Genomic DNA, 113960 nt, shown 5'->3' with positions numbered 1-113960 from the left:
AGGTCCACCCCGAGGTCGCGGGCGAGCTTGCGGACCGGCGGGGTGGAACGCGGGCGCTCGAACGTGAGTGGTGCCGTCGCGCCGGCCGGCACGGGACTGGGCACCGGCTCGCGCACCGACGATGGCGAGCCGGACGGCTGGGCTGCCGGCGCCGGATCCGGCGCCGCGGGCCGCCCCGCCCGGGCGCGACGGGCGGGGCGCCCGGCCCCCTCCACGGCCGCGCCGTAGCCGACCAGCGTCGGCACCCGGCCGTCGGGCAGGGACGAGGAGCCGGCGTCGGGCCCCGGGGTGCTGTCGGTCTTGTCAGGTTCCGCGCCGGGCAGGTCGAAGGAGATGATGGGGGCACCGACCTGGATGACGGCCCCGGGATCCCCGTGCAGTGCGGCGATGGTGCCGTCGAAGGGGCTGGAGAGCTCGACGACCGCCTTGGCGGTCTCCACCTCCGCGAGCACGTCGTTCACCGCCACCGTGTCACCGACGGCGATCTTCCAGGTGAGCAGCTCGGACTCGGTCAGGCCCTCGCCGAGATCGGGCAGGTTGAAGACCTTGAGCATGTCAGGCTCCTGTCGTGGGGTCGGACGTGGAACCCAGGGGCACGGGCGCCGCGAAGGGGTCCAGGGAGTCGAGCGAGTGCGGGCGGCCCAGGGCCCGGTCCACGCCGTCGAGGATGCGGTCCAGGTCCGGCACGTGGTGATGCTCGAGTTTGGCTGGCGGGTACGGGATGTCGAATCCGGTGACCCGCACCGGCGCGTGCTCCAGCCAGTGGAAGCAGCGCTCGGTCACCGTGGCCGCGATCTCGGCGCCCAGCCCCCCGGTGCGGGAGGCCTCATGGGCGATCACGAGCCGTCCGGTCTTGCGCACGGAGGATTCGATGAGCCCGAAGTCGATCGGGGACAGCGACCTCAAGTCGATCACCTCGAGGGAGGCCCCGTCCGCGGCCTCCGCCGCCTGCAGACACGTCTTCACCAGCGGACCGTAGGTCACCAGGGTGACGTCGGATCCCTCGGTGGCCAGGGCGGCCGGACCCATCGGACGCAACGGCGCCGCCAGATCCACGGGGGCCTTGTCATGGTAGCGGCGCTTCGGCTCCAGGTAGACCACCGGGTCGTTGCTGGCCACGGCCGCGCGGATCAGATCGAACCCCTCCTGCGGCGTGGATGGCGAGACGACCCGCAGCCCGGCCGTGTGCACGAAGTAGGCCTCCGGCGACTCCGAGTGGTGCTCCGGCGAGCCGATGCCGCCGCCGAACGGGATGCGGATGGTGATGGGCATGGTCACGGCCCCGTGGGTGCGGTGGAAGAGCTTGGCGACCTGGGAGACGATCTGGTCGAAGGACGGGTAGACGAACCCGTCGAACTGGATCTCCACGACGGGACGGTAACCCCGGTAGGCCAGGCCGACGGCGGTGCCCATGATGCCGGACTCGGCCAGGGGCGTGTCCACCACGCGGTCCTCGCCGAACTCGTCCTGCAGGCCGTCGGTGATGCGGAAGACACCGCCGAGCCGGCCGATGTCCTCGCCCATGAGCAGGACGCGCGGATCCTCGGCCAGGGCCGCACGCAGGCCGGCGTTGATGGCCTTGCCGAAGGTGAGGGTCTCAGCAGCGGTGCCGGTCATCGCGCACCCGCTTCCAGCTGCGGCCCGTCGAACTGCTCCAGGTAGAGGCGGTAGTGCTCTCGTTGACGCTCCAGCTCGTGGTGTGGCTCCGCGTACACGTGGTCGAACAGCTCGGCCGGCTCCGGATCGGTCAGGGCGGCGACGCCGGCCCGCAGCTCGGCGGCCATGGCATCCGCCGCGGCGGTGGAGTCGGCCCTGACGGCCTCGAGGTCCTCCCCCAGCTCGGCCAGGTGCTTCTCGAGCCGGTCGATGGGGTCCTTGGCACGCCACGCCTCCACCTCCGCGGCGTCCCGGTAACGGGTCGGATCGTCCGCGGTGGTGTGTGGACCCATGCGGTAGGTCACCGCCTCGATGAAGGTCGGACCGCCTCCGTTGCGGGCCCGCTCGAGGGCGCGGCGGGTGGCGGCCATGACGGCGAGGACATCGTTGCCGTCCACGCGCATGGCGGGGATGCCGAAGCCCCAGGGGCGGTCGGCGATGTGGCGTTTGGCCTGCAGGCCGACCGGCTCGGAGATCGCCCAGTGGTTGTTCTGGCAGAAGAACACCACGGGGGCGTGGAAGCTGGCGGCGAAGACCATGGCCTCATTGACGTCGCCCTGACTGGTGGCACCGTCGCCGAAGTAGCCGATGGCCGCCGCGTCCGTGCCGTCCCGGGTGATGCCCATGGCGTAGCCGACGGCATGCAGTGCCTGCGCGCCGATGATGATCTGCTGGGCGGCGAAGTTGTGGTCCTGGGGCTTCCAGCCGGCGAACGTGGCACCACGCCACAGGCGGACCAGGCCCAGCGGATCGATGCCCCGCAGGTAGGCCACGCCGTTCTCGCGGTAGGAGGGGAAGACGTAGTCGTCGTGCTGCAGGGCCACGGCCGAACCGGCCTGAGCGGCCTCCTGCCCCAGCAGCGGGGGCCAGAGGGCGAGTTCTCCCTGGCGCTGGAGGTGTGTGCACTCCGTGTCGATCCGGCGGATGAGGGTCATGTCCCGGTGCAGGGAGGTCAGCATAGCCGGGGTGACGTCCTCGAGCCAGGGGTCAAGGTCGTGGTCCGGACGGCGATGGCCCTCCGGGCTGAGGACCTGGAGCAGGTCGGGTTCGGGGACGTGGGGCATGCCGGTGGATGGGGGAATCAGGCTGGTGGATCCCATGGTGACCTCCTCGTTCAGGCCCGCACCGGGTGGGTGCCGTGCCATTGCCGTGGACGCGGTCAGGGTGTCGACCGCTCTCCTGTGATGCTAGTCACAGCGACAGCGCTGCACAAGGTACGCTGTTCGCACTGGGCATCATGCCCAACGACCGCGCGAGACCCCCTCGGGAAAGCGAGCATCATGCGCACCTTGGACACCACCGACCTGAGACTCCTGGTGGAGCTCTCGAAGACACCGGATGCCACCACGGTGGCCCTCGCCCAGGCCCTCTCCCTGTCCCGCAACACGGTCCAGGCACGGCTGGTCCGGCTCACGGAGGAGGGGGTGTTCCTGCCTTTCGAACGCCGGATCAGCATGGACGCCCTCGGGCACCCGCTGACGGCGTTCGTGCAGATCCACGTCCATCAGCAGCAACTCACCGAGATCACCGCGGCCCTCCACGGGATTCCCGAGGTGGTCCAGGCCCACGGCCTGACCGGCTCGGCGGATGTCCTGGCCCGCGTCGCGGCCCGGAACGCGGAGGACCTGTTCAGGATCCACTCGCGGATCCTGCAGATCGACGGGGTGGACCGCGCGGACACGTCCCTGGCCATGACCGAGCTGATCGCCTGGCGCACGGTGCCGCTCGTCGAGTCACTCCTGGGTGGCGGCGAGTCAGACCGCTGACGTCCCGCGCGCTGGTCGCAGTGGTGGCGGTGGCTGGCCGGACCGGCCTGAGCGGTAGGGGTGACCGGGCTGGCCGGTGGGGTCAGTCGAGGATGGACAGCACGTCGATGACGGCGTCGAGGAATGCGTCCACCTGCGCCTCGTCATAGCCTTCGACGCCGGGAGCGGCCGCGAACACCGCCCTGCGCACGTGGTCGGCACCCAGGTCGGCACCTTTTCCGCGATCGTCGAAGCGAGCGGAGAGGCGGTGGCACAGGGCATCCACGTCGGCGCGGTCGTAGCCGCCGTCCCGATCCTGGGCCGGGCGGCGGAATTTCTCGCCGTCGGGGCGGTCGAGACGCCCCCGGAGGACGTCGATGGAGGCGTGGACCCGGCTCGTCCAGGCGTCCTCCCCCTCGACCTCGATACGCCGTTCGCGTTCGGACCGGGCGAGAGCGTCCTCGAGCCGGTCCAGGACATCGTCGACCTGGTCGGCCTGGTAGCCGCCCTTGACCGCATCGAACGTGATGTGGCGGATGTCAGCGGAGCGCAGGTCTCCACCGCCCTCATAGGCGACTCGGGCCCGGGCCAGGAACCGGTCCACCTGCTTGCGGTGGTAACCGAAGGTGTGGCGGTCCGCGAGGTCAAACGGTGGGCGGTCAGCCGACCGCATCACCTGCTGCTGGAGTCCTTCGGAGTCCTGCCGCGTGCCGTGGTCCATCGAGAAGGCTCCTTCGGAAGAGTGTGGGGTCCGCCAACGTGTCCATCGTAGCCAGCGGAACCGGCAGATCCCGTGAGGCCGCCGGGGTGTCAGGCCACCCCGCACTCCCCAGCACGCCGCTCTCAGACGAAGGGCAGCGCGAAGACCATGTAGGCGACCGGGGCGGAGAACACGAGCGAGTCCAGCCGGTCCATGGCGCCGCCGTGGCCGGGCAGCATCGAACCCATGTCCTTGATGTTCAGCTCGCGCTTGATCATGGACTCGGCGAAGTCGCCCGCCGTCGCCGACGCGACGGTCAGGAGGCCGAGCAGACTGCCGACCCACCACGGGTGGTCCAGGAGCAGGTGGACCGCGGCCGTGCCCACGACCACGGAGCCGGCCACCGATCCGGCGAACCCCTCCCAGGATTTCTTGGGACTGATCTTGGGTGCCATGGGGTGCTTGCCGAAGCTGGCGCCGACGATGTAGCCGAAGGTGTCATTGGAGACCACCATGAGCAGCATGCAGGCCACCATGAGGTTGCCCTGGTCCTGGCCCAGCAGGGCGACGGCGAAGGACAGCAGGAACGGCACCCAGAGAACGATGAAGGCGGAGGCCATCACGGACTCCCCCTGCGCGGGCAGGTCCTCGACCACCGCCCAGACCAGGACCAGCAGCAGCGTGCCCAGCAGCGCCAGCACCAGGGCTTCGACCCCGCCGGCAAAGGCGCCCAACGGCATCGCCACGGCGCCGGCCCAGAGCGGCACCCGGGGCACGTCCAGGCCGCGCCGTGAGATGGCCCGCGCGGTTTCCGTGACCCCCAGCAACAGCAGCGCGATGACAAGGATCGCCAGCACCACCGGAAGCCAGATCAGCCCGACGAGGGCACCACCGAGCAGCAGCAGGCCGACGGTGATGGCTGCCGGGAGGTTGCGGCCGGCCTTGGCCTGGCGAGCCCGGGCAGCCTCCTGCTCCCGCCGCTGCCGCCGGGTCACCGGTGGTTCCGGCTGTTCCGGCTGTTCCAGTGGAGGAACCGGCGGCAGGACCGGCTGCGCGGCAGCGGGTACGGAGGGATCAGTCATGGCGTGGTGGGGTGCTCAGACCTCGAGGAGTTCCGCTTCCTTGCGCTTGGCCATCTCGTCGATCTCGTCCGTGAACCGGCGGGTCATGGCGTCGAGTTCCTTCTCGGCACGGGTCCCCTCGTCCTCGCCGACGTCCCCGTCCTTGACCATCTTGTCCAGGGTCTCCTTGGCTTTGCGGCGGGTGTTGCGCAGGGAGACCTTGTGGTCCTCGGCCTTGGTCTTGATGAGTTTGACGTACTCCTTGCGGCGCTCCTCGGTCAGATCGGGCACGACCACGCGGATGACCTTGCCGTCGTTGGACGGGTTCGCGCCGATCTCGGAGTCCGAGAGGGCCTTCTCGATATTGCGCAGCGCGGACACGTCGAACGGCGTGATCAGCAGGGTGCGGGCATCGGTGGTGGTGAAGGAGGCGAGCTGCTGCAGCGGCGTGTAGGAGCCGTAGTAGTCCACCATGACCTTGGAGTAGAGCCCGGGGTTCGCCCGGCCGGTGCGGACCGAGCCGAAGTCCTCGCGGGTGGCCTCGATTGTCTTCTCCATCTGCTCGGTGGCAGCCTGAAGGGTTTCCTGCGTCACGTTGTCTCCTGGGTTCTGGTGCGGTTGTGATCAATCCTAGGACACCCGCTCGTGCGGTAGTCCCAGACGGGCGGTCCGGACGGACCGGCGGTGCAGGTCAGCGGGTGACCGTGGTGCCGATCCTCTCACCCAACAGGGCCTGGGTGACGTTGCCCTGGCCCTCCATGCCGAACACCATCATGGACAGGCCGTTGTCCTTGCACATGGTCATCGCGGTCTGGTCCATCACCCGGATGTCGTTCAACAGCGCCTCGTCATAGGTGAGGTGCTCGTACTTCTGTGCCGAGGGGTCCTTCTTCGGGTCTGCGGTGTAGACGCCGTCCACGCCGGACTTGGCCATCAGCACCTCGTCGGCGCCGATCTCCAGGGCACGCTGGGCGGCCACGGTGTCCGTGGAGAAGTACGGCAGACCGGTGCCGGCCCCGAAGATCACCACGCGGCCCTTCTGCATGTGACGGATCGCGCGGAGCGGGATGTACGGTTCGGCGACCTGTTCCATGTGGATGGCGGACTGCACCCGGGTGGACACCCCGGCCTGCTCCAGGAAGTCCTGCAGGGCCAGGCAGTTCATGACGGTGCCGAGCATGCCCATGTAGTCGGCACGCCGGCGGTCCATGCCGTTCTCGGAGAGCTCCGCCCCGCGGAAGAAGTTGCCGCCGCCGACGACGATGGCGATCTCGACCTCCCCGCGGGCATCGGCGATCTGCTCGGCCATGCCGCGCACCGTGTCCGGATCCACGCCGACCTTGCCGCCGCCGAAGACCTCACCGGAGAGCTTGAGCAGCACCCGGCGCTTCCCGGTCCGGCCGGGATTGCCGCGGGTGTCGCCGGCCTGGGCCTGCTGCAGGTCGCGGGATTCATTGAAGGACGTGGCGTCGCGGATGTCCGGGGTGGTTCGCTGGTCAGTGCTCTCCATGGGCTGGCCTCCTGGGCTCATCGGGGCTGGCGGTGGTGGCGGTGCACCACGTGAGGGTTGTTCGTCGGGCAGAGCAAAGGGGGTGGCCATCCATGTTGGATGACCACCCCCTTTTCAGACTCGTCCGCTGCGCGGTCGATCCGATCCTACCGCGTGGGCGGGGGCCCGCCGTGCGGGTCGGTCAGTTGCCGACGCGGAAGCGGGCGAAACCGGCGACGGCGGTGCCGGCGTCGGTCAGGACCTTGCCGACGGTCTGCTTCGGGTCCTTGGCGAACGGCTGGTCCACGAGCACGATCTCCTTGAAGAAGCCGGTCAGGCGGCCCTCGACGATCTTGGCCATGGCCTGCTCCGGCTTGCCCTCGGCGCGGGCCGTCTCATCCGCGATGCGACGCTCGTTCTCGACGGTCTCGGCCGGCACGTCCTCGCGGGACAGGTAGGTCGGCGCGAAGGCGGCGGTGTGCACGGCGACGTCGTGAGCGGCGGTCTGCGCGGCCTCGGAGTCAGCATCCACGGCCATCAGCACGCCCACCTGGGCGGGAAGGTCCTTGGAGGTCTTGTGCAGGTAGGCGTCCACGAAGGCACCTTCCACGCGGGCGATGCGTCGGACGACGACCTTCTCGCCGAGGACAGCGCCCTCGTCGACGACGTGCTCACCCAGGGTGCGACCGTTGAACTCGGAGGCCAGCAGGGTCTCGAGATCGGCTGCACCGGTGGAGACGGCCTGCTCGAGGACGACGTTGCCCAGCTCGATGAACTTCTCGTTCTTGGCAACAAAGTCGGTCTCGCAGTTGACCTCGATCATGACGCCAGTGCCGTCCTTGACGACGGCGGCGACCAGGCCCTCGACGGCCGCACGGCCCTCGCGCTTGGTGGCGCCCTTGAGGCCCTTCACGCGGATGATCTCGATCGCCTTCTCGCTGTCGCCGTTGGCCTCGTCGAGCGCCTTCTTGACGTCCATCATTCCGGCGCCGGTGCGCTCGCGCAGGGCCTTGATGTCAGCTGCGGTGTAGTTCGCCATGCGTGGTACCCATCCTTACCTGTAGCGGGATTGTCCCGAAGTGGTGTTGTGGTGCTTGGTTCTGGTGCCCGGACGTGGTCCGGGCAGACACCGGCCGGCCCCGTGTGGGGCCGGCCGGTGGTGGATCACTTGGCCTCGGGGGCCTCTGCTGCCGGTGCCTCGGTTCCCTCGGCGGCCTCGGCCACCTCGGAGGCGTCCGCCGAAGCCGGAACGTCCTGTGCGGCCTCGACGTCGGCCTGGGCCGCCTGCTCGCCCTGCGGGGAGGACATGCCGCCCGTGGCGGGTCCGGCCTCCGGAGTAGCAGCCTGCTCGGCCTGGTGCTGCTCGAGGAGCTCGCGCTCCCACTCGGCCATCGGCTCCTCGGCGGCCTGGCCGCCGGACTTGCCCTGGTTGCGGGCGATGAGGCCCTCGGCCACGGCGTCGGCAACCACGCGGGTCAGCAGGTTGACGGAGCGGATCGCGTCATCGTTGCCCGGGATCGGGTAGGTGACCTCGTCGGGATCGCAGTTGGTGTCCAGGATGGCGACCACCGGGATGCCCAGCTTCTGGGCCTCGTCCACGGCGAGGTGCTCCTTCTTGGTGTCCACGATCCAGACCGCGGAGGGGGTCCGGGTCATGTTGCGGATACCACCGAGGTTGGACTCGAGCTTGGTCAGCTCGCGCTGCAGCAGGAGCAGTTCCTTCTTGGTGTGGCCGGAACCGGCGACGTCCTCGAAGTCGATCTCCTCGAGCTCCTTCATGCGCTGCACGCGCTTGGAGACCGTGGCGAAGTTGGTGAGCATGCCGCCGAGCCAACGGTGGTTGACGTAGGGCATGCCGACGCGGGTGGCCTGCTCGGCGATGGCTTCCTGACCCTGCTTCTTGGTGCCGACGAAGAGGATGGTGCCACCGTGGGCGACCGTCTCCTTGACGAACTCGAAGGCCCGGTCGATGTAGGACAGGGACTGCTGCAGGTCGATGATGTAGATGCCGTTGCGCTCGGTGAAGATGAAGCGCTTCATCTTGGGGTTCCAACGGCGGGTCTGGTGTCCGAAGTGGACGCCGGAGTCCAGCAGCTGGCGCATGGTGACGACAGGCATGTCGCTCCTTGTATGTTGTCGGTTGACGACCGTTCCGTGGTGGTCCGGTCCCTGGCATGGCCTGCGGGCGAACCCGGCATTCCCGACGCTGACCCATGGCACCCGCTCAGCGGGTGTTCGGGACCGAAGGTGGGAACCTGCCGCACCCGTGAGGGCCGGCATCAGTCATACGCGTAGTCAGCGGCGCACTCCGCACGTCATCGCTGACGGCAAGGGCACACAACTGCTGGGTCAATCTTACCCCAGCCGGATCCATGCTCCGAACCGGTCGGCGTGCGGCTTGCCCCCGGTGCTTCCGGACCTCCTGCTCGCGAAACCGCCCCCGCCCCCGGTGGTCCTGCTCCACTCCTCCACAGGGAACCGGTCCGGCGTCCTCATCCACCGGCAGGTCTTCCCGCCCCCCACGCACGACGCCGGCACCCCAGTCTGGAGTCATGTCACCTTGGTCCTGGCCCACCCTCCCCGCCGACGCCGGCGCCCGGCTCCCGCTGGCGCTGCGCCTGCTCGGCCTGGCGTCCCTGGGGCTGGCCGCCCCGGTCTTTGTCCCGCCGATCACGACGGCGGCACTCGTGACACCCTCGCCGCAGGTCGCCCCCGCGGCCGAGGTGGTGAGCGGCTGGGTGCCGCCCACCTCGGGCGCGGTCCTGCGGGTCTTCGACCCTCCTCCGGAACCGTGGGCGGCCGGCCACCGCGGTGTGGACTGGGAGGCGGCGGGCGACGAGGTGGTGGCGCCCGGGGCCGGGACGGTACGCTTCGCCGGACCGGTGGCAGGGCGACCCGTCATCACGCTCGCCCATGCCAACGGCATGCTCTCCAGTCTGGAACCGGTCACGGCCGCGGAGCACTGGTCGGTCGGGGACCGCGTGGAGGCCGGCGAGCTGTTGGGCACCGTGGGGCCGGGCCGGAGTGACGGGGAGGGCGACGGTGACGGCGGTCAGGCCAGCAGCACAGCGGCCTCGGCGGCGGGACACTGCCCGCAGCGCTGCGTCCACTGGGGTGTCCGCATCCCGGAGGGCTGGGTGGTCGACGGCACGGCCTGGGACCGCTACCTCGATCCACTGGTGCTGCTGGGATGGTCCGGACCGTCAGTCCTGTGGCCCCTCGACGGTGGGCCACCCCGGTAGGGGCTGCTAGGCGGGGCGTGAGGCCCGGGACCGTCGCTCGGCGATGTCCCGGCCCAGGTCCACGAGCGCGCGTGCGGAGGCATCCCAGCTGAAGAGGGCAGCCCGCTCGGCCGCCGCCCGGGAGGCCGCGGCGAAGACCTCAGGATCCTCCAACTCGCGGACCCGGGTGGCCATCTCGACCGGTGAGGTGTCGGCCGGGTGGGCGGCCGCTCCCGCACCGGGCGCAGCGGGACCGAGCTGCACGAATCGTGCGGCGCCGCCGTCGGGACCGCCAATTTCCCGGAAGATCTCCGCATCCGAGACCACCACCGGGGTTCCCTGCGCCATGGCCTCGGCGAGGGGAAGGCCGTAGCCCTCCGCCCGGGAGAGCGTCACAAGGGCGGTGGCTGAGCGCAGCAGCCGTACATAGTCCTCGTCCGAGGTGCCGTGATGGAAGACGACTGCCTCCGGCTCGACGCCGGCCGCACGGGCCACGTCCACCAGCTGGCTCTCCCGGTCGGCGGAGATCCGGGAGAGTAGGTGCAGTCGATAGCCGGGGAGGTGCGCCATGGCCCGGATGAGGGTCTGGACGTTCTTGTAGTCCATGAACGAGCCCATGTACACCAGCGACTTCTCCGGAGCCCTCTCGGGATCACGGGGCCGGGCCACCGCTTGTGGCGCGTTCCCGATGATCCGGATCTCCCGCCGGGTGAGCCGGTGACGTCGCATCAGGGTGCGGGTGGTCTCGGAGACGGTGGCCACGGCGTCGGCCCGGTCCAGGACCCACCGTTGGGGCCAGTAGGCCAGGTGGAAGGCCCGCCAGAGCACCTTGACCGGCCCCGGCATGTCCGCCGGTGGGGTGCGGTGCTGGTAGTAGATCAGGTCATGCAGGGTCAGGATCAGGCCGTACTCCCGGCCGGCGGACCCCATGGTCTGCATGGGTGAGAAGACGATGTCCGGCCGGTGCGGATTGAGCTGCCGAGCCAGGAACGGCTCCGCCGGGGACGTGGGTTCCGTGACCTTCACCCACGGCAGGCCCGCCGGCAGCATGTCCAGTTGGGCCTCGTCCGAGATGATCATGGTGATCTCGACCGCCGGCGCGAGGCGTGCGGCCGCGGCGATGAGGCTGGCACCGTAGCGGGAGATGCCGTCGTGGAATCCGATTCGCGTGTAGCGGGCGTCCATGAACAGCCGAAGGGGACGTGGTGGCGGCGCGCCCGTGGGCCGGGCTGTTGAGGGGGCCTCGGGGGTTTCGGGAGTCTCGGGGGCTGGCACGGTTCCACGGTACCGGGCAGCAGGACCCAGGTCGGCAAGGCGCCTGAGGCATAGGCCTCCAGGGAAGCGTGGGATTTCGAGGTGTCAGTTCCATAACAGTGCGATATCCTGATTCCTGGCCCGATGTCATCCGGGCGGGTAGCTCCTGACCCGCCGGTGGGCCGTCGCCTCAGCGCGTCTTTCCCGGACATGGTCTTTCCCCGGACTCGACCTGTCCGGAGTGGGACCTGTCATGCTCGTGATCGCACCTTGAAGGGGACCACTGTGTCTTCATCCGCTCGCCCCACCGCCCGGCCATCCCGGACGCCACGACCGTTCCAGCACCGTGTTGCAGCCTTCATCGGGGCGACGGCCCTGGTGGTCACCGCGGCCACGGCCGGCGTGGCGGCGGACGCGGTCACGGCGTCCCCCGCGGCGGCCGCCCAATGCTCCTCATCCAACTTCTCCGACGTCAAGAAGACCAACAAGACGTACTACTCCGCCGTGACCTGGGTGTACTGCAACGGGATCACCACGGGCTACACCAATGGCCGTTACGGCCTGTACCAGAACATCACCCGCTCGGAGGTGGCCACCTTCCTCTTCCGCCAGGTCACCCCGAAGTACATCCAGAACGGGAAAAAGTACTTCACCGATGTGCCCGCCACGGGTCAGTACTATTCCGGTCCGATCACCTGGATGGCCCAGGCCGGCGTGACGTCAGGCAATGCCGATCGTTCGTTCGGTGTGACACGGGACATCACCCGCGGCGAGATGGCCGCATTCATCTACCGACTGGCGGGGGCCACCAAGAAGGGCCCGAACTTCTCCCCCTTCAAGGACATGGGCTGGTCCACGTCCTTCTACCATGAGGCCAGCTGGCTCCAGGCGAACGGCATCGCCCGCGGCTACGCTGACGGCACCTTCCAACCGAGCAAGAGCATCACGCGTGGCGAGACCGCCATCATGCTCCAGAACGCCCACCGCTTCATCGCCCACCGGGGCGACGTCAGCACCCCCGTTGCCAGCCCCTTGCCGAACCAGACGGGCCAGCCCTCCACCACAGCCCCGTCGTGGGCCTCGACGGTCGTCACCTGGGCCACCGCCAAGGCGAAGGACCCCCGGGCCCAGTATCAGTGGGGTGGCAACGGACCCTGGGAGTACGACTGCTCGGGGTTCACCGTGGATGCCTTCAAAGCCGCCGGACGCTCACTGCCCCGCACCGCGAGGGCCCAGCACGGCGCCGCCACGACCCAGGTGCCCGTCTCCCAGGCGAAGCCCGGCGATCTGGTCTATTGGTCCAACGATGGCTCCGGCACCGGTGTTTATCACATCGCCGTGGTGATCGGGGGCGGCAAGATCGCCCACGCCCGCAACGAGAAGGAGGGCGTGTCCATCACCAGCATCAACTACAGCCCGTACAACATGCTCCCGCAGGCCGGCCGGTACTACTGACCGCTCCGGCCGCGCGGGCCGAGGGTGCCGGGCCGGGTCACGACTTCACATCGACCTTGGGCCCGCCGGTCAGGGTCCCCCGCACGAGGGCAAACGCCTCCGCCAGTGCCCGGATGGACTTGGGGCTGTCGCTCTCCGCGACCTGCTCGGTGATCTTCTTCAGGAGGGCCGTGGCGGCTTCCTCGCGTGCTTCTGTGTAAGCAGACATGTGCTGCTCCCTTCTGTTGGATGCCGGTCTGTCCGACGCACTCCACCGTATCCCCCAGAGAGGACGACGTGATGTTGTTTCATCCGGCTCCGACATGGTGCAGCGGCTCGGGGAGGACGAGGGGAATCCGTCGACGATCTCCGTAGAGGTGGGGCGTGCGGGACTTGAACCCGCGACCATAGGATTATGAGTCCTGTGCTCTGACCAACTGAGCTAACGCCCCTCGGCGCACGGCGGTGCCGGGCGCGCAAGGCTCCATCCTAGCGGGCGGAGACGGGCCCGATGACGGTCCGGCCGTCGTCGCGCATCCAGTAGTGGCCGGTCTCCCGGCGCTCCGCGCGCGTGGCGAAGCGGTACCGGAAGGTCCTCACGCGGATGAACCGCGGCGGGCGGCCGTCGCAGGGATCCTGGCGCAACAGCCGCAACACGGCCGGGTCCGCCACCAGGAGCCGTGCCAACAGGGTGTGGAACCAGCGCTGGTGGACACCGCTGAGCGGAAGGAACCACATCATCCAGTCCAGCCGCAGATGGTAGGGCGCCCATTGCCGCGGCCGGCGCCGCACGTCACCGGGCTTTCCCTTGAACTCGTAGGCCCGCCAATCGGCCTCGTCTTCCGGCGGATGATCTCCGGAGCCTGCCTCGGTGGCCTCGATGATGATCTCGACCCGTTGCCGGGTCACCGAGCCGAAGGCACCGTAGGCGTTGCCCAGCTGCCACCGGTTGAAGGAGGCGTTCATCAGCTGGCGGCGGGAGAACAGGTTCCGTAGGGCGGGCACGGATGCCACGATCAGGGCCACCGATCCGGCGAGGACGATCACGGTCCAGTACAGGGGGACACCAACGGCCGGCCCTCCGCCCGCCGTCCCGGACTCCAGTGCGGCGTCGGCGCCCAGATCCGCCGGCAGCGCCGGGATGACGCGGTGCAGCACCGCGTCTCCGAGGGCAGCGGTCGCGAGGACGATCGTGGCCCAGTTCAGCCAGGCGAAGTTGCCGGTCGCCACGAGCCAGAGCTGGGTCAGGATGATCGCCCCGGCGCCGATCGAGGCCACCGGCTGGGGCAGGAAGAGCAGGAAGGGGACACCGAGCTGAGCCACGTGGTTGCCGACCACCTCGCAGCGGTGCCACCACGGGGGCTTGAGGTGCGCCTGCCGGCTGAGCGGATTAGGCATCGGCTGCGTCTGGTGGTGATAGTCCAGCGCCGTGAGGTCCCGCCATTCGGGGCCGCCGCGCATCTTGATCATCCCGGCTCCGAATTCGAGACGGAACACCAGCCAGACCACGAGGATCAGCACCGGTGCCGGCGGCGGAACCTGCTGGGAGCCGAGGAGGCCCACCGTGAACCCGGCCTCGAGCAGCAGCATCTCCCAGCCGAAACCGTAGAACACCTGCCCGATGTTCACCACGGACAGGTACAGCCCGTACAGGCCCAGGAACAGCGCGAGCGGCAGCCACGGCGGCCCGGCCTGCGGGATCCCCGCCACCAGGAGTGCGGAGACCGCCATCCCGACGACGGCCAGCACCACCAGCCGGCGGTCGCCGTAGCCCCAGCGGCGGAAGAGGGTGGGCCCGCGCTGACGGCCAGCGGCCAGCAACTCCGGCGCCGGCAACAGGCCTCGCTCCCCCAGCAGGGCCCGGAACTGGTTCAGCGTGGACAGGAACGCGACGAGATACAGGGCCGCGACCCCGCGTTGCAGGATCTCCCGCGCCCATTCTCCGTCGGGGGCCGCGAGCCAGCCCGGCAGGATCTCGGTGAACCACTCCACGCGGCCGATCCTAGAGCAGTGGGCGGACCTCTTCAGCGGTTGCTCCGCGGTAGAGCATCTCGAACAGGTCGATCGTCTTCTCCTGGGAGTGCTGGACCGCACGGTCGTGGGAGGAGGCCCCCATGCGTGCCCGCTCCTGCTCGCTCGCCGTCAGCACGGCGGCCAGCTTGTCCGCCAGGTCCTGCGGGTCGCCCGGGGCGAACAGGAAGCCGTTGTCCCCATCGGAGACCAGATGCGGCAGCGCCAGGGCATCGGCCAGGACCACGGGGCGGGAGGCGCTCATGGCCTCGAGGGAGACCAGCGACTGCAGCTCGGCCGTGCCGGGCTGGCAGAAGACATCTGCCCGCAGGTAGACCCGGTGCAGTTCGGCGTCGCTGACATGGCCGAGGAAATGCACCCGGTCCTGAAGCCCCAGCTCGTCGACGAGGGCACGCAGGGCGGTGCGCTGTTCGCCGTCGCCCACGATCTCCAGGTGCGCCCCCACTGTGGTGGCCAGTGCGCCGATGGCGCGGATGAGCACGTCCACGTTCTTCTCCACCGCGAGGCGGCCCACGAACAGGACCGTGGGATGCGCGCGGCGCTCGATCGTCTCCCCCGGGGCCAGCTCATATGCGGAGGAGTCGATGCCGTTGGAGATCGGCAGCACGTAGTCCAGGTCGGCGTGCTCGGCCATGGTCTGGGCCGCCAGCGCCGTGGGCGTGGTGACGGCGGCGGTCTTGCGCATCAGGCGGCCCATGTCCCGCCAGGAGTTCTTGGACACGATATCCAGGAACCACTGCGGGAATGGCAGGAAGGGTTCCAGGTTCTCCGGCATGAAGTGGTTGGTGGCGATGGTGCGGATGCGCCGCTTCTCCGCCTCCTTGATGGCAGCCTCGCCGATCATGTAATGGCACTGCACGTGCACCACGTCCGGGCGGATCTCCTCCAACAAGGCCCCGATGGACTGGCTGGCATGCCGTCGGAACACGAGCCGGTAGTACTCGTGGGTGGGCGCGGCCACGGACTGCAGCCGGTGGACAGTGGCCTCGTCGTTGTACTGGACGGAGTCGGGTCCGGACTCGTTGCGGGCGGCGACCACGTGGACCTCGTGGCCGCGGGCATGCAGGGCCCGTGCCAGCCGGTAGCAGAAGACGGAGGCTCCGTTGACGTCCGGCGGGTAGGTGTCCGCCGCGATGAGAACCTTCAGTTTGCGGTCGGTTGCTGCCGTCACGGGCAAGGGGCTCCTGTCTGGTGGGGGGCCGGTGCCGCTCGGGACCGGACCGTACTAGTCCTCGACCGGCGCACTGGCCGCACGGCGACGTTGTTCGCGGCGCTTGATCACATCCGGATGGTGACGTGACAAGGCAACGACTCCGAGCGTAGCAATGGCGGCCGCCACGACCATGCATAAACCCACCCACCAGGGCAGATTCGGTTGGAGCTCACCCAACACGATGATGCCGGTGAGGACACCGACCATCGGATCAACCACCGTCAGGCCCGCGACCACGAGGTCCGGCGGACCGTGCCGATGCGCCATCTGGACGAAATAGACGCCCAGGAGCCCGGCCAGGGCCATGATGCCCAGTTGATACCAGGGAATGCCGAGCAGTCCGCCGGCGTCACCGCGGAGCAGGTGGATCGAGGCCAGGCGCACGAAGACCGCCACGAAGCCGAAGAGCACGCCGGCGCCGAGGATGAAGAGGAAGGCGCTGGGCCGGCGTCGGGATATCACCGCCACGAGGGCGAAGACGGCCGTGGCGGTGAGCGCGACGACCGCGGTGAGGTGCTCCTGCCCCAGCGTGGGCGCCGGGTTCTCCTCCGTGGCGACGATGGCGATCAGCACGAACCCCGCCGAGCCCGCCACGCACGCGGCGATGGCCCAGATCGTGACGCGGTTGAGCTTCAGGTGCTGGATCCGGGCATTGAGCACCGTGGTGATGACCACGGCGATCGCGCCGATCGGCTGCACCACCGTCAGGGGGGCCGTGGCCAGGGCGTAGACGTTGAGGATGATCCCGAGGACCATCAGGGCACCGCCGGCCAGCCACACGGGAGAGCCGAAGAGGGTTAGGAAACCGGACCGGGGATGGATGCGGAGGTGGGCCTCATGACGACGGACGCCCACTGACTGGCGTTCACTGCCCAGGGCCAGACAGCAGGCAGCCACCAGGGCCGCCAGAATGGACAGCCATTTCATGCGAGGGACCAGCTGGCCCGGTCTCGAGGGTCGATGCCCCGTTCCCGGAGTTCGCGGTGCTTGCGCACGCAGCCGGCGAGGTAGTCCCCGGCAGCCCAGACGTGGCCGGCGCAACCGAGTCCGAGCAGGATGGTGGCCACCAGCGTGAGGGCGTCCTCGGCCAGCCCGGGCACCTGGCCCAGCAGCAGCAACGGCGTGCCCACCAACAACAGTGCCGTGCGGATCTTGCCGAGGACGGTCACCTCGAGTTCAGGGCTGCCCCGGAACAGGACCAGGGCGGTGATGCCCAGGATCAGGTCCGGGGCGAGGACACTGACCACGAGCCACAGGGGGGCGATGCCGCCGAGCACCATCGTGACCACGATGACCATGAGGGACAACCGGTCCGCCATCGGGTCGAGCCACTGGCCCACTGTGGAGATCTGGTTGAAGCGGCGGGCGATGTAGCCGTCCACCCAGTCCGTGCAGGAGAGCACCGCGAGCACGATGAAGGCGGCCAGATATTGCTGCGTGAAGACCAGCCAGACGAAGAACGGGACCAGGCAGAACCGCACGAGCGTGATGACATTCGGGACGGTCCAGAACCGGTCCGTGACCACGTAGTCGATATCGGCCCGGGTACCCGCACCGATCAAACGCATGGAGTGACTCGCGCCCGCCGTGGGCGCGGCTACTTCTTGAGCTGGCGGGCGAACACGGCGACGGCGGTGGTTGCGGCACCGAGCATCGCCAGCGGCTGCCACCGGTCCTTCACGAAATCGCCGGCATCGTTGGCCTTCTGGCCGGCGCGGGCGCCGGTGTGGTGCGGTGCGGTCGGCGAGGTCGGATCCTGCTCGGCGGAACCGGCGCCGGACGCATCGCCCTTGAACTGGGAGGTGAAGGCGGAGAACTGGGACTTGAGGTCCGTCTTCTCCTCCAGGCCCGAGCGGATGTCGCCCAGGTGCTGACGCCGCAACTGGGTGCGGCGGCGCAACTCGGCGTAGGACGGGCTCTGGACGGTGGCGTGCTGCGGGGCCTCGCCACGCTTCCGCGCGGCCTTGTCCTCCGCGGCCGCGGCCTTGCGGCGTTCGGCCTCGCGGGCAGCGGCGACCTTCTTCTCCTCGGCCTTCTGGGCCTCGAGACGGTCGAACTCCGCCGGGTCGAAGGCGTTGCCCTCCTTGAGGTACCCCAGGTCGTACTTCACACCCTGAATGGTCTCCGCGGGGACCAGCGGCATGGCCGCCTTCACCCGGAACACCCCGATCAGCAGGAAGATCAGGGCAACGAGTAGCGAGCCGGCCGCAACCATGAGTGCGGAGAACCAGATGGGGCGGTCCTGGGCGAAACCGCCGATCATAGCGACGATCAGTGCCACCACCATGATGAACAGGAATACCAGGCCGACGACGGCGAGGCCGACACCGATCCCGGCGGTGATCGCCTTCTTGCCCATCTGGCTCTTGACCATGGCCAGCTCGTCCTTGAGCTGCAGGGGAAGCAGGCGGCCCGCGGTGGTCACCAGATCGGGCAACGAGCTGGAGCGGGTCTGGTCCGTCACGCGGGGAGAACTCTGGTTGGCCATGTGAGTGTGCCTTCCCTGTGGTCTACGACTGGAATTCGGTGCTGTCCCGGACCGGTCCGGGCAGGTCAAACCTACCACCGACCGTCCTTTCCCCGAGATCACCCAGGACTGTCGCTTGACACTTCAAGCTATGCGACTAGGGTCGAACGGAAGCCGGTGCCCTCTCTCCCCCTGATGAGCGGCACCGGCTTCCTCCATCTCCGACCGGGTCTCCCCGGAGGCGGCCGTCAGGCCTCGGTGGTGCCCACGGAACGCGAGCCCAGCTCGGCGTCCAGGCGAAGCAGGCCGGCGCCGTCATTGCCGATGAGCTTGATGCGGCCGATGATCTCGCTGACCGTGGCCTCTTCCTCGATCTGCTCGTCGACGAACCAGTTCAGCAACGGGCGGGAGTCGAGGTCACCGGCGGCCTCAGTCTCGCGGTACAGGTCGCGGATGGCGTTGGAGACCTTGACCTCGTTGGCGAGGGACTCCTCGAAGATCTCCAGCGGGCTCAGGCCGGCCCGTACCACGGGGGCGTTGATCGCGCCGATCTCGGCATGGTTGCCACGGTCCACCACGTGGTCGATGAACTTGTTGGCGTGGACAATCTCCTCGTCGGCCTGGTGACGCAACCAGGAGCCGAAACCGGTCAGGTCCTGCTCGTCCGCCTCGATGGCCAGCTGGCGGTAGGCCAGGGAGGACTCGAACTCCAGGGTGATCTGTTCGTTGAACTTCTTCACAAGGTCTTCTGAGATCTTCATGGGACCACAGTAGAACCGCACGAGCGCCTTGTCATCGAAGGAAAGGCTCTGCTAAAGAAGGCAAGCCTGGGCTCATCCCCACCTCCATTGCGCCGATGCGCCGATGCGCGGAGGCGGCTCAGAACCGGGCCGCCGGGGAACTGACGCGATGGCTCAGGACCAGTTGCAGGGCGGAGACGGCCATCACCACCACGATGGCGGCGGTCCAGTCCCCCAGCAGCCCGTTCATCAATCCCAGGCCGAAGGGGCCGAGGGCGGCGCCCAGATATCCCAGTGACTGGGCGAGCGTGGACAGTGCCGTGGTCTCGGCCGCGGTGTCCCCGCTACGGCTGATCAGGAGCATCAGCAGCGGGAACACGCAGAATCCCAGACCCATGAGGATCGAGGTCCCGATCACCCAGTCCACCGGGACCAGCAGCAGAACCACATAGCCGGTGAAAGACGCGCCGCAGGTGATCATGAACGCGGTGCGCAGCAACCAGGGGCGGCCGGCGAGGGTCAGCAGCACCATCATCGTGGGGATGCCGACCAACTGCATCAGGCCCAGCATCAGCCCGGCCGTGGTGGCGTCCAGCCCCCGGGAGATGAGGATGTGCGGGTACCAGCCCAGGACCCCGTACGCCAGGAACGCCTGGGCGGCGAAGAGCGCCGTGAACAGCTGACCCTTGCGCGTCCTCAACAGGGCCCACGGCGAGACGTACGGCACGTCCCGACGAGCGGCCCAGTCCCCGGAAAGCCGGCTGCGTACCGCCAGCGGGACGAACACCGCCAGCGCGACGGCGGCCGGGACCGCCCATGCCGCCAGACCTGCCGTGGGCGAGCCCAGTCCACGGGCCACGGGGACCGCCAGGGCTGCCGCCGCGGTGGCGCCGATGGTCATGGAGACGGTGTACATCCCCGTCATCGTGGCGGCCCTGGCTCCATGGTGCTGGCGGATGTAGGTCGGCATCGCCACGTTGCAGACGGCCAGCCCGCACATGCCGACCACGGTGCCGGCCAACAGCAGGACGGTGGATTCGAACACTCGCAGGGCCAGTCCGCCGGTGAGCAGCGCCAGGGCCAGCGCGATGGCCGGCTCCAGCCCGCTTCGGCGCACCAGCCAGGCGGTGCCCGCCCCGGCCACCGCGAAGCACAGCACGGGGATGGTCGGCAACAGAGAGGCGGTGAGAGGCCCGTAGCCGAGCAGGTCCTGCAGGTCCTGGAACAACGGCCCGGCCGAGGCGATCCCGGCCCGCAGGTTCAGGCCGATCAGCACGACGGCGAGCACGGACACGAGTGCGGTGCGGGTCCGCCGGGCGGCCGGTCCGGAGGATCCGGATGGCCCTGCAGGCGTGCTCGTCATGGCTTGAGACTAGTCCAGCCCCAGGGACGATAGTGGACACCGAACAACGGAGGGGGCCGGACCGGATGACAGAAGTGACGGGCCGGGCCGGGCCGGACAGGCTAGTGATTGCTCTCGTAGGCGCTGGCCAGGGTTCCGGGGCCATAGTGGCGCAGGAGCCACCCGGTGGCTACGGCGCACACCGCGACGACGGCGGCGATGATGGCGAGCACGGTCACGAACGCCGTGTCATACGCGGCACCCGCGGCGGCCAGCACGGCCGGGTCACCGGTGGCCACCGTCACGGCCTGGGACATGCTCTCCCCCGCCCCGGCAGGAGCGCCGGACGGCAGCTGGACGGTCACCGTGTAGACGAGGGTGGCCAGGCTGCCGAGGATCGCGACGGCCAGCAGGTTTCCGAACTCGTAGGACACCTCCTCCACGGAGGAGGCCATGCCGGCCTGCCGTGCCGGGACGTTGCCGATGATGGCCGTGGACGCCACGGACATGGCCGCGCCCATGCCGGCACCGGTCAGCACCAGGCCGGTGACCAGCAGACCCACGTGCGTGGTAGCGCCGAGCGCCGCCAGGGTCATGCCGAGCGTGCCGAGGATGAAGCCGCCGGTGATGAGGGTGCGCAGCCCGAGCAGGTGCAGCGTGGCTCCCCCGGCCAGGGAGGTGAGCAGAGACCCTGCGGCGAGTGCGGCGACCAGGAGCCCGGATTGGAGCGGCGTGTAGCCCTCGACCAGCTGGAAGCGCTGGGTGGTGACCAGCTGCACACCGCCGATCACGAACATCGAGCAGGCCGCCGCCAGGAACCCGGCGGAGAAGGCCCGGTTGCGGAAGACCGCGAAGTCGAGGACCGGATCCTCCAACTCGCGTTGACGCCGGACGAACAGCCCGACCCCGGCCACGGCGCCGGCGGCGGTGACCGCCAGCAGTGGCCCTGAGGGATCCGGACCCGTGGCCTCCTTGATGGCGAAGACGGCTCCCGTGAGGGCGACCATGGCATGCAGGGAGGACAGCGCGTCCCAGGATGTGGACCGGTCCGGGCGGGCCCGCGGCGCCACCCAGGGAGTCAGGATCAGGGCGCCCAGTACGACCGGGACGTTGATGAGGAAGACGGAGCCCCACCAGAAGTGCTCCAGCAGCAGGCCCCCGACGATGGGCCCTAGAGCCGCCCCGACCACGGAGATGCTCCCCCAGACGCCGATGGCGACATTGCGCTGGCGGACGTCGTCGAAGCCGATGCGGATCAGAGCCAGGGTGGCCGGCATCATGCAGGCGGCCCCCACGGCCAACAGGGCCCGCGAGGCGATCAGCACCGTGACACCGGGCGCGAAGGCCGCCACGAGGGAGGCGGCCCCGAACAGCACCAGGCCGATGAGGAAGAGCCGCCGATGGCCGTACCGGTCCCCCAACGTCCCGGCACCCAGCAGCAGGCCACACATCACGAGCGGATAGGCGTTGAGGATCCACAGTGACTCCGAGGCCGACGCCCCCAGCTCGGCCGTCAGTGTCGGCAGCGCGGTGTAGAGGATCGTGTTGTCCAGGGTGATCAGCAGCACCCCGGCGCTGACCGCGACCAGCAACAGCCAGCGGCGCAGCGGTGTCATCTCGGCGGGCGTGGAGGACGTGGTCACCGAAAAACTCTAACCGTGCCGGGCCTCGGGCAGAGTCCGGCCGCCGATTTCACAGTTCCGCCGAACTTCGGTACAGTGGAACCCGCTGTCATGCAGTTCTACGAACAGCACCAGCGGTCCCCCGTAGCTCAATTGGCAGAGCATTCGACTGTTAATCGAAGGGTTACTGGTTCGAGTCCAGTCGGGGGAGCCACACTCGCGAAGTCCCCATCCTGATCCCAGGATGGGGACTTCGTGTTTCCACCGCCGCGCGTTCGGCAGGGCCTTCTCATCAGCGCTTCATCTGACTCTCATGACCGGCTCATGCCGATTTGGCACACTGGAGCCATGATGCAGAAAAAGGTAGCCCAGACCACGTTCACCCAGACTCTCGCGTGGACCGGGACCGGCGTCCTGGCCCTGGCCTTGCTGACCGGCTGCTCGGTGGCCGAGCCGGACAACTCGGATGACACCGCCACGACGGCCACCTCCGGCGCAGCGGCGGAGACTTCGGACGCCACCAGTGACAGCACGGACGGCGCGACCGACGACCAGTCAGCCTCGGCCACCGATACGAGCACCCCCACGTCCGGTGAGACCACCGCCGCGGTGGCCGGGGACGACCCGGTGTTCGCGGCCATCGATGCGTTCCTCGCCGAGCAGGAGGGCGCACTGATCGTGGAGATCGACCTGGATGACAACGACACGCGCTATGACATCGAGGCCGTCGTCGGCGACCAGATCCTCGATTTCGATGTCACCCTGGACGGCGAGGTCCGCGAGGACACCGATGATGACGACGACGATGATCAGGACGACATCCGCCGCGCCCAGGAGGCGGACCTCACCGCTGAGGAGGCCGCCCGAGCCGCCTTGGAGGGCCGCGACGGCGCCAGCATCGACAGCCTGAGCCTGGATGATGATGACAACACCCTGCGGTGGGAGGTTGAACTCGACAACGCCCAGGGTGACGACAACGACCTGCACGTCGACGCCATGACCGGCGTGGTCACCACCGACAACTGATCCGGCCAGCCCCTGCCCGCAGACCGGCGGGTGACCGGCCTCGTGCCGGTACCGGGGGTCAGTCCCGGGCGCGCAGGGACCGGCGCTTCATCTCCAGGTCCACCAGCTGGCGGTTCAGCGTGGCGAACTCCGCCGGATCGCCCTGGGGTCCCAGGCGCTGAAGCCGGCCCATGAGGTCGCCCTTCTGGTGGGTGATCTGCAATTCGAACAGCCGGTTCATGATGTCCCGGCAGTACCGCACGAGGTCCTCCGAGGTCCGGGCAGGCAACGGCGTCACGGCCAGTTCGCTGACGAGTGATCCCAGTTCGACCGGCACCTCCTGGCGGACCTGCTCCACCCACTGTGACGGGGTGGCGCCGGCCATGCCGGCGGCACGGATCCCGGAGTGGATGACCGCGTAGGCGGGCACCTTGAAGTCGGCGGCGTAGAACGCCTGCCACTGCTCCGCCGAGAGCAGGGTGGGCTGCTGGAGCACCACCTCGAGGGCCTCCTTCTCCATCCGGGCCGCCGGATCGCGCACGTCCGGGCGTTGGAAGCCCGGCCCCGCTCCCCCGGTCCGGCCGACGCCGCCCTCGTTGCCGTGGCCCGCCGACCGGCCGTCACCGGTCTGTCCCCGGCGCTGTCCCGACGCCGGCGAGGCCGCCGCCCGCTGCGCGCTCTGCACGGCGCGGTGCACGGTGGCCGGCTCCATGCCGAGCCAGCCGGCCAGCTCACGCTCATAGCCGGGGCGGACGACGGAGTCGCGGATGCCGGCGACGATGGGGGCCGCATGCCGCAGGGCACCGGTCCGGCCCTCCACGGTGTCCAGGTTGAAGTTCTTCATTCCCGCCTTGATGGCGAACTCGAACAGCGGGCGGCGTGAGTCGATCAGTGCCACGACCGCCTCCGGGCCTTTGTCCTGACGCAGGTCACAGGGATCCATCCCGGACGGCTCCACGGCCACGAAGGTCTTGGCGAGGAACTTGTTGTCCTCCTCGAAGGCGCGCAGGGCGGCCTTCTGCCCCGCGGCGTCCCCATCGAAGGTGAAGATGATCTCCCCGCCGGTGCCGTCGTCCGAGATCAGCCGGCGGGCGATCTTGACGTGGTCCGAGCCGAAAGCGGTGCCACAGGTGGCGACGGCGGTGTCCACCCCGGACAGGTGGGCGGCCATGACATCCGTGTAGCCCTCGACCACCACGAGTTGGCGTTTCTTGGCGACGTTCCGCTTGGCCAAGTCGATCCCGTAGAGCACCTGTGACTTCTTGTAGAGACCGGTCTCCGGGGTGTTGAGGTACTTGGGGCCGGGATCGTCTTCGAAGAGCTTGCGGGCACCGAAGCCGATGGTCGCACCGGTCATGTCCCGGATGGGCCAGACCAGCCGGCCCCGGAAGCGGTCATAGATCCCCCGCTGACCTTCGGAGAACAACCCGGTGAGCTTCAGCTCATCTTCACGGAAGCCCTTGCGCTGCAGGTGCTTGAGCAGGTGGTCCCAGCCCTGGGGGGCGTAGCCGACTCCGAAGTGCTGGGCGTGCTCCGCGGTGAAGCCGCGGCCGGCGAGGAACTGTTGGGCGGTGGCCGCTCCGGGGGTGCCGAGCTGGTCCCGGAAGTACTCGTCCGCGATCTTGTTCGCCTCGAGCATCCGTTGACGCCGGCCGACCTGTTCCTTGTCCGGGCCGGAGCCGCCGTCCTCGTAGTGCAGCTCGATGTTGGCCCGCGCGGCCAGCCGCTCAACGGTCTCGGCGAACGTGGTGTGCTCCATCTTCATCAGGAACGCGATGGCGTCGCCGGATTCCCCACAGCCGAAGCAGTGATAAGTGCCGACCGAGGGACGGACGTGGAAGGAGGGGCTGCGCTCATCATGGAAGGGGCACAGTCCCTTGTAGGATCCGACGCCGGCGCTACGCAGTGTCACGAAGGCGTCCACGATCTCCTTGAGGTCCGATCGCTCGCGGACAAGATCGATGTCCTCGCGTTTGATCAGGCCTGCCATGCAGACAGTCTAGTGCTGGCCCGTGGTCCCCCAGACAGCAGCGGACCAGCCCGTGGATGAAACCGAGGGGCTGGTCCGCTGTGCAGGAATGCCGCACCAGTGGTGCAGGAGGGGTGCGGTGTCGAGTGGGTGACGGGCCTCGGGGGGCCGATCCTGACTAGACCCCGGCCGGGGTGCGGTCAGGCTGGTCGGTGACCGGGCCGGCGTCGTGCGTGGTTCCGGGGGTGGTGCCGTGGGTGCCCGCAGCGTCCCGACCCGCCGTACCGTCCGCCGCGCCGTCCCCCGTGCCCGCACCCTGGCCGCGGCGCATGGTGCGCATGCCGGACACGGCCACACCACCCAGTGCCCCGGCCACGGCGAAACCGAAGAACCCCCAGGGGTAGGCGATGCCGGCGGCCACCAGGGTGCCACCCATGATCGGGCCGGAGATGGCACCGAGGCGTCCCACCCCAGCGGCCATGCCCAGGGCGGTGCCGCGGACCTTCGGCGGATAGTTGGTCGCGGCGAAGGAGTAGACGAGGTTTTGGGCGGAGAACACGAAGCAGCCGGTGATGAAGATCATCACGTAGATGCCCAGGAGCGGCAGCTTGATGGCCAGGGCGGCCAGGAGGATGGCCGAGCCGATGAACCAGAGAATGGCGGCGTTGCGCGGGGTGATGGCATCGCCGACCTTGCCGGCGACGATCAGGCCGATCACGGCGCCGGCATTGAGGACCACGAGGAAGCCGAGGGAATTGCCGAGGTCGTAGTCAGCCTCGCGCATGATCTGGGGCAGCCAGGTGTTCAGGCCGTAGACCAGCAGCAGGCCCATGAAGGAGGCGAGCCACATGAAGATGGTGTTGCGGCGGTACGTGGCGGACAGCAGCAGCGCGGCGCCCTGCTTCTCGTGGTCGGCCCGCTCATCGGAGGCGTCCGCGAAGGCACGCTCGGGCTGCTCCTCGATCTCCACCCCATAGTGCTCGGCCACCCGGCGGGCCTCCTCCAGGCGGCCCTGGGAGATCAGGAAGTCCGGGGACTCCGGCAGGTAGCGCCACATCAGCGGCACCAGGACCAGGGCCGGCAGGCCGCCGATGAAGAACATCTCACGCCAGCCGGAGACGGTCTCGCTGGCGGCCCAGATGGCCAGCAGTGCCGTGACCACGGCACCCACGTGGTAACCGGTCATCATCAGGGTGGTGGCGTTGGAGCCCTTCTTGTGGCCGGCGAACTCGGTGACCATGGAGATGCCGGTCGGCAGGCAGCCGCCCAGTCCGAGCCCGGCCAGGAAACGCAGGAGGCCGATGGTGGTCGCGTCCTGGGCGAAGCCGGTGACGAAGGTCAGGATGGAGAAGGCGATCACGGCCCCGATCAGCAGCTTGCGGCGGCCGAACCTGTCTGTCAGCCAGCCCATGCCGAGGGCACCGACCATCATGCCGACCAGGCCGAGGGTGGCGATCACGGTGCCGGTCCCGTTGTCGATGCCCATCGTGGGATCCGAGGTGAGCATGGGCATGATGGCGCCGAGGACGACGGCATCGAAGCCGTCGAGCAGCACGGCGAACCAGCACAGGGGCGCGACCCAATTGCGTCCGCGCAACCCGAGTGAGCCGGACCCGGTACGGGCAGGGGTGGACGTGGTCATGGGACCTCCGAGATGAGACGGGCAGGAGTTCGCGGGCGGCCGGACTGAGTCCTGCGCCATGGCGGTCCATGACGGCGCTCACACGATCGTTGACCACTCTACCGTACGTATACGTATGTTTGTATCGGCGGTCACAGCCCGCGGGGACACGGGACACCGTCCGCGCCCGGTCGTAGGCTAGGACCGTCCCTTGTTCCGCTCTCGATACCCGTCCCGTCAGGAATGTCATGGCCACCACCGCTACCCCCGTCATCGATCCCACCGTCGCAGCGGTGCAGGCGGAGCTCAGCGCTCTCGAGGACCCCGCCATGCGGGCGGCGAACGAGAAGCGTGGCGACGACCACGGGGTGAACCTGACGAAGCTGCGCGGGGTCGCGAAAGCCGTCAAGACCGCTCCGGCAGCCAAGCAGCAGCTGGCCAGGGATCTCTGGGCCACCGGCGACTCCGCCTCCCGGCTGGTCGCTCTGCTGATCTGCTCACCGAAGAAATTCACCCGGGATGAGCTGGACGAGATGATCCGCCAGGCCCGAGCGCCCAAGGTCCACGACTGGCTGGTGAGCTATGTGGTCAAGAAGAGCGCCCACCTGGAGGACCTGCGCCTAGCGTGGGCCGAGGATGCGGACCAGCTCGTGGCGAGCGCCGGCTGGGACCTGAACAGCCACCAGGTGTACAAGAAGCCGGAGGTGCTGGACCTGCCCGGCCTGCTGGACACCATCGAGGCGCAGATGAAAGACGCCCCGAAGGACCTGCAATGGGCCATGAACAACACGCTGGCCGCGATCGGGATCGAGAACCCAGACCTGCGCCCCCGGGCCCTGGCCATCGGCGAGCGCCTCGAGGTGCTCAAGGACTATCCCACTCCCCCGAACTGCACCTCACCGTTCGCTCCGATCTGGATCACCGAGATCGTGAAGCGCAACGAGGAGGCGGCAACCACGGCATAGTGGTCTTCGCTGCCGAACACGGCGCGTAGCCGGAGGCCACGGCCAGGGCATGACATGCCTCCCGCATGGAGTCGTCACTGAGACGGCCCAGCCGGCGAGTGAGCACCTGCACTGGCAGGTCCGTCACGGAGTCGAGTTGGGCCACGCAGGGCTGGTGAACCGGCTCGTCCCCCGGCTCCAGCAGCAGCTCGCTCGGCAGGTTCCGAATAGTCGTACTGCAGGGAGCCACGATGGCACGCCGGCGCCCCTGGATGGCGGCATCCCGGCTGATCACCACCACCGGTCTCGCCCCGGCATCGGCGAGATCCGCCCACCAGAGTTCGCCCCTCGCCGGCAGTTCCCTGCTCACTGGCGGGCCGCGGCATTCAGGAAGTCAGACAGGCTGCCCCACTCATCCACCAGGTCCGCCGGACTTTCTCGATATGCGCTCTGATACGCCTGGTCGACTTCAGCCGATCGATGCTCGCGGAGAAGTGACGTCAGCGCAGCTTCCAGCAGTGATGCGTCCGTACCTTGGCCGTGGAAGCGGCGTGCCCGTTCCAGAAGAGCCTCGTCAACGGTGGTGCTGATCCTCACCTTGGCCATGCCACGATCATGCCACGGTCATGCCATTCGCATCAGGGGCGGTCCCCGTGGACTGTCAGACCCAGCTGCGGCGGAACTGCTCGCCACGGACCAGGGTGGCGTGCCATTCGATGGCGGTGGAGTCCGTCAACGAGGCGACCTGGTCGATCACCGCGCGGCGTCGGCCCCGGTCGTCGCCGGCCTCACGCCAGTCCCCGGCGAACATCGGGTCGAGGTATCTCTCCCCGGTCTCCCAGAACAGCTCCACCAGCTCGGTGAGGATCTCGCGCTGGCGCGCGTAGAGCGGCTGGCGGGCGTCAGAGCTCATGACGTAGGCGGCGGCGATGCCCTTCATGGTCGCGATCTCGATGTCCGTGTCCGCGGGGATCACCACGTCCGCGCCGTGGCGGGTGAGGGGCTCGTTACCGTAGACCTCACGGGTCGCATCGAACGCCGCGTTGGAGAACCGGCCGATGAGCTGGCTCGTCATGTCCTTCAGCGCGGCACGGGACCGGCGGGTGCCGTCCGCCTCGGTGACCCAGACGTGCGTGGCCTCGAGTCGGGCCAGAGCGGCCTCCACCTCGGCGGGATCGGTGTCCGGCAGGTACCACTGACGGGTGCGCTCGATGACGAGGGCCCGGTGCTCCGGGTCGATGAGCCACTTCAGTTGGAACTGGCCGTTGACGATCCCGTCCTCCACGTCATGCACCGAGTAGGAGATGTCGTCCGCCAGGTCCATGACCTGGGCCTCCATGGATTTCACGGTCTTCCGGGTCCCGCTCACGCCACGGCGGAACCATTCGAACACGGGCAGGTCGTCCGTGTAGACCCCGAACTTGCGGGTGGGCTCCCCGTCGGACTTCAACGGCGCCTCGTCCCGGGTCCACGGGTACTTGCAGGAGGCATCCAGTGAGGCGCGGGTGAGGTTCAGCCCAGCGGAGCGGCCGTCCTCGAAGAATTTCTTGGTTTCCAGCCGGGCGAGCAGCCGCAGCGTCTGCGCATTGCCCTCGAAGCCGCCGATGTCCTGGCTCAGCGCGTCCAGGGCCTTCTCGCCGTTGTGCCCGAACGGCGGGTGCCCCAGGTCGTGGGAGAGGCACGCGGCGTCCACCACGTCCGGGTCACAGCCCAGCGACCGACCGAGTTCGCGGCCCACCTGGGCCACCTCGAGGGAGTGTGTCAGCCGGGTGCGGGCGAAATCGTCCTCATCCGGGGCGACCACCTGGGTCTTGGCCCCCAGCCGGCGCAGGGCGGAGGAGTGCAGGATCCGGGCCCGGTCCCGCTCGAAGTCCGAGCGGTAGGAGCTCTTGGGCGGCTCCGGGAGCCACCGCTCCCGGTCCTGCGGCGCATAACCGGGCAGCTCCATCGGCCGGCCCGCGTACGGCGGCCGGCCTTCGGCGCCGAAGAGCACCGCCTGATGGTGCCGGACTCGCCGGGCAGGCACCGGGAACGACGCCGGCTCAGCCACCGGAGACGTCCAACTCGGCTGCCTGGATCAGCGCCTTCTGCTCGGCGTTCAGCTCCCGGGAGTCCAGCCAACCTTCCGGCAGGTGGGGGCGCTTGGGCGAACCGGCGCGCCCCCGCGGCCCCTCGGCATCGGGCCCGGGGTACGGGGCGTGCGGGTCGAGCTCGTCCAGCAGAACTCGCAGGGTGGCCAGGTCCGGGACCTGGGCTAGTTGTGCACGCAGCTCACCGCCCACCTGGTAACCCTTGAAGTACCAGGCCACGTGCTTGCGGACGTCCCGCAAGGCCTTGCCCTCGTCCCCGCCGAAGGTGTCCACCAACAGTTCGGCATGGCGGTAGAAGGTGTCGGCGACCTTCGCCAGCCCCGGGCGGAAGCGCTCGTCCGAGCCCTCGAAGGCGTTCTGCAGGTCGCCGAAGAGCCACGGGCGGCCCTGGCAACCGCGGCCGACCACGACCCCGTCCACGCCGGTCTGCCGCACCATCGCGATGGCGTCCTCGGCACTCCAGATGTCCCCGTTGCCCAGGACCGGGATGTCCGGCAGGGCCTCACGCAACCGGGCGATGGAGTCCCAGTCGGCGTGGCCGGAGTAGTGCTGTTCCATGGTGCGCCCATGCAGGGCCACGGCGGCGACGCCCAGGGCCCGAGCCCGGCGGCCGGCGTCGAGGTACGTCAGGTGGTCCTCGTCGATGCCGCGGCGCATCTTGACGGTGACGGGGATGTCCTTCTTGGAGGCCTCCCGCACGGCCGCGCCGATGATGGAGGCGAAAAGATCCGACTTCCAGGGCAGGGCCGAACCCCCGCCACGCTTGGTGACCTTGGGCACGGGGCAACCGAAATTCAGGTCGATGTGGTCCGCACGGTCCTCCTCCACGAGCATCCGCACCGCCTGGCCGGTGGTGACGGGGTCCACGGAGTACAGCTGCACCGAGCGCGGCGTCTCATCCGGATCATGGTGGATGATCCGGAAGGACTCGGCCCGGCGCTCCACCAGCGCCCGGGCGGTCACCATCTCGGAGACGTACAACCCACCGCCGTATTCACGGCAGAGCCGCCGGAAGGCGTTGTTAGTGATACCGGCCATGGGGGCCAGCACCACGGGGGTCTCGATGGTCAGCGGGCCCAGCTGCAGGGCGGGCAGGTTCAAGCGCTCTGGAGTCTGGGCCGTGGTTTCGGTGCGCTGGGAAGCGTCAGTCACGGCAGTCATTCCACCTATTATCCCAGAAGGGGCCCGCTTCCGCTGGCTCCCTCCACCAGCCATCCATCAGCCATCCACAGGTGGAGGCCAACGCCACAGGTCAACGCTGGAAGAACCCCGGTCACCATGATGTTCTTGCAGTCATGAAGAAGATCGGATTCCTGAATTTCGGGCACTGGAGCTCCGTGCCCGGCTCGCGCACCCCGGACGCCGGGGCCACCCTGGGCCAGACCATCGAGATGGCGGTGGCCGCGGAGGAATCCGGTCTGGACGGGGCCTGGATCCGGTCCCACCACTTTCAGAACATGCTCTCCGCCCCGTTCCCGCTGCTGGCGGCCATGGGCGCGGCCACGAAGACCATCGACCTGGGCACCGGCGTGATCGACCTGCGGTACGAGAACCCCCTGTACATGGCGGAGGAGGCCGCGACGGCGGACCTCATCTCCGGCGGCCGGCTCCAGTTGGGCGTCTCCCGCGGCTCCCCCGAGGCTGCCCGCGACGGTCAGCACCAGTTCGGCTATGACCTTCAGCCAGGTCAGTCCTGGTCCGAGCTGGCCCAGGCCCGGGGGGACCGCTTCCGGGACGCCGTCTCGGGCGGGCTCGTGGCGCACGCCGATCCGGATTCCGGCTGGGCCCAGCCCGGTCAGGAGAAGCTGTCCATCCAGCCGCAGTCCCCCGGACTGGTGAACCGCATCTGGTGGGGCTCCGGGAATACCGTCTCCGGTGTCCGGGCGGGAGAGCAGGGCTACAACCTGCTCTCCTCCACGCTCCTGCTGCAGGACGACGGTAGGCCGTTCCACGTCCAGCAGGCCGACCAGATCGCCCAGTACCGGCAGGCCTATGCCGCCTCCGGCCACACGACCGGCGGAATGACGGCGGTGACCCGTTCAGTCTTCCCGATCGTCTCCGCCCAGGACGACATGTACTTCGGCGGACGCCGCGAGCGTTCAGACTCCTCCGGCCACCTCGAGGGCGGCAAGGCCCGTGGAGGCCCCACGTACTCCGGGACCTTCGACGAGGTGGTGGACCTGTTGCGCGCCGACGAGGCCGCCCAGGCGGCCGACTACGTGCTGATGGCCAACCCCAACCAGCTAGGCGTGGAGTACAACGCTCATCTGTTCACCCAGTGGGCCGCGGTGGCGAGGGCCCTGGGCTGGAAGTGAAGTAACTTTTAAGCATGGATCTCTGGGTCATCATGCTCCTCGTGCTGGCCGTCATGGTCGGGCTCGGCGGGTGGGCTGGGGTGGCCGCGCTTCAACGCCGCCTCCTGACCGGTCGGCAGGACCGGTGGCGTGCCCTGGAAGGCCGCTTCAACCAAGTCACCCTGGACGCCGACCGCTACGAGCGCAGCCCTGACGATGCGCTGGCCGCCCCGGGCTGGCTGGACCGCTCCAGCCCCGTGGTCCGGGGCTTCTCCGGCACGCTCAAGCGGGCCCAGAAGGACCGGGCCGAGCTGGAGCGATCGGTCGGCCGGGCGCCGGGCCGTGCCGGACGGGAGATCGGCAGCGGAAACCAGGATCCGGCGTCGGGCCTGAATCCCACCGAACAGGACCTGCAGGAGTTCGAGCTGCTCGTCGAACGCCTGGAGGACGCCTACCGGGACACCGACCGCGCCGTACGGTCCGTGGGCTGGACCCGCCCGGGCACGCTGCACGTCCCCCATCCCCAGTTCCTCCTGGACCCCCGCTGGGGACGGTCCGCCGTGCTCCCCCGCCTGGGCTCGCTGGAGCAGACCAACGCCGCGCGGTCCGTGAAGGAATTCCTCGACGCCGCCTACCCGCTGCGCCGGGAGACCGCCCTGAAAGCCCTGCGGGAACGCAGCGGTGGAGCCGGCCACGCCCACCGCGCCCAGAAGGCGCTCGAGCAGCTGATCCAGACCCGCCGGTACTCCGCCGACCGCCACGGCTTCCTGTGGCCCGGCTCCACGGTGGTGGAGCACTGGGGCGTCTACCGCACCTTCGGCCGTGACGCGGACGTCAGCATCCAGGACATCCCCCCGGTGGAGGTCGCCAACGCCCTGTGGGCCCTGCTGCCCGCGGACCGGGGCATGCCGGACGAGGAATTGCTCGAGCTGGCCCAGCAGCACCTGGCCCTGACCGCCGGTTTCACCTCCGGCCTCACCCAGAGCCTCAACGACGGCATCGCCCGCGGGCTGAAGAGCCTGCCCGAGGGCGTGCAGCGCACCATCAACGGCGCGGTGCCCCACGGTGTCTTCCTGCCGACCTCCGCGCCGAAGATCCGGCAATTGCTCAGCGAAGGCCTGCACGAGGGCCTCGTGACCGGCCGTCTGCAGCGGCAGCCCGACGGGCTCGTCCGACGACTGCGGAGCGGCTGGCCCAGCACCTACCGGCGGTAGCCCCCGCGCCGGACTCAGCCCTCCGTCGTGAGCAGCCGCTCCAGGTCGGGACGGTTCAGGATCTGCTGGCGCAAGGTGTCACAGAGCCCCTCCAGCAGGGGCCATCCGGTCTCCGCTTCCGCCGAGGCGATGGCCTGGCGGGCGTAGACCACGCGGAAGTCGTGGGCGAAGGCGTCACGTCCGGTCGCCGCGATGCACGATTCGGCCAGCCCCCCGGCCAGGATGACGGTCCGGGCGCCGACGGTCCGCAGCCGCTGGGCCAGGGAGGTCCCGTGGAAGGCGCTGTCCCGGATCTTCTCCAGGTGCGTGGCCGGTTCCAGGTCCAGCCCGTCCAGGAGTTGGACCTGCGGCGTGCCGGGGAAGTTGAAGCCCTGTTCGTCCTCGAGCATCTTCAGCGTCCAGGTCGACGTGTCCCTGGCATGCACGGTGCCGACCACGAAGACGGGGATGCCGGCCTGGCGGGCGAGTCCTGCCAGCCGGTTGGACTCCGTCACCATCAGTTCCCGGTTGTCCCGTGAGGCGGGGTCCTCGAAGAAGCCCTCCTGGAGATCGATGAAGACCACGGCGGTCGATAGTTCAGTCATTCCTCCAGCCTAGACACGGACGGATGCCGGAGCAGTCGGCGCCGCGACGGATTTCGCCACCGCCACCGCGATGCCGGTGGTGATCGGGATCGCCAGGACCAGCCCGATCGAGCCCACCAGGATCCGCACGATCTCCTCGACGAGTTCTCCGGACATCAGGGTGTCCCAGAGGCTGCGGTCGTAGAGGGAGACCACCATCAGCACCGGCAGGGCCGCTCCGGCGTAGGCGAAGGCGATCGTGTAGACGGTGGAGGCAATGTGGTCCCGGCCGATGCGCATCCCCGAGGCCAACAGCTCGCGCTGGGACACCGCCGGGTTCGCGGCCTGCAGCTCCCAGACGGCGGAGGCCTGCGTGATGGTGACGTCGTTGAGCACCCCGAGCCCGGCCACGAGCAGGCCACACAGGACGATCCCGGACAGCCGCACTTCCGGGGCCACGGTGGCCAGCACATAGGAGTACTCGTCCCCCAGACCCGTGAGATAGGCCGCGTCCGTTCCCCACAACGCCAGCACCGCGGTGAGGGCCAGGCCGATCAGGGTCCCCAACAACGCGGTGGTGGTCCGCAGTGAGAACTCGTGGGCGAAGTACAGCACCACGAGCATGATCAGGCAGCAGCCGACCAGCCCGATCCACAGCGGTGGGCCGCCCTCCAGCAATGCCGGGAACATGAATCCGAACAGCACCGTGAACGCCAGGCCGAGGCCCACGATGGCCCGCAATCCGCGCCAGCGGGCCACGGCCACCACCACCAGGGCGTACAGCAGGGCGAGGACCACCACGGGCACGGTCCGCTCGAAATCGACAAACACGTAGTCCGACTCACCGCTCGCGCCGGGGTCCCCGGCCATCCCGCCGGTCGGCGTCTCCAGGGTGCCGGCCTCCTGGCCACAGTCCCGGGGTTGGAGACCGGTGACGGTGCCCGTGACCATGGTGATGCCCTGTGAGGTGCCGTAGGGGTCCGCCAGGGAGAGTTCCTGGTGGGAACCGGACGGCCAGAGGGCGATCATGGCCGTGCTCAGGGCCGTGCTCAGGGGGCATCGGGCACGTCGGTGGCCCAGATCCGCGTATCCAGCAGCACACGGGCGTGCCCGGTGGTGACCAGCTGGTCGAGGATCGGGGTGAGGATGTCCATGGAGTCGTCCACCTCGAGCTGGACCGGATACTGCGTGGTCAGCAGGGCCAGCAGCGAGGCGGCCGCGGTCTGGGCGTCCAGGGGAGCCAGTTCCGGGTTCCAGCCCAGCAGCACGTCGGTGGGGTCCTCGGTGCGTTCCGGCGTGTAGGAGAGGGCGAACGCATCGATCCCGCCCCCCTGGGCCTTCGGCTTGGACCGCAGCACCACAGCGCCCGAGGCGCCCGTCGCGGGGCCGAGCAGCAGCTGCTGGGCCCGGCCGACGCTCAGGTCGGACGGATCCCAGGCGTGCGTGGCCGCGTAGAACGCCGCCACCGCCTGCGTCAGCTCCACCGAACCCGTGGCCAGGTCCTCCACGGCCAGCCCGGTGCCGTCCAGCTCCGGCGCTGTGATGACCCCGGGCCCGACGGCGATGCGCCGGGAGCGCTGCAGCGGCGAGAACCCCTGCCCCGCCAGGAAGGGCGCGGCCGGGTGCTTCACGGGGCCACTGGCCAGGTCCAGCTGCGCGCCCGCAGCGGCGGACCCCGCCTCTGCTCTGGCATCGCCCGAGGCGGCACCGTCGGCACCGTCCGGCGCGGTGTCCGGCAACGCAGCCGACGCCACCGCGAAGCGCGTCTTGAGCTCGGTGGTCGCCAGGGTGCCCTCGGCCCGGGCACCCTCGGCCTCGGCGCGCAGTGCGGTCAGCAGCGCGGTGGCGAGGCCACGGCCGCGCAGCTCGCGCGCCGTCTCGGCGTAGAACCAGAGGCGCTGCGGATGCACGGACGAGGCATACACAACCGCGGCTGCGACCGGGATGCCCTCGTCCTCCGCCACCAGGCACCGGGCCCAGGGCTCGTCCGGCCGGGTACTCGAGGGACGGAGCATGGCGCGGTCCTGGTGATGCTGGGCATCGGTGGGGTCACCCCACAACTCTAGGAGCCGCAGGTCGTCTCCCTCGGCCCACGGCCGCAGGGACACGCCCGCTGGGAGCTGGGGGCCGGCGTCGGGAACCGTCATCTGTACCCCTCCCCTTACTTGGACAGCCGCTCGAACAGCCAGCCGCGCACCTGGTCCAGGGACACGCGCTCCTGAGACATGGAGTCGCGTTCGCGGATGGTGACGGCCTGGTCCTCGAGGGAGTCGAAGTCCACGGTGATGCAGAACGGGGTGCCGATCTCGTCCTGACGGCGGTAGCGGCGGCCGATGGCGCCGGCGTCGTCATAGTCGATGTTCCACACGCCCCGGAGCTCGTCCGCCAGCCGCTTGGCGGTGGGCACGAGCTCCTCCTTGCGGGAGAGCGGCAGGACGGCCGCCTTGACCGGGGCCAGCCGCGGATCGAGGCCGAGCACCGTGCGCACATCGGTCCCGCCCTTGGTGTTGGGCGCCTCCTCCTCACGGTAGGAGTCCACCAGGAAGGCCATCATGGACCGCGTGAGGCCGAAGGACGGCTCGATCACGTACGGGGTGTAGCGCTCCCCCGAGGTCTGGTCGAAGTACTGCATCTTCGTGCCGGAGGCCTCGGTGTGGGAGTTCAGGTCGAAGTCCGTGCGGTTGGCGATGCCCATGAGCTCGCCCCACTCGGAGCCGGCGAAGCCGAACTTGTACTCCAGGTCGATCGTGGCATCGGAGTAGTGGGCCCGCTCGCCGTCCGGGACCTCGAAGCGGCGCATATTGTCCGTGTTGATGCCCAGATCGATGAACCAGTTCCAGCAGGCCTCCACCCAGGTGTCGAAGTGCTCCGTGGCGGCCTCCGGGTGGGTGAAGTACTCGATCTCCATCTGCTCGAACTCCCGGGTGCGGAAGATGAAGTTGCCCGGGGTGATCTCGTTGCGGAACGCCTTGCCGATCTGACCGATGCCGAACGGGGGCTTGCGGCGGGAGGCATTGACCACGTTGAGGAAGTTCACGAAGATCCCCTGGGCGGTCTCGGGGCGCAGGTAGTGCAGGCCCTCCTCGTTGTCCACGGGGCCCAGGAACGTCTTCATCAGCCCGGAGAACATCTGCGGCTCGGTCCAGGATCCGCGGGTGCCGCAATCGGGGCAGGCGATCTCGTCCATGCCGCCGAGCCCGCCCGTGGGGGCGCGGCCCTTCTTGGCCACGAAGCCCTCGATGAGGTGGTCCTGGCGGTGGCGCTTGTGACAGGACGTGCACTCGACCAGCGGGTCGGTGAAGGTGGCCACGTGACCGGAGGCGTTCCACACGGCTGAGGGCAGGATGATGGCGGAGTCGAGGCCGACCATGTCCTCACGGCCGCGCACGAACGTGTTCCACCACTGCGTCTTGATGTTGTCCTTGAGCTCCACGCCTAAGGGCCCGTAGTCCCACGCCGAGCGGGAGCCGCCGTAGATCTCTCCGGCCTGGAACACGAAGCCGCGTCGCTTCGCGAGGGAGATGACCTGGTCGAGGGTGGTCTTGGGGGCCATGGGGGCATCACATCCGTGTCTGTTACTTCGGCCGCTGGCTGCGGTCAGCGCACTGGAGCCGGCGCGCGGGGCACGCCGGCGTTCGGGTTACCGAGCCAGTCTAGGTCCCCTGCGGGCCGCGGCTGGTGCACCGGCACGGATCTCAGGCCACAATGGAGGTATGTCCGAACACCCGAGCCCCGAGACCCCTCACCGATACCGCCACGCCCCCGAGGCCCCGTCCGCGCATCCGGCACCGCTGGAGATCCGCGACGGGATGATCCGTCTGGGACAGGCCCTCAAGCTGGCCAACCTGGTGGAGGACGGGGCGGACGCCCGCGCGGTGATCGAAGCCGGCCTGGTCCAGGTCAACGGGGATCCGGAGACCCGCCGCGGCCGCCAGTTGCACCCCGGGGACGTGTTCGAGTTCTCCGGCGAGGCCGTGAAGGTGGTCCCGTCCGGGGGCTGAGCGTGGACGGGCTACTTCACCACGTAGTCCAGGAACTCCCCCACGTGGCGCAGTTCCTGCGGGCCGATGCCGTGGCCGATCCCGGCGTAGAGCACCTTGGTCATGTCCACGTGCTCGTTCATCCAGGCGTGCGTGTACTCGATCTTGTCCGGCGTGATGACCGGATCGGCCTGATCCCGGCCCCAGAACACCTTGGGCTTGACCGCCTTGACGGCCTCGTCGTCGAAGAATCCGGCCAGGGGGCCGGCACCGGACACCTCGGAGGGCACGACGCCGGCCGCCGGGGCTGCGGTCCCCGCACCGGGCGCCATGGTGGGGTCGATCGCGAACCCCGAGAGTCCGACGACGCAGGCATAGGCCTCCGGTTCCCGGCGCAGCAGCGAAGTGGCCATCGCCATGCCCATGGAGAATCCGAGCAGGGAGGTGCTGGCGAAGTCCGGCCGCTGGGCGGCCACCCACTCCTGGAGGTCCTCGATGGCGGCCCGCACCGCCAGCGGTGAGGACTCCAGGGAGTTGGTCAGCGGGAACCACGTGTAGCCACCGTGATCCATGACCAGCGGTGCCCGCACGGAGGCGATGGTGAACTTCTCCGGCAGATCCGGAACGATCCCGAACAGGTCGTTCTCGTCTGCACCGTAGCCGTGCAGCACCACCAGCAGGTGCGTTCCCCCGCGCTCGGCCTCGGGACGGGACCAGCGGACGAACGGTTCGGTGGGCTCGGAGTGGGACGGGTCGGGAGTCTGCGGTTCGGTCATGATCCCAGCGTAGGCGAGAAGTCCTGGACGAGTTCTGCCACCAATGCGAAGTGACCGCTGGGTAACCAGGCCTTTAGGATCGTGGCATGTCTGGTTCCTCGGCTTCCTCGACTTCCTCGACTTCCTTGCACTCCGATGCTCCCCTGCACCCGATCCACCCCTGGCGCCGCTACGTGGCTCTGGGCGACTCGTTCACCGAGGGCATCGGCGACCCGGACCCGCAGCGGCCCGGCTACCACCGCGGTTGGGCGGACCGGGTGGCCGAGGAACTCGCCCATCGCGTCCCGGATACCGAGCACTTCTCCTATGCCAATCTGGCCATCCGCGGCCGGCTGATCGACCAGATCGCCGCCGAGCAGACCACGCCGGCCCTCGAGCTGAAGCCGGACCTCATCACCCTCTGCGCCGGCGGGAACGACGTGATCCGGCCGGGCGGGGACCCGGATGCGATCGCGGAGAAGCTCGACGATCTCGTCGGGAACCTCGCCGCCAGCGGGGCCACCGTGGTGCTCTTCACCGGCCCTGACATCCGGGACACTCCCGTGATGGGCCGCATCCGCGGCAAGGTGGCGATCTACAACGAGAACGTGCACACCGTGGCCCTGCGGCACGAGGCCGTGGTCGCGGACCTGTGGGCCCTGCGGGAGCTGACCCGGAAGGAGATGTGGGCCGAGGACCGGCTGCATTTCTCCCCCATCGGCCACCACACAATCACCACCATGGTGCTGGAGACCCTCAATGTCCCCCATGACCTGGTGCCGCTGGAGCCCAAGCCACCGGTGCCACGCACGTGGCGTCAGGCCCGGACCGAGGACGTGCTTTGGGCCCGTTCGCATCTGATGCCCTGGGTACTGCGGCGGTTGCGGCGCCAGTCCTCCGGTGACGGGCTCTCCCCGAAGCGGCCCCTCGCCGAGCCGATGTTCGGACACCCCATGCCGCCGGGCGCGGACACCTCCGGACAATAGGGCTTCGGGGTTCAACCCGGCGGCGTCGAGGGCTCCCGCCACCGAGGACGCGGTGGGATGATTCTCCTGCGGGGAACGATTCCCGCATCGACGCGGCCCGGTTCGAGATGGAATACCTGCTCTCCGTCGGCACCAGGAGTTGAGCCCCATGCACAGGACAACGGACGGAGAAATCCTCTCCACAGCGGTGTTGCGCACGGTGGCCGAGAGTTCCACCGCAGAACGCCTGGCCGCAGCCCAGCGACTCGTCTACGGGCCGATCCTCGACTGGGTGCGCCACAGCCCCTTCCACACCAACGCTCTCGGCCACTCGGTACATCCACCTCTCACCGACATCACCCTGGGTAGTTGGATGGGGGCCTCCCTCCTCGACCTGGCCGGGGGGACGCCGTCACGCCACGGCGCCACGCTCCTGGTATCCGCAGGTCTGCTGGCCGCGATTCCGACAGCACTCGCCGGCGCTGCCGACTGGACAGAGACCGAAGGAGCTGATCACCGGATCGGCGCGGTTCACGCGCTGGGAACAGATGCCGCCGTCTTCCTGTTCCTGGGATCCCTCATCGCCCGCCTCCGGGACCGTCACACCCTCGGGGTCGGACTCGCTGCGGCCGGCAACGTGGTCGCGGCATCGGCTGGTTTCCTCGGCGGCCACCTGGCCCTGACACGGGGCACCGCGGGAGGGTCCGGGCCGACTGAGCGCGGCGAGTGAGGGCGGCTAGAGGCCTAGAGGCCCAGCACCCGCGTCATCTCCGCGGCCACCTGGTCCAGGTCCGTCAGGAACCCGTCGTGCCCAATCGGAGAATCGATCATGTGGACCGGGACGTCGCCGGGCAGCTGGCGGGCGAGCTCCTGGGACTGGCCCGGGAAATACAGGCGGTCGGACTCGACGGCGGCGATGAACGGTGTCACCTGGATGGAGCCCAGCACCTCCGCTTCCGTGCCGCGGCCGCGGGAGACGTCGTGGCTCATCAGGGCTTCGGTCAGCACCAGGTAGCTGTTGGCGTCGAAGCGTTTGATCAGCTTGGCCGCCTGGTAGTCCAGGTAGGACTCGACCTGATAGCGCCCCTGCCGCCGGACCGGCTCCCCGAACGGGTTCTCCTCGGGCTGCGCGGCGCGCCCGAAGCGGGAGACCATGTCCGGTTCGGATCGGTAGGTGATGTGCGCGATCTTGCGGGCGATGCCCAGCCCGCCGTCCGGCGTCGGGCCCGGGTAGTAGTCCCCGCCGCGGAAGTTCGGGTCCAGGGTGATGGACTGCACCTGCGCCTGGGCGAAGGCGATCTGCTCGGCGGTCGAGTGCGCCCCGCAGGCGATGACGGCCATGCCGGCCACACGGTCCGGGTAGGCGGTGGCCCACTCCAGGGCGCGGGCACCTCCCATGGAGCCGCCGATCACCGCCTGGAAACGCTCGATGCCCAGGGCGTCGGCCAACCGCGCCTCGGCATGGACGGAGTCGCGGATGGTGGTGAACGGGAAGCGGGATCCCCAAGGGGTGCCCTCCGGGTCCAGCGAGGACGGTCCGGTACTTCCGTAACAACCGCCGAGGATGTTCGGGGCGATCACGAACCAGGTATTGGTGTCGATGGGGCAGCCGGGGCCGACGACACCCTCCCACCAGCCCTCCTCCGGATCACCGGAGGAGGCCGCCACGTGCGTGGACCCGGTCAGGGCATGCAGCACCAGCACGGCGTTCGACTTCTCGGCGTTGAGCGTGCCCCAGGTCTCGTAGGCGATCTCCACCTCCGGCAGGTGGCCACCGGTCTCGAAGTCCAAGGCGCCGATGCGCCGAGTGTGCAGGCCGCCGTCGGGTAGGCCCGTGGCGGTCGGCTGGGGGGTGGTCGTGGTCATGCGAATACCTCCGGCCCTAGGCGCTCACGTCGGCCGCGGCGAAGCCGTTGTCCAGATCGGCCAGGATGTCTTCGATGCTCTCCACACCCACGGACAAGCGGACCAAGCCGGGGGTGACACCGGTGGCACGCTGCTCCTCCTCGGTGAGCTGGGAATGCGTGGTGGATGCCGGGTGGATGACGAGCGAGCGGACATCACCGATGTTGGCCACGTGGTGGTGCAGGCGCAGGGCGTCCACGAAGCGGGCCCCGGCCTCGCGGCCGCCGGCGATCTCGAAGGAGACGAAGCCGGCCGGGCCCTTCGGCAGGTACTGCTTCGCGCGCTCGTGCCAGGGACTGGAGGCCAGCCCGGGGTAGATCACGGCCTCGGCCAGGGCGTGGCCGTCCAAATACTCGGCCACCTGGCGGGCGTTCGCCACGTGGCGCTCCATGCGCAGGGACAGGGTCTCGAGGCCCAGGTTGAGCAGGAAGGCGTTGAAAGGGCTGATCGCGCTGCCGTAGTCGCGCAGCAACTGGACCCGCGCCTTGAGTACGAAGGCCAGGTTGGCCCCGAGGATGCCGTCCACGCCCAGGTCCCGGGCGAAGACGATCCCGTTGTAGCTCTCGTCCGGGGTGTTGAAGCCCGGGAAGCGCTCGGGCTGGGCGGCGAAGTCGAAGGTGCCGCCGTCCACGATCACGCCGGCCATCGCCGCGGCGTGGCCGCCGAGGTACTTGGTGGCCGAGTGGACCACGATGTCCGCACCGTGCTCGATCGGGCGCAGCAGGTACGGGGTGGCCAGGGTGTTGTCCACGATCAGCGGCAGCCCGGCGCCGTGGGCGACGTCGGCGACGGCGCGGATGTCCAGCACGTCCCCGCGGGGGTTGCCGAGGGTCTCACCGAACAGGGCCTTGGTGTTGTCCTGGATGGCGTTCTGCCACGCCTCCGGGCTGTCCGGGTCCTGCACGAAGGTGGTGGTGATGCCGATCTTGGCCAGGGTGTGCTTGAACAGGTTCTGCGTGCCGCCGTACAGCGAGGCGGACACGACCACATGGTCCCCCGCCCCGGCGAGGTTGAGGATGGAGAAGGTGGTGGCCGCCTGGCCCGAGGCCAGCAGTAGTGCCCCGACCCCGCCCTCCAGGGCGGCGATCTTGCCTTCAACGGCTTCCTGGGTGGGGTTGCCGATGCGCGAGTAGATCGGGCCGAGATCCTTCAGGGCGAAGCGGTCGGCGGCGACCTCGGCGGACGGGAAATCGAAGGAGTTCGACTGGATGATCGGCAGCACCGTGGCGCCGTAGGGGTTCTCCTCCGGGATCCCGGCATGGACCTGGCGGGTCTCGAAGCCCCACTGGGCTGGATCGGCGGCCTCGGTGTTCGGGGTGCTGGGGGTGTTGGTGGGGTTGTCAGTCACGTGACGGCTCCTGTCAGTCCAGGGCCACCGGTGTGGTGCCGGCGGGCAGGGACATCGTCCAGCAACCCGACGCGGCGTGGTGGCCCGCGCTTGCCGGTGCCGGTCGGCACCTGCCTGGTCCTCACCCGGGGCACCCCACCGCGAGCTGGAGGGTTGCCGGCCAGCAAGCCGGGGCTTGATGCTGGCACTCATGACCTTCGTCAAGTCTGCCAGATCGGCTCCGGGGATTCATCCCCGGCCGCCCTGGGGCGTAGCATTGCGCCGCACGGTGCTCCCGCGGCCCTCGTCATCAGGGACGCCGAATAACCGGCACCGGCTGCCGGTCAGACCTGTGACGTCGACCACATTTCAAGTGAGGTTAACCTAACCAGTCCGGGCCGGAAGAAAGTGCAACGATAAGAGCATGATGCGCCTGGATCACGTCTCGTACGCCGTTGGACCCGAAGAAGGACTTGCCGCCACGGTGGCCCGTCTCGCCGAAACGCTCGGCATCGAGCGCGTCAAGGGCGGTGTCCACCCCCGCTTCGGCACGCGCAATGCGATCTTCCCGCTGCGCAACCGCCAGTACCTCGAGGTCGTGGAGGTCTTGGACCACCCCTCCTCGGAGAAGGCCCCGTTCGGCCAGGCCGTGCGCGCCCGCTCCGAGATGGGCGGCGGCTGGATGGGCTGGTGTGTCTCCGTGGACGACCTCGCCCCGTTCGAGGAGCGCCTGGAACGCCAGTCCGTGCCCGGCAACCGCAAGTTCCCGGACGGCCGCGAACTCACCTGGCGCCAGATCGGCATCAAGGGCCTCATCGCCGATCCCCAGGTCCCGTACCTCTTGCGCTGGGATGAGGGCACCGAGGACCTGCACCCCTCACAGGCCCACACGCCTCAGGCCGAGTTGTCCTCCATCACGATCGCCGGCTCCCGCGACCGCGTGCGCGGCTGGTTGGGCCTGGACGACCCGGAGGAGACGGTCGGGGACATCAACGTGGTCTTCGAATCGCCCTCCGGCACCCCCGGCATCCTGGAGGTCACCTTCGAGACCCCCCAGGGCACCGTCACGCTCTGACCCCACGCACCACCCTGCGTTGAGTCCGGAGGGATTCACCTCTCAGCCCCGATATACGTGAATCCCTCCAGACTCACGTCACGGATTCAGGTGCCGAACAGGCCTGCCGCCACCAGCAGCGGGTACGCCACGAAGCCGGCGGCATTCAGCAGGAAGTGCGCGATCACCAGCGGCATCACCCGCCGGTATCTCAGGTAGACCGCGCCGAACACCAGCCCCATCAGCAGGTTGCCGATCCCCGGGCCCACCCCCTGGTAGAGGTGGTAGGCACCCCGCAGGACCGCGCAGCCCACCACCACGGCCACGGGATTCAGGGGCACGACGGCGCCGCTCGCCCAGGCGCGTAGCCCACTGTGACTGCCGGGCTGGCCCGCCACCATCCCAGCACGCCGCTGTTGCAGGTAGCCGAGCCGGTCGAAGAGCCACGCCACCACGATGACCTCCTCCAGCAACGCGTGCCGCAGGGCGGAGAGCAGCAGCACAGGGGTGGTCCACCAGTACTCATTCAGGGCGCTGCCGACGATGGCCGTGGTGACGCCCGCGGCCCGGCCGGCAGCGTAGACCGCCAAGGTCCCGAGGCCGATCACCAGGAACAGTCCTGCGCCGAGGCCCACGTCCCGGCCCGGCCGGCGGAAGTCCAGGCCGAAGGTGCGGAACGGGTTGCGCCCGCGGATCCACACCAGATGCAGCACCAGCAGCACCGGGACCAACGCGAAGCCGATGTCCAGCACCTGGTAGGTCAGGTCGAAGAACTGCCGGTCATCCAGGGCCGGGTTCAGGGTGGTGGTCTGCCCGGACAGGGGCGCCTGCGTCCATTTGTCGATGAGGTTGACGATCGCGTAGACCGCCGACTCCCCCAGGGACAGCGCCAGCACGATGACGATCTCCCAGCGGACCGTCCGAGATGAGGGTGCCGCCAGGGCATCGAACGCCCCGGCTCCGGCCGGCCGGGTCGGCGGATTCGAAGGGTTCGGCAGCGGAGACGAGGAGGCAGAGGTGGTCACCGCCCCAGTGTAGGAGTGTCCGCTGCCCACTCCGGCCCGGCCGCCCACCATCGCCGCCCCGCTCGGCCACAGTCAGCCGCCGCGCTACCGTGGATCTATGGCCTCCGCACCGACTCCCGACGACGTCGCTACCGCCTGCGCCGCGGCCGCCCGGCCCTTGGCTTCTGCCCTCGCCGCTGATGACGGACTCGCCCGCCGCCTGGCCGAGGCAGACTGGCCTGCCGGCGTGATCGACGAGGGCGGACAATTCCACCGGGTACTCGTGCTGCCCGGCGTGGGCGCCGTACGGATGACCCGCACCCGCGAGGCCGCCGCACGCCTCAGCGACCGCATGGCCGCCCTGCAGACCCTCAGCACGACGGCGGCGCTGCCCTTCGCCGTGCCCGTACCCCTCACCGAGGTGGTCGGGGAGGCGGACGGGCTCCCGGCGGGGATGGCCGCCGTGGTGCAGCAGTACCTTCCCGGTGAGGCGCACCCGCCACACACCGGTGACGTGCCGGTGCTGCGTGACCTGTGCCGGACGCTCGCCGGAATCGACACCACTCCCCTCACGCCGCACCTCGGTCCCCCGTTCGCCTATCGCGGCCCGTGGACGGCGGAGAAGGTGGCCGCGGTCCAGGCGGTGCCGTCGCTGCTGGCGGCGTCGCACGGGCCAGGCCTCTGGACCGAGGGCTCGCCGGTGGGTCCCGGCGCCGTGGTCTCCGCGGACCGCTGGGCCGAGACGGTGGCCACCCTGACCGCCACGCACACCGCATGGACGGAGGAGCCGGTGGTGCCACCGTCGCTGGTCCACGGGGATCTGGCCGGGCACAACATGCGGTGGCAGCCCGCAGGCGCCGGAGGTCTCGGACCAGATGGACCCGACGGAGAACGCTGGCACCTCACCGGGATCCTGGACTGGGACCTGGCCGCCGTGTGGGACCCGGCCCTGAACCCGGCCTACCTGGCCCTGTGGCACGGCGAGGAGAAGTTGGAGGAGATCGCCCGGGACGCCGATGAGGCCCTGCGCGCCCGGGTCTGGCTGGGATGGATGGCCCTGGAGACCATCTACGACGCGTCCCTGCGTGAAGACCCGGCGGGCGAGAACGGACCGGCCACCTGGCCGAAGCTGCTGCCCAAGGTACTCCCCCGCATCGAGCGGGCCACCGAGGCGCTGGCCCGGTGGCAGGCCGAGCACGCGCCGGTGGACGGCCACGTGAACGCTCGGTGAGCAGCCGGCGTCGGGAACGAGGTCCGTGGCCGCACCTGCGGGAGGCGACCCTGAGGGCCGTGGTCGAGGCGGACGGACGGGTGTTGGATGCGGGTCAGCGGGCCACCGTGAAGCTGCTGACCGGGCGGATTCCCTCCCGTGGCGTGTACCTGCACGGAGGGGTGGGGCGCGGGAAGACGTGGCTGGGCGCCGAGTTCTTCACTGCGCTCGAGGTGCCGAAGCTGCGGCTGCACATGCATGCCCTGCTGGGGCAGGTGAACCAGGTGGTCGCGAGCGCGCCGGCGGGCCAGCCGAAGGGGATCGACCACGCCGTGGCACGGATCGCCGGGGACGCCCGGCTGGTGTTCATCGACGAGTTCCACGTTCATGACGTGGGCGATGCGATGCTGCTGCGCCGTGTCCTGCCCGGCCTGCTCGCCCTGGATGCCGGGCTCCTGCTGACCTCGAACTACCCGGCCGACGGCCTGCTGCCGGACCCGTTGTTCCACCACACGATGGTGCCCGTGATCGAGATGATCCAGTCCTCCCTGACCGAGTGGCAGATCCCGGACGGGGTGGACTACCGGCCGTTGAACGCCGGCGACGGCCGGCGCGCGGGGTTCGCCTCCGGGTCCTGGACGGTCGCCGGAGCGACGGTCACCGGAGGGCCGGGGCCGACGGCGGCCAGGACCTCCGCCCACGTGCCGGTGGGATACAGCGGGACCCGACAGCTGGAGGTGACCGCCGCCGATCCGGAGGCCGGCGAGCTCGTGGCCACCTTCGGCCAGCTGTGCGGCGCCCCGGTGTCCGTGCAGGACGTCCTGGGCCTGGCCCAGACGTACTCGAGGTGGCACCTGCGGGCGGTGCCGCGCCCCGAGGAGATCGACGTTCAGGCGTTCCAGCGCTTCGCCTTCCTCGTGGACGTGCTGGTGGACGCCGACGTGCGGCTGGACGTGGAGGCAGCGCTGCCCCTGCACGAGTGGGGTCGGGCCGCGCACCTGCCCCGGGATGCCGACCGGTTCCTCAGCCGGCTGAGCCTGCTGGGCGTCGGACGGACGAACACCGCCTGAACTGACCCGCCAGCCTGGTGGAGCTGACCGACCAGCCAGGACGTGGCTTTCCCCACATGCACAAGCAACTTGATCAAGTTGCTTGTAGGGTTGGGGCGTGCCCCACGACCTGAACTCCGATTCCGAGCCGACCGCCGAACTGCTCGAGGCGCTGCTCCCGATCCTGCACCGGATCCACGTGGAGCGGACCCTGTCCCCCGGCAAAGTGGGGATTCTGCGCCACGTGGCCGAGAACGGACGGGCCAGCACAGCCGAGCTGGCCGCAAAGGTCCAGGTCAGTCCCCAGGCGATCTCACTCGCCGCCCGGGAACTCGAAGGTCTGGGGCTGGTCGAACGAATCCCGGATGAGACGGATCGACGCCGCTCCTGGATCCACCCCACCGAGGCGGGCCGGCTCAAACTGGCCGAGGAGACCCGGACCGGCCGCGCATGGCTCTACGGGGTCGTCCGTGAACGCCTGACGCCGGACGAGAGGCAGACACTCGCCTCCGCCATCCCGGTCCTGCGCAAACTCACGGCCGGGACGGCGTCCGAGACACTCTCCACGGCCGCGTCCACGCCTGCACCTGAGCCCGCGCCTGAAGCACCTTCTGAGGAGCCGCGTGACTGATACCCCTCAACGTCTGGAACCGGCCCTGGTCTACGCAGCGCTCTGCACGGCGGTGGTCAGCTCGCTGGGCATGCTGCTGGTGCCGTCCGTGGCCCAGGACATGGGGGTCTCCGTGAGCACCGCCCAGTGGATGCTCACCGTGAACCTCCTGGTGGGTGCCGTCGCCACCCCGGTGATGGGCCGGATCAGCGACGGGCCGCATCAGAAGCGGCTGCTGCTGGTGTCCCTGACCGTGATCCTGGCCGGGTCAGTCGTGGCCGCCCTGGCCCCGAACTTCACGGTGTTCCTCATCGGCCGGGCCCTCCAGGGCCTGACCTACGGCATCGTCCCGGTGACCATCGCCCTGGCACGCCGGTATCTCGCCGGGCCCCAGGTGCAGCCGGCCATCTCCAGCCTGTCCGTCACGGTGAGCACCGGGCTCGGCATCGGCTATCCGCTGACCGGCATCATCGCCGGCCTGGTCGACTACCGCTTCGCCTTCTGGTTCGCCGCACTCTTCGTCCTCTCCGCGATGGTGGTGGTCATCCGGACCGTTCCCGCCGGTGGTGATGTCCACGCTGTCCGGGTCCCCTTCGACACGGCTGGGGCGATCCTGCTGGGCACCGGCCTGGGCAGCCTGCTGCTCGGCATCAGCGAAGGGCCCACCTGGGGCTGGTCCTCCCCTTGGACCCTCGCCACCCTGGTCCTGGCCGCCGTCCTGCTGGCCCTGTGGGTGCGGACGTCACTGCGCTCGCGCCACCCGCTGATCAATCTGCGCGTGTTCGCCAATGGTGAGGTCGTGCTGGCCAACGCCTCGGCCATCGGGCTCGGCGCCGCCATCTACATCGGCCTCTCGGTCTCCAGCCTGGTGGCCCAGGCACCGACCTCCAGCGGATACGGGCTGGCCCTGCCGGTCTTCTGGGCCGGTTTCGTCATGCTGCCGCTGTCCGTCGGCAGCTTCATCGCCAACCGGATGGTCCGCCGGCTCTCGTCCCGGGTGCCGCTGACGGCCCTGTTGCCGATCGGGGCCGGACTGGCCGCCGCCTCCGGGATACTCCTCTGGTTCGCCCACACCGAGCTCTGGGAGGTCCTGCTCGGCATGTTCCTGTTCGGCCTGGGCATCGGCTCCAGCTATGCGGCCATGCCCGCCCTGATCGCCCGGAACGTGGCCGCCGAGGGCTTGGGCAGTTCGGTCAGCTTCAACCAGGTGCTGCGCACCATCGGCAGTTCCTTCGGCACCGCGGCCGCTGCGGCCATCTTCGCGGTGACCGCGGATCCCGCCGGACAGACCACCGATGCCGGGGTCACCGGCGCCTTCGCCCTCGGCGCCCTGGTGTGCCTGGCGGTGTGCTGCGCCCTGCTGGCCCGGACGGCAGCGCGGAGATTCCGCAGCCGCCGCCCGGAGTAGGCCGACCAGGGACGCCAACCCGGCACCTGGCCGAAGGGCGGTGCCGGGCACGAGGACTACAGAGGACTACACCAGGTCCCGCGGGACGCGGCGGTGCCAGCTCTGCGAGTAGACGCGGGGGTCGCCGCGCTGGGCGTCCAGTTCGTAGGCGTCGAGTTCGGCGTCGATGATGAACTCGGTGGGTGTGGAGGTCAGCACCGTGCTGGTGGTGACCTCGGCCCCCCAGTCCTCGCGCTCGACCCGGCGCACGGTCCGGGTCTCACCGCGCACGGAGTTCACGTCGTTCCAGCGGAAGCTGTACCACTCCTCGGTGCCGCGCCGGATGTGGCTCCCGGTGTCCTCGATGCGGAAGGCCCCCTGGTCATTGGCGATCTCCAGGGAGGAGACGTTCGTCGCCAGGTCGCGCGTGACCCGCCAGTGGTGCCGGCCGGGCTGGGTCTCGGTGACCGCCAACGGAGTCGCAGCCTCCGGCTCCCCGAACTCGCGCAGCCGGGCGTCCTCCGGCCGGCGGGCCCGCTGCGGGACGGTGAGGCTGCTGACCCCGGTGGTCAGGGAGACGGTGGCCGCCTCCGGGGAGGGCCAGGCCAGGGGCCAGTAGGAGGTCGAGATGGACAACCGGAGCCGGTGTCCGGCCGGGAAGGTCTGGGCGATGCCGTTCAGCGGCACCGTCACCCGGTACTTCTTCCCCGGCTCCAGCGGGCTCGGGTCCTCGCTGCTGTCCCGGTGGGTGAGGTTGAGCAGTCCGTAGGTCACCCGGGTGGCCTCGCCGTCCAGGTTCACGTCCGAGAGCCGCACGGCCAGCATGGCCACCGGCCGGTCCGCGGAAACCTCCAGGTGGCACTCCGGCAGGCCGAAGATCTCCAGGTCCTCGGTGAGCGGACGCGACTCGAAGAAGATAGCGCCGCCGTCCTCCTCCCGCTGGTCGAAGGGCAGGTCCGGCACCGCCGCGTAGGAGGCCCACTTGCCGGCGAACATGCCCACGCTCAGGGGGGACTTCATCTCGATCTCGGCGTCCGACTCGCCATGCTGGTCAGCGTCAGATTCGGCCTCTTCGAGGTGGTGGCCGCGCAGGGTGAACTCGCGGTCCTTGATCTCCGGGGCGGGCCACTGGTCCTCGGCGACCCAGCGGCCGGGCCGGTCCTCGTAGGAGGAGGCCGGTGAGATGCTGTCCTGCATCCACGCCCGGAGCATGGGCTCGTCCATCATCCCGGTGTCCCGGTCCTTGAGCCAGTGGTCCCACCACCGCACGGCCTCCTGCAGGAAGCCGATGGCCGGGCCTGGCACGCCGAGGTGCGGATACTTGTGGCCCCACGGTCCGATCAGGCCCTTCCGTGGGACGTCCAGGTTCTCCATCAGGCGGAACACGGCATTGGTGTAGCCGTCCGCCCAGCCGCCGACCGCCATCACCGGGCACTTCACCTGGCTGTAGTCCTCGCAGACCGAGGCCGTCCTCCAGTAGTCGTCACGCCGCTGGTGCTCCAGCCAGGTCTCCAGCCACAGCCCGCTGCCGGCCAGCCGCTCGTGCCACATGTCCCGCCACCGTTCGCCCACGATCTGCGGATCGGGCGGGAGGCTGTTGAACGCGAACATCACGGTGGCCTCGGAGAGGTTGTCGCCGAGCAGGCAGCCACCCATGTAATGCATGTTGTCCACGTAGATGTCGTCCGTGGCCGAGGCGCTGATGATGGCCTTCAGGGCCGGGGGCTGGCGGGCCGCCAGCTGCAGGCTGTTGAACCCGCCCCAGGAGATGCCCATCATGCCGACCTTGCCGTCACACCAGGGCTGCTCGGCCAGCCAGGCGATGACGTCCTCGGCGTCCTCGTGCTCCTGGGCGCGGTACTCGTCCACCATGACGCCGTCCGAGTCACCGCTGCCGCGCAGGTCCACCCGGGCGCACACGTAGCCGTGCCCGGCCATGTACGGGTGATTCAATTCGTCGCGGGCGCGGCTGCTGTCCCGCTTCCGGTACGGGATGTACTCCAGGATCGCCGGGACGGGGTTCTGCTCGGCGTCGACCGGCATCCAGATCCGGGCGGCCAACCGGGCCCCGTCCCGCATGGGGATGAACACGTTCTCGATGACCCGCGTCTCGTGCGGGAACTCGGTGATGGTCTTCATCGTCCTCCTGCTCCTTCTCCTTCGTGGTCGCCCGACTCGGCGCTGGCGTACTCGAACGGCAGCTCCTGGACGATCCGGGCGTGGAATCGGCCGAGTTCCTCATGGCTGGACGCGCCGAGGTAGAACTTGCCGACGATGAACCGGTAGCTGTCCTGGCCGGCCAGCTCGGACAGCCGGTCACCCTCATGGGCCATCAAGGTCAGGACCGTGCCGGGGTGCCGTTCCGCCAAGGCCCTCTTGTCCTCCTCGTCGGGCACCCGGGTCACCACCGCGTCCTCATCATGGAAGACCATGCACTGGGCGGCCACGGCATACTCACCCTGGCGGTGGGGCATCCTCGGCTCGCGGCCCAGGGCGATGTCGATCGCGACCTCGTGGTTCGAGGCACCGTCCACCTTGGCGAACAGGTCACTGTGGGACTGCGAGATGCGGGTGTTGACCTCGATCATCCACAGCTGGTCCGCCTCCTGGTCCCACATGAACTCGGAGTTGAAGCAGCCGTTGTCGAAACCGACGTGCTTCAGGTACCGCTCGGTGGCATCGATCATCCGCTGCTGCACGCGCTCCGGCACACTGCTGGCCGGGTAGTCCAGCCGGTCGAAGCTGGTGCCGTCCTCATCCTTGTGCATGTCCAGCACGCCGTGGATGCGGACGACACCCTGGAACACGGTGCCCTCGGGGGCGGCCTGGGTGCCCTGCACGAACTGTTCGGCCAGGCAGGTGTTGCCGCCCCACTGCTGCATCTCCGGCGGCAGGTCCACCATGGACAGGGCCGCGTCGAAGGCGTCCCCGATCTCCTCGATGTGCTCGCGGATCTCGGCCAGGGCCTCGTTGAAGCCCGTCTCGTCCTCGATCTTGAAGCCGAGGTTCGAGGAGTGGGCCTTGACCGGTTTCACCCAGAAGGGGAAGTCCAGGTCGATCGAGTCCAGCGCGTGGTCGTCGAAGGGGTCGAACGCGGCGAAACCGGGCACGCACTCCGGAATGCTGGCCCGCTGTTCCAGCCGACTCCAGTACTTGTGCTCACACTTCAGCACGCTCTCCAGGGACGGTGCCGGCAGTCCCCGCTCCGCCGCCAGGATGGGTGTCATCACGCTGACGGGGAAGTCCCAGTGGGCGATGATCGCGTCCACCGTCCCCTCGAAGGCATCCAGTTGGCGACGCGCGGCCGCCAGCAACTCCTCGAAATCAATCTCCGCGGTCTCCACCAGCCGCTCGTAGTCCAGCACGTTGTGGAAGGCGTAGTTCTCAGCCCCCGAGACGGTCTCCAGTTCGTGCCGCTGGACCTCGGTCAGGCCCAGGACGTGGATGTTCTTCTGTTCCATCACGCGCAACCTCTCGTCGGCGAACGGCTCCGGTCGAGCCTGCCGCCACCGTAAACACGGCCGAGGACGAAACACAACGTGGGACCGGACGGCGCGTCGGGTCTCAGGCGAGCAGGTCCCGCCCCAACGGGCGCAACGCCTCCCCCGGGGACTGGGCCGCGAAGATGAGCGCGTAGTGCACCGCCCAGCCGTGCGCCCGGGCCCACAGGGCAGGATCCGGAACCCGGCCGGCGTCGTAGGTGGTCCTGAAGGCCTCCCGGCCGGCACGTGAGAAATGCAACAGGGCCGAGCCCAGGTCCGAGGCCGGATCCCCGGCACACAGATCACCGAAATCCACCAGCACCGGAGAACAGGACCGGGACCCCCCGACGCCGGCCAGCACCGTGTTGTTCGGGTGCGGATCACCGTGGAGCCAGATCCGGGGGCCGGAGTACGGCGCCGCGTTCACCGCCCGCCTCCAGACCTCGGCGAGCTGGTCCCGGCGCTCCCGGCCGAGATCTCCGGCCACGGCGTTCCATCGCCGGGTGAAACGGTCCTCCACGTCGGCCAGATCGACCCCGCGGAAGGCGCTGGCCGGGGCGTCCGCGGGTGCCGGCTGGTGCAGTCCCCGCAGGGCGGCGGCCAGCTGGGCGGCATAGGCGTCCCGGACCTGGAGGGGCACGTGGACCGCCGGTGTCCCGTCCACCCAGGGCACCACCGCCCAGCGGAACGGGTAGCCGGTGCGGGGCACTCCCGTCCGGATCGGCGTCGGGACGGCAGGAATGGCAGTAGTGGTGTGGCCGGCTGCCGGCGCGGTGCCGTCCGACCGGACCGTCAGAGGAGAAGCCGGCGGTGACGCCAGCTGGGCTGCCAGCCGCGGCAGCCAGGCGACCTCCCGATCGAGCAGCGCCTCGGCCTGGGCATGCCGGGGAAGGCGGAGGGCCAGGCGTTCCCCCAGCCGGACCATGGTGTTGTCCCAACCGCGGACCGGCTCCGCCAGCGGCAGGTGGGCGAGGTCGGGGTGCTGCTCCTCCAGCAGGGCCCGGACCAGCGCCCGGCCGATGACCGGCTCACCGTCACGCAACTCCCACGGCATGCGGCCCCTCTCTCGGGGCTACTCGCTGACGCCCAATTGCTCCATCACGATCTCGCGGACCCGGGCGGCGTCGGCCTGGCCGCGAGTGGCCTTCATCACCGGGCCGATCAGGGCGCCGATGGCCTGCAGCTTGCCGGCCTTGATCTTGTCCACCACGCCCGGGTTCTCGGCGATGGCGGCCTCCACCGCGGCGTTCAGCGCACCGTCGTCGGAGACCACGGCAAGCGAGCGGGCCTCGACGATGGCGCGCGGGGCACCCTCGCCCTCGGCGACGAAGCCGAGCACCTGCTTGGCGAGCTTGTCATTGATGGTCTTCTCGGCGATCAGCGCCTCGACCTCGACCACGTCCGCCGGGGTGACCCCAAGTTCGGCGATGTCCTTCTCAGCGAGGTTGGCCAGGCGGGCGATCTCGCCCATCCACCACTTGCGGGCCGCGGCGGCACTGGCGCCGGCCTCGATGGTCGCGGCGATCTCGTCCAGGACGCCGGCGTTGACGACGTCCCGGAACTCCTCGTCCGAGAAGCCCCAGTCCGCCTTCAGGCGCTTGCGGCGCTCGGCCGGGGGCTCCGGCAACTCCGCGCGCAGCCGCTCGATCCACTCCGGCGTGGTGTGGATGGGCACGAGGTCCGGCTCCGGGAAGTACCGGTAGTCATCCGCATCCGACTTGGGACGGCCCGAGGTGGTGGTGCGGGTGCCCTCCTGCCAGTGCCGGGTCTCCTGCGTCACGGTGCCGCCGGAGGAGAGGACGGCAGCCTGGCGCTGGATCTCGAACGTCACCGCATGGGCCACGGCCCGGGTGGAGTTGACGTTCTTCGTCTCGGTGCGGGTGCCGAACACGGTGGAGCCCTTCGGCATCAGGGACACGTTGGCGTCGCACCGGACGTTGCCGCGCTCCATCCGGGCGTCCGAGATGCCGAGGTTCTTGACGATGTCCCGGATCTGGGTGACGTAGGCCTTGGCCAGCTCGGCGGCGCGTTCACCGGCGCCGGTGATCGGCCGGGTGACGATCTCCACCAGTGGCACGCCGGCGCGGTTGTAGTCCACCAGCGAGGAGGCGGCGTCCTGGATGCGGCCCGAGGCCCCACCCTGGTGGGTCAGTTTGCCGGCGTCCTCCTCCATGTGGGCGCGCTCGATCTCCACGCGGAAGACCGTGCCGTCCTCGAGTTCGACGTCCAGCCAGCCGTCGTGGGCGATCGGGTCGTCGTACTGGGAGGTCTGGAAGTTCTTCGGGGTGTCCGGGTAGAAGTAGTTCTTCCGGGCGAAACCGCAGACGTCGGCGATCTGGCAGTTCAGCGCCAGGCCGAGCTTGATGGAGTACTCCACCGCGGTCCCGTTGACCACCGGCAGCACTCCCGGCAGGCCGAGGTCCACCGGGGTCACGTTGGTGTTCGGCTCGTCCCCGAAGCCGTTGGGCGCCGAGGAGAACATCTTGGTCCGGGTGTTGAGCTCCACATGGACCTCGAAGCCGAGCACGGGCTCGTACTGGGCCATGGCCTCCTCGAACGTGAGCACCTCGTCAGTGACGGCGGCCATCAGTTCTCTCCTCCTACAGTTGCGGTAGCGGGGGCGTTCCCGACGCCGGCCGGTGCGGCGGCGCTGGAACCGGCCAGATCCGGGGCCTGGGCCCAGAACGGGGTGCCCCAGGCCTCCTCGAGGCGGGACTCGAGTGCGGCGGCGGCACGGTACATGGTGGCGTCACCCCGGGCGGGGGCCAGGAACTGGATGCCCACGGGCAGCCCCTCGGACAGCCCGGCGGGCACCGAGATGCCGGGGATGCCGGCCAGGTTGGCGGGGATGGTGGCGATGTCGTTGTTGTACATCGCCACCGGGTCGTCCAGCTTCTCCCCCAGGGGGAAGGCGGTGACCGGGGAGGTCGGCGAGATCAGCACGTCCACCTGTCCGAACGCGGCGTCGAAGTCGCGCTGGATCAGGGTGCGGACCTTCTGCGCCGAGCCGTAGTAGGCGTCGTAGTAGCCGGCCGAGAGCGCGTACGTGCCCAGGATGATGCGGCGCTTGACCTCATCGCCGAAGCCGGCCGCTCGGGTGGCACCCATGACCTGCTCGATGGTGCCTCCGCCGTCCGGCACCACCCGGTTGCCGAACCGGACGCCGTCGAACTTCGCGAGGTTGGAGGAGACCTCCGAGGGCATGATCAGGTAGTAGGCGCCCAGGGCGTAGCCCAGGTGCGGGCAGGAGACCTCGACGACCTCTGCCCCGGCGTCCTGGAGGATCTGCACCGACTCCTGGAAGCGGGCCAGCACGCCCTCCTGGAACCCCTCGCCCTCGAGCTCGGCGATGATGCCGATGCGCAGGCCTTTCAGCTCGCCGTTGCGGGCGGCCTCGAGCAGCCCGTCCATCGGCTCGGGCAGGGAGGTGGAGTCCTGGGGGTCGTGGCCGCCGATGAGCTCCTGCAGGGCGGCGGCATCGGAGACGGTCCGGGTCACCGGGCCCACCTGGTCCAGGGAGGAGGCCATGGCGATGACGCCGTAGCGGGACACCGCGCCGTAGGTGGGCTTGGCGCCCACGGTGCCGGTGACGGCGCCGGGCTGGCGGATCGAGCCACCGGTGTCCGTGCCGAGGGCCAGGGGGGCCATGAAGGCGGCCACCGCGGCGGCGGAGCCACCCCCGGATCCGCCGGGGGTCCGGCTCAGATCCCAGGGGTTGCGGGTGTCACCGAACGCGGAGTGCTCGGTGGAAGAGCCCATGGCGAACTCGTCCAGGTTGGTCTTGCCGAGGATCGGCAGCCGGGCCGCACGGATCTTCTGCACCACGGTGGCGTCATAGGGGCTCATCCAGCCCTCGAGCATCTTCGAGGCCGCGGTGGTCGGCTGACCGACGGTGACGATGAGGTCCTTCACCGCGATGGGGACGCCGGCCAGCGGGTGCAGGTCCTGCGCCTCGGTGCCACCGGCGGCGCGGATGGCGTCCACCTCGGCGGCCACGGCGAGCGCCTCCTCGGTGTTGACGTGCAGGAAGGCGTGCACGCCGGTGCCCTGGCCGTCAGCCGGGCCATCCACCGCGGCGATGCGGTCCAGGTGGGCCTGGGTGAGCTCCACCGAGGTGACCTCGCCGGCGCGCAGCCGCTCGGCCATCTGCAGGGCGGTCAGTTTGATGAGTTCATTCGCGGACAGTTCAGTCAGGTCAGTCACGCCGATCACTCCCCGTCCAGGATCGCGGGGACCTTGAACTGGCCGTCCTCGGCGTCCGGTGCCATGGCGAGCGCCTGTTCCTGGGTGAGCATGCCCGAGGGCACGTCCTCGCGGAACACGTTGCGCAGCGGGATCGGGTGGGACGTGCGCGGCACGTCCTGGCCGGCGACTTCGCTGACCGAGGTGATGGCATCCATGATGAAGGCGAGCTCTCCGGACATCTTGTCCAGTTCGTTCTCGTCCATCCGGATGTGGGCCAGTCGCGCCAGGTGGGCGACGTCCTCACGGGTGATGGCGGACATGAATCTCCTGTGGTTTCCACATTTGTTGGTCTGACGTGTCTGGTGTGCCTCAGACCGGTTCGGTCACCCAGTCTAGTGCGGAGTACCGCCGCGCAGGGTTCAGCGCTGGGTTCAGACCGGGCGCCGGTAGACCCAGTACAGAGGGTCCCCGCCCGACGTCGGCGCCTGGCCGATGTCCGAGAGGCGCCAGTCCCGCTCGGGGACTCGGACGAATCCCTCGGATGCGTAGAGCCGGTGCGCCCCGGTCATGGTTTCCATGGTCGTCAGCACGACGGCGGCGACCCCCGCCAGTTGTTCGGCCCGGTCGATCGCGGCACGGACCAGGGCACGGGCCACCCCGCGGCGCTGGACCCGCGGATCCACGGCCAGCATCCGGAACTCCAGTTCGCCCTCACGGGCGGTCTCGGACATCGGCATCCCCGGCAGGGTCAGGACTACCGAACCGGCGATGACGGTGCCAGCCGCGCTGGGGGCCGGCGGGCCGGCCAGCGCAGTCGCCTCCACCTCTCCGACAAGGACGCGGGCCTGGCGGGCCCGGGTGGCCACGTCCTGGAGGTTCGCGATGTACTCGTCCTCGGGGTCGATATGACCGCCGTCGATGTAGGAGGTCACCGTGAGGTGCGCGATCGCCGCATGGTCCTCCGCCCGCGCGTCACGCACCGTGACGCCCGGCACGCGTGAGGCCGGCTGCGGCCACCCGGCGGCGCGGATGGCCGGGTGCAGGTCTTCGGTGGGGTCAGCGTTCTCAAGGCGTTCGTGCGGCACGGCTGAATCCTACGCCGAGCAGTCGGTCGGCGGCGTAGGCGAAGGCGACCCCTCCGGCGTAGGCCACCAGGTCCGCGTACCCGAACGTGGTGCCCAGGACCAGCCGGAGGGGCGACCACAACGCCCCGAGTTCCGCCGAGAGACCGGTGAGCTGGAGCAACTCGACCGCCAGGCACCCGGCCAGCGCCAGTCCGGCCACGAGGACCCGGGGCCGGGCCGGTAGCACCAGGGCGATGAGCAGGTAGATCAGCGCGGCATACAGGGCGTCTCCGGCCGGCCCCGTCCAGGCCGCCGTGCTGAGGGCGCGGATGCCCAGCCCGAGCACGATGGTCAGAGGGACGGCGGCGCCGAGGAGGACGCGCCTGGTGCGGGTGGGGACGGCCCGGGTCGGCTCTGAGATGGCGGCCCCCTTCCGGGAGGTGGTTCGGGCTCCCGTTGAGTGTAGACAGCTTGAGGGCAGACAGCGCGCCGGACATCGCCGGGTGGTCAAAGCCGTGGTAGGTCTGAACCGATGCGCACGTCATTCATTCTTCCGGTCCTTCTGGCCCCGCTACTCCTCACGGGGTGCAGCCCTGCTGCGGAGGCGGGGTCCGCGGCCTCCGGTGCTGCCCCCAGCCCTGCCACCGGTCACGCCGAGTCGGCGGCGACGGCGGCGTCCGCCGATTCAACGGCTCCTTCCACGGACGGCGCCTTGGCCGATCTGGAGGAGCGGTTCTCCGGCCGGGTGGGGGTCTACGCCGTGGACACCGGGACCGGCGACGAGACCACTTCGGTGGACCGGGAGGAGCCAGGGCTGAACGAGTGGGCCCCCGGAGAGACCCGGGACACCACGACGCCGCGCCAGGCCGCCGAGAACCTGCGCGGGTACGCCCTGGATGACACCCTCGAGCCGTGGGCGCGGGACGAGCTGCTGGCAGCCATGCGGGCCTCGGAGAACAGCGAGGGGCTGATCCGGGCCGCTGTGCCGGAGGCCGCCTCCTGGACGGTGGCGAACAAGAGCGGGGCCGGGCTGGGCCACGGCACCCGCAATGACCTCGCCGTCATCGAGAGCGCAGAGGGGGCGCCCCTGGTGGTGGCCGTCTACACCAACCTCGCTGACCCGGAAGGGCAGTTCCAGGACGACTTCGTGGCCGAGGCCGCCACCGTGGCCGTTGAGGAGCTGACCTGAGATGCCGAACAGGAGCCCGACGATGTTCACCGGCCTGAGCGCTTTTCCCCTCACCCCCCTCCGCCACGACGAACTGGATGAACCCGCCTTCATCGGGCTGGTGGAGCGCCTGGTGGCCGCCGGCGTCGACTCCATCACCGCGCTCGGCTCCACGGGATCGTACGCGTACCTGGACCGGGACGAGCGCGCCCGAGTGGCCCGCGCCGCCGTCGCGCATGCCGGCGAGGTGCCCATCTTCGTGGGCATCGGCGCCACCCGGACCTCGCAGGTCCTGGCCCATGCCGAGGCGGCCCAGGAGGCCGGCGCCGCGGGACTGCTGCTGGCGCCGGTGAGCTACCAGCCGCTGACCGAGGATGACGTCTTCGAGTTGTTCCGGACGGTGACGAGCCATTCGTCCGTGCCGGTGATCGTCTATGACAATCCGGGCACCACGCGCTTCACCTTCACCACGGAGCTGTACGCGCGGATCGCCGCGCTGGAGGGGATCGCGTCCATCAAGATCCCGGGCGTGCCCGCGGATCCGGAGGCCGCCCGGGCCCACGTCCAGCAGATCCGGGCTGTCCTTCCGCCCGAGGTCACCATTGGTGTCTCCGGGGATGCCCACGCGGCAGAGGGCCTGATCGCCGGCTGCGACACCTGGTACTCGGCCATGGCCGGGACCCTGCCCGAGGCGGCTTGGAGGATCGTCCGGGCCGCCCGCCAGGGTTCACCGGATCAGGCACGGGCGGAGTCCCAGCGCCTTGCTCCGCTCTGGGAGCTCTTCGCCCGGCATGGCGGGAGCATCCGGGTGATGGCCGCCGTGGCAGAGCAGCTGGGACTAGCTCAGGAGTCCAGTCTGCCGCTGCCCCTGCTGGGCCTGACGGAAGACCAGCGAGCCGAGGTGGCCCGGGTGATCATGGGACTCGACGTGGAGCAGTAGAAACCGCAGTTGTCAGGCGTTGGCGACGGCCTGCGTCTCATGGCCCTGAACAGCCGACGAACCGAGATCGCTCTTCGGCAGGACTGCGCCTCCTGCCACGGCGGTGGCCCAGTCTTGCGTAGTGGCCACGGCCGCGAAGTTTGAGTGCAACAGGACCATCAGAGTCTCGTGCACTTGCTGCGCACTGACGCTGCCAGCCTCATTGGCCAGATGGACGGCACCCGTGGCATCCGAGAGGACCTCGACGGCCAGCCCCAGCGGCTCACTGTCAGCCGCCGTGCCCACCACGCAGTTGTTCGTCATGTAGCCCACGAGGGTGATGGTGTCGACCTCCTGCTCGCGGATCCACTCGGTCAGGCCGGTGCCGGCGAACACACTGGCGTGGGACTTGGTCACCCACGTCGCGTTCGGACCGACCGCGTCCTCCACAGCGGGGCGCACCTTCCACCCCTCGGACCCGGCAGCGAACACCGGCGCACCAGCGGGGTACTCGTGCTGCACCACGGCCACGGGCATCGTGGTCTGGCCGGCGGTTTCCAGGGTGGAAAGGATGTTCGCGAGGGAGTCCTCACGGGACGGGTACTGGATGGCCAGCGGACCCTCGGAGTCGAAGTAGTCGTTCTGCACATCGATGAGAATCAGGGCGCGGCGGGGTGCGGTCATGGTCTTGCCTCCGTGGGGTGATGCGGCTTCAGGCCGGCAGATTGGGTCAGTACCTAGCCTCCGACACCGGTTGCCCCTACCGTGAGTGGCACATCAGCACCCTTTCGATGGGATTCGGCCAAAACTATGAACATCGCTGTCTACGCCTTCTCCGGGATCACCCTCTTCCACCTCGCGGCTCCCCTCCTGGTCTTCGGCGAGGTCCGGCGTCAAGGCCTTGCCGCGGATTGGCAGACCACCATCTTCAGCGACGACGGCGCACCGGTCCGTAGCGCCGAAGGCGTGCTCCTGGCCGACCTGGCCGGAGCCGAGGCCGTCGCGACGGCAGACCTCTTGGTACTTCCCTCCTGGCCGGCCGACCTACAGCCAGTACCCGACTCCCTCGCCACCCTGGTGCGAGGGGCACACGAGCGCGGCGCCGCCGTCGCCGGCCTCTGCCTGGGTGCCTTCCCGGTGGCCGCCAGCGGCGTACTGGGTGAGCGAGAGATCGTGACCCACTGGTCCAGCAGCGACGACCTCGCCCTCGCCTACCCGGCCCTGCCCGTCCAGAACGCCGCGTTGTATATCGACCACGGGGACGTCCTGACCTCCGCTGGGACGGCGTCCGCCTTGGACGCCTGCCTGCACATCGTGCGCACGCGGTTGGGCTCGGCCGCTGCGGCCAGCGTCGCCCGGCACCTCGTCATCGCCCCACACCGGGAGGGTGACCAGGCCCAGTACGTCGACCGGCCGCTGCCCGGGCACGAGGGCGCCGGCCCGGTGGCCGAAGCCATGGACTGGGCCCTGGCACATCTGGATGAGCAGCTTGATGTGGCGGGAATGGCTGAACGCGCCCATATGAGCACGCGCAATTTCGCCCGCCGGTTCCGGGAGGTCACCGGGACCAGCCCCGCCAGGTGGCTTCTGGCCCGCCGCCTGGATGACGCTCGGCGCCTGCTGGAGACGACCGAGTGGAGCATCAGCCGGATTGCCGCCTCCTGCGGATTCGGCAGCGCGGTCACCTTCCGACAGAACTTCACGGCAGCCTTCTCCACCACGCCGACCTCATACCGGCGGAGATTCACGGCTTAGCCACAGCCACCCGAGGACGTCAGTGCCCGGTGCCGAGTCGGCCGGACATCCGGGCGCGCATCGCTCGACTGGCGACGTTCAGCCCCGTGATCTCCACATCCTTGCCGTAATGGCGGTACTTCTCCTCGACGGAGTCCAGGGCGGCGATGGTCGAGGCATCCCACAGGTGTGAGCCGGAGAAGTCGATGATGACATCCTGGGGATCCTCCGCGTAACTGAACTGGGTGTACAGGTCATTGGAGGACGCCCAGAACAGCTCTCCGTTGACCGTGTACCGAGCCACGGACTCATCTCCCTCACCGGCGAGGGTGCGGGTGACGGTGGCGAAATGAGCGACCCGGCGGGCGAAGAGGACCATGGCGGTCAGCACTCCGAGGCCGACGCCGACGGCTAGGTTGTGGGTGCTCACTGTGGCAATCACGGTGACGAGCATGACGGCGGTCTCAGACTTGGGCATCATCTTGAGGGTCGAGGGGCGGATGGAGTGCCAGTCGAAGGTGGCGATGGACACGAAGATCATCACGGCGACCAGGGCGGCCATCGGGACCAGCGCGACCACCTCGCCCAGGGATACTGCCAGCACCAACACGAGGACCCCGGCCAGGAAGGTCGAGATCCGGGTGCGCGCCCCGGAGGCCTTGACGTTAATCATGGTCTGACCGACCATCGCGCAGCCGCCCATCCCGCCGAAGAAGCCGCTGATGATGTTCGCGGCCCCCTGTCCCCACGACTCACGGACCTTGGACGAGCGGGTGTCGGTGATGTCATCGACCAGCTTGGCGGTCATCAAGGACTCCAGCAGCCCCACGAGAGCCATGCCCAAAGCGTAGGGGGCGATGATCTGAAAGGTCTCCACGGTCAGCGGCACCTCGGGGATGAACAGGGTGGGCAGGGCCTCCGGCAGCTCCCCCTTGTCCCCGACGGTGGGAACGTTCAACGCGAGGACCACTGCGATGGCCGTGACCACGATGATGGACACCAGAGGTGCCGGCACCACGGTGGTGATCCGCGGCAGGAGGTAGATGATGGCGAGTCCGAGGGCGGTCAGGGGGTAAACCAGCCAGGGCACCCCGGTGAGGTCCGGCAGTTGGGACGTGAAGATCAGGATGGCCAAGGCGTTGACGAAGCCGATCATGACCGAGCGGGGAATGAAGCGCATCAGCTTGCCCACGCCCAGTACGCCCAGGATCACTTGGAAGACACCAGCGAGGATGACGGCGGCAATCATGTAGTCCAGCCCGTGGGAGGCCACCAGTGGCGCTATCACCAGGGCGGTAGCGGCCGTGGCTGCCGAGATCATTGCCGGGCGCCCACCCAGGAAGGCGATGGACACCGCCATGGTGGCCGCCGCGAACAACCCCACCTGGGGATCCACTCCGGCGATCAGGGAGAACGCAATGGCCTCCGGGATCAGGGCCAGAGCCACGATCAGTCCCGCCAGCACCTCGGTCTTGAGCCTGCGGGGCGACTTCAGGGTCCGCAGCACCGATTGGCGCTGCTCGGGGGTGATGTCCGCTGGCGGGGCGGAGTGGATCGTGGTGGACACGCGGGTCTCCCATCAAATCGGGAACGAGAAGGATACCGGCCCGGGAATCTGCCACCTCCACGCGGAGGAATGGAGGCGCTCAAAGAATCAGCGGGAAGGGGATATCCGAAACCCTACCCTAACGTCAGGGTAGGGTGAGACGCAGAGCCCTAGACGGTTCGCGCCAGGAAAGGCAGAGGCCACCACACACCTGCTCCGGCGCCGTGCCGTCAGCCCGGCAAGCGCTCCTGCAATGCGCGAATCAGCTCATCGGCCTGGCGCAGCTTGCGAGCCAGCTTCTCCCGGCCGAGCTGGGCGCGCTCCAAGTACTCCTCAGCCCCCGCCGATCGTTCCGACTTCTCCAACAGAGTAAGGATCTCAGCCGTCTCCTCCAGACTGAAGCCCAGGGGGGTGATGCGCCGGACATGATTTAGCCGCTCGACATCGCGGGCGGTGTAGAGACGAAACCCGCCCTGGCTCCGGCCCGACGGCGGGACGAGCCCCACTTGGTCATAGTGCCGGATCGTGCGCAGCGACAGTTGGGTGCGCTCAGCGACCTCGCCGATCTGCATCGTGTCCGTATCCTGCTCGTGCTCCACCACTCCGCCTTCCCACAATATCGGCCACCGCACCAGACTGGGCAAGATCATTGACAGGGTTGCCCATCGGGTCGACCCGGCAACTCTACCGGCGCATCCCAGCAGTGACGCATGGAGAAACCGCGCCCAATCCGTCCTGAGGAAGCCGGGCCGGTCAGCCGATCTCGAGCAGGCTGCGCAGGGCGGCGAACGCTTCCGGCACCACCGTGTAGTGCGCCCACTTGCCGCGTTGCTCCCGGGCGAGCAGGCCGGCGTCGACCAGCTTCTTCATGTGGTGGCTGACGGTGGACTGGCTGATGCCCAGGTCCTCGGTGAGGTCACACGCGCACACAGCCTCGCACCCTTGCGCGGCCACGTGGGACAACAGGCGCAGTCGCATGGGATCGGCCAGGGCCTTGAACATGCCCGCTGAGCGCTGCGCCTCATCCGCACCAATCAGACCAACACCGAGGGAGCAGCACTCGGATGTACCGGAGGCTGCGCGGCGGAGGTCAATGGTGGCGGTGGCGTCAATGGCGGTCTGGGTAGCTGTCGGAACCATCACGCCATCTTACATTGACGCTCATCGATATGACCAGTAGTGTTCCCATCGATGGTTATCGATACGAGAGATGGGCCTGCATGAGCACCACCACCGCCCCCGCCCCGCACCAACCGGTGATGAAGGAGATGTCCTTCCTCGACCGCTGGCTGCCGGCCTGGATCCTGTTGGCCATGGTCGTCGGACTGGCCCTGGGCCGCTTCATTCCCGGCCTGAACATCGCCCTGGAAGCGGTGAAGATCGGCGAGGTGTCCCTGCCGATCGCCATCGGCCTGCTGGTGATGATGTACCCGGTGCTGGCCAAGGTCCGCTATGACGAGACCCACCGCGTGGCCGGGGACAAGCGGCTCATGATCACCTCCTTGGCGTTGAACTGGATCGTTGGCCCGGCCCTGATGTTCGCCCTGGCCTGGATGCTCCTGCCGGACCTGCCCGAGTACCGCACCGGCCTGATCATCGTCGGCCTGGCGCGCTGCATCGCGATGGTCTTCATCTGGAACGACCTGGCCTGCGGGGACCGGGAGGCCGCCGCGGTACTGGTGGCCATCAACTCCGTCTTCCAGGTCTTCGCCTTCGGCGCCCTGGGCTGGTTCTACCTCCAGGTGCTCCCGTCCTGGCTGGGGTTGCCGACCACGTCGGCCGACTTCTCCGTCTGGTCGATCGTGCTCAGCGTCCTAGTATTCCTGGGCATTCCCCTGTTGGCCGGGTTCCTCACCCGTCACTTCGGCGAGAAGGCCAAGGGCCGGGACTGGTACGAGAACCGCTTCCTGCCTCGCATCGGCCCCTGGGCCCTCTACGGACTGCTGTTCACCATCGTGCTGCTGTTCGCCCTGCAGGGTGAGGCCATCACCACCAACCCGTGGGATGTCGCCCGGATCGCCCTGCCCCTGCTGGCCTACTTCGTGCTCATGTTCGGTATCAGCCTCATCGCTTCCAAGGCCGTCGGGCTGAACTACGCCAAGTCCACCACCGTGGCTTTCACCGCCGCCGGCAACAACTTCGAGCTGGCCATCGCCGTGGCCATCGGCACCTTCGGCGTCACCTCCGGCCAGGCCCTGGCCGGCGTCGTGGGACCGCTCATCGAAGTGCCGGTGCTCGTCGGCCTCATCTACGTCTGCCTCTGGGCCGGTCGGAAGCTCTTCCCCGGCGACCCCACCGTCCCCGCCCTCGCTCAGACCGCCTCCGCGACCCGCGCCTGAACCGTCAGTCCCGACAGGAGACCCGTAGAGATGACCACCGAGCCACGATCCTCATCCCGTCCGTCTGTGCTGTTCGTCTGTGCCAAGAACGGCGGCAAGTCCCAGATGGCCGCGGCGTTGATGGAGCACCAGGCCGCCGGCGCCGTTGAGGTCCACTCCGCCGGCACCAAACCCGGCGAGACGATCAACGCGCTTTCGGCCGAGGTCATCGCCGAAGCCGGGGCAGACATGTCCGCCGGGCGCCCCAAGCCCATCGACCCGGACCTGCTAGCCCGCGTGGACCGGGTGGTCGTCCTCGGCGGCGAGGCCAGAGTCGAGCCGGTCGAAGGCATGGCCGGCACCATCGAGACCTGGCACACCGACGAGCCCTCTGCCCGTGGCATCGAGGGAGCCGAGCGGATGCGCATGGTCCGCGACGACATCGGCGCACGGGTCAAGTCACTGCTGGCCGAGCTCACCGACACCACTGCCTCCTGATACACCGACGCCCGCACTCGCCGACAGATATGGATCGCCCGATGACCGCCGAGACCACCACTGAAATCACCGAGGAAGCCACAGATCGACCGTCCGTGCTGTTCGTCTGCGTGCACAACGCCGGCCGCTCCCAGATGGCCGCTTCCTACCTGTCCCACCTGGCCGATGGCCGGATCGAGGTCCGCTCCGCAGGCTCGGCACCGGCAGATTCGGTCAATCCGGCAGCCGTGGAGGCGATGGCCGAGGAAGGCATCGACATCAGCGCGAACCAACCCAAGGTGCTGTCCGACCAGGCCGTGAAGGACTCGGACGTGGTCATCACCATGGGCTGCGGCGACGCCTGCCCGTTCTTCCCCGGCAAACGCTATGAGGACTGGAAGCTCGACGACCCGGCCGGCCAGGGCATCGAAGGCGTGCGCCCCATCCGCGACGACATCAAGGGTCGAATCCAGCAGCTCATCACCGAGTTGCTGCCCGGCCCCTTCGACCCGTCCGCTCCGAACGATTGAGGAACACCCCCATGGTTGAGGCCGTTTCCACCACCACGCCCCCACCCACCCAGGCGCAGGACCTGCCCGTCGTGGTCATCGGCGCCGGACCCGTCGGGCTGGCCGCCGCCGCGCACCTGCTCGAACGGGGCCTGATCCCACGGATCCTCGAGGCAGGGCCCGGCGCTGGCGCCTCCATCCGCGCGTGGGGTCACACCCGCCTGTTCTCACCCTGGCAATACAACATCGATGCCGCCGCCAAACGCCTTCTGGAGACCTCAGGCTGGACCGCACCCGAGGCTCAGACCCTGCCCACCGGCACGGAACTGGTCGAGCAATACCTGGAACCCCTGGCCACCACCACGGCCCTGGCCGAACACATGTGCACCGACACTCGGGTCATCGCCGTGACCCGGGCCGGGATGGACAAGACCCGCACCACCGGCCGGGCCGAAACCCCGTTCCTGGTCCGGACCCGACACACCGACGGCACCATGGAGGATTTCCGGGCCTCCGCGGTGATCGACGCCTCCGGCACGTGGACTGGGCCCAACCCCCTGGGCCAGTCCGGACTGCCCGCCCCCGGCGAGGCCGAGGCGATCGCGGCCGGGCGCATCACCCCCGCGTTACCGGACGTCACCGGCCGGGATCGGCAGCGGTTCGCCGGCCGGCAGGTGCTCGTCGTCGGGGCCGGTCACTCGGCCGCCAACACCCTGCTCGAGCTCGGTTCCCTGGCCGAGGACGAGCCGGATACCCGGATCTCGTGGGCCGTGCGCACAGCCGACGTCTCCAGCGTCTACGGCGGCGAGGACCGCGACGAGCTGGCCGCCCGCGGCGCGCTGGGCACCCGGCTGCGCCGCCTGGTGGATTCCGGGATCATCGAGGTCCACACCTCTTTCACCATCACCAGCTTCACCGCCACAGTGCATGGACTCTCCGTACATGCCTCCACTCCGACCGGCGAGCAGACCTTGGCCGTGGATCTGATGGTCCCGGCCACCGGGTTCCGCCCGGACCTCGGCATCCTGTCCGAACTCCGCCTGGAGTTGGACCCGGCCGTGGACGCACCCCGCCAGCTCGGCCCACTGATCGATCCGGAGTTCCACTCCTGCGGTTCTGTGGCCCCGCACGGGGAGCGGATGCTCGCCCACCCCGAGCCGGATTTCTACATCGCGGGCATGAAGAGCTACGGGCGGGCCCCAACCTTCCTGATGGCCACCGGCTACGAACAAGTCCGTTCCATCGCCGCCTCCCTGGCCGGGGACCAAGCCGCCGCCGACGCCGTGCAGCTGGACCTGCCCGAGACCGGGGTCTGCTCCACCGACCTGGGCGGATCCTGCGACCTGCCCGCCGCCGGGCCGGCCGACCATGCCGACAACTCCGACAAGGGTTGTTGCGCCCCATCCGACAAGCCGGAACCGGCCGATGCCTGCTGCGCCGCGCCCCAACCAATCACCCTTGGTACTACACCGGGCACTGCCCGAGTGTCCGCCTGCTGTTGAGTGCCACCCTCGCCACCTGAAGGAGTAGTCATGACCCAGCCCGCCGAGACCATGGACACCCACGTCCTCCAACGCACCGCCGATCATCTGGCTGAAAGATACACCGGGATGTTCTCGCCGGAAACCATTGAACGCTACGTCTTCGAGTCCTACACCACGCTGTCCCGCACAGCGAAGGTGCGCACCCATCTGGCCTCCACCGCCACGCATTTCGCAGACAGCCGTCTCCGGGCCCTGGCCCTGGCCGAGGGCAAGATCGACTCCCCGGTCCCGCAGGTGCTGTTCGTCTGTGTGCACAACATCGGCCGTTCCCAGATCGCCGCGGCCCTGCTGTCCCACCACGCCGGAAACGAGGTCGAGGTCCGCTCCGCCGGATCTCTGCCTCAGTCGGAGGTCCATCCCCTCGTCGTGGAGGCGCTGGCCGAACGGAGAATAGACCTATCCGAGGCCTACCCCAAGCCGCTGACAGACGACGTCGTCCGGGCATCTGACTACGTCATCACCATGGGCTGCGGAGACGCCTGCCCCGTCTACCCCGGCAAGCGCTACCTGGACTGGGAAATCCATGACCCTGCCATCGAGGACCTCGATGGCGTGCGGGCCATCGTTGAGGACATCGATACACGCGTCCAGAAGCTCTTGACCCGGATCCGGGACTGATCCGGCTACTCTCCAATGTCATGGTCAGAAGGTCGGCATCTCAGTCAAGACGCCGGTGCGGTCGGGCGGGCCCGGTGCCGACGGACGGCGGCTCGGTTCGCACACCGCACTGAGCAGTACCGCTGGCGGCCGTTGCGGGTGACATCGACGACGACGTTGCGGCAGGGTTCGCCGGCACACCGTCCCAGCCGATGCATCCCCCGCGTGGCCAGGTGCAGCGAGGTCCCGACGCTGATGACAGCGCGCAGGACGAAAGGCATCGAGTCGTCCTCGTCCCGGTAGTGGAGGTGCCAGCCCTCGCCATCGTGATCGGTCAGGCGTGGGTATGCCGCGGCCGCCGCCATCTGCTCGTTTAGCAACCGGGCGCGCTCACCGTCCTCCGGCGCATCGACGACGCGCAACCAGTCCTCCACCACCGCCCCGGTCCCGGAATGGTCGTCACGTCCGGGCGGGAAGACCATCGTCATCCCGAAAGCCCGGGTCCGTTCCTCGATGCCCTCGCGGTCATCAGGCCACTCATTGGCCAGGGAGGCCGCGAGCAGGACCGCATATTCGCCGTAAGGGTTGAGATGCATAGCGCCATTACACCACGATGGTTGCATGACCTCACCCCACACGTTCCCCCTGCCCCTCCAGGACGACCTGACCACCCGGCACGAGCATGGGTGGCGCGTGGAATCACAGCATCTGACGTCCGATGGAGTGGTGCTCTATGTGCGTTGCGTGGGCTGCGGAGCCCTCCGGGTCGATGTCCAGGGGCACCAGGGCCTGCCGCCCACGGCACTGAGCCGCGAGGTCGGAGTCAGTCCACCGGCGTGGCCCTCCCGATGATGGCCTTGGCGCGGTCATATGTCTCAGCGCCCTTCGCCACGAAGTGCCCGTCCGCCGTCACCACCGTGGGCACCGTCTCATTGCCCTGGTGGTAGTGGCGGAAGAGGGCATCGATATTGCCGCACAGCACCCCAAGGTGCTGTCCACCCAGGCAGTGCGGGACTCGGACGTGGTCATCAACATGGGCTGCTGTGACAGCTGCCCGGTCTTCCCCGGCAAGCGCTACGAGGACTGGCAACTCGAGGATCCCGCCGGTCAGGGCGTGGACGCCGTCCGTCCCATCCAAGATGAGATCCGCACCGGGGACGAGGCGGGCACCGGTTCATCTGGGCCAAGGGGGACCTCGACTCCCAGCGGCCGGGCAGATCATGCTGTCCCTAGAGGTGCCGGGTCGGGTCCATACGTTGGTGCAGGGTGCGCACGACGTCCACGGTGTCGCTGGACACTGTGAAGAAAACGAGGTGGCTGCCGATGCTGTAGCGGTGGTACCCCGGTCTGATTTCGTCGCAGGCGCGTCCGCGGTCAGGGTCCGCGGCGATGCGCTCGATGGCGGCCTGGATCTCGGTGAGGTACTTCTCGGCCTGCCCGGCGTCCCAGCGCTCCTTGGTGAAGTCCCAAATCCCCGAGAGATCACGACGGGCCGCCGGGGTCAGCCGGTAGGACCTCACTGCTTCTTCGAGGCGATGAAGGCGTCGAAGTCAAAGGGTTGAGCCGGACCGCTTGCCTCTCCCTCGGCAAGAGCCTGGCGCAGCGCCGCCAGCTGGGTCTCCTGATCCTCGAGTAGGCGTAGGCCCGCGCGGACGACCTCACTGGCGGACCGGAAGCGCCCCGAGGCGACCTCTCGGCTCAGGAAGCCCGAGAAGTGATCGTCGAGGCTAATTGAGGTGTTCTGTGCCATGAAATCAGATTACCAAGGATAGGTATCCGATGACAGCCATCGACGAGACGCAGGACCGGTACAACCCGCAGGTGCGCGCCGAGTTGCTGGCGACGAGCCCGGCCATGCGACCGGGGCAGCGGCCTCAGGCCACCGGCGTGGCCCGGCGGATGACGGCCTTGGCGCGGTCATACGTCTCAGCGTCCTTCGCCACGAAGTAGCCGTCCGCCGTCACCACCGTGGGCACGATCTCGTTGCCCTGGTGGTACTGGCGGACGCGGGCGGCTGCCTCCGGCTCGTCCCAGATGTTCACCCAGTACGGGATGTAGCGCCCGTCGGCGCCGAGCTCGCGGATGAGCCGGGCGCAGAATTGGCAACCCGGCCGCCAGAAGACCACCACCCCGCCGTTGGCCAGATGCTCGTCAGCGCCGGCTACCGGCCTGGACTGCACCTGCGTGGTGGAGACGAAGCGCAGCGCGAAGAACAGCAGGATGGCCGCGGCCACGTAGTTCAGCGGCCCCCGTCCGATGAGGCCCCAGTAGGCGAACAACGCTCCCACCAGCAGCATGAGGGCGGGCAGGAGCCAGGGCTTGGAGAACAGCTGACGCATGGACTCAGACTCCTGCGGGCGGCATCGGCAACAACGGCTGTGCCCGCGGACTCGACTGACCAGTCGGCTCCGTCGACTCCGACGGGTCCAGCACCCCGGCCACCGTCCAGCCCGGGTGGTTCGTGCCGTCCCCGGAGGCAGGGCGCCGCACCGGCACTCCGGCCTCCTCGGCGATCAGGGCCCCTGCCGCCCAGTCGTGTTCCTGGATGCCGAACTCGGCGTAGGCATCGAGTGTGCCGTCGGCGACCATGCACAGGTCCAGGGCCGCCGCCCCGATGCGCCGCACGTCCCCGAAGTGGGGCATGAGCGCCGCCAGGGCGCCGAGTTGGAAGTCGCGTCGTTCTCCCGCGTAGGCGAAGCCCGTGGCGAGCAGTCGGCCGGAGCGGCCAACCAGGGGCCCGTTCAGGCGCACCGGCTCCCCCGAGGCCGGCGGAAGGTCCGCCTGCGGGATCCCGGGGGTGTCCACGGTGGAGAAGGCCCCGCCACCGGCCGAGGCATACCAGGTCCGGCCCAGGGCGGGCGCGACGACGGCCCCGGCCAACCAGCGCGTCTCGCCTGCCGCTGCCGGCCCCTCCACGGCCACGGAGGTGCAGAACTGGGGGATCCCCCGGATGAAGTTCGTGGTGCCGTCCAACGGGTCGATCGACCAGCGGTAGCCCGAGGGGTGCTCCGGCTCGGTGTGACCGTACTCCTCCCCGGAGATCGCATCGTTCGGGCGGTAGGCGGTGATGACCTCGCGCACCGCCTGCTCCGCGCGGCGATCGTAGTCCGTGACCCAGTCCGAGCCCGAGGACTTGGTGACCGCGCCGAGCTCGGCGCGCGTGGCCGGCGTCGGACCCAGGGCACGTTCGGCGAGCACCGCCGCCCCGGCGCGGGCCGCGGCCCGGGCGACGGCCAGCAGTCCCTTGGCGCTCATGCGGTCTCCTCCGTGGTTCCGGTGTCAGCGGCCGTGTCGGCGTCAGTCTCTTCAGGGCCCTCAGAGTCCGGCGGTCCCTCGGCCAGCAGCGTCCGGAACCCCTCCTCGTCCAGCACCGTGACACCGAGGGACTCGGCCTTGTCCAGCTTGGTGCCGGCGTTCTCCCCGGCGACCAGGTAGTCGGTCTTCTTGGAGACGGAGCCGGAAGCCTTGCCCCCACGGACGATGATCGCCTCCTTGGCGGAATCCCGGCTGAAGGTCTCCAGTGACCCGGTCACCACGATCGTCAGCCCCTCCAGGGTGCGCGGGGTGTCCTCGTCCTGCTCGTCCTCCATCACGACGCCGGCCGCGTGCCAGCGCTCGACGATCTCCCGATGCCACGGTTCGGCGAACCAGTCGATGACCGCTTCGGCGATGATCGGCCCGACCCCGTCGACGTCCGCCAGGCGCTGTTGTGCCGCGGCGCGGCGCTCGTCCGCGGCCGTTGTCTCCGTCCCGGCGTGCCCTGCGGACCCTTCCGTGGCCAGCGCCTGGAGGGCCTGCAGGGAGCCGAACGCCGTCGCCAGGGAGCGGGCCGCCGTCGGGCCCACGTGCCGGATCGAGAGTGCGACGAGCACCCGCCACAGCGGTTGGGTCTTCGCCTTGTGCAGTTCCTGGAAGAGCCGGCGGGTGTTCGCGGTGGGCTCCGAGGGTTTCTTGGCGGTGCCCTGCGTCCAGAAGTAGGGCTTGAGTTCCCATTCGCCCGAGGGCACGGGCTTGCCGGTCTCGGGATCCTTCTTCCGCTTCTCCCGCCAGACCATGACCTCGCGCAGCCGGGACTGGAACGCGGACAGACCGTCCGGATCGAAGGGGTCCTTCAGGTTCTTCTCGCGGCCGTCCGCCAGGTCGAAGAGCTCGGCGTCCTCGGTGATGACGCCCGGCCCCTCGGGGCGCACGTGCTGATTGTTCTCCGCCGGATCCGGCCCCGGGCCGTTCGTGAGCCAGAGGGCGGCTTCCTCCCCGAGCGCCTCGATGTCGAAGGCCCCGCGAGAGGCGGCGTGCTCGATGCGGCCGGTGAGTTGGGCAGGGCAGGAACGCGCGTTGGGGCAGCGCAGGTCCACATCCCCCTCCTTGGCCGGCGCGAGGGTGGTGCCACAGGACGGGCACCCGGTGGGCATGACGAACTCGCGCAGTTCGTCCTCCCCGGCCGGGCCGGTCCCCTCCACTTGCTTCTTTCCCTCGCGCAGCGGCAGCACCGGACCGACGATCTCCGGGATGACGTCCCCGGCCTTGCGCAACACCACGGTGTCCCCGATGAGCACGGCCTTGGCCTTGACCACGTCCTGGTTGTGCAGGGTGGCCATCGAGACGGTGGAGCCGGCCACGAGGACGGGCTCCATGACGGCGTATGGGGTCACGCGGCCGGTGCGCCCCACGTTGACCCTGATGTCCAGCAGCTTCGTGTGGACCTCTTCCGGCGGGTACTTGTAGGCCGCCGACCAACGGGGCACGCGGGAGGTGTGGCCCAGGGCCCGCTGCAACGCGAAGGAGTCGACCTTGATGACGATGCCGTCGATTTCATGGACGAGCTCATGGCGCTGGTTGCCGTTGTCCTCAATGAAGCCGAGTATGCCGCCGTTGCTGCCGCTGCCCTTGCCGCCGTCGCCCTTCTCTTCCTCGCCCTCACCCCTGCCCTCGAGGGAGTCCACGATCTTCGTGTACGGGCTGGTGGGCAGACCCCAGGAGGCAAGAAGGTCATAGGTGGCGTGCTGGGACTCGGCGTCGAGGCCGGTGTGGGCGCCGATGCCGTGCACGAACATGCTCAGCGGCCGCTTGGCCGTCTCGGCAGGATCCTTCTGCCGCAGGGACCCGGCCGCGGAGTTGCGGGGGTTCGCGAAGGGCGCCAGGCCGTCGCGCACCCGCTGTTCGTTGAAGGTGCGGAAATCCGCGGTGGGCATGAAGATCTCCCCGCGGACCTCCACCTCGGAGGGCCAGCCGGACCCGGCGAGCTGCTGCGGGATGTCCTTGATGGTCATGACGTTGTGCGTGACGTCCTCACCCGTGGTGCCGTCCCCGCGGGTGGCGGCCCGGACGAGCTTGCCGTCCCGGTAGAGCAGGTTCACGGCGAGCCCATCGATCTTGACCTCGACGAGCCAGCGGACGCCCTTCTCAGCAGCGCCGGGAGCGATCTTCTCGATCGAGGCCGAGGTCTTCGCGTACCAGGCGCGCAGCTCCTCGATGGAGAACAGATCATCCAGGGAGTACATGCGAGCCAGGTGGGTCACCGGGGCGAAGGCGGCGGAGGCCTCCCCGCCGACCTCCTGGGTGGGCGAGTCGTTGGAGACGATCTCCGGATGCAGCGCCTCCAGGTCCTCGAGGCGGCGGAAGAGAGCGTCATATTCGGCGTCCGAGACCAGCGGGGCGTCGTTCTGGTAGTACGCCGTGCGGTGCCTGCGGACCTCGTCCACGAGGTGCTCGTACTGCTCCCGCAGGGACTCCGGCGGGATGTCCCCCGCCTCGGGCTGGACGGCGGAATCGACCTGTGGATCGACACTCGGATCCGTGACGTTCTTCTGCTCGCTGCTCACCGGTCCAGCCTAGCCGGGTGCACACCCGGGATACCCGTCCGCCGGCCCGCGTGCGGTCACCGGGCCTGGGCCACCCCGAGCACCGTGCCTTCGGCGTCCAGAGCCTCGACGACGGCGTAGGGCAGTTCCGCGGCATCATCCGGAACCGGGATGGCCGTCTCGAATCCCTGGCGGTCGACGACGGCCTGTTCGGTGCTGCTGTCCTCGTCTTCGCCGGCCATCAGCCGCCATTGGGCGACCTCGGTCGCCCCGTTCCAGGAGACGTGGGCGAGCCGTTCACCATCACGCTCCTGCACGGTGACGTCGGGCTCGGCGGCGGGCCGCCCCTCCCAGGCGAACTTGTAGGCCCGGTAGCTGCCGCCGCCGCCTTCGAAGTCATCCCCCATGCATTCATCGCCGTGGCAGACGTCGTAGATGAGCTCGCCGTCGGGCGTGTACTCGGAGTAATGCGGGCGGGCACCCCAGCCGATCAGCATATTCCCGTTGTCGAGTTGCTGCGCGTTCGCCATGGAACTGGCTACCCGGTCGGCGGGCGGCAGGTACTCGGTGGCCACCTCCGCGGTCATCGCGTCTCCGTCCAGGGCCAGGCGCAGACCACGGGAGGACTCGTCGTCACTGCCACCGTGGGAGTGGTTGTCCAAGAGGGTCAGCGTGCCGTCCGGGCTCCGGTGGGTATCATGCTGCCACGAGAAGTCGGCACCCTCGCCCATCTCGAAGTCACTGGCCGAGCCGCCCAAAGTCCATTCCACTGCGCCGGTGGCGCGATCCAGCTTGTACACCGCGTTGGTGTGGCGGGCCGAGACCAGCAGGGAGTCGTCGTCGTCCTCCGTCACGGAGTTGATGTGGAAATAGTCGAAGGGATGCTCTTCAGTGCCGAGCTCCGGCGGTCCCGTCTGTGCGTCGGAGGCTTTGGACGATTCGGCCTGTGCGGATTCCTCGGCCTCCTTCTCCAGTTCTGACTGTTCGTCATCGAAGTCGAGCAAGGTCTCCGTGAGGGGAACGTGACCGATGGCGCTCCACTCGAAGAGCACCTCCCCGGTGGCGATGTCGACCTCCTGGATCACGGCGTCCTGGATGTGCCCGTCCTCCGGACCCCCCACGTCGCTGAGGTCTGCCGGTGCTGGCACGTAGACGGCAATCAGCATGGTGTCCTCCGGCGTGATCGTCGTGTCGTGGAAGTCCGCCTGGCCAGGCCCCAGCGAGCCGCCGGTGGTGACCCGGGCGATCTCCTCATAGGACTGGTCGAGGACGATGACCTCACCATCGCCCATGCCGCCGTCACTGGTTCCCTCGTAGACGGTGAGCACCGGTTCCCCCTGGTATTCCTGGACCCGCAGGTCGAACGGATTGTCCTCCGGGTCATCGTCCTCGGCCGGGTTCATCCACACCAGTTCCCCACGGGCGTCCAGAATCATGGCCCCGTCCGAGGGAGTCTCCGAGCCGTAGTTCGGAGTCAAGAACGTGAACTCCTGGGACTGCTCGTACTCGTCCGACCACGACGGGCCACGGGTGATCTCCACCACCGGAGGCTTGAGGTCCGGGCGGCTGGCGAAACTCTGGTGCGGAATCGACTGCTTCCCCGCTGCCCCTCCGCCCCCGCCGTCAGCCGTACAGGCGGAGACCGCCAGCGCCACCGTCAGCATCGCTGACGCCGCGAGCACCCGAGAAGGATGCTCGCCCCCGTATCCAGATCCGGCACGCATGCGTTGTGTTTACCGTGCGCGGTATGGCCGCGCCAAGCTTCGGCCGGCGGCGGCCGGTGATTTACTCAGCCCGGCCGGCCCCTCCCGGTACAGCTGGTTCAGTCCAGGTGGCGGAGCAGTCGTTCCGGGGCGTCGAGGAACAGGCGCCAGTTCCGGACGAGGTCCAGGTCGTCATAGGTGCTCGGCCGGATGCCCCACGGGCCCAGTTCGTAGAGGGTGGCCCCGGGTAGCGCCGCCAGCACCGGGGAATGGGTCGACAACACGATCTGGGAACCCTCGGCCACCAACTGCCCCAGGATCTGGATCAGGGACAGGCAACCGGCGAAGGAGAGCGCCGATTCCGGCTCGTCGAGAATCCACAGGCCGCGGGTTCCGGCGCGGTCTTTGATGTAGTCGAGGAAGGCCTCCCCATGGCTGAGACGGTGCAGCCTGCTCGGGCCGAGGGTCTCCAGGTAGCTGAAGTGCCCGTGCATGGTCTCCGCCCGGAGGAAGACGCCTCGTTTCGAGGCCCCGGCGCCGCGAACCAGCTGTACGTGCTCGGCCAGGTCCGATTCCGTACGGCGGGTCTCATGCCTGGCGGAGTGGGTCCCGCCCTCCGGATTGAGCCCGAACGCCGCGGCCAACGCCTCGACGACCGTCGATTTCCCCGCCCCGTTGTCTCCCACCAGTACCGTGGCCGGGCCCAGCTCCAACCCCTCGTCAAGGACCTGACGAACCGGGGCAACCGTGGCGGGCCACCGGTCACGGTCCATGGGCTCCAGGGAATGCTCCTCGATCCTGCGGACCGGCAGCGAACTCAGCCAGGACATGGTCAGCGACGGCGGCTCAACCGCGTCAGTCCTCGTCTCAGTCCTCGTCCCCCAGAGCCTGGTCCAGCAGCGGCAGGTCATCCGGAGTGACCAGGTGAGAGGTCACGGCATGCTCCACCAGGCGAGCACGGCGGTTCGTGGCCAGCTTGCCGCCACCGCCGCGCAGTCCGGCCACGCCCACGCGGTCCAGCTTGTCACAGACGTTGTCCAGCTTGCGATTGAACCGGGTCAGCGGCCAGCCCAGCCTCTTGGCGGCGTTGGCGGAGGACGGCACCGTGGAGAATCCGGTGCCGCCGCGGCGCAGGATCGGCTCAGCCAGGGCCACGATGAGTGCCTTCTGGGCCGGGGTGAAGATCACCGGGCCGATGGTGGTCTCCCCCACGGCATCATTGCCGTTGGACTGCTGCAGGAACGAGGGGCTCTTCAGGTGCGCCGAGAACTCATAGGTGGTCGGCCCGGCGGTGAACACCACGTTCAGTTGACCGAACACCAACGGGATGCGGGAGCCGGGCGAGACCCAGGCCTGCATGCCGCCGGAGGAGTCCGCCACGGTCGCGGAGATCATGGTGCCCACGTTGGACAGCCACCACAGCCCGTCGATCTGCCGGATCTCCATGAACCGGCGGTGCAGGTACGGGTTGTCGTCGATCTCCAAGTCACCCTCGCGGCCGATGGTGAACACCTGGTCCGGCATGACCTCGTACCACTCGCCGACGAAGTCGATCGACAGCGCCGCCGAGCTACCCTCGGTGGGCTGCCGGCCTCGGTGGTCCTGCTCGTCGTGCTGGTCCCGCTGGTCCTGCGAAGCCGACTGGACCCGTTGGCCTTGCTCGTCCACGCTCATCGCCACTCCCCCTGGTTGAAGATCTCAGTCCCATGATGCCGGTCAAACCTGTCCAAAGCCGTCATTGTGGCGCCCTGGCGGTTCCGTGCCCTGCCATGATCTCCCCGTGCTTGCCTTGCCGCGCCTGCCGCACAGGCAGGGCAGTCAGTCCACACACCCCACGGTCGGGTCAGACTGCTTCCCGTTGGACCGGATCACCACGACCTCGATGCACGTCCGGTCCTCCTCCAGCACGGGGGTGGTGGCCGTGGCCTCGTCCGCGGTGGTAATCCGGCCCTGGCCCGTGGCCGTGGACGTCCTCCACATGTAGGTGTCCCCCTCCTTCGGATCAGGGTTCTCCCACGTGAACACGGCTTCGGCTCCGTCCGCGGTGGCCGTCACGTTCTCGGCTGCCGCCACGGGATCCTCGGGTTCCGGCACCGGCAGGCCCGGTGACTCACTGATGAAGCTGGGGTCCGGGTCCTCCCGCGGCTGGACGGCCATGCTGTTCGCCAGCCAGACGGCACCCACGATGCCCAGCACCAGCACCACCAGTGAGGCGATGATGCCGACCTTGTTCTCGCCCATCCAGGCGGCGAACGGCGAACCCGACTGCTGTTCCTCCACGCGCCGCGCGGTGGTGCCGTCGGGCTCCCACTCCCCGCCGGCGTCGGGGTAGGACCTCGCGGGGCGCGACGGCGCCCGGGAACCGGCCAGGCCGCCGCCGACGCGCCCACCCATGATGGTGGGATCGTCGTCCGGGGTCGGACGGGCCGGCGTCGTGCCTTGGGCAGGCCGCATGACCGTGGCATCATCCACGTCCTCCTGCGGACGTCCCGGCGCGGAGGGCGGGGGCATCGGCGGGAAGTGGCGTGAGGTGTTCGTGGAACCGCGATCAGGATCGATCGAGACGATCTGCCGCACGCGGGTCGCGTCCCCGCCCTCCTCGACCTCGTCATCCTCCGCTTCCAGCGAGCCGGACTCGTCCATGACCTCGAACGGCGTGACGGACAGGCCCAATTCGGTCTGGACCCGCTGCAGGGCCAGCGCGAAGGAGTGCGCCGACGGGAAGCGGGAGCCGGGGTTCTTGGCCATCGCCGTGGACAGCACCAACTCCAGCGAGGCGGGCATATCCGCCCGGTTCAGGGGTGGCAGCGGAGCTTTGGCGATCCTGGAGATCAGTTTCTTCTGCGAGTTGTCCGCCCCGGGCCGCACGAACGGGGACCGCCCGGCGAGCAAGGTGTAGAGCGTGGCCCCGAGGGACCACACGTCCATGGCGAACCCGTCCGGGCTCCCCCCGGTGAAAGCCTCTGGCGCGGACCAGGGGATGGACATCCCCGCGTCGTCGTCCAGCATGTCCGTGGTGCCGGAGATGCCGAAGTCCGTCAGTGCGGGGCGGTTGTAGTCTGTGGTGAGGATGTTGGCCGGCTTGATGTCCCGGTGCACGATCCCGGCCCGATGCGCGGACTCCACGGCGGAGGACACCTGGATGCCGACGGCCAGGACCTCATCCACGCCCAACCGGGAGCGGCGGTAGCGCAGGTCCAGGGAGGGCCGGGAGCAGTACTCCATGGCCAGGTAGGAATGCCCGTCCTCGGTGATGTCCGCCTCGTAGATCGTGACGATGTACGGGTGGGAGGACAGCTGGGCCATGAGGTTGGCCTCGGACTCGAAGGACTTGCGCGCCCGTTCGGTCTTGAGGCCGGAGAGCAGCACCTTGACGGCCACCTTGCGGCGAGGCCGGTCCTGCTCGTAGAGGTAGACGTCCGAGAAGCCGCCGGAGCCCAGCAGGCTGACGTACCGGAATCCGCCGATGTGCGGCGGCGGGGCCGGTGGCCGTTTACCGCTCACAGCAGCCCCTCGAAGCGCGCCGAGACGCCGTCGCCCAGATCCGCGATGTCACCGTCCAGCACCATCAGGGACTCGCCCTGCCCCAGCCGTCGAGGGGCCTGCCCCTCGCGGATCAGCACCGTGCCGTTCGTGGCCTTGAGGTCCCGCAACTGCACATGCCATCCCTCCAGCACCACCTCGCAGTGCGACCGGGAGATGTCACCGTTGGGGCTGCGGACCTGGATCATGCGCGGCATGGTGCCGGAACCGACCCGGTGAGCCTGCGGCTGGCGCCCGATCACGGCCGGGCGGTCCAGCTCCACGACTTCCCCCGTGGACATGCGAAGGCGGCCCAGTGAGGGCCGGCGCAGCTGTTGTGCCTCGCCAGAGAGGGACTGACCGCAGACACCGCACGTGGCGTTGGTCGGCGGATTGGCATGCCCTTGGGAACACTGGCGGGCCAGCACTACCGGGCCCGTCGTCGGCGGTGGTGCCGGAGCGGGGGTGGGTGCGCTGGTCGGCAGATCCGGGAGACCGAGGTCCGACTTCATCACGGTCTCACCGTCATGGTCCTCCTCCATGGCCGCGGTCCCCGCAGGGCCCGACGCCGGCCTGGCCGGGGTCGCAGGAGGGGCGGGGATCGGTGCCGGGCCGGGTGCCGGGCTAGGTGCAGGATCAGGAGCAGACGGCGACATGACCGTGTCCGCGTCATCCGCGTCCTGTGCGTTGGTCGGGGCACCGACCGCGGCATCGGAGCGGGGCTCCGAGTGGTCGTGCGAGTGGTCGTGCGAGTGGTCGTCCGGCGAATGGTCCGGGGCGACCGTCATCCCAAGATCAGCGGGGACCTCGACCATCTCATGGGCGGCCGGCTCCGGAGGCGGCGTCGGGACGGTCTTGCGGGCCGCGGCCAGCCACGGCACCGAGTCGATCAACTCCTGTGGGCCGGGGACGGCGCTGCTCGGCCGGGACCGACGGTCGTTCGGAGTCTCCACGGCTCTCGGTGAGGCGGGGGCTGAGGCGATGGTCCGTTCATCGACATCGGCGGCATCCGTGCCCGCCTCGCTGGGAGCCTGCTGCTGCTCGCCGGTCTCGTCGCCGGTCTCGTCACCGGTCTCATCGCCGGCCTCATGACCGTTCTCGTCGTCGGCCGTCTCCTTGATCGGCTGGACCTGGGTGGTCTCACCCGTGGCAGCCCGTGCCGGCTCGAGTTCGGAATCGGACGGCTCCGAGCGGGGGCCCGGCACGATCGTGGCGTTGATGTCCGGTTCCTGGTCCGGTTCCGCCGCGTCCTCGGGACCGGCCTCGGCAGCGTCGAGATCAGTGTCAGCCGACTCGCCGTCCTGAACCTCGGACGTCTCTGCATCGCCGACCTCGGGAGCTTCTACAGCGTCTGCGGGGGCGGACGGCTCCTCCTCATCCACTTTGCGGGCAGAAGTCACCCCTAAGTTCTGCCCGGAAAGTGAGGGGGTGGCGGGCTCGTGAGGGGCCTCCCCGGCGGGATCGGTCGAGGACTCTTTGTCGACAGCATTCGCCGTGGTGTCGGCAGCAGCATGGTCGGCGTCGGCGTCCGCAGTGACTTCGGCTTCGGCTTCGACTTCGGCTTCGGCGTCGGCGTCGGCTTCGGCTTCGGCTTCGGCTTCGGCTTCGGCGTCGGCTTCTTCGCGATCGTCCTCCACCGGCTCTTCGGCCTCGCCCGGCTCCGACTCGGACCGCAGCACCAGGTCCGCGTGCAGGGAGGCCAGCCGCACGGCCCCGGACTCCAGGGGCAGGTTCTCCACGTCGGCGACGGCGTCGTCCACGAGCACCTCGAAGGACTCCACGCCGTGGACGACCCGCTCGTTCCACGTGGCCACCCCGGTGCCGATCAGCTCGGTGCGGCTGCCGTCGGTGCAGTTCATCCGCAGAACCACGTCGCCACGCAGGATGGCGTGCAGTGTGGTGCCCTCGCGGAAGGACACGATGGCGAAGGAGGGCAGTCCCGTCAGGTCCAGGCGGCCGGACAGCACGGTGGCCAGCAACCGCTCGACGCCCGGGGTCCCGGCGAGCAGGTCCCAGGCCACGGCGGCCGTCTCCTCGCTGGCGTCCGCGGGCAGCGCCACCAGGCACCGGCCGCGCACGAGGCCCAACCAGGGGCCCGCACTGTAGCGGACCTTCGCCGTCTGGCTCATCGTCATTCCCCTTCACCCTCGTCCATGCCGAACACGCGCTCCCCGTTGACCATTCGTCCACCGCTGCCACCGTCGAACCGGGGACGTGTGGTCTGCTGCTCGTCCGCCTCGCCGGGCCGCGGTGATGTGGACTCGCGGTCGCTCTCGGCCTCCGTGTCCTCCACATCCACCACGATCACCGTGATGTTGTCCCGGCCGCCACCGTCCAGGGCCCGCCGGATCAACGCGTCCACGGCGTCCTGCGGCGAGTGGTTCTCGGCCAGTTCGCGGCGGATCTCCTCGTCGGGAACCTCGGACGTCAGTCCGTCCGAGCAGACCATGAGCCGGTCCCCGTCATGGACGGACAGCATCCAGAAGTCGGACGTCGAGGCCTCCCCGGTGCCCAGGGCCCGGGTGATGACGTGCCGGCGCGGGTGGTGCCGGGCCTCCTCATCCGTCAGGTAGCCCTCGTCCACCATCTCCTGGACCTCCGAGTGGTCCACGCTGACCTGCTCGAATTCACCCTCGGAGAGCCGGTAGGTGCGGGAGTCGCCCACGTTGAAGACCATCCAGTACAGCCCCTGCAGTTCCCGGACGATGGCCACCCCGGCCAGCGTGGTCCCCGCACGGGATCCACCGACTCGGCGAATGGCCTGGTCGGCCGTGACCATGAGTTGCTGCAGCTCGTCGGCGGTGAGATCGTTGCGGACCTCCTTGACCCCCGCGGCCAGCGTCTCCACGCAGATCCGGCTGGCGACCTCGCCGGCCTCGTGGCCGCCCATGCCGTCGGCCACGGCGAAGAGGTTGCCGGTCACCACCAGCGAGTCCTCGTTCAGTTGCCGGCGCAGGCCGCGGTGGGAGCCGAAGCCGTAGTTGAGGCGGAAAGGTCTTTGGGGTACGTCCACACTGGCATTCAAGGTCATGCAGCCGACACCGTGAAGGAGCGGTCACCGAAGTGCACGGTGGACCCGACCGCCGCCAGAACGGGCTGGCCGGGATCGAGGCGCTGACGTTCGCCCCCGCGCGGCGTCACGCCCGAACCGTTGGTGGAATTGCGGTCGGTCACCCACACACCGGTCGAGTCGACGGTCAGGTGCAGGTGCGTCTTGGACACAGAACGGCCCATGTCAGCGAAGGGGATGAGCAGGTCCACGGTCTCGCCCGCGGCGGCGGCCGGGTTGCGGCCCACCAGGGCCGAGCCGGCGAGCACGTGGCTCTGGCCGTCGTCGAACCGGAGCTTGACGGCAGTGGGGCCGGCGTTCACCCGACTGCGCAGCTGGGTGGAGCCCATCTCCTGGTCCGGGTCGCCCGGATTCGCCGTCTCGGCGGCGCCGCCGACCAGGACGACCTGATTCTCGTTGTAGCCCGAGGAGGACTGCCCTGCACCGGAGGTGGCCGGGACCTCCGCAGGAGCCGGGGCTGACGGTCGGGGGGCGGCCGGTGCGTTGGCCGCCGGCTGAACGGCGGGAACCGGGTGGGCTGCAGGTGTGCCGGTCGCTGGTCCGGGGACGGGGCCCGACGGCGGCTGGGCCGGCTGCTGCGGGGCGCTCGGCTGGGGTGCCCCGGCCACGGCCGGCTGGCCTGCGCCGGGCACGGAGGTGATGGGACCGGCGGCGACGGCCGGGTTGAAGGCCGGCCAGCGCGAGGCGGGCGGCACGGACACACCGGTCTCCGGGTGGCCGGGGTCCCCGGGCTGCAGGGCGCCGGGCGCGAAGGTGGAGGGGCCGTAGAGGCCGCCGCTGGTCAGCGGGTTGCGGCCGGTGTTGACGTCCACTACGAGGGTGCGGGCCACCTTGTCATGCCAGCCCTGGCGCTGGTGGTTGGTGTCCCAGATGTTGGAGAGCAGCATCAGGATCGGACCGATCACCGGGACGATACCGCTGACGGAGATGATGACCCAGCGCAGGAAGATCGCACCCCAGCCGGCGGGAGTGCCCTCCTCGGAGGTGACGCGCAGACCCAGCACCAGGTTGCCGGGGGTCTTGCCCGCGGACGCCTGCCAACCCCACAGCCACACCGTGTAGGCCAGGGACACCACCGAGGCGATGAGCAGGGCCATAGTGTAGGTGGCCACCGCCTCCTGTTGGGCCACCCCGGCGGAGTCCAGCACCGCGGGGAACGTGGCAGCGGTGGCGATGCCCACGGCCAGCGCCGGAATGATCTGGTCGATCACCCAGGCCGCCAAGCGCTTGCCGGCCGGTGCGTTGACCAGGTTCAGGGTTTTCTGCACGGGGTACCTTATTCCTGTTTCTCGCGAGCTTGCTGGTCCACTGTACGGACTCCGCGGCTCCGGCCGCCATGCCGGGCACTGCGGGCCTGACGCTCGGCGGTCCGGTCGCCTCCGCGCCGTTCGGCCATCCGGGCCCGATCCGCCTGGCGCTGCTGTTTCTTCAGCTGACGGCGCTGCCGGCGGCGGGCCCGGGCCTCGAGCATGAGCGAACGCGGCGTGTACTTCGCCCGGAACCGCTGCCAGCCGCTCACCGAGCCGCGCATGCCGGCGATGTTCTCGTCGACGCGCGCCCAGTAGTCGGCCACCTGGGCCTCGTTCGGTTCCCCCGGGCCGAAGACGGCCTGGTCCGCGCGCCGGGCCAGCAGCGTGGTGCCGGCGGCCGCCGTCGGGAAGGTTCCGGCGAGCTCCGTGGCGTGCTCGCGCCGGGTGCCGGAACGCTGGGGTTCGGAGCCGAGGTCCGTGGCGAGGCTGAGAACCTCGGACCAGCCGCCCGAGACCTGCTCGGCGGGCGTCTGCGCCTCACGCCGCCTCTTGCGGCGGCGACCCTTGAGGACAGCGATGATGAGCAACGGGATCATCAGGATCAGCAGCGGGATCAGCGAGTAGACCACGATCATGACGATCTGGCCCCACTGGTCCCACCAGGACCGTTCCTCCTGCTCGGCGTCCTGGGGCTCCGGTGCCGTGTCCGGGGGCAGGTCGGCCTGCTCCTGCGGCGGGGGCGGGGGCTGGAGCACCTGCGGCTTGGGCGTGGACTTCGGTTCCTGCTGCGGCGGCGTGGGGACGTTGTCCTTGTCCGGGGTGGGGTCCAGGGCGACCCAGCCGACGTTCGCGAAGTTGACCTCGACCCAGGCGTGGACGTCCTTGCCCTTGATCTGGATCGGGCCGCCGTCTGCCGCGTAGTTCTCCGGATAGAAGCCCATCACCACGCGGGCCGGGATGTCCAGGGACCGGGCCATCAGGGCCATGCCCACGGCATACTGCTCGTCATCACCGATCCACTGCTCGGCGTCCAACAGCTGGGTGATGCGGCCGGCGTAGTGGCCGGAGAGCGAGGTGACCTCGCCCTCGCGGCCGTTGGAGAAGGCGCCGGACTCGTGGAGCGTGGACGCCAGGCCACTGACGATGCCGAAGGGCTGGTCCTGGTTGCCCGTCAGTTCGGCGGCCTTCTCCGGGACGATCTGCGGCACGCCGGTCAGCTCCGGCATGACGATCTCGCCGTAGTCCTGTCCCTCGAGGTCCTCGGACGCCACCTGCACCGGGAAGACCACGTCCGCGGTGTAGGAGTCCCCCTCCTGCAGCGGGATGGTGGACAGGGCGGTTTCATTGCCGTCGTTGTAGTAGAGCGACGTCGAGAGCTGGTCCGCCCGCGGTCCCTGCAGCACGGCGCCGCTGAGCTTGCCGCCGCCGGGCAGCCAGACCCCGTTGTAGGCCTCGATGCTGATGTCCAGGGTGCCGGTGGCCCGGTTCGGGATCTCGGTCTCGGCGGTGCCGGAGAGCCGGGAGGCATCACCGACGGGCGAGAAGTTCCCTCCGGACTGCGGGTTCACGTTGTAGACCATGCCGTCATAGGCGTCCAGTGCGGCCAGGCGGACGCGTTGCCCCTCGGGCAGCCCCTCGACCGTGAACAGGACCTCCTCGTGCTGGTCCTTGACGTACTGGCGGAACTTCATCAGCGGGCTCGGGTAGTCGAACAGCTCGATGGGGGGATCCACGACGTCGCGCAGCACCTTGCGGTCCTGGTCCTGCAGCAGCAGCGGCGAGGCGGAGGCGGTCAGCAGACCGGCCACGGCGAGCACGGCGGCTCCCATGCCGACGCGGCGCCACACCATCTTGCGCGCGGTCGCCGGGTTGGACACGGTGGTGGTGTCCGCCGCGTCGGCACCGGTCTGGGTGCCCTGCACGCGCATCCGGTGGTGACGCCAGGCGAGCCAGGCCACGGCCCCCATGATCAGCAGCATTCCGCGCACCACGGCCATGGGCGCGTCCTTGGTGCCGAACATGATCCCGACGACGGTCATCACCAGCACGGGGATGACGGTCCAGTAGGGCAGGCGGACCCGCCAGGCCAGGAGACCGGCCACGAGGGCGGTGAGCATCCCGGACAGGTACGGCGCCACGAGCATGCCGCCGTTGACGCCCACCGGCGCGGCCACGGTGAGGATGTCCTTCCAGGCCGTGACGGGGCCCGTCACCAGGACCAGGAGTGCGTCCAGGCTGGGCAGGAAGCCGCCGGCGGCCTCGGAGGGGGCGGCCAGCGCGAACCCGAAGACGAGGTAGCCCAGGACGGCCGCGCCGGCGGTCCTCCAGACATTCCAGCGCAGGTAGGCGCTGGCCAGGGCGACGCCGAGGCCGAGCACGATGCCGCCGAATCCGGCCACCAGGTAGTGCCAGTCACCGGCGAAGGTGTCCTGGAAGCCCAGCAGGCCGAGGCCGAGCAGCACGATCAGCACCGCTGCGTCGATCGCGATCTGGGCCCAGGAGAAACCGAACCTGAACCCCTTCTGGCGGGGCTGCTTCGGCAGGGTGGGCATGGACTCCCTCGCGCCGCGGACCATCATGCCGCCGCCTTGCGCAGGGCCAGCCCGAGGTCCTGCAGGTCGCCGATCGAGACGACGGTGAGGTCGCCGATGTTGGCACGCTGGGTCTCCAGGCCGTGGGCACAGCGGATGGCGAACGCACGCACGCCCGGAGGCACATGGTTGGTGGCCTTGCGGAGGTCTCCGGCGGTCGGCTGGTCCCCGGTGATGAGGAAGAACACGGAGGCGTTGGGGACGTGGTCGGCGGTCTCGCGCGCCACATCCACACTGGTCTTGCGCAGGGGCTTGCCCTCGATCCGGGTCATGTCATCCAGCATGTTGCGCCCCGTCTCGGTGTGGACCGGGCCGGCATGGGTGCGGATGGAGAGGTTGCGCTGTTCCTTGAAGGCCTCGAGCCCGATGGAGGACGCGACCGAGACAGCGAGCTCGAAATCGTTCTCCGTGGCGTACTCGGACGTACTCGTGGACAGGGCGATGGCCAGGTGCGCGCGCCGGGTCTCCTCGAACTGGCGCACCATGAGCTTGTTGGTGCGGGCCACCGTCTTCCAGTGGATGTGGCGGCGATCGTCCCCGGGGACATAGTCACGCAGCGCGTGGAAGGAGACGTCCGCGCTGGACAGGTCGCGGGTGGGCAGGCCCTCGAGGTCGCGGATGAACCCGGCCGAGGACCCCTGCAGTGCCACCGTCCTCGGGTGGACGTACAGTTCCTCCGGCTCGGTCCACTTCAGCTGGCGGCGCAGCAGGGCCAGCGGATCCTGGCGCACGGAGCGCACGGGGCCGACCGTGATGACCGCACGGCGATGCGTGGGGATGGTGAAGAGGTCCTCGTGCACGGAGCCCGGGCGCATGCGCGGCAACTGGAAGACGGCGGTGGCCCGCCCCACGGGCAGTTCCATGGCGGCCGGCATCAAGGCCTTGTCCGCCGTGTTGGTCACCTCGATCGCGCCGACGGCACGGTCACCCACGGCCACGCGGGACCGCGCCAGGTCCAGGTCCACCCGGTAGGAGGACCGGCCCAGGATGAACCCGATGGCGAGCAGCAGCAGGAACACGCCCACCAGTCCGGCCACGATGGCCTCGGCCCAGCCGAAGACGAGACCGACGATCCAGGACCCGACGGTGATGACCAGCACGAGCCATCCCAACGGCGAAATGATCTCCAGGACCGGCCGGGCGTGCTTGCCCCACCACCCCGTCGCGGCCTCGCGGGCCGGTTCGGTGGTGACCGCCATCGTCTCCCGCAGGCGCCGCCAGCGGTCCTGCAGCTGCACCGCCGCCTTGCTGGCCCGTTCGGAGGACTTCGAGGGGCCCTTCGGCGGTCGGGTGGCCGTGGGTGCTGAACCACGGCGTCCTGTGGCCTTGGCGGATCGCCGCGAACGCCGCGTTTCGGGTGATGACTGCGTGCTCATGTGGTGCGGGGGCCTCTCAGGCGCCGGTGGCGGACGAGCCACCGCGGTACACGGTGTCCTCGTTCGCTTCGTTGGCGGTGGAACCGGCAGCCGGGCCAGACGCCATGGCGGCGGCCGGCTCGGGAGCCTCGGACCGGTGCTGCGGGGCGCCGACGGTGGCCAGGACGCGGGTCAGGACGGCCTGGGGGGTGGCCCCGGCGAACTCGGCCTCCGGGTCCAGCACGAGCCGGTGGGTCCACACGTGCGGGGCGAGGTCCTTGACGTCATCGGGCAGCACGTAATTGCGGCCGTAGGAGGCGGCGCGCACCTTGGCCGCGCGCACCATGGCCATGGCCCCGCGCACGGAGACACCCAGCCGGGTCTCGTCCGCCAGGCGCGTCTCCTCGGTCAGCTCGGCGATGTAGTTCAGCACGGCCCCGTCCACGTGCACCGTGGTGGCCAGTTCGGTCATGTCCTGGATGGCCTGGGTGGTGATGATCGGAGTCAGGGCGCCGGAGCGGTCCTTGGTAGCGGCGCCGGAGAGCAGTTCCACGGTGGAGTTGCGGTCCGGGTAACCGATCGAGGTCTTGATCAGGAAGCGGTCCAGCTGGGCCTCGGGGAGCTTGTAGGTGCCGGCCTGCTCGATGGGGTTCTGGGTGGCGATGACCATGAAGGGGCGCTCGTTGGTGTAGGTGACGCCGTCCACGGTCACCCGGGCCTCCTCCATGACCTCCAGGAGGGCCGACTGCGTCTTCGGCGAGGCACGGTTGATCTCATCGGCCAGCACGATGTTCGCGAAGATCGGCCCCTGGTGGAACTCGAACTCCTGCGACTTCTGGTCGTAGATGGTCACGCCCGTGACATCGGAGGGCAGCAGGTCCGGAGTGAACTGGATGCGCGAGTGGGTGCCCTTGACCGTGGCGGCCAGCGAGCGGGCGAGCATGGTCTTACCGGTGCCCGGGGCATCCTCGAGCAGGACGTGGCCATCCGTGAGCATGGCCGTGAGGACCAGCGAGATGACGTCTTCCTTGCCCAGGATGGCCTGGCCGATGTTGTCCGAGATCTTCTCGAACGTCCCGGCGAACCACTCGGCCTGTTCGGTGGTCATGGTCATGGGTGCTGCTCGCTTTCATGGTGCTTCAGAAGTGATGTCGTGTGCGCAAGGGCGCATTCTGGAGGGTTGGGGCGGCCGGACAATATCCGGCTACCAACTAGCGTTGTTGGATCTAACCCCGTTCACTGTGGCGTGCGCCGGCATTTTGAAGTTGGACTGCAGCACACAGGTGAAGTTCTCCCGCCCGTTGCCGTTCCCGTCACTGCGGATGTCATAGGAGTTGTTGGAAACGGTCTCCCCGGTGCTGGCATAGCACTGCGCCGGGAGGGTCTTGTTCGCCGGGAAGCCCTTGATCTCCACGTCGAACTGGTAGCAATTGCTCGGGCATCCGTCGTAACTGTTGTTCGACGGTCCACGGCGCAGGATGACCTCGGGCTCTGGCGGTGGGGCTGGCTTCGACTCAGCGCTCTGGGTCCACGACCGCGCCTTGCCTTCGCTGGGGGTGGCCGTCACCGTCAGAATCCGCTTGTCCGAATAGCCGGTGCTGACCGTCTGGGACCCGTCGTTGGGTGTGTTGCCCGCACCAGAGATGCTGACCGTGAGTTTCACCGGACGGCCGTTGGCGTAGGCGCTCTCATTGGAGTTCCAGCTGAAACTCACCTGCTTCTCCCCACCGGTGGCCTTGATATTGGAAGCGTCCTTGATCGGTCCGTAGGCGCTGGTCTGGTTGGAGGCCGCGGAGGGGTCTCCGGCACCGGCGGCGTTGAGCGAGCGGACCTTGACGGTCACGTTCTTGCCGTTGCTGCCGACATTGATCGTGCTGCCCGGGCCACCCAGCCGCTGCCAGCTGCCGCCTCCGACCTGGTACTGGTACCCGGTGATGGGCGAGCCGTTGGCCGAGCCGGGGCTGAAGTCCACGGTGAGGGTGTTGTTCGATCCAGTGGCGGCGATGGCCGGCTTGGACGGTGCCTTGGGCCGCCCGTACGGCGTCACCGCGGTGGACTGGGCCGAGGCCTCGGAGGTTCCCACCCGGTTGGTGGCCTCTACGGAGAACGTGTAGGACGAAGTGGTCTTCAGGCCCGGAACCTGCTGTGAGGTACCACTGGTCTCGATCGTTTTGAACAGCGAGCCGCCCTCGTACACGTTCAGGGTGTAGCCCTGGATGGTGGCACCGTTGTTATTCGGCGCGCTCCACTTCACGTTGGCCACACCACCGTTGACGGCGGACTCGGCCCGGGAGGCCGAGGGGGCCAGGGGCTGCATGGGCACACCGGCCGGGATGATCGAGGACGACCAGCCGGAGAACTCGCTGGGCCGGTCCGCGTCATTCACGGCCTGGATCCGGACCTGATAGGCCGTGCCGTTGGTCAACCCCTCCCAGGTGGTGGAGGTGCCGGAGACCGATTTCTGGGACACGCCGTTTGCGGGCGCCGGGGAGATCTCCACGGTGTAGGAGGAGATGGGCGAACCGCGATTCACCGGAGCGCTCCACGTCAGGTCGATCTTCTGGTCACCGTCCGTGCCTGCCGGCGGGGCCGGCTGTTCCGGCTCCACGTCCGGCCGAGCTGGGGCGGAGGAGACCGAGGGATCGGACTCGCCGACCTCGTTCATGGCCGTGACAGCGAAGGTGTACTCCTGGTTGTTCGTCAGACCACTGATGGTGCACGTGGTGGCCGCGCACTCCTGGTTCACGCCGGCGGCGGTCACCGTGTAGCCGGTGATGGCCGCACCGTTGTTGGCCGGCGCATCCCACGTCAGCACGACCTCCGAGTCGCCCACGGAATCTACGCGCGGCACGCCCGGCGCCTCGGGGACACCCTTCACGTTCAGTGTGATGGTGCCGATGACATTGCGATCCGGGTCCTCCGTCATGTCCTGGACGGAGTACTGCACGGTCATCTGCCCGACGAGGTCCTCGGCGGGGGTCACCACCACATCATCTCCGGAGATCACCGCGTTACCGGAACCGCCGGTCACTTCGGTGCCCGTCAGCTTGAGGTCGCCCTCCCCCTCGAACGGATTCACGTCATTGGCAAGCACCGGAACGGTCTCGGCACGTCCCTGGTTGGCGTCCGGCACGGTGTCCGGGTTCGCCACGGTCAGGGGGCGGTCCGAGGCGTTGACCGTGAGGGTCACCTGGGCCGGCACGGGATCGGATTTGCCGTCCGTCACGGTCACCTGGACGGTGCCGCGGGTGCCCTTCGGGGTGTCTGCTCCGGCGTTGGCGGTGAGCACGGAGCCCTCGAGGTTGACGTCCACGCCCTCGATGGCGGACTCCCCCAGCGCGAAGGTGAGGTTCTCGGCGTCGTCCGGGTCCGGGTCGGAGGCGGCTTGGGCGAGGTCGAGGGTCGCCGGGTCGCCGCCAGCGGACACCTCCATGGTGTTGGACTGGAACAGCGGCGGGTTGTTCTCATCCGGTCGCGGCAACACGCGGACCGGCTGGGTCAGGACCGCCTTGAGACCCTCGGCGTCATCCGGTCCGGAGCCGTCCGTCACCTCGAAGGTCACGGAGGCGGCCCCGGTGAAGTCCGCGGGTGGGGTGAAGACCAGCTCGGTGGCGGAGCGGACCAGGCCGCCCTCGGACTCCGGCGTCGAGGACACCTTGGATTCCTCGGTGAGTCGCGGCGACTTTCCGTCCCGGACCACCACCAGGTCATCCAGGTTCAGGGGCAGTTCCTCTCCGGCCATCACCTCGATCGGCGCGTCCGAGCGCAGTATCGGGCGGGCCTCGCCGGCCCCGGGGACGATCACGAAGGCGTAGGCGGAGAGGTCATCGGTATCCGTGAGCCGGTAGGTGATCACCTGCGGGTTGGACTGCACGGGGGCCACCAGCTGGTTGTCCTCCGTGAGTGTCACGCCCTCCGGGTTCTCCGGCAAATCCACGGTCAGGTCGTCCGGGGTGCCGTCCGGGTCCTCGTCGTTCTTCAGCAGGTCCACGGTGACCTGGTCCTGGTCCACGGTCTCGCGGAAGGAGACGCGGTCGTCCCGGGCGATCGGCGCACGCAGCGGCGCGTCCGGGTCCGACTCGACCGTCAGCGTTCCGGTGTCCTGGCCACCGCGGCCGTCGGTGATCGTGTAGCGGACGGAGGTGAAGCCGGCCTCGGGCGGCGAGGTCAGCAGGATCCGGCCGTCCACCAGGGCGGCGTCCGAACCCTCGGTGGCCTCCAAAGTGTCCACGAACTTCAGCTCGTCCCCGTCCGCGTCCGTGTCATTGGACAGCACGTCCACGGCCACGGGACGGTCCGGGCGCACCTGGATCGAGTCGTTGACCGCCACGGGAGGGGTGTTCTCCTGTGCCACGGGGGCGATGCCAACCATGATCGTCCCGGTGGAGCGGGCGCCGAGGCGGTCCTCGACCACGTAGGTGAAGACGTCCGTTCCGGTGGAACCGGCCGTGGCCGTGTACTCGATCGAGTTGGCCGTGACCTTGGCGGACCCCTTGGTGGGGGGATTCTCCAGCTGTACCAGGGACACCGAGTCCCCGTCCGGGTCGATCCCGTCCAGCGGGATCGGGATGGCGACGGTCTCGCCGGAGAACACGCGGCCCTCCACCGTCTCCGGCGACGGCGGTGAGTTGTTCTCCAGGTCCAGCGCGTTGACGTGGAACGTCACCCGGGCCGAGGCCTGCTGTCCGTCCGGACCGGAGACGGTGTAGACGGCGGAGACCGTCTTGGCCTCCTCGCCGGCACGGAACCGGATCTTGTTGTCCGAGACGGACACCAGGCCGTCCGCCTCGTCGATGCCCTCGGCCAGCTCCGGCTCGAGGGTGAGCTCGGCGCCGTTGGGATGGACGTCATTGTCCAGGACCGGCACGGTGACCACGTCTGACGCCCGTACCACGGCGGTGTCCGGGTTGGGCCGCGGCGGCTCCATGGACTCGGGGGCCGGGATCGGGATGACGGTGACCTCGCCCTTCGAGGCGGCCGTGCCGTTCGTGACGGTGTAGGTGAACGTCACCGGCTCGGTCAGTCCCTGCTGGTCGGTGACACGCAGGACGGCGTTGCGTTCCACCGAGACGTTGAAGGGGGCGTCCTCCGGCACGTCCACCTGCTGGGCCACCAGTACGCCGCCCTCGGGGTCGGAGTCGTTGCCGAGGATGTTGACCAGCACCTCGCCGTTGGCGGGCAGCAGGGCCACGTCACGCACGGCCACCGGCGCACCGGTGTTCTTGTCCGGGTCCTTGACGTCTACCCGGATCAACCCCGGGGCGGAGGCCGGCCCGTTGGTGGCGACGTACTTCAGGTAGAAGGTCTTCTCCTGGTCCGAGCGGAACGCCACGGTGCCCGTGTCACTGTTCATGCTCACGTCCGCACCGGAGATCGGGTCCACATGGGCCAGGCGCAACTCGGTGCCGGTCGGGTCGAAGTCGTTCTCCAGGGGCGAGAAGGTCGCCTCCTCCCCCACGTTGACGGTCACGTGGTCCGTGGCCGTGATCGGCGGGGCCGCGCCCTGGGGCAGCACCTCGATGACCACCCGGCCGGTCTCGGACTCGCGGCGGTCGGAGACGGTAATCTCCAGTTCCTTGGTGCCGTCGGTCTTGCCGACGTCCTCGAAGGTCAGCACGCCGTCCGGGCGCACCCGCACCACGTCGCCGTCCTCGGAGACCGCCCCCATCAGCTGCAGGTCGTCCCCGTCCGGGTCCTTCCAGTCCGTCAGGATGTTCTGCGAGACCTCGGTGCCGGCCTGGACCCGCAGGGTGGTCACCCGTTCCTGGACGGGCTTGCTGTTCTCCTCCTCCGGGACCACGCGCACGGTGGCCTGGGCCTGGTCGGTGCCCCCACGCCCGTCGTCCGCGGTGTAGGTGAAGGCGGACGAACCACTCGCGTCCTCGGGGACCACCATCTGGAAGCCCGTGCCGTCGTAGATCTCCTGCAGAGTCCCCGTCTCGGGCTGATCACCGGCCAGTTCCGCAGTCAGCAGATCGCCGTCCGGGTCCACGTCGTTGAACAGCACCGGCAGGGCGGTGGTGCGCCCGGCTCGGACGCCGAAGGTGTCATCTTCGGCGACGGGCTTCTGGTTCTCCTCCTGGCGGTCCGGCAGTTCGATGGAGTCGGTGATCTCGTCCGACTCCTCTTCCTCCTGCTCGCCCTCGCCCTTCGGCGGTTCCAGGTCTGCCCAGTTATTGACGATCTTCATGCCGTCCGCCACGAGCCAGGTGTTGCCCTGCGAGATGTCGTTGAGCACCACCACGTCCCGGTTGACGCGGAACTCCATCTGGGCCTCGGCCGGCATCTCGGGGATCTGCTCGGTGGTGTCCTGGGCATCGTCGTCACAATCACGCTGGTACAGGCCGGAACCCTGCCAGGCCGCGTGCGTGCAGGTCCCCACGCGCACCGGCTGGATCGGGGTGCCGGTGGTCTCCACCGTGGTGTACTGCGCTTCCCCGCCGTCCAGCGGCATGGTCGCGGTCTTGTTGGCGAGCGCGACGACGGCCCCGGCCGCCTCCGGTCCCGGCGCCTGGAGCTTTCCCCCGGCCGGATCGACGACGCTGGAGGTCTCCCCCTCGGACGTGACCAGGGTGCCGGAAGCCGCATCGAAGACGACGCCCGTCTCCCCGACGGCCGAGATCTGTGGCTCGGCCATCCCGGCGAGCCCGTCGATCTCGGTGGAGGAGACCTCCCGGAAGCCGGCCGGGTCATCGTCCGCGCCGTCGTCGTTGTCTTCCGGGGCGCCCGATGCGCCCTCGGAGTCCTGCTCATCCGCCGGGACCTCGCCGTCCCCGACCTCTTCGGTCGAACCGTCCTGATCGGACTGCTCGCGCAGCTCCTCGTCCGTCAGCGGGCGGAAGCCCTTGATGAGGTTGGCGTCCAGGTCCGCCACCCAGACCGTGTCATCGCGGCCCACGGCCGAGAGCACCCGGCCCTCGCCCTCGTAGAAGGGGTCCGCGGACTCGGAGGCGATGGCCCCGAGGTTCTGCGTGGTGGCCGCGTAGACCCGGCCCTGCTCCGAGTCCGAGACGGCCACGATCCTCTCGCCGTAGGAGAAGGAGGAATTGGCCGGGAGCATCGTCTCGTCGGAGAGCACGAAGGCGGCCGGGTCCACGGTGGTGGCGGCGCCCATCTCGAGGTCCCGGAGGTAGACCTGGTCCGCGTGCTGCGCCAGGTCGAACTCGGTCATCGTGGTGGCCACGCCGCCGTCGAGGGTCTGTGACTGGTAGTTGAGGTGGGCGACCTTGTTCTCGGCCGCGTTGACCACCCACACGCCGCCGTCGTTGAGGTCGACGTCCGCGGTCTGGAACCCCGGATAGAGGATGGCGCCGGTCACGGCCACGGCGGAGACACCGACGAGCGCCGTCGCCTTCAACGCGCCTTGGCGCCCGGCGCCGAAACCTGTCCCCACGTTTTTGTCCCCCGATGGTGAAATCACGGGCCATGCTGCGCGCCAACGGCACAGCGACCACTCCACGGGAGTCTAGCGGTTCAGCCGACGGCGCAAACCTGAAATAGCCCTGAGGGGATGGGTAGTTCTCCCCATGTGCGTCGGTTGCCTCCAGCCGAGGTCAATCGACCACAAGACCGTTACCGGAGCCGGGCATGAGGATGGACGGCCGGATCTCGCCGAATCCACGGACCATCCGTGGGGGCTGCGGGACGAGGACGAACCGATCGTCCGCCTCCAGGGCCATGGCCGTCATCGCGTCCACCAGGACGGTGCCGGGGTCCGCGAGCGCGGTCAGCCGGGAAGCGAGGTTCACGGTGGGGCCGTAGATGTCCCCCAGCCGGGAGAGCACGCGGCCCCAGACCACGGAGACGCGGGACGAGGGCAACACGGGATCGTCGGCCATGGCCTGTGCCAGCGCCAGACCGATCTGGGCCCCGGCCTCCGGTGTCTCGGCGTTGAACAGCACCTCGTCACCGACCGTCTTGACCAGCCGGCCGCCGCCGATCGAGATGATCTCGGCGCACTTGTTCTCGAAGCGCTGCACCATCTGGGCCAGGGTGCGCTCGTTCATCTGCCGGGACAGGGAGGTGTAGGAGACCATGTCCGCGAAGCCCACCGCTCGGGCCAGCGGCAGTGGGGCGTCGTCTTCAGAGCCGTCCCGGCCCACGGCACTGGCCGCCAACCCTGCCTCCACCCGGACGGTCAGGCGCTGCAAGGCTGAGTTGAGCTGCCGCCGGTAGGAGTAGGCCATGACCTCTTCGAGCGGCTCGATGATCTCCGGCAGCATGCGGACCACCTCGCGCCGGGCGCTCGGGTCCGTCATACCTTCACTGATCTTGTTCTCCACGAGCGCCTCGATCTGCCACACGACCATGCGGTCCGTCATCTGGCCGATGGAGCGGGTCAGGGAGATGGCCGTCTCCTCGTTGAGGATGCCGCGCCGGACCAGGTCGATCATGGTGCCGATCGCGTCCGTGTCCTGCTGCGTGAAAGCCCGGTCCTCGTCCTTGACATTGGGGAAGCCCAGGGCGCGCCAGAGCTTGCGGGCCGAGATCAGGGAGACGCCGAGTTCACTGGCCATGTCCCGCCGCGTCATCGAGCGGGGCCCGCCCAGCAGGTCCTTCTCCAGGGCCGAGATCGCCTGGGTCCAGGTGGAGACCTCCTGCTCGTCCTCCAAGGCCAGCGCGGACGTGGTGGTGGTGTCCGGGGCCGGCTGCGGCCGGGCCTGGCGTTCCCCGCCCTCCGCGGGGACCTGCTCCATCTGCGCCGTCCGCCGCAGCGGAGCGTCGGCGGGGCCTGTCTCCGGGGAGGGGCCGTCCCCGGAGGCGGGGCCGGACGCCGGGGCAGAACCGGTCCCCGGGGCGGAACCGGACGCCGGGGCAGGGCCGGACGGCCGATCGTAACCGGACGGCTGGTCGGCCGTGGGCCGGACGCCCTCGGTCAGCAGCCCCAGATCACCGTGGTCATCCAGGGACGTCGGTTCGGGCAGGTCGTCCCAGTCGTCCATCGGACCGGTGTACTCAGCCACGGTAGCCACCCCTCATCATTCGTCCTGGTGCCGATCCGGGTGCCGATCCCGGCGCCCCTGGTGCCGGTCGCGGCGCCGGTCCCGGTGCGGGTCCTGGCTCCGCCGGCGGGCCGGCCGTCCCGGCGTGGGCGGAGATCTCCTGTCGCAGTGCGCCGATCTCCCGGAGGATCAGATCCCGGAAGCGCGCCGCCTCGGGCATGTTTGCGAGCACCCACGAGCCGCCGGCCCCATGGTCCACCAGGAGGTCCCCGGAGCGGCTCATCTTCTGGCCGCGGCGCTGACGCAGGCGCACGTCGTAGACGGAGAGCAGGTGCAGGGAACGCTCCCTGGACGCCCCGATCCCCGCTCGTTGCAGGATGCGGCGGCTGGTCAGCAGGGTGCGGCGGTTGAACCAGCGCCAGGCGGGGCGCAGGCATCCGAAGAGCAGGGCCGCGGCGGCCAGGATCCAGGCCACGACCGACAGCCAGCTGCGGGACTCCACCAGAAAGTCCGCCAGGTCCGGCCGGGCGAGGAAGCCCTGGACGTAGCCGGTGGCCAGGGCGATCAGCATCAGGCGCAGGACGGGCATCGTCAGGGCACGCGGGTGCGAGCGGGTACGCACGCGTACCTGCTCACCGGGTGCCAGCCTCAGTCCCACGTCGGACCGTCCTCTCCAGGAATCATCGGGTTGCCTCGGACTGCCGCAGTCCGTCAGCGGCGCAGGTGCACCACGTCAGCGGCGGAAACCTCCAGCAGGTCACCGCGTCGAGTGGTGCCGGGCACCGCTGTCTCCATCTTCCCACGGTCGGCCGGCTCCACGAGGAGGGTACCGCCCGGCCCCAGCGCCCTCGCGGTCCCCGTCAGCCGGGACTCGTCCGGCAGGTGCACGGTCACCTCGGTGCCCAGGGTCGTCAGCTGGCCCACGACGCCGGCCGCGGCCGGGTGCGCTCCGTCCACCTCTCCGGGGTGCTCGCGGACCGCGCGGCTGAAGTCGTCCAGCCGTTCCGACAGCGCACCCAGCACGGCGTCCAGCAGGTCCGGCGCCGAGGGCACGGTGCCCTCGGGCACCCACTCGGCGACCGACGTCGCCGTGGGGACCGGGGCCCCACCGGGGCCGAAGTCCAGGTTCAGGCCGAGTCCCAGTACGATCCCGGACTGGTCCGGCAGCACCGAGGCGAGGATGCCGCAGAGCTTGCGGCCGTCCTCCGCCAGCAGGTCGTTGGGCCATTTCACCTGGGCGGGCACTCCGAGGCTCCGCAGTTCTGCACAGGTGGCGGCGGCCGCCACCAGCGTGACCCAGCTGAAGTGCTCCACGGGCAGGTCCGGGCGCAGCACCACGGAGACGGACAGGGCCGTGCCGGGAGCGGTGGTCCAGCCACGCCCCCGGCGGCCGCGGCCCGAGCGCTGGTCCAGGGTCGCCAGGGCGGACAGGTGCGGCCACCGGTCCGGTTGGGCCGAGGCCTGGGCGATGAGCTGTTCCTGCGTCGAGTCGGCCTGCTCCAGCCACGTGATTGTCATGACTCCAGGTATAGCGGGTGGGACTGGTCATTCGCTGGACCTATCCGGGGGTCACTGGCCTCAATCTTGTGCGGTTCCTACAAGAGGCTGAGGTCCAGGCGTCACTAGACTGGGGCCTTGGCCGTGAAGTTCACGGGGTACGCCCCGAAACCACGGCCGCACCGCTTGTATGAAAGTTCCAACCGACGGAGGACCTGTGACCGAACCGGATCTGACCACCACGGCCGGCAAACTGCAGGACCTGGAACGCCGCCGGGCCGAGGCTGCCCTGCCGTCCGGCCAGGCCGCCGTGGACAAGCAGCACGACCGGGGCAAGCACACCGCCCGCGAACGCGTCGAGCTATTGCTGGATCCCGGATCGTTCACCGAGTTCGACGCCCTCGCGGTGCATCGCACCACCGCCTTCGGCATGGACCGGAAGAAGCCCGTCGGGGATGGGCTGGTGTCTGGCTACGGCACCGTCGACGGCCGCATGGTGGCCGTGTATTCCCAGGACTTCTCCGTCTACGGCGGCTCCCTGAGCCAGGTCAATGGCGAGAAGATCGTCAAGGTCCAGGAGTTCGCCGCCCGGAACGGCTGCCCGGTCATCGGGATCAACGACGGCGGCGGGGCACGGATCCAGGAGGGCGTCGCCTCCCTGGCGATGTTCGCGGACATCTTCCGCAACAACGTGATGTCCTCCGGCGTGATCCCGCAGATCACCCTCATCATGGGCCCCTCGGCCGGTGGCGCCGCCTACTCCCCCGCGCTGACCGACTTCATCATCATGGTGGACAAGACCTCCCACATGTTCATCACCGGCCCGGACGTGATCAAGACCGTCACGGGCGAGGATGTGGACATGGAGACGCTCGGCGGCGCCCGCCAGCACAATGCCTCCACGGGCACCGCCGCCTACCTGGCCGCCAACGAGGAGGACGCCCTCGAGTACGTGCGCGAGCTCCTCGAGTTCCTTCCCTCCAACAACCTGGCCGAGGGCCCGGTGGAGCCGTTCGAGGAGGAGCTGGAGGTCACCGCCGAGGACCTCGAGTTGGACACGCTGATCCCCGATTCGGCGAACCAGCCCTATGACATGCTCACCGTGATCGAGCACGTGGTGGACGACGCCCACTTCCTGCAGGTCCAGGAGCTCTACGCACCCAACGTGATCTGCGGGCTCGGCCGGGTCGAGGGTCATTCCGTGGGGATCGTCGCCAACCAGCCGATGCAGTTCGCCGGCACACTGGACATCAATGCCTCGGAGAAGGCCGCCCGCTTTGTCCGGTTCTGCGACGCCTTCAACATTCCGATCATCACGCTCGTGGACGTCCCCGGTTTCCTGCCCGGCACGGACCAGGAGTTCTCCGGGATCATCCGCCGCGGCGCCAAGCTCATCTACGCCTACGCCGAGGCCACCGTGCCGAAGCTGACCGTCATCACCCGCAAGGCCTACGGCGGCGCCTACATCGTCATGGGTTCCAAGAAGCTCGGCGCGGACCTCAACCTGGCGTGGCCCACCGCCCAGATCGGCGTGATGGGGGCCCAGGGAGCGGTCAACATCCTCTACCGCCGGGATCTCAAGGCCGTCGAGGAGTCCGGGGGTGATGTGGAGGCCAAGCGTGCCGAGATCGTGGAAGGCTACGAGGCGGAACTGCTCAACCCCTACCAAGCGGCCGAGCGCGGCTACGTGGACGCCGTCATCACCCCGGCCGAGACCCGGACGCAGATCGTGCGCGGCCTGCGGGCCACCTTCCACAAGCGCGAATCGCGGCCCGCCAAGAAGCACGGGAACATCCCCCTGTGAGCGGCCGGGACACCGTGGACCAGGCGGAGATCCTGCCGGCCACAGAGACGACAGTGACGGATACGATCCGGGAGGCCATGATGGACCCGCAGCACCCCACCCCAGACGCCGGCCAGGCACCGGAGCCGGCCCTGCTCGTCAAGGGCAACCTCGACGCCGAGGAGACGGCCGCCCTGACCGCGGTCATCCACGCCGTAGCCGCCCAGGCCGAACAGCATCGGCGTGAGGGCGCCGGCCGCACCGACCGCGACCGCACCCTGGACCGTCGGCGCCGCCTCGGACTGTGGGCCCGCCCCGGCTCCGGCTCCTGGAAGCACGCCGCCGGGCAGCGCTGAGCGGTCTTCGTACCGCTTCGTAGTTTCGCCTGCCAACGCGGACGGCGCTTGACGGGCGTTAGACGGTGTAGCACCGGGCGAAACCGGCTGTCAGTCTCAACGCTCCGTCAGTTCCACATCAGGGCCCTTCACCGGACAAGCGCACACGACTAGGTCATGTTGCTCAAGGGTGCGGTGACTATAGCGTGGCCGGTTCAGGCGCAGCAGGAGAGCTTGGAGGGGTCGGTGGTGAAGGACTGGCAGGCAAGCTTGATGCCTTCGGCCATGGTCAGATAGGGCGCCCACATGGCGGCGACGTCCTGATAGGTCTGGTGTGTCTCGAGGAGGAATACGCCGGCGGCGGCGAGTTCGCCGGCGTCCTTGGCGAGGGCGGTGATGCCGAGGATGCGGCCGGTGTCGTCGTCGATGACGACCTTGATGAATCCGCGGGTGTCCCGGTTGACCAGGGCGCGGGGCACGTAGTCCAGGGGCAGCACGCGGCAGTTGCACCGGTGGCCGGCCGCCAGGGCCTGTGTCTCGGTCATCCCGACCGCGCCGATGGCGGGACTGGTAAACGTCACCCGAGGCAGGTGGGCGTAGTTGACCGTGCGCCCGGCGCCGGTGAAGGCGTTGTCGACGACCATCGCGCCGTGGTGGGCAGCGACGTAGACGAACTCCGGGTGCCCGGTGACATCCCCGGCGGCCCAGATGCGCGGGTTGGCGGTGGCCAGTGCATCATCGACGACGACCTCCCCGCTCGTACCGGTCGGGACCTGGACCGTGTCCAGGTTCAGGGCGTCGGTGACCGGCCGGCGGCCCAGCGCCACCAGCACCCGCTGGGCGCGGAACTGGGTGGTCCGGTCCGCGACGGTCGCGGTGGCGGTCACCTCGCCGGTGGTCTCGTCCTGGGCGATCGTGGTGAGCTGGGCGGGACGCACCACCGTGATGCCCTCGTCGGCGAAGACCGATGCCAGGACCTGGCTGACCTCGGGTTCCTCGGCCGAGGCCAGCCGGGAGCGGACCAACATGGTCACCGTCGAGCCGAGCCGGGCGAAGAGTTGAGCCAGTTCCAAGGCGACGTACCCACCACCCAGGACCAGCAGGGACTCGGGGACCTCGGCGAGCTCCATCGCGGTGGTCGAGGTCAGGTAGTCCACCTGCTCCAGCCCCGGCAGGTCCCGGACCCAGGGGCGGGCGCCGGTGGCGACCAGGTAATGCTTCGCCTCGATCACCTCGGTACTCCCGTCCGGGCCGGTGACCCGCAGCACCGGGGCCTCCGGGGAGCCTCCGAAGGAGGCCACGCCCTGACGGACCGGCCAGTCGTAGGATTCGGCCAGATCCACGTACTTCGCCTGCCGCAGCCCCTCCACCAGGGACTGCTTGCCCTGGATCAGGGCCGGCATGTCCGCCGGGCCGGCCGCGGTGGCGATGCCGGGGAACCGGCCGGGGGCGTCGGCGGCCACGTGCCGGGCCTCGGCGGCGGCGAGCAGCGCCTTGGACGGCACGCAGCCGATGTTCACACAGGTGCCGCCGACCGTGCTCCGTTCGATCATCACCACCGACTTGCCCAGGCCCCGGGCCCGGATCGCGGCGGAGAACGCCGCACCCCCGGAGCCGATCACCGCCAGGTCCACCTTCTGGCCCACTTGCGATACCCCCATCACTTGGCGAAATGCTCCACTGAGGCCAGAATGGACCTTCCAGTGCAGGGGAAGGTCAAGTCCATCCCGCCGGGGACCCCAGGAAGAGGGCTGACATGAGGATCGGCGAACTCGCCTCCGCCGCGGGCACCAGCACCAAGACGCTGCGGTTCTATGAAGAGCAGGGCTTACTGCCCGCCCCGGACCGAACGCCGGCGGGGTACCGGGACTACGACCCGATCATGCTCGACCGGTTGGACTTCATTCGCCGCGGCCAGGCCGCCGGACTCACCCTGGCCCAGATCCAGCAGGTGCTGGAGATCCGCGACGGCGGGCAGGCCCCCTGCGGCCACGTCCGCGACCTGCTCGACCAACGCCTGGTCAACGTCGAGGACCAGCTGCGCAGCCTGACCGCACTGCGCGACACCCTTACCTCGCTTCGAGACGAGGCCACCACCCTGCACCCCGACACCTGCGGCCCCCACCAGGTCTGCCGCTACGTCTGAACCGCGCTGCGCTCACCGGTGGCGAGCCAGTGGAGGGCGGCGGCCAGGCGCAGACCGGCGTGGTAGCTGCCGGCGGTCTTGTTGGAGCGCAGCGCGATCCCGCGCCACTGCTTGAGGCGGTTGAAGCACCGCTCCACGACATGGCGGCCGCGATACCGGGCCCGTTGCTGCTCCCCGAAATCGACCGGTCGGCCCGGCCTGTTCCGGCGGTGCGCGATCTAGTCGTCGCGTTCGGAGGATCCCCTTACGGACGCGAACCGTCGCCCATATGCCCCTCGGCAGGCCACTTCTAACGGGTGCCATGAATCGTTCAGTCAGCGGAACGGCGGGGTGGGCACGGTAGCTGAGGTCTCCTGAGATCGAACGGCCCCGAGGTTTTCGTCTTGCGTGACCGTCCCGGGGTGGTGGCGTGCCGCCGAGTAACGGGCGGCGGGACCCATCATGTTCCAGGGGCTGTAGTCGACAGCGTTCACGGCCACGCCCATCTGGGGGTTGCGGGCGTGGGCAATCTGGCCGTCGCCGGTGTACATGGCCACGTGGTGGATCCCGGAGGCCGAGCCGCTGTTGGACCAGAAGACGAGGTCGCCGACCTGCAGGTTGTCGAGGGAGACGCATTGGCTGGCGACTGCGTACTGGTCCTTGGAGTTCCGGGGCAGCTCGGCGCCGGGTCTCAGAGCGTTCGCGACAATGTCCGCCGTCAATCGGGATCTTCACGGAATCTTCAAAGTTGAGCCCTTTTTCCGGGCCGGGCGGGGGTCTACGGTCGGTTGCATGGCGGGCCGGTTCCGGCCGGTTCGTCTCCTAGATCGGACCGATGAAGGAGTAAGCCATGACCCATCACGTGAGCTCGATGCTGGAGACCTACCCGAAGGACTTGGGGGACATCGACCGGCAGAAGTTAGCCGAGTGCATCGAGGCCTGTTCCGAGTGCGCTCAGACCTGTACGGCCTGCGCGGACGCGTGCCTGGCCGAGGACATGGTCGCAGAACTGAGGCAGTGCATCCGATTCAATCTGGACTGCGCCGACATCTGCGCCACCACCGGGGCGGTGCTGTCCAGGCAGACCGGCAATAACGTCGAGACCACTCGTGCCCTGCTGGAGGCGTGCCGGACCGCCTGCAAGACGTGCGGGGACGAGTGCGAGAAGCACGCCGACATGCACGAGCACTGCAAGGTGTGTGCTGAGGCTTGCCGGCGCTGCGAGCGGGCCTGCGCCGAGTTGCTCGCCTCCTTGGGCTGAGCGCAGTCCAGACCGATGTCGGAATGCCGGTCAGGGCCAGCAGGTGTGGAACACGTGCTGGCCCTGACCGGCGGTACAAGAGCATCCTCGCCGGAGGAGAACTCGACGTGTCAAAGACAGAGCACAGCGGTGACCAGGGTGGTGATCGCGGCGGTGGTCATCAGGCGCCCCGCCGCTCCCTGAAGATGTATCTGCGGTTTGCCGCGATGATTCTGACCGGCATGGTGGTCATGTATTGGACGATGTTCGCCGGTTGCTGGGAGTGGGGACACGTTCGCTGGAGTGAGAGCAGGCTGTTCATGGCCTTGACCATGGGCGGGGCGATGGGCCTGGTGATGCTGGCCTGGATGCTCAACATGTACCGGAACGCGAAGGCGAACATTGCTGTGGTGCTCGTGAGCGCGGTGCTTCTGGGCGGCGGCATCGTCCTGGACCGCAGTCAGGCGACCGTCAACGACAGCGATTTCATGCGCGCGATGATTCCGCACCACTCGCTGGCCATCACGAGGTCCGAGCGGGCCGGTATCGAGGACGTCAGGGTGTGCGAGTTGGCCGTGGAGATCAGCGAGGCCCAGCGGCGGGAGATCTTCGAGATGGACTGGCTGATCCAGGACATCCAGGACAACGGGATCGTCACGACCCCCGAACAGGCCCAAGCACGGTCCGTGCCTGACTACGAGGAACCGGCCGAACGCCAGTGCCCCACCGACTGACGGATCCCAGGGCGCACCCCCAGCAATGTACTGATCCCGCGTCGGTTGGAGGTCCAACCGATGCGCCAAGACCCACACGACCCCATCTGCTTGGGTGGAGGGGGCCGTGTAGGTCCTTGGTGCGGCAGCGGCACGGGTAGAGCCGATCAAGAGGGGGCGGTGGATCCCGTCAGAGGTTTCCGAGCATCTGCTCCATCTCGGCGATCTCGGCCTCTTGGGCGGTGATGACCTGCTCGGCCAGGGCCACCGCTTGGGGATTCTGGCCGTTGTCGACCTGGTCTTGGGCCATGTCGACAGCGCCCTCGTGGTGGGCTGTCATCTGGTCCAGGTACAGCCGGGCCGCCTCGGTGCCCTGGGCTTCCTCGAGAGCGGCCATATCCTCCTCGGACATCATCCCGGACATCCCACCGTGGTCCATGCCCTCCATCTCTGCCATGGGTTCCGCGTCCCAGGCGGTGAGCATGGCATTCATGCGTTCGATCTCCGGTCCCTGGGCCTCGATGACCCGCTGGGCGAAGTCCGCGACTTCGGCCGGGACGTCGTCCTTGGCCAGCAGCATCTCGCTCATTTCAACGGCCTGCTCGTGGTGAGGGAGCATCATCTGGGCGAACATCACGTCCGCGTCGTTGTGCTCGGCCGAGATCTCCTCGGCCGAGCCGGTAGCCGTGGCGGACGGGGCAGCGGTGTCCGTGGTCGTGGAGGTGGCAGCAGCCGAGCTAGTGGCCGGGGTGGACTCGGAGCCGGCGCCGTTGTCCTCGGCACCGGGGCCACACGCAGTCAAGGCCAGGGCCGAGGTCAAGGCCAGGGCGGCCAGGGTGGTGGTGTTGCGTTTCATGATGGTTCCTTCCATTGGGGTTTCGACAGGGGGTCCAGGGCCGCGATCAGCTGGTGGCCGTCGCGGGCTGGGGTGTAGTGTCCCGATCCGAAGGGCTGGCCGGGGCCAGTCGGGCCGGATCCAGATCGGTCCGGCGCAGCAGTTGGGCGTTGAGGGCGACCACGATGGTGGACAGCGACATCAGCACCGCCCCAACCGCCGGAGAGAGCACGAACCCGATCGGGGCGAGCACGCCGGCGGCCAGGGGAACGGCGATCAGGTTGTAGCCGGTGGCCCAGATGAGGTTCTGGATCATCTTGGTGTAGCTGGCCTGGGAAAGCTCGATCATGGACAGCACGGCCCTCGGGTCGTTGCCGGCCAGTACGACGCCGGCCGATTCCATGGCCACGTCAGTGCCGGCACCGATGGCGATGCCGACCTCGGAGCGGGCCAGGGCGGGGGCGTCGTTGACGCCGTCACCGACCATGGCCACGCGTAGCCCGCGGGACTGGAGGTCGGTGACCTTGGAGTCCTTGTCCTTCGGCAGCACCTCGGCGAAGACCTCGTCGATGCCCAGGTCCGCAGCGACAGCCTCGGCGACCTGGCGGGCGTCGCCGGTGATCATGGCGACCTTGATCCCGCGCTCGTGTAGAGCGGCCACGGTGGCCCGGGACTCGGGGCGGACCCGGTCCTCCACGGCCAACGCGCCGATGACGGCGCGGTCACGGACGACGTGCAACACCCCGGCCCCTCGCTCGGTCCAGGCCTGGGTGTCAACGCTGAGGGCCTCAGGGATGTCCAGGGCGAGTTCGCGCAGCATGTTCGGCCCGCCCACCCTGACCTCGGATCCGTCCACCGTCGCTTTCACCCCGCGGCCGGTGGCCGACTGGAACCCGGTGCCACGCAGTCCCAGCCCGGCGGCTTCGGTGTGGTCGGTGGCAGCGGTCACGATGGCTCGGGCCACGGGGTGCTCGCTGTCGGCCTCGGCCGCAGCCGCGTAAGCCAGCAGCTGTGCCTCGGAGGTGCCTGGGGCCGGTGCGGTTCCGGTGAGAACGTGCGCGCCCTCGGTCAGGGTGCCGGTCTTGTCGAACAGGACCACGTCGATGGTGCGCATCCGCTCCAGAGCCATGCGGTCCTTGATCAGCACCCCGGCCTTGGCGGCGCGTTCGGTGGAGATCGCGATGACCAGCGGGATCGCCAGGCCCAGGGCGTGCGGGCAAGCGATGACCAGCACGGTCACGGTCCGGGTGACGGCGTCGTCCGGCTGGCCGATGGCCACCCAGACGATGGCGGTGATGATCGCCGCGGCCAGGGCGAACCAGAACAGCAGGGCCGCGGCTCGGTCGGCCAGGGCCTGGGCGCGGGAGGAGGATTCCTGGGCGTCGGCGACCATGCGCTGGATGCCGGCCAGGGCGGTGTCGGTGCCGACCGCCTCGATGCGCACCCGCACGGTGTTGTCGGTGGCCACGGTCCCGGCCACCACCGTTTCGCCCACGGTGCGGGCCACGGACCGGGATTCGCCAGTGATCATGGACTCGTCAAACTCCGCGGTGCCCTCGGTGAGGGTCCCGTCGGCCGGCACCCGCGCCCCGGAGCGGACCAGGACCGTGTCCCCGACCGCCAGATCACCGATCGCAACGGTCACGGTAGTGCCGTCCTCGGTGACCTTCTCAGCCTCGTCCGGCAGCAGGGCGGCCAGAGCGTCCAAGGCGGAGGAGGCCGCGCCAAGAGCGCGCATCTCCATCCAGTGCCCCAACAGCATGATGACCACCAGCAGAGCCAGCTCCCACCAGAAGTCCAACATGAACCCGCCGATGCCCAAGGACGTGATCCACGAGGCCACGAAGGCCACCGTGATGGCCATCGCGATCAGCAACATCATCCCGGGCTGCCGGGAGCGCAGCTCCGTGACCCCGCCCTTCAGGAACGGCATACCGCCGTAGAAATAGATCACGGTGCCCAGCACCGGGGCGATCCACTCAGAGCCCGGGAACTCAGGAACCCGGTAACCGAGCAGGTCCGCGACCATGTGGCTGAAGACCACCACCGGGATCGACAGGACCAGTGAGAGCCAGAACCGGTTCTTGAACATTGCCACCGAGTGCCCGGCATGGTCTCCGTGGTCGTGGACCGCGTGGTCCTCGTCCACCGCGGAGTGGGCGTGGTCGTCGGGCATGGCCTGGCCGTGGGTGTCCTCGTCCGCATGGTGGCCTTGGCCAGCGCGTCCATGGTCTGGATGGTCGTGGTCGTCGTCGGGGGTGCTCATGCTGTTCCTTCCGCGCAGGCCCCCTCATGCGGGGCCGGATGTTCAGGTGGACGGTCAGTCGGTGGGGGTGTAGCCGGCTTCTTTGATGGCTGAACGGACAGTGTTGGAGCTCACCGGGCCGGTCACGGTGACGGTGGTGACTCCATTGGCGACCAGGTCGACATCCACCGCGGTGACCCCGTCCAGTGCGGAGACCTCTTCCATGACCGAGGCGACGCAGTGTCCGCAGGTCATGCCCTCCACCCGGTACGTCGAGGCCCCGGCGGGCATCCCGGCCGCGCTGGCGACCTCCTGTCCGGCGGCCGAGGTGGTGTCGGGCGTGGGGGCGCAGCAGGCGCAACCGGTGGTGGCCATTGGCAGCGGGGTGCGGGTCGTGTTCTCCATGGGTGTTCTCCTCGGCGGATCGTGGGTGTGGCAGGAATCGGTGTAGCCCCTACCTCTTCTTGGTATATACCCCCTGGGGGTATCTGGCAAGTGTGTGAGTCACCCTCCGGCGGTGTGTGTCCCGGGGGCGGGGAAGGTCGACAGTGAAGACCGCGCCGCGGCCCGGTCCTGCGGATACGGCGCTGAGGGTGCCGCCGTGGGCCTCGACCAGAGCGCGGGCGATGGCCAGGCCGATGCCGGAGCCACCGTGGTCGCGATCGCGGGCGGTGTCGCCACGGTAGAAGCGTTCGAAGATCTGCGGCAGGTGTTCGGCGCAGATGCCCTCGCCGGTGTCGGCGACCACCAGCGCCAGGCGTCCGGGCCGGTGGCCGGTGGCGCGCAGGGTGACCGTGCCACCGGGTGGGGTGTGGCGTAGGGCGTTGGTCAGCAGATTGCCCAGCACCTGGCCGATGCGCTGGCGGTCCACCTCCACGGTCCCGGACCCGTCGCCGGCGTCGACCGCCAGGGTGACGCCCTTGGCCGAGAACGCCTCCCGGTGGGGCTCGACGGCCTCGGTGAGCAGCCCCGGCACGGATACCTCGGTGCGGTCCAGGACCAGGTGTCCTTCCTGGGTGCGGGAGACGTCGCCGATGTCCTCCACCAGCCGGCCTAGGCGCCGCAACTGTCCGGACATCAGCTCCGCGGTGGGTCCATCCCAAGAGGTGACCCCGTCCTGGAGGGCGTCGACGTAGACGGTGAGCACCGAGACGGGGGTGCGCAGCTCGTGGGCCAAATCCGAGAGCATCCGCCGGCGGGTGGTCTCGGTGCGCTCCAGTCGGGAGGCCATGGTGTTGAAGGCCCCGGCTACTGCGTCCACCTCGGTACCGGCCTCCAGGGGCGGGACCCGGGTATCGTAGCTGCCACCGGCCATGGCCAGGGCCGCGGTGCTCAGCTGGTCCAAGGGACGACGGATGCGCCGGGCGCACCAGGCGCTGATCAGCAGCGCACACACCAGGGCGGTGCCCACGGCCACCGCCAGGACGATGAGGTTGGCGTCTCTGTAGGCCTGCTCTGCGTGCAGCAGCGCGGCCGAGCCCTCGCTGCGCCCGGCCATGAGCAGATGGGTATGGAAGATCGGCGGTCCGGCCACCACCGCCACCACTAGCGCGACCAGCAGGCTGACAGCCACCACCAGCAGCTGAGCGGCCAGGAAGCGTGAGGCCAAGCCGTGGCCGTGCCGCCGGCTCACCGGGCCACCATCCGGTAGCCGACCCCGCGGACGGTGTCGATATGGTGTCCCGGGTCCACGTTGAGCTTGCGGCGCAGGTTCCTGATGTGCACGTCCACCAGCCGCTCGTCCCCGACCCAGGCCGGGTCCCACACGGTGTCGATGAGCTGGCGGCGGGTCATCACCTGCTGCGGACGGGCAGACAGGGCCGCCAGTAGGTAGAACTCGGTGCGCGTCAGCCCCACCGGCAACCCACCTACCCGAGCCTCATGCGCGGCCAGGTCCACGGTCAGGTCCCCGAACACCCGGGCAGGCTCAGCCGGGTATAGGCCGGTCCGCGGACGGCGCAACACCGCGGCCACCCGGGCGACCAGCTCGCGCACGCTGAAGGGCTTGGTGATGTAGTCATCGGCCCCGGCCCCAAGCCCGGCCAGTTTGTCCTCCTCGTCCCCGCGAGCGGTGAGCATCAGCACATAGCACTGGGAGAAGGAGCGCAGCCGACGGCAGACCTCGATCCCATCCAGCCCGGGCAACCCCAAGTCCAGGACCACCACATCGGGGTCATGACCGCGAGTTGACTCCAAGGCGTCGGGACCGGTGTGGGCGACCGTCGCGTCGTAGCCGGCCCGGGCCAGATAGGTCGCCACCATCGCCGCCAGGGGCTTCTCGTCATCCACGACCAGCACCCGGCCGGCCGAGAGGGTGGAATCAGTGCCAGGATCCATGCCTCCAGTGTCTCCCCACCATCCCGGCCAGCACCCCGACGCCGGCCCGTGTCAGGGGAATCTTCGCCAAACCTTCAAACCAGCCACCCCGGGTACGCCGACGCTCCAGGGGAGAATGGAGAGTCGATCCTCGCCGTGTGGCGAGGCGGAAAGGAACCCGTGACCTCACTGTCCCGCAGAACCATGATCGGCGGAGGCCTCGGCCTGTTCGGCTCAACCGTCCTGGTGGCCTGCTCGCCCACGATCCCGGACACCGGCAGCGTCGGCACAGCCGAGGCGCTCGACCCGCGGGCCCGGCAGCTGCTGGCCGCCCACGGCATCGAGGCCTCCACCGCCGAAGACGCTGTCACCGCCATGGACCAGGTATCCCAACGGCGCCCGCTGGCCCTCACCGGTTCCGTCGGATACGACCAGGTCGCTTTCGCCGACGACTCCGACCATGTCACCGTCCCTCTGACAAGCGGGCAGTTCTACCTGTCCATGGCGCCCTATCGCACCCAGAAGCACGAGTCCCACTACCACAACCTCGGAGGGTGCCAGGGAGAACTCACCGACACCCCCATCCACGTCACCGTGACCACCGACGCCGGCGTAACCCTCCTCGATGAGGACGCCAATACCGGCACCAACGGCTTCACCGGCTTCTGGATCCCCCGCGACCACACGGGCACCGTCACCGCCACCGAAACAACGGCCAGCACACCCTTCAACTCCGGCCCGGACGGACCCACCTGCCTCACCACCCTGCACCTGGTCTGAACCACCAGGCATCCACGCAAACCAGCACCCACACCTTATGGACGCTGAGACTGGCCGTAAGGGGACGGCCTGCGGAGGCAGTTCGGAGGTACCGCCGATGGTCATATGGGCAACGGTGCGACGCCGTAAGGGGATCCCCTTACGGACCGCGTTGGGGCCACTCCCGGGGACTCGTGCAGCCCACGTATGAAGTTAGTGTCGTCGGCTTTTGAAAATGACAGCCACGTCTCCCCGACCGGGCAGCTGCGCGAGGATGGACGCAAGGTTCTCTCCCGGAAAGGACGCGCATGATCGGCTGGCTGGAGCGGTGGCAGATCCCCTTGTACCTGGCGGCGTTGGGGGCCGGCGCGGTGTTCGGGATGGCCGCCCCGTCCGTCGCCCCGGGCCTGGAGCTGGCGATCAACCCGGTGCTGATGGTGCTGCTGTACGCCACATTCCTGAGCGTGCCCTTGACCCGGCTGGGCCGGGCCCTGCGCGATGGCCGGTTCCTGGCCGGGCTGCTGGTGCTGAACTTCGTCCTCGTCCCGGTCGTGGTCTACGGGCTCTCCAGGTTCGTCGCCGACGACCAGGCCCTTCTGCTGGGGGTGCTGCTGGTGCTGCTGACCCCGTGCATCGACTACGTCATCGTCTTCTCCGGGCTGGCCGGGGCCGCCCATGACCGGCTGCTGGGCGCGGCCCCGCTGCTGATGCTCGTGCAGATGCTGCTGCTGCCGGTGTTCTTGGGCCTGTTCATGGGCCCCGATCTGTTTCAGGTGCTGCACGCCGCCTCGTTCCTCGAGGCCTTCGGGTTGTTGATCGTCGCCCCCTTGGCCCTGGCCGCGCTCACCCAGTACCTGGCCACCCGCTCGGCTGCCGCACGGAAGGTCATGGACGTGATGGAGGCGCTGATGGTGCCGCTGATGATGGCCACCCTCGCCGTCGTGGTCGCCTCGCAGGTCGATGCCGTCCGGGCGGAGCTGTCCTCGTTGCTGCGGGTCCTCCCGATCTACGTCGCCTTCCTGATCGTGATGGTCCCGCTGGGGGTGCTCACCGGCCGAGTCTTCGGCCAGGACGTCCCGGCCACCCGGGCGGTGGTCTTCTCCGGGGCCACCCGCAACTCCCTGGTCGTGCTGCCTCTGGCCCTGGCCGTGCCGGAGGCCCTGGCCCTGGCATCGGTCGTCGTGGTCACCCAGACCCTCGTCGAACTCGTCGGCATGGTCACCTACGTCCGGCTGATTCCCCGCCTGCTTCCCCGACGCGCTACCTTGGCGCCAGCACGTGACGTCGCCACGGATGAGGACCACCCGCCTCGGCCGGGTTAGGCCGTGGCAGCCCCGTCCGGTTCTGGACGGAACGGTGCTCGGTTCGAGCGTTCGGCAGGCGGCCCTGCAACTCAGCCCCTAGGGCCATCGAGAGTTCAGTATCTACTGTATAGTTCAGTGAGTGCTGACTATAGATTCTCATTTGGACGTGATGAACCGATTGGGTCGGGCGATGGCCGACCCGACCCGGTCACGGATCCTGCTGACCCTGCTGCAGGACCCGGCCTACCCGGCCTACCCGGCCGAGCTGGCCCGGGACCTGGAGCTGACGCGCTCTAACGTGTCGAACCACCTGGCCTGCCTGCGGGACTGCGGGATCGGGGTCGCGGTGCCCGAGGGCCGCCAGACCCGGTATGAGATCGCCGATGCGCACCTGAGCCGGGCGCTGACTGCGCTGGTCGAGGTCACCCTCGCGGTGGATGAGAGCGCCCCCTGCCTGGACCCGGCCTGCTCGGTGCCAGGCTGCGACGATACGGAGGCTGCGGCATGATCCTGTCTTCAGTCCTGCAGGCGATCGGCCTGTTTCTGGTCACGAACATCGATGACATCATCGTGCTCTCCCTGTTCTTCGCCCGCGGCGCCGGACAACGGGGGACCACCGCCCGGATCCTGATCGGCCAGTACCTGGGCGTCATCGGCATCCTCGGCGCAGCCGTGCTCGTGTCCCTGGGGGCCGGGGCGTTCCTGCCCCCGGAGGTCATCCCGTACTTCGGGCTGATCCCGCTGGGGCTGGGTCTGTGGGCAGCCTGGAAGGCCTGGCGCGGGGACGACGATGACGATGACGATGCCAAGATCGAGGGCAAGAAGGTCGGCGTCTGGACCGTGGCCGGGGTGACCTTCGCCAACGGCGGGGACAACATCGGCGTCTACGTCCCGGTCTTCCTCAGCGTGGGCCCGGGCGCCGTAGTCGCCTACTGCATCGTGTTCCTCGCGCTGGTGGCGGTACTGGTGGGCCTGGCTAAATTTGTCGCCACCCGCCGGCCCATCGCCGAGGTGCTGGAACGCTGGGAGCACATCCTGTTCCCCATCGTGCTGATCGGCCTGGGCGTCTTCATCCTCATCAGCGGTGGAGCTTTCGGGCTCTGAGCTACGGGGCCGGGCATTCACCCCGAGCGACTCGGCCCCGCCTTCCCCGTACCGCAAATTGCGTTGCGCGCCTTGACCATTGAGCAGACTCAGCGCCCGTGCCACCAATCCGCCGACCGGAAGACCCCGTCGGGGCTGTCATCGCTCAGCCTTGCTGGCGGTGTAGCCCGGAGTTCGGCCCGTTCTTCTACAACCGGTAGAATTCGCGATACTCCGATTTCCGTCACGGTTCCTGTATCGAGTTCTGAGAGAAGTTCCAGCCGTATGCCATCTCGTCCGCCGTTGCCCATCCCCTCGCGCCGTCGGGTTCTGGCCGGGCTGGCCGGGGTCGTGTCCTTGCCGCTGCTGGCGGCCTGCAGTTCGGACGACCCGTTGACCGCCCAGGCCGGCAATGCTGACGGCAAGAACTACATCGCCGGTGACGGGTCGGTCTTGGAGATCGTCCCGGACCGGCGCGGGGAGCCGGTGCAGTTCCGCTCCACCCTGTTCTCCGGGAAGCCGATCAGCACGCAGGACCTCGCCGGGGACCCGGCGGTGCTGAACTTCTGGTATGCCGCCTGTGCCCCGTGCCGGGTGGAGGCCCCGGACCTGCAGGCCCTGCACGAGCAGTTCGCCCCCGAGGGGGTGCGGTTCTTGGGCATCAATGTCCGCGACACGGTGGCCACCGCGGAGGCGTTCGAGCGCAATTTTGGCATCACCTACCCCTCGGTGGAGGACCGCGGCGGGCAGGTGCTGCTGGCGATGACCGACTACGTGCCGCCGCAGGCCGTGCCCACCACGATCGTGCTGGACCGGTTGGGGCGGGTCTCGGCCCGGATCCTGGGAATCGCAGAGCCCTCAACGCTGCGCACCCTGATAACCACCGTCCTGGATGAACGGGCCTGAGCGTCCCGTGACAGCTTGTCACCGAAGCCCCCCACTTTATCGTGGTCTCCGGAGGACGCCCCTCGGGAGGGCAGCATGAGCATCGGCGGATTCTTTGCCGAAATGGTCCAGTCCGGGGCCC

Annotated in this window: 107 protein-coding genes, 2 tRNA genes, 1 pseudogene and 1 riboswitch (1 of these 111 running past the window's edge); of the genes and pseudogenes, 36 read left to right on the top strand and 74 right to left on the bottom strand. The window is 69.2% G+C overall.

The window, feature by feature from the left end:
- The 3 genes in view from AB0333_RS13585 to pdhA are tightly spaced (at most 1 nt apart) and all read right to left on the bottom strand, a layout consistent with a single transcriptional unit that may run on beyond the window.
- Window positions 1-554: the beginning of a dihydrolipoamide acetyltransferase family protein gene (locus tag AB0333_RS13585; RefSeq protein ID WP_366219201.1), read on the bottom strand. The gene continues 880 nt to the left of window position 1, outside the view; the window shows 554 of its 1434 coding nt (coding positions 1-554); the start codon lies at window positions 552-554; the stop codon falls past the left edge of the window.
- Window position 555: 1 nt separating this feature from the next.
- Complete coding sequence (locus AB0333_RS13580; protein ID WP_366219200.1) at window positions 556-1617, bottom strand: alpha-ketoacid dehydrogenase subunit beta; 1062 nt, start codon at window positions 1615-1617, stop codon at window positions 556-558.
- Window positions 1614-2756, bottom strand: coding sequence for a pyruvate dehydrogenase (acetyl-transferring) E1 component subunit alpha (gene pdhA, locus AB0333_RS13575; protein WP_366219199.1), 1143 nt, complete (start codon window positions 2754-2756; stop codon window positions 1614-1616). Before pdhA ends, AB0333_RS13580 begins: the two co-directional genes overlap by 4 nt.
- A 180-nt stretch (window positions 2757-2936) precedes the next feature.
- Here pdhA and AB0333_RS13570 point away from each other — a divergent pair, with 180 nt between their 5' ends.
- Window positions 2937-3422 (top strand): Lrp/AsnC family transcriptional regulator, encoded by a 486-nt coding sequence (locus AB0333_RS13570; RefSeq protein ID WP_366219198.1) that lies wholly within the window; start codon window positions 2937-2939, stop codon window positions 3420-3422.
- Window positions 3423-3504: 82 nt separating this feature from the next.
- Here the strand turns inward: AB0333_RS13570 and AB0333_RS13565 are convergent, their stop codons facing one another.
- From AB0333_RS13565 to rpsB, 6 genes are all read right to left on the bottom strand, one after another.
- On the bottom strand, window positions 3505-4122 hold the full coding sequence (locus tag AB0333_RS13565; protein ID WP_366219197.1) for a DivIVA domain-containing protein: 618 nt from the start codon (window positions 4120-4122) through the stop codon (window positions 3505-3507).
- Window positions 4123-4244: 122 nt separating this feature from the next.
- On the bottom strand, window positions 4245-5183 hold the full coding sequence (locus AB0333_RS13560) for a phosphatidate cytidylyltransferase (RefSeq protein ID WP_366219195.1): 939 nt from the start codon (window positions 5181-5183) through the stop codon (window positions 4245-4247).
- Window positions 5184-5198: 15 nt separating this feature from the next.
- Window positions 5199-5756 (bottom strand): ribosome recycling factor, encoded by a 558-nt coding sequence (frr, locus tag AB0333_RS13555; protein WP_366219194.1) that lies wholly within the window; start codon window positions 5754-5756, stop codon window positions 5199-5201.
- 97 nt (window positions 5757-5853) lie between these two features.
- On the bottom strand, window positions 5854-6672 hold the full coding sequence (gene pyrH / locus AB0333_RS13550) for a UMP kinase (RefSeq protein WP_366219193.1): 819 nt from the start codon (window positions 6670-6672) through the stop codon (window positions 5854-5856).
- 181 nt (window positions 6673-6853) lie between these two features.
- The gene (gene tsf, locus AB0333_RS13545; RefSeq protein ID WP_366219192.1) at window positions 6854-7690 is read right to left on the bottom strand and encodes a translation elongation factor Ts; all 837 of its coding nucleotides are present in this window, start codon (window positions 7688-7690) and stop codon (window positions 6854-6856) included.
- 125 nt (window positions 7691-7815) lie between these two features.
- Window positions 7816-8769 carry a 30S ribosomal protein S2 gene (rpsB, locus tag AB0333_RS13540; RefSeq protein ID WP_366219191.1) on the bottom strand — a complete coding sequence of 318 codons (954 nt, stop codon included), beginning with the start codon at window positions 8767-8769 and terminating at the stop codon, window positions 7816-7818.
- A 434-nt stretch (window positions 8770-9203) separates the two neighbouring features.
- On the opposite strand from rpsB, the gene AB0333_RS13535 reads away from it, so the two are divergent.
- On the top strand, window positions 9204-9893 hold the full coding sequence (locus AB0333_RS13535) for a M23 family metallopeptidase (RefSeq protein WP_366219190.1): 690 nt from the start codon (window positions 9204-9206) through the stop codon (window positions 9891-9893).
- A 6-nt stretch (window positions 9894-9899) separates the two neighbouring features.
- Here the strand turns inward: AB0333_RS13535 and AB0333_RS13530 are convergent, their stop codons facing one another.
- Window positions 9900-11057, bottom strand: a complete 1158-nt coding sequence (locus tag AB0333_RS13530) for a glycosyltransferase (protein ID WP_366219218.1) — start codon at window positions 11055-11057, stop codon at window positions 9900-9902.
- A gap of 354 nt (window positions 11058-11411) precedes the next feature.
- On the opposite strand from AB0333_RS13530, the gene AB0333_RS13525 reads away from it, so the two are divergent.
- A complete protein-coding gene (locus tag AB0333_RS13525; RefSeq protein ID WP_366219189.1) occupies window positions 11412-12581 on the top strand; it encodes an S-layer homology domain-containing protein in 1170 nt (389 codons plus the stop codon).
- A 37-nt stretch (window positions 12582-12618) separates the two neighbouring features.
- On the opposite strand, the gene AB0333_RS13520 is transcribed toward AB0333_RS13525, so the two are convergent.
- The 10 genes from AB0333_RS13520 to AB0333_RS13475 form a co-directional block, all read right to left on the bottom strand.
- Window positions 12619-12789 carry a hypothetical protein gene (locus tag AB0333_RS13520; RefSeq protein ID WP_159549772.1) on the bottom strand — a complete coding sequence of 57 codons (171 nt, stop codon included), beginning with the start codon at window positions 12787-12789 and terminating at the stop codon, window positions 12619-12621.
- 149 nt (window positions 12790-12938) lie between these two features.
- Window positions 12939-13012 (bottom strand) — tRNA-Ile (locus AB0333_RS13515).
- Between the two features lie 37 nt (window positions 13013-13049).
- Window positions 13050-14552 carry a lipase maturation factor family protein gene (locus AB0333_RS13510; RefSeq protein ID WP_366219188.1) on the bottom strand — a complete coding sequence of 501 codons (1503 nt, stop codon included), beginning with the start codon at window positions 14550-14552 and terminating at the stop codon, window positions 13050-13052.
- 10 nt (window positions 14553-14562) lie between these two features.
- Window positions 14563-15762 carry a glycosyltransferase gene (locus AB0333_RS13505; RefSeq protein ID WP_366219187.1) on the bottom strand — a complete coding sequence of 400 codons (1200 nt, stop codon included), beginning with the start codon at window positions 15760-15762 and terminating at the stop codon, window positions 14563-14565.
- Window positions 15763-15816: 54 nt separating this feature from the next.
- Entirely contained in the window at window positions 15817-16731 is a 915-nt protein-coding gene (locus AB0333_RS13500; RefSeq protein ID WP_366219185.1) for a DMT family transporter, read from the bottom strand.
- Window positions 16728-17372 carry a CDP-alcohol phosphatidyltransferase family protein gene (locus AB0333_RS13495; protein WP_366219184.1) on the bottom strand — a complete coding sequence of 215 codons (645 nt, stop codon included), beginning with the start codon at window positions 17370-17372 and terminating at the stop codon, window positions 16728-16730. Before AB0333_RS13495 ends, AB0333_RS13500 begins: the two co-directional genes overlap by 4 nt.
- Before the next feature lie 29 nt (window positions 17373-17401).
- Window positions 17402-18292, bottom strand: a complete 891-nt coding sequence (locus AB0333_RS13490) for a phage holin family protein (protein ID WP_366219183.1) — start codon at window positions 18290-18292, stop codon at window positions 17402-17404.
- 227 nt (window positions 18293-18519) lie between these two features.
- On the bottom strand, window positions 18520-19032 hold the full coding sequence (locus tag AB0333_RS13485) for a ferritin (RefSeq protein ID WP_313816788.1): 513 nt from the start codon (window positions 19030-19032) through the stop codon (window positions 18520-18522).
- Window positions 19033-19150: 118 nt separating this feature from the next.
- Window positions 19151-20374: an MFS transporter gene (locus AB0333_RS13480; protein ID WP_366219182.1), complete on the bottom strand. Its 1224-nt coding sequence runs from the start codon at window positions 20372-20374 to the stop codon at window positions 19151-19153.
- A gap of 101 nt (window positions 20375-20475) precedes the next feature.
- Window positions 20476-21969 carry an MFS transporter gene (locus AB0333_RS13475; protein ID WP_366219217.1) on the bottom strand — a complete coding sequence of 498 codons (1494 nt, stop codon included), beginning with the start codon at window positions 21967-21969 and terminating at the stop codon, window positions 20476-20478.
- 144 nt (window positions 21970-22113) lie between these two features.
- Here AB0333_RS13475 and AB0333_RS13470 point away from each other — a divergent pair.
- Together AB0333_RS13470 and AB0333_RS13465 are read left to right on the top strand one after the other, a co-directional pair.
- A tRNA-Asn gene (locus tag AB0333_RS13470) sits at window positions 22114-22189 on the top strand.
- A gap of 134 nt (window positions 22190-22323) precedes the next feature.
- Window positions 22324-23001, top strand: coding sequence for a PepSY domain-containing protein (locus AB0333_RS13465; protein WP_366219180.1), 678 nt, complete (start codon window positions 22324-22326; stop codon window positions 22999-23001).
- 58 nt (window positions 23002-23059) lie between these two features.
- On the opposite strand, the gene dnaG is transcribed toward AB0333_RS13465, so the two are convergent.
- Both dnaG and AB0333_RS13455 read right to left on the bottom strand, forming a co-directional pair.
- Window positions 23060-24970: a DNA primase gene (gene dnaG, locus AB0333_RS13460; protein WP_366219179.1), complete on the bottom strand. Its 1911-nt coding sequence runs from the start codon at window positions 24968-24970 to the stop codon at window positions 23060-23062.
- 157 nt (window positions 24971-25127) lie between these two features.
- Entirely contained in the window at window positions 25128-26591 is a 1464-nt protein-coding gene (locus AB0333_RS13455) for an aromatic acid/H+ symport family MFS transporter (RefSeq protein WP_366219178.1), read from the bottom strand.
- A gap of 227 nt (window positions 26592-26818) precedes the next feature.
- Here AB0333_RS13455 and AB0333_RS13450 point away from each other — a divergent pair, with 227 nt between their 5' ends.
- Window positions 26819-27535 (top strand): DNA alkylation repair protein, encoded by a 717-nt coding sequence (locus AB0333_RS13450; RefSeq protein WP_366219177.1) that lies wholly within the window; start codon window positions 26819-26821, stop codon window positions 27533-27535.
- On the opposite strand, the gene AB0333_RS13445 is transcribed toward AB0333_RS13450, so the two are convergent.
- The 4 genes from AB0333_RS13445 to dusB all read right to left on the bottom strand — a co-directional run bounded on the left by AB0333_RS13445 (window position 27489) and on the right by dusB (window position 30765).
- Window positions 27489-27884, bottom strand: a complete 396-nt coding sequence (locus AB0333_RS13445) for a type II toxin-antitoxin system PemK/MazF family toxin (protein ID WP_366219176.1) — start codon at window positions 27882-27884, stop codon at window positions 27489-27491. The two genes, AB0333_RS13450 and AB0333_RS13445, sit on opposite strands and share 47 nt — an antisense overlap.
- The gene (locus tag AB0333_RS13440; protein ID WP_366219175.1) at window positions 27881-28120 is read right to left on the bottom strand and encodes an antitoxin MazE5; all 240 of its coding nucleotides are present in this window, start codon (window positions 28118-28120) and stop codon (window positions 27881-27883) included. The genes AB0333_RS13445 and AB0333_RS13440 overlap by 4 nt, the downstream gene beginning before the upstream one ends.
- A gap of 55 nt (window positions 28121-28175) precedes the next feature.
- Entirely contained in the window at window positions 28176-29462 is a 1287-nt protein-coding gene (locus AB0333_RS13435; protein WP_366219216.1) for a deoxyguanosinetriphosphate triphosphohydrolase, read from the bottom strand.
- Window positions 29463-29556: 94 nt separating this feature from the next.
- The gene (gene dusB / locus AB0333_RS13430) at window positions 29557-30765 is read right to left on the bottom strand and encodes a tRNA dihydrouridine synthase DusB (RefSeq protein ID WP_366219174.1); all 1209 of its coding nucleotides are present in this window, start codon (window positions 30763-30765) and stop codon (window positions 29557-29559) included.
- 134 nt (window positions 30766-30899) lie between these two features.
- Here dusB and AB0333_RS13425 point away from each other — a divergent pair, with 134 nt between their 5' ends.
- Together AB0333_RS13425 and AB0333_RS13420 are read left to right on the top strand one after the other, a co-directional pair.
- Complete coding sequence (locus tag AB0333_RS13425; RefSeq protein WP_366219173.1) at window positions 30900-31919, top strand: LLM class flavin-dependent oxidoreductase; 1020 nt, start codon at window positions 30900-30902, stop codon at window positions 31917-31919.
- A 14-nt stretch (window positions 31920-31933) separates the two neighbouring features.
- Window positions 31934-33112 (top strand): hypothetical protein, encoded by a 1179-nt coding sequence (locus tag AB0333_RS13420; protein WP_366219172.1) that lies wholly within the window; start codon window positions 31934-31936, stop codon window positions 33110-33112.
- Between the two features lie 14 nt (window positions 33113-33126).
- On the opposite strand, the gene AB0333_RS13415 is transcribed toward AB0333_RS13420, so the two are convergent.
- Genes AB0333_RS13415 through AB0333_RS13400 form a run of 4 tightly spaced genes read right to left on the bottom strand, consistent with a single transcriptional unit; the run spans window position 33127 to window position 37228 of the window.
- Window positions 33127-33696 carry an isochorismatase family cysteine hydrolase gene (locus AB0333_RS13415; protein ID WP_366219171.1) on the bottom strand — a complete coding sequence of 190 codons (570 nt, stop codon included), beginning with the start codon at window positions 33694-33696 and terminating at the stop codon, window positions 33127-33129.
- Window positions 33697-33705: 9 nt separating this feature from the next.
- On the bottom strand, window positions 33706-34704 hold the full coding sequence (locus tag AB0333_RS13410) for a YibE/F family protein (protein WP_366219170.1): 999 nt from the start codon (window positions 34702-34704) through the stop codon (window positions 33706-33708).
- Between the two features lie 20 nt (window positions 34705-34724).
- Complete coding sequence (locus AB0333_RS13405) at window positions 34725-35822, bottom strand: GNAT family N-acetyltransferase (RefSeq protein WP_366219169.1); 1098 nt, start codon at window positions 35820-35822, stop codon at window positions 34725-34727.
- A 14-nt stretch (window positions 35823-35836) separates the two neighbouring features.
- Window positions 35837-37228 carry a glycine--tRNA ligase gene (locus tag AB0333_RS13400; RefSeq protein ID WP_366219168.1) on the bottom strand — a complete coding sequence of 464 codons (1392 nt, stop codon included), beginning with the start codon at window positions 37226-37228 and terminating at the stop codon, window positions 35837-35839.
- A 160-nt stretch (window positions 37229-37388) separates the two neighbouring features.
- Here AB0333_RS13400 and AB0333_RS13395 point away from each other — a divergent pair, with 160 nt between their 5' ends.
- The gene (locus AB0333_RS13395) at window positions 37389-37676 is read left to right on the top strand and encodes an RNA-binding S4 domain-containing protein (protein ID WP_366219166.1); all 288 of its coding nucleotides are present in this window, start codon (window positions 37389-37391) and stop codon (window positions 37674-37676) included.
- Between the two features lie 11 nt (window positions 37677-37687).
- Here AB0333_RS13395 and AB0333_RS13390 read toward each other — a convergent pair whose 3' ends face one another.
- Window positions 37688-38431, bottom strand: coding sequence for an alpha/beta hydrolase-fold protein (locus tag AB0333_RS13390; RefSeq protein ID WP_366219164.1), 744 nt, complete (start codon window positions 38429-38431; stop codon window positions 37688-37690).
- 86 nt (window positions 38432-38517) lie between these two features.
- Between AB0333_RS13390 and AB0333_RS13385 the strand changes: the two genes are divergently transcribed.
- Window positions 38518-39396: an SGNH/GDSL hydrolase family protein gene (locus AB0333_RS13385; RefSeq protein ID WP_366219163.1), complete on the top strand. Its 879-nt coding sequence runs from the start codon at window positions 38518-38520 to the stop codon at window positions 39394-39396.
- A gap of 148 nt (window positions 39397-39544) precedes the next feature.
- Window positions 39545-40105, top strand: a complete 561-nt coding sequence (locus AB0333_RS13380) for a DUF2231 domain-containing protein (RefSeq protein ID WP_366219162.1) — start codon at window positions 39545-39547, stop codon at window positions 40103-40105.
- A 14-nt stretch (window positions 40106-40119) separates the two neighbouring features.
- Here AB0333_RS13380 and AB0333_RS13375 read toward each other — a convergent pair whose 3' ends face one another.
- Complete coding sequence (locus AB0333_RS13375) at window positions 40120-41241, bottom strand: homoserine O-acetyltransferase (protein WP_366219161.1); 1122 nt, start codon at window positions 41239-41241, stop codon at window positions 40120-40122.
- Window positions 41242-41257: 16 nt separating this feature from the next.
- Window positions 41258-42628, bottom strand: coding sequence for a PLP-dependent transferase (locus tag AB0333_RS13370; protein ID WP_366219160.1), 1371 nt, complete (start codon window positions 42626-42628; stop codon window positions 41258-41260).
- 81 nt (window positions 42629-42709) lie between these two features.
- Window positions 42710-42824, bottom strand: a riboswitch (SAM riboswitch).
- 207 nt (window positions 42825-43031) lie between these two features.
- On the opposite strand from AB0333_RS13370, the gene AB0333_RS13365 reads away from it, so the two are divergent.
- The gene (locus AB0333_RS13365; protein ID WP_366219158.1) at window positions 43032-43682 is read left to right on the top strand and encodes a VOC family protein; all 651 of its coding nucleotides are present in this window, start codon (window positions 43032-43034) and stop codon (window positions 43680-43682) included.
- 86 nt (window positions 43683-43768) lie between these two features.
- On the opposite strand, the gene AB0333_RS13360 is transcribed toward AB0333_RS13365, so the two are convergent.
- On the bottom strand, window positions 43769-44686 hold the full coding sequence (locus tag AB0333_RS13360) for a CPBP family intramembrane glutamic endopeptidase (RefSeq protein ID WP_366219157.1): 918 nt from the start codon (window positions 44684-44686) through the stop codon (window positions 43769-43771).
- 97 nt (window positions 44687-44783) lie between these two features.
- On the opposite strand from AB0333_RS13360, the gene AB0333_RS13355 reads away from it, so the two are divergent.
- The 4 genes from AB0333_RS13355 to AB0333_RS13340 all read left to right on the top strand — a co-directional run bounded on the left by AB0333_RS13355 (window position 44784) and on the right by AB0333_RS13340 (window position 48942).
- Window positions 44784-45896, top strand: coding sequence for a phosphotransferase (locus AB0333_RS13355; protein WP_366219156.1), 1113 nt, complete (start codon window positions 44784-44786; stop codon window positions 45894-45896).
- A complete protein-coding gene (gene zapE / locus AB0333_RS13350) occupies window positions 45893-46945 on the top strand; it encodes a cell division protein ZapE (RefSeq protein WP_366219155.1) in 1053 nt (350 codons plus the stop codon). Before AB0333_RS13355 ends, zapE begins: the two co-directional genes overlap by 4 nt.
- Window positions 46946-47042: 97 nt before the next feature.
- Entirely contained in the window at window positions 47043-47555 is a 513-nt protein-coding gene (locus AB0333_RS13345) for a MarR family transcriptional regulator (RefSeq protein WP_366219154.1), read from the top strand.
- Window positions 47548-48942, top strand: a complete 1395-nt coding sequence (locus AB0333_RS13340) for an MFS transporter (RefSeq protein ID WP_366219153.1) — start codon at window positions 47548-47550, stop codon at window positions 48940-48942. The genes AB0333_RS13345 and AB0333_RS13340 overlap by 8 nt, the downstream gene beginning before the upstream one ends.
- A gap of 66 nt (window positions 48943-49008) precedes the next feature.
- Here AB0333_RS13340 and AB0333_RS13335 read toward each other — a convergent pair whose 3' ends face one another.
- From AB0333_RS13335 to AB0333_RS13300, 8 genes are all read right to left on the bottom strand, one after another.
- Window positions 49009-51060, bottom strand: a complete 2052-nt coding sequence (locus AB0333_RS13335) for a CocE/NonD family hydrolase (RefSeq protein ID WP_366219152.1) — start codon at window positions 51058-51060, stop codon at window positions 49009-49011.
- On the bottom strand, window positions 51057-52382 hold the full coding sequence (locus AB0333_RS13330) for an ATP-grasp domain-containing protein (protein WP_366219151.1): 1326 nt from the start codon (window positions 52380-52382) through the stop codon (window positions 51057-51059). Before AB0333_RS13330 ends, AB0333_RS13335 begins: the two co-directional genes overlap by 4 nt.
- Before the next feature lie 103 nt (window positions 52383-52485).
- A complete protein-coding gene (locus tag AB0333_RS13325; protein ID WP_366219150.1) occupies window positions 52486-53457 on the bottom strand; it encodes a phosphotransferase in 972 nt (323 codons plus the stop codon).
- A gap of 18 nt (window positions 53458-53475) precedes the next feature.
- Window positions 53476-54990, bottom strand: coding sequence for an Asp-tRNA(Asn)/Glu-tRNA(Gln) amidotransferase subunit GatB (gene gatB, locus AB0333_RS13320; RefSeq protein ID WP_366219149.1), 1515 nt, complete (start codon window positions 54988-54990; stop codon window positions 53476-53478).
- Entirely contained in the window at window positions 54990-56597 is a 1608-nt protein-coding gene (gene gatA / locus AB0333_RS13315; protein ID WP_366219215.1) for an Asp-tRNA(Asn)/Glu-tRNA(Gln) amidotransferase subunit GatA, read from the bottom strand. The genes gatB and gatA overlap by 1 nt, the downstream gene beginning before the upstream one ends.
- A 14-nt stretch (window positions 56598-56611) precedes the next feature.
- Window positions 56612-56908 carry an Asp-tRNA(Asn)/Glu-tRNA(Gln) amidotransferase subunit GatC gene (gene gatC / locus AB0333_RS13310; protein ID WP_159549672.1) on the bottom strand — a complete coding sequence of 99 codons (297 nt, stop codon included), beginning with the start codon at window positions 56906-56908 and terminating at the stop codon, window positions 56612-56614.
- Between the two features lie 111 nt (window positions 56909-57019).
- A complete protein-coding gene (locus AB0333_RS13305; RefSeq protein WP_366219148.1) occupies window positions 57020-57673 on the bottom strand; it encodes an N-acetyltransferase in 654 nt (217 codons plus the stop codon).
- Window positions 57654-57998 (bottom strand): DUF2809 domain-containing protein, encoded by a 345-nt coding sequence (locus AB0333_RS13300; protein ID WP_366219146.1) that lies wholly within the window; start codon window positions 57996-57998, stop codon window positions 57654-57656. Before AB0333_RS13300 ends, AB0333_RS13305 begins: the two co-directional genes overlap by 20 nt.
- A gap of 186 nt (window positions 57999-58184) precedes the next feature.
- On the opposite strand from AB0333_RS13300, the gene AB0333_RS13295 reads away from it, so the two are divergent.
- Both AB0333_RS13295 and AB0333_RS13290 read left to right on the top strand, forming a co-directional pair.
- On the top strand, window positions 58185-58841 hold the full coding sequence (locus tag AB0333_RS13295; RefSeq protein WP_366219145.1) for a serine hydrolase: 657 nt from the start codon (window positions 58185-58187) through the stop codon (window positions 58839-58841).
- A 22-nt stretch (window positions 58842-58863) separates the two neighbouring features.
- Window positions 58864-59760, top strand: coding sequence for a dihydrodipicolinate synthase family protein (locus AB0333_RS13290; RefSeq protein WP_366219214.1), 897 nt, complete (start codon window positions 58864-58866; stop codon window positions 59758-59760).
- A 12-nt stretch (window positions 59761-59772) separates the two neighbouring features.
- On the opposite strand, the gene AB0333_RS13285 is transcribed toward AB0333_RS13290, so the two are convergent.
- The gene (locus AB0333_RS13285) at window positions 59773-60423 is read right to left on the bottom strand and encodes an isochorismatase family protein (protein ID WP_366219144.1); all 651 of its coding nucleotides are present in this window, start codon (window positions 60421-60423) and stop codon (window positions 59773-59775) included.
- Window positions 60424-60549: 126 nt separating this feature from the next.
- On the opposite strand from AB0333_RS13285, the gene AB0333_RS13280 reads away from it, so the two are divergent.
- On the top strand, window positions 60550-61494 hold the full coding sequence (locus AB0333_RS13280; protein ID WP_366219143.1) for a helix-turn-helix domain-containing protein: 945 nt from the start codon (window positions 60550-60552) through the stop codon (window positions 61492-61494).
- Between the two features lie 19 nt (window positions 61495-61513).
- Here AB0333_RS13280 and AB0333_RS13275 read toward each other — a convergent pair whose 3' ends face one another.
- From AB0333_RS13275 to AB0333_RS13265, 3 genes are all read right to left on the bottom strand, one after another.
- Window positions 61514-63040, bottom strand: a complete 1527-nt coding sequence (locus AB0333_RS13275) for a SulP family inorganic anion transporter (RefSeq protein ID WP_366219141.1) — start codon at window positions 63038-63040, stop codon at window positions 61514-61516.
- A 209-nt stretch (window positions 63041-63249) separates the two neighbouring features.
- On the bottom strand, window positions 63250-63591 hold the full coding sequence (locus AB0333_RS13270) for a MerR family transcriptional regulator (protein WP_366219213.1): 342 nt from the start codon (window positions 63589-63591) through the stop codon (window positions 63250-63252).
- A gap of 181 nt (window positions 63592-63772) precedes the next feature.
- Window positions 63773-64159: a metalloregulator ArsR/SmtB family transcription factor gene (locus AB0333_RS13265; RefSeq protein ID WP_366219140.1), complete on the bottom strand. Its 387-nt coding sequence runs from the start codon at window positions 64157-64159 to the stop codon at window positions 63773-63775.
- 80 nt (window positions 64160-64239) lie between these two features.
- On the opposite strand from AB0333_RS13265, the gene arsB reads away from it, so the two are divergent.
- Genes arsB through AB0333_RS13240 form a run of 5 tightly spaced genes read left to right on the top strand, consistent with a single transcriptional unit; the run spans window position 64240 to window position 68485 of the window.
- Window positions 64240-65358 carry an ACR3 family arsenite efflux transporter gene (arsB, locus tag AB0333_RS13260; protein WP_366219139.1) on the top strand — a complete coding sequence of 373 codons (1119 nt, stop codon included), beginning with the start codon at window positions 64240-64242 and terminating at the stop codon, window positions 65356-65358.
- A gap of 30 nt (window positions 65359-65388) precedes the next feature.
- A complete protein-coding gene (locus tag AB0333_RS13255) occupies window positions 65389-65835 on the top strand; it encodes a low molecular weight phosphatase family protein (protein ID WP_366219138.1) in 447 nt (148 codons plus the stop codon).
- A 41-nt stretch (window positions 65836-65876) separates the two neighbouring features.
- The gene (locus tag AB0333_RS13250) at window positions 65877-66344 is read left to right on the top strand and encodes an arsenate reductase ArsC (RefSeq protein ID WP_366219137.1); all 468 of its coding nucleotides are present in this window, start codon (window positions 65877-65879) and stop codon (window positions 66342-66344) included.
- 11 nt (window positions 66345-66355) lie between these two features.
- Entirely contained in the window at window positions 66356-67825 is a 1470-nt protein-coding gene (locus AB0333_RS13245; protein ID WP_366219136.1) for an FAD-dependent oxidoreductase, read from the top strand.
- Window positions 67826-67855: 30 nt separating this feature from the next.
- On the top strand, window positions 67856-68485 hold the full coding sequence (locus tag AB0333_RS13240) for an arsenate reductase ArsC (protein ID WP_366219135.1): 630 nt from the start codon (window positions 67856-67858) through the stop codon (window positions 68483-68485).
- A gap of 44 nt (window positions 68486-68529) precedes the next feature.
- On the opposite strand, the gene AB0333_RS13235 is transcribed toward AB0333_RS13240, so the two are convergent.
- Window positions 68530-69060: a CGNR zinc finger domain-containing protein gene (locus AB0333_RS13235; RefSeq protein ID WP_366219134.1), complete on the bottom strand. Its 531-nt coding sequence runs from the start codon at window positions 69058-69060 to the stop codon at window positions 68530-68532.
- A 25-nt stretch (window positions 69061-69085) separates the two neighbouring features.
- Here AB0333_RS13235 and AB0333_RS13230 point away from each other — a divergent pair, with 25 nt between their 5' ends.
- On the top strand, window positions 69086-69316 hold the full coding sequence (locus AB0333_RS13230) for a hypothetical protein (RefSeq protein ID WP_366219132.1): 231 nt from the start codon (window positions 69086-69088) through the stop codon (window positions 69314-69316).
- A gap of 82 nt (window positions 69317-69398) precedes the next feature.
- Window positions 69399-69614, top strand: a pseudogene (locus AB0333_RS13225) (phosphotyrosine protein phosphatase); the annotation flags it as partial.
- 79 nt (window positions 69615-69693) lie between these two features.
- Here AB0333_RS13225 and AB0333_RS13220 read toward each other — a convergent pair.
- From AB0333_RS13220 to AB0333_RS13130, 19 genes are all read right to left on the bottom strand, one after another.
- Window positions 69694-69984, bottom strand: a complete 291-nt coding sequence (locus AB0333_RS13220) for a type II toxin-antitoxin system RelE/ParE family toxin (protein ID WP_366219131.1) — start codon at window positions 69982-69984, stop codon at window positions 69694-69696.
- Window positions 69981-70214, bottom strand: coding sequence for a type II toxin-antitoxin system ParD family antitoxin (locus AB0333_RS13215; protein WP_115930735.1), 234 nt, complete (start codon window positions 70212-70214; stop codon window positions 69981-69983). The genes AB0333_RS13220 and AB0333_RS13215 overlap by 4 nt, the downstream gene beginning before the upstream one ends.
- Before the next feature lie 124 nt (window positions 70215-70338).
- Complete coding sequence (locus AB0333_RS13210) at window positions 70339-70803, bottom strand: glutaredoxin domain-containing protein (protein WP_366219130.1); 465 nt, start codon at window positions 70801-70803, stop codon at window positions 70339-70341.
- A gap of 4 nt (window positions 70804-70807) precedes the next feature.
- On the bottom strand, window positions 70808-71719 hold the full coding sequence (locus AB0333_RS13205; protein ID WP_366219128.1) for an inositol monophosphatase family protein: 912 nt from the start codon (window positions 71717-71719) through the stop codon (window positions 70808-70810).
- The gene (gene ligA / locus AB0333_RS13200) at window positions 71716-74286 is read right to left on the bottom strand and encodes an NAD-dependent DNA ligase LigA (RefSeq protein WP_366219127.1); all 2571 of its coding nucleotides are present in this window, start codon (window positions 74284-74286) and stop codon (window positions 71716-71718) included. Before ligA ends, AB0333_RS13205 begins: the two co-directional genes overlap by 4 nt.
- A gap of 56 nt (window positions 74287-74342) precedes the next feature.
- Window positions 74343-75989, bottom strand: coding sequence for an arylsulfotransferase family protein (locus AB0333_RS13195; RefSeq protein ID WP_366219126.1), 1647 nt, complete (start codon window positions 75987-75989; stop codon window positions 74343-74345).
- A gap of 98 nt (window positions 75990-76087) precedes the next feature.
- Window positions 76088-76798 carry an AAA family ATPase gene (locus AB0333_RS13190; protein ID WP_366219125.1) on the bottom strand — a complete coding sequence of 237 codons (711 nt, stop codon included), beginning with the start codon at window positions 76796-76798 and terminating at the stop codon, window positions 76088-76090.
- Between the two features lie 37 nt (window positions 76799-76835).
- Window positions 76836-77492 (bottom strand): hypothetical protein, encoded by a 657-nt coding sequence (locus tag AB0333_RS13185; RefSeq protein ID WP_159554607.1) that lies wholly within the window; start codon window positions 77490-77492, stop codon window positions 76836-76838.
- Window positions 77493-77786: 294 nt separating this feature from the next.
- The gene (locus AB0333_RS13180; RefSeq protein WP_366219123.1) at window positions 77787-79472 is read right to left on the bottom strand and encodes a serine/threonine-protein kinase; all 1686 of its coding nucleotides are present in this window, start codon (window positions 79470-79472) and stop codon (window positions 77787-77789) included.
- Window positions 79469-81619 (bottom strand): FHA domain-containing protein, encoded by a 2151-nt coding sequence (locus AB0333_RS13175; protein WP_366219122.1) that lies wholly within the window; start codon window positions 81617-81619, stop codon window positions 79469-79471. Before AB0333_RS13175 ends, AB0333_RS13180 begins: the two co-directional genes overlap by 4 nt.
- A gap of 2 nt (window positions 81620-81621) precedes the next feature.
- A complete protein-coding gene (locus AB0333_RS13170; protein ID WP_366219121.1) occupies window positions 81622-82503 on the bottom strand; it encodes a PP2C family serine/threonine-protein phosphatase in 882 nt (293 codons plus the stop codon).
- A gap of 14 nt (window positions 82504-82517) precedes the next feature.
- Window positions 82518-83828, bottom strand: coding sequence for an RDD family protein (locus tag AB0333_RS13165; RefSeq protein ID WP_366219120.1), 1311 nt, complete (start codon window positions 83826-83828; stop codon window positions 82518-82520).
- 8 nt (window positions 83829-83836) lie between these two features.
- Entirely contained in the window at window positions 83837-86362 is a 2526-nt protein-coding gene (locus AB0333_RS13160; protein ID WP_366219119.1) for a transglutaminaseTgpA domain-containing protein, read from the bottom strand.
- A 23-nt stretch (window positions 86363-86385) separates the two neighbouring features.
- Entirely contained in the window at window positions 86386-87600 is a 1215-nt protein-coding gene (locus AB0333_RS13155; protein ID WP_366219211.1) for a DUF58 domain-containing protein, read from the bottom strand.
- A gap of 193 nt (window positions 87601-87793) precedes the next feature.
- A complete protein-coding gene (locus tag AB0333_RS13150; RefSeq protein ID WP_366219118.1) occupies window positions 87794-88870 on the bottom strand; it encodes a MoxR family ATPase in 1077 nt (358 codons plus the stop codon).
- 90 nt (window positions 88871-88960) lie between these two features.
- Entirely contained in the window at window positions 88961-95149 is a 6189-nt protein-coding gene (locus tag AB0333_RS13145) for an Ig-like domain-containing protein (RefSeq protein WP_366219117.1), read from the bottom strand.
- Between the two features lie 160 nt (window positions 95150-95309).
- Entirely contained in the window at window positions 95310-96728 is a 1419-nt protein-coding gene (locus AB0333_RS13140; protein ID WP_366219116.1) for an adenylate/guanylate cyclase domain-containing protein, read from the bottom strand.
- Complete coding sequence (locus AB0333_RS13135; RefSeq protein WP_366219115.1) at window positions 96712-97356, bottom strand: PH domain-containing protein; 645 nt, start codon at window positions 97354-97356, stop codon at window positions 96712-96714. Before AB0333_RS13135 ends, AB0333_RS13140 begins: the two co-directional genes overlap by 17 nt.
- A 53-nt stretch (window positions 97357-97409) precedes the next feature.
- Window positions 97410-98216 (bottom strand): biotin--[acetyl-CoA-carboxylase] ligase, encoded by an 807-nt coding sequence (locus AB0333_RS13130; protein WP_366219114.1) that lies wholly within the window; start codon window positions 98214-98216, stop codon window positions 97410-97412.
- A gap of 196 nt (window positions 98217-98412) precedes the next feature.
- On the opposite strand from AB0333_RS13130, the gene AB0333_RS13125 reads away from it, so the two are divergent.
- Both AB0333_RS13125 and AB0333_RS13120 read left to right on the top strand, forming a co-directional pair.
- Window positions 98413-99999, top strand: coding sequence for an acyl-CoA carboxylase subunit beta (locus AB0333_RS13125; RefSeq protein WP_366219112.1), 1587 nt, complete (start codon window positions 98413-98415; stop codon window positions 99997-99999).
- Window positions 99996-100334 (top strand): acyl-CoA carboxylase subunit epsilon, encoded by a 339-nt coding sequence (locus tag AB0333_RS13120; RefSeq protein WP_366219111.1) that lies wholly within the window; start codon window positions 99996-99998, stop codon window positions 100332-100334. Before AB0333_RS13125 ends, AB0333_RS13120 begins: the two co-directional genes overlap by 4 nt.
- 194 nt (window positions 100335-100528) lie before the next feature.
- Here the strand turns inward: AB0333_RS13120 and merA are convergent, their stop codons facing one another.
- Window positions 100529-101974, bottom strand: coding sequence for a mercury(II) reductase (merA, locus tag AB0333_RS13115; RefSeq protein ID WP_366219110.1), 1446 nt, complete (start codon window positions 101972-101974; stop codon window positions 100529-100531).
- A 95-nt stretch (window positions 101975-102069) separates the two neighbouring features.
- Here merA and AB0333_RS13110 point away from each other — a divergent pair, with 95 nt between their 5' ends.
- Window positions 102070-102459, top strand: a complete 390-nt coding sequence (locus AB0333_RS13110; protein WP_366219108.1) for a heavy metal-responsive transcriptional regulator — start codon at window positions 102070-102072, stop codon at window positions 102457-102459.
- Here the strand turns inward: AB0333_RS13110 and AB0333_RS13105 are convergent.
- Together AB0333_RS13105 and AB0333_RS13100 are read right to left on the bottom strand one after the other, a co-directional pair.
- The gene (locus tag AB0333_RS13105; RefSeq protein ID WP_366219107.1) at window positions 102450-102596 is read right to left on the bottom strand and encodes a hypothetical protein; all 147 of its coding nucleotides are present in this window, start codon (window positions 102594-102596) and stop codon (window positions 102450-102452) included. The genes AB0333_RS13110 and AB0333_RS13105 overlap by 10 nt on opposite strands.
- Window positions 102597-102773: 177 nt before the next feature.
- Complete coding sequence (locus AB0333_RS13100; protein ID WP_366219106.1) at window positions 102774-103160, bottom strand: NlpC/P60 family protein; 387 nt, start codon at window positions 103158-103160, stop codon at window positions 102774-102776.
- Window positions 103161-103288: 128 nt separating this feature from the next.
- Between AB0333_RS13100 and AB0333_RS13095 the strand changes: the two genes are divergently transcribed.
- Complete coding sequence (locus AB0333_RS13095) at window positions 103289-103699, top strand: four-helix bundle copper-binding protein (RefSeq protein WP_366219105.1); 411 nt, start codon at window positions 103289-103291, stop codon at window positions 103697-103699.
- Window positions 103700-103806: 107 nt separating this feature from the next.
- Window positions 103807-104412: a DUF305 domain-containing protein gene (locus tag AB0333_RS13090; RefSeq protein ID WP_366219104.1), complete on the top strand. Its 606-nt coding sequence runs from the start codon at window positions 103807-103809 to the stop codon at window positions 104410-104412.
- A 169-nt stretch (window positions 104413-104581) separates the two neighbouring features.
- Here AB0333_RS13090 and AB0333_RS13085 read toward each other — a convergent pair whose 3' ends face one another.
- Genes AB0333_RS13085 through AB0333_RS13065 form a run of 5 tightly spaced genes read right to left on the bottom strand, consistent with a single transcriptional unit; the run spans window position 104582 to window position 109808 of the window.
- Window positions 104582-105247 carry a DUF305 domain-containing protein gene (locus tag AB0333_RS13085; RefSeq protein WP_366219103.1) on the bottom strand — a complete coding sequence of 222 codons (666 nt, stop codon included), beginning with the start codon at window positions 105245-105247 and terminating at the stop codon, window positions 104582-104584.
- Window positions 105248-105293: 46 nt separating this feature from the next.
- The gene (locus AB0333_RS13080) at window positions 105294-107492 is read right to left on the bottom strand and encodes a heavy metal translocating P-type ATPase (RefSeq protein WP_366219102.1); all 2199 of its coding nucleotides are present in this window, start codon (window positions 107490-107492) and stop codon (window positions 105294-105296) included.
- A 54-nt stretch (window positions 107493-107546) separates the two neighbouring features.
- Window positions 107547-107876, bottom strand: a complete 330-nt coding sequence (locus AB0333_RS13075) for a heavy-metal-associated domain-containing protein (RefSeq protein WP_366219100.1) — start codon at window positions 107874-107876, stop codon at window positions 107547-107549.
- 49 nt (window positions 107877-107925) lie between these two features.
- Window positions 107926-109104, bottom strand: coding sequence for an ATP-binding protein (locus tag AB0333_RS13070; RefSeq protein WP_366219098.1), 1179 nt, complete (start codon window positions 109102-109104; stop codon window positions 107926-107928).
- Window positions 109101-109808: a response regulator transcription factor gene (locus AB0333_RS13065; protein ID WP_366219097.1), complete on the bottom strand. Its 708-nt coding sequence runs from the start codon at window positions 109806-109808 to the stop codon at window positions 109101-109103. The genes AB0333_RS13070 and AB0333_RS13065 overlap by 4 nt, the downstream gene beginning before the upstream one ends.
- A gap of 159 nt (window positions 109809-109967) precedes the next feature.
- Between AB0333_RS13065 and AB0333_RS13060 the strand changes: the two genes are divergently transcribed.
- The 5 genes from AB0333_RS13060 to AB0333_RS13040 all read left to right on the top strand — a co-directional run bounded on the left by AB0333_RS13060 (window position 109968) and on the right by AB0333_RS13040 (window position 113839).
- On the top strand, window positions 109968-110567 hold the full coding sequence (locus AB0333_RS13060) for a CueP family metal-binding protein (RefSeq protein WP_366219096.1): 600 nt from the start codon (window positions 109968-109970) through the stop codon (window positions 110565-110567).
- 287 nt (window positions 110568-110854) lie between these two features.
- Complete coding sequence (locus tag AB0333_RS13055; protein ID WP_366219095.1) at window positions 110855-111868, top strand: bile acid:sodium symporter; 1014 nt, start codon at window positions 110855-110857, stop codon at window positions 111866-111868.
- Between the two features lie 121 nt (window positions 111869-111989).
- Window positions 111990-112358, top strand: a complete 369-nt coding sequence (locus tag AB0333_RS13050) for a metalloregulator ArsR/SmtB family transcription factor (protein ID WP_366219093.1) — start codon at window positions 111990-111992, stop codon at window positions 112356-112358.
- Window positions 112355-112954 (top strand): cadmium resistance transporter, encoded by a 600-nt coding sequence (locus AB0333_RS13045; protein WP_366219092.1) that lies wholly within the window; start codon window positions 112355-112357, stop codon window positions 112952-112954. The genes AB0333_RS13050 and AB0333_RS13045 overlap by 4 nt, the downstream gene beginning before the upstream one ends.
- A gap of 264 nt (window positions 112955-113218) precedes the next feature.
- Complete coding sequence (locus AB0333_RS13040; RefSeq protein WP_366219091.1) at window positions 113219-113839, top strand: TlpA disulfide reductase family protein; 621 nt, start codon at window positions 113219-113221, stop codon at window positions 113837-113839.
- Window positions 113840-113960: the final 121 nt, after the last annotated feature.

It is taken from the genome of Citricoccus sp. NPDC079358, assembly GCF_040702545.1.
Taxonomy (GTDB): domain Bacteria; phylum Actinomycetota; class Actinomycetes; order Actinomycetales; family Micrococcaceae; genus Citricoccus.
The sequence above is the reverse complement of the archived record's forward strand: the minus strand, read 5'-3'. Positions and strand labels throughout refer to the sequence as shown.

Bases quoted from the DNA above. Each gene is read 5' to 3' on its own strand.
- AB0333_RS13435 (WP_366219216.1), bottom strand. From the start codon at position 29,462: ATGGAGCTGCCCGGTTATGCGCCGCAGGACCGGGAGCGGTGGCTCCCG.
- AB0333_RS13530 (WP_366219218.1), bottom strand. From the start codon at position 11,057: ATGGACGCCCGCTACACGCGAATCGGATTCCACGACGGCATCTCCCGC.
- AB0333_RS13565 (WP_366219197.1), bottom strand. From the start codon at position 4,122: ATGGACCACGGCACGCGGCAGGACTCCGAAGGACTCCAGCAGCAGGTG.
- AB0333_RS13265 (WP_366219140.1), bottom strand. From the start codon at position 64,159: ATGGTTCCGACAGCTACCCAGACCGCCATTGACGCCACCGCCACCATT.
- AB0333_RS13155 (WP_366219211.1), bottom strand. From the start codon at position 87,600: ATGGCGGTCACCACCGAACCGGCCCGCGAGGCCGCGACGGGGTGGTGG.
- tsf (WP_366219192.1), bottom strand. From the start codon at position 7,690: ATGGCGAACTACACCGCAGCTGACATCAAGGCCCTGCGCGAGCGCACC.
- AB0333_RS13580 (WP_366219200.1), bottom strand. From the start codon at position 1,617: ATGACCGGCACCGCTGCTGAGACCCTCACCTTCGGCAAGGCCATCAAC.
- AB0333_RS13425 (WP_366219173.1), top strand. From the start codon at position 30,900: ATGAAGAAGATCGGATTCCTGAATTTCGGGCACTGGAGCTCCGTGCCC.
- AB0333_RS13270 (WP_366219213.1), bottom strand. From the start codon at position 63,591: ATGCAGATCGGCGAGGTCGCTGAGCGCACCCAACTGTCGCTGCGCACG.
- AB0333_RS13390 (WP_366219164.1), bottom strand. From the start codon at position 38,431: ATGACCGAACCGCAGACTCCCGACCCGTCCCACTCCGAGCCCACCGAA.
- AB0333_RS13570 (WP_366219198.1), top strand. From the start codon at position 2,937: ATGCGCACCTTGGACACCACCGACCTGAGACTCCTGGTGGAGCTCTCG.
- AB0333_RS13395 (WP_366219166.1), top strand. From the start codon at position 37,389: ATGTCCGAACACCCGAGCCCCGAGACCCCTCACCGATACCGCCACGCC.
- AB0333_RS13085 (WP_366219103.1), bottom strand. From the start codon at position 105,247: ATGAAACGCAACACCACCACCCTGGCCGCCCTGGCCTTGACCTCGGCC.
- AB0333_RS13485 (WP_313816788.1), bottom strand. From the start codon at position 19,032: ATGAAGATCTCAGAAGACCTTGTGAAGAAGTTCAACGAACAGATCACC.
- AB0333_RS13355 (WP_366219156.1), top strand. From the start codon at position 44,784: ATGGCCTCCGCACCGACTCCCGACGACGTCGCTACCGCCTGCGCCGCG.
- AB0333_RS13080 (WP_366219102.1), bottom strand. From the start codon at position 107,492: ATGAGCACCCCCGACGACGACCACGACCATCCAGACCATGGACGCGCT.
- AB0333_RS13285 (WP_366219144.1), bottom strand. From the start codon at position 60,423: ATGACCGCACCCCGCCGCGCCCTGATTCTCATCGATGTGCAGAACGAC.
- AB0333_RS13280 (WP_366219143.1), top strand. From the start codon at position 60,550: ATGAACATCGCTGTCTACGCCTTCTCCGGGATCACCCTCTTCCACCTC.
- AB0333_RS13405 (WP_366219169.1), bottom strand. From the start codon at position 35,822: ATGACGGTTCCCGACGCCGGCCCCCAGCTCCCAGCGGGCGTGTCCCTG.
- AB0333_RS13185 (WP_159554607.1), bottom strand. From the start codon at position 77,492: ATGCCGGACCAGGTGTTCACCATCGGCCGCGAGGGTGACTTGGAGATC.
- AB0333_RS13290 (WP_366219214.1), top strand. From the start codon at position 58,864: ATGTTCACCGGCCTGAGCGCTTTTCCCCTCACCCCCCTCCGCCACGAC.
- pyrH (WP_366219193.1), bottom strand. From the start codon at position 6,672: ATGGAGAGCACTGACCAGCGAACCACCCCGGACATCCGCGACGCCACG.
- AB0333_RS13255 (WP_366219138.1), top strand. From the start codon at position 65,389: ATGACCACCGAGCCACGATCCTCATCCCGTCCGTCTGTGCTGTTCGTC.
- AB0333_RS13440 (WP_366219175.1), bottom strand. From the start codon at position 28,120: ATGGCCAAGGTGAGGATCAGCACCACCGTTGACGAGGCTCTTCTGGAA.
- AB0333_RS13235 (WP_366219134.1), bottom strand. From the start codon at position 69,060: ATGCATCTCAACCCTTACGGCGAATATGCGGTCCTGCTCGCGGCCTCC.
- AB0333_RS13465 (WP_366219180.1), top strand. From the start codon at position 22,324: ATGATGCAGAAAAAGGTAGCCCAGACCACGTTCACCCAGACTCTCGCG.
- AB0333_RS13375 (WP_366219161.1), bottom strand. From the start codon at position 41,241: ATGACCACGACCACCCCCCAGCCGACCGCCACGGGCCTACCCGACGGC.
- rpsB (WP_366219191.1), bottom strand. From the start codon at position 8,769: ATGCCTGTCGTCACCATGCGCCAGCTGCTGGACTCCGGCGTCCACTTC.
- AB0333_RS13400 (WP_366219168.1), bottom strand. From the start codon at position 37,228: ATGGCCCCCAAGACCACCCTCGACCAGGTCATCTCCCTCGCGAAGCGA.
- AB0333_RS13535 (WP_366219190.1), top strand. From the start codon at position 9,204: ATGTCACCTTGGTCCTGGCCCACCCTCCCCGCCGACGCCGGCGCCCGG.
- AB0333_RS13365 (WP_366219158.1), top strand. From the start codon at position 43,032: ATGATGCGCCTGGATCACGTCTCGTACGCCGTTGGACCCGAAGAAGGA.
- AB0333_RS13110 (WP_366219108.1), top strand. From the start codon at position 102,070: ATGAGGATCGGCGAACTCGCCTCCGCCGCGGGCACCAGCACCAAGACG.
- AB0333_RS13335 (WP_366219152.1), bottom strand. From the start codon at position 51,060: ATGAAGACCATCACCGAGTTCCCGCACGAGACGCGGGTCATCGAGAAC.
- AB0333_RS13195 (WP_366219126.1), bottom strand. From the start codon at position 75,989: ATGCGTGCCGGATCTGGATACGGGGGCGAGCATCCTTCTCGGGTGCTC.
- AB0333_RS13245 (WP_366219136.1), top strand. From the start codon at position 66,356: ATGGTTGAGGCCGTTTCCACCACCACGCCCCCACCCACCCAGGCGCAG.
- AB0333_RS13045 (WP_366219092.1), top strand. From the start codon at position 112,355: ATGATCCTGTCTTCAGTCCTGCAGGCGATCGGCCTGTTTCTGGTCACG.
- AB0333_RS13150 (WP_366219118.1), bottom strand. From the start codon at position 88,870: ATGACCATGACCACCGAACAGGCCGAGTGGTTCGCCGGGACGTTCGAG.
- pdhA (WP_366219199.1), bottom strand. From the start codon at position 2,756: ATGGGATCCACCAGCCTGATTCCCCCATCCACCGGCATGCCCCACGTC.
- AB0333_RS13075 (WP_366219100.1), bottom strand. From the start codon at position 107,876: ATGGAGAACACGACCCGCACCCCGCTGCCAATGGCCACCACCGGTTGC.
- AB0333_RS13160 (WP_366219119.1), bottom strand. From the start codon at position 86,362: ATGCCCACCCTGCCGAAGCAGCCCCGCCAGAAGGGGTTCAGGTTCGGT.
- AB0333_RS13420 (WP_366219172.1), top strand. From the start codon at position 31,934: ATGGATCTCTGGGTCATCATGCTCCTCGTGCTGGCCGTCATGGTCGGG.
- AB0333_RS13520 (WP_159549772.1), bottom strand. From the start codon at position 12,789: ATGTCTGCTTACACAGAAGCACGCGAGGAAGCCGCCACGGCCCTCCTG.
- merA (WP_366219110.1), bottom strand. From the start codon at position 101,974: ATGGGGGTATCGCAAGTGGGCCAGAAGGTGGACCTGGCGGTGATCGGC.
- AB0333_RS13385 (WP_366219163.1), top strand. From the start codon at position 38,518: ATGTCTGGTTCCTCGGCTTCCTCGACTTCCTCGACTTCCTTGCACTCC.
- AB0333_RS13055 (WP_366219095.1), top strand. From the start codon at position 110,855: ATGATCGGCTGGCTGGAGCGGTGGCAGATCCCCTTGTACCTGGCGGCG.
- AB0333_RS13130 (WP_366219114.1), bottom strand. From the start codon at position 98,216: ATGACAATCACGTGGCTGGAGCAGGCCGACTCGACGCAGGAACAGCTC.
- AB0333_RS13325 (WP_366219150.1), bottom strand. From the start codon at position 53,457: ATGCCGTGGGAGTTGCGTGACGGTGAGCCGGTCATCGGCCGGGCGCTG.
- AB0333_RS13065 (WP_366219097.1), bottom strand. From the start codon at position 109,808: ATGGATCCTGGCACTGATTCCACCCTCTCGGCCGGCCGGGTGCTGGTC.
- AB0333_RS13210 (WP_366219130.1), bottom strand. From the start codon at position 70,803: ATGCGTCAGCTGTTCTCCAAGCCCTGGCTCCTGCCCGCCCTCATGCTG.
- AB0333_RS13450 (WP_366219177.1), top strand. From the start codon at position 26,819: ATGGCCACCACCGCTACCCCCGTCATCGATCCCACCGTCGCAGCGGTG.
- AB0333_RS13480 (WP_366219182.1), bottom strand. From the start codon at position 20,374: ATGACGAGCACGCCTGCAGGGCCATCCGGATCCTCCGGACCGGCCGCC.
- AB0333_RS13410 (WP_366219170.1), bottom strand. From the start codon at position 34,704: ATGATCGCCCTCTGGCCGTCCGGTTCCCACCAGGAACTCTCCCTGGCG.
- AB0333_RS13040 (WP_366219091.1), top strand. From the start codon at position 113,219: ATGCCATCTCGTCCGCCGTTGCCCATCCCCTCGCGCCGTCGGGTTCTG.
- dnaG (WP_366219179.1), bottom strand. From the start codon at position 24,970: ATGGCAGGCCTGATCAAACGCGAGGACATCGATCTTGTCCGCGAGCGA.
- AB0333_RS13455 (WP_366219178.1), bottom strand. From the start codon at position 26,591: ATGACCACGTCCACCCCTGCCCGTACCGGGTCCGGCTCACTCGGGTTG.
- AB0333_RS13095 (WP_366219105.1), top strand. From the start codon at position 103,289: ATGACCCATCACGTGAGCTCGATGCTGGAGACCTACCCGAAGGACTTG.
- AB0333_RS13295 (WP_366219145.1), top strand. From the start codon at position 58,185: ATGCGCACGTCATTCATTCTTCCGGTCCTTCTGGCCCCGCTACTCCTC.
- AB0333_RS13230 (WP_366219132.1), top strand. From the start codon at position 69,086: ATGACCTCACCCCACACGTTCCCCCTGCCCCTCCAGGACGACCTGACC.
- AB0333_RS13560 (WP_366219195.1), bottom strand. From the start codon at position 5,183: ATGACTGATCCCTCCGTACCCGCTGCCGCGCAGCCGGTCCTGCCGCCG.
- AB0333_RS13190 (WP_366219125.1), bottom strand. From the start codon at position 76,798: ATGTCCTGGCTGAGTTCGCTGCCGGTCCGCAGGATCGAGGAGCATTCC.
- AB0333_RS13490 (WP_366219183.1), bottom strand. From the start codon at position 18,292: ATGGCCAACCAGAGTTCTCCCCGCGTGACGGACCAGACCCGCTCCAGC.
- AB0333_RS13205 (WP_366219128.1), bottom strand. From the start codon at position 71,719: ATGAGCGCCAAGGGACTGCTGGCCGTCGCCCGGGCCGCGGCCCGCGCC.
- AB0333_RS13475 (WP_366219217.1), bottom strand. From the start codon at position 21,969: ATGACACCGCTGCGCCGCTGGCTGTTGCTGGTCGCGGTCAGCGCCGGG.
- dusB (WP_366219174.1), bottom strand. From the start codon at position 30,765: ATGACTGCCGTGACTGACGCTTCCCAGCGCACCGAAACCACGGCCCAG.
- AB0333_RS13330 (WP_366219151.1), bottom strand. From the start codon at position 52,382: ATGGAACAGAAGAACATCCACGTCCTGGGCCTGACCGAGGTCCAGCGG.
- arsB (WP_366219139.1), top strand. From the start codon at position 64,240: ATGAGCACCACCACCGCCCCCGCCCCGCACCAACCGGTGATGAAGGAG.
- AB0333_RS13215 (WP_115930735.1), bottom strand. From the start codon at position 70,214: ATGGCACAGAACACCTCAATTAGCCTCGACGATCACTTCTCGGGCTTC.
- AB0333_RS13240 (WP_366219135.1), top strand. From the start codon at position 67,856: ATGACCCAGCCCGCCGAGACCATGGACACCCACGTCCTCCAACGCACC.
- AB0333_RS13495 (WP_366219184.1), bottom strand. From the start codon at position 17,372: ATGCGTTTGATCGGTGCGGGTACCCGGGCCGATATCGACTACGTGGTC.
- gatC (WP_159549672.1), bottom strand. From the start codon at position 56,908: ATGTCCGCCATCACCCGTGAGGACGTCGCCCACCTGGCGCGACTGGCC.
- gatB (WP_366219149.1), bottom strand. From the start codon at position 54,990: ATGGCCGCCGTCACTGACGAGGTGCTCACGTTCGAGGAGGCCATGGCC.
- AB0333_RS13175 (WP_366219122.1), bottom strand. From the start codon at position 81,619: ATGAGCCAGACGGCGAAGGTCCGCTACAGTGCGGGCCCCTGGTTGGGC.
- AB0333_RS13250 (WP_366219137.1), top strand. From the start codon at position 65,877: ATGACCGCCGAGACCACCACTGAAATCACCGAGGAAGCCACAGATCGA.
- AB0333_RS13380 (WP_366219162.1), top strand. From the start codon at position 39,545: ATGCACAGGACAACGGACGGAGAAATCCTCTCCACAGCGGTGTTGCGC.
- AB0333_RS13500 (WP_366219185.1), bottom strand. From the start codon at position 16,731: ATGAAATGGCTGTCCATTCTGGCGGCCCTGGTGGCTGCCTGCTGTCTG.
- AB0333_RS13415 (WP_366219171.1), bottom strand. From the start codon at position 33,696: ATGACTGAACTATCGACCGCCGTGGTCTTCATCGATCTCCAGGAGGGC.